The sequence below is a fragment of the Methylobacterium haplocladii genome, assembly GCF_007992175.1.
Taxonomy (GTDB): domain Bacteria; phylum Pseudomonadota; class Alphaproteobacteria; order Rhizobiales; family Beijerinckiaceae; genus Methylobacterium; species Methylobacterium haplocladii.
In genome coordinates this window covers 1-111,161 of record NZ_BJZT01000005.1, presented here as the reverse complement: position 1 = coordinate 111,161, position 111,161 = coordinate 1, and the positions used below count along the sequence as shown (strand labels likewise).

At 67.7% G+C, this 111,161-nt stretch carries 109 protein-coding genes, 1 tRNA gene, 1 pseudogene and 1 riboswitch (1 of these 112 running past the window's edge); of the genes and pseudogenes, 54 read left to right on the top strand and 57 right to left on the bottom strand.

The features are described 5' to 3' along the window. The 6 genes from MHA02_RS02655 to MHA02_RS02630 all read left to right on the top strand — a co-directional run. Positions 1-315 carry the 3' portion of a class I SAM-dependent DNA methyltransferase gene (locus tag MHA02_RS02655; protein ID WP_147076417.1) on the top strand. 312 nt of this gene lie to the left of the window's left edge, so only the last 315 of its 627 coding nucleotides appear in the window; its start codon lies off the left edge, out of view; it ends in the stop codon at positions 313-315. A gap of 424 nt (positions 316-739) precedes the next feature. Further along, positions 740-925 carry a hypothetical protein gene (locus tag MHA02_RS02650; RefSeq protein ID WP_147076416.1) on the top strand — a complete coding sequence of 62 codons (186 nt, stop codon included), beginning with the start codon at positions 740-742 and terminating at the stop codon, positions 923-925. 108 nt (positions 926-1,033) lie between these two features. Then, positions 1,034-1,240 (top strand): hypothetical protein, encoded by a 207-nt coding sequence (locus MHA02_RS02645; RefSeq protein WP_147076415.1) that lies wholly within the window; start codon positions 1,034-1,036, stop codon positions 1,238-1,240. 19 nt (positions 1,241-1,259) lie between these two features. Beyond that, positions 1,260-1,895 (top strand): NAD(P)-dependent oxidoreductase, encoded by a 636-nt coding sequence (locus MHA02_RS02640; RefSeq protein WP_147076414.1) that lies wholly within the window; start codon positions 1,260-1,262, stop codon positions 1,893-1,895. A 33-nt stretch (positions 1,896-1,928) separates the two neighbouring features. After that, a complete protein-coding gene (locus MHA02_RS02635) occupies positions 1,929-3,785 on the top strand; it encodes an ABC transporter ATP-binding protein (RefSeq protein ID WP_238180271.1) in 1,857 nt (618 codons plus the stop codon). 37 nt (positions 3,786-3,822) lie between these two features. Then, complete coding sequence (locus tag MHA02_RS02630) at positions 3,823-4,215, top strand: thiol-disulfide oxidoreductase DCC family protein (protein WP_147076413.1); 393 nt, start codon at positions 3,823-3,825, stop codon at positions 4,213-4,215. Positions 4,216-4,287: 72 nt separating this feature from the next. Here the strand turns inward: MHA02_RS02630 and ligD are convergent. Beyond that, a pseudogene (ligD, locus tag MHA02_RS02625) lies at positions 4,288-6,812 on the bottom strand (DNA ligase D). Positions 6,813-7,015: 203 nt separating this feature from the next. Between ligD and ku the strand changes: the two are divergent. Beyond that, a complete protein-coding gene (gene ku / locus MHA02_RS02620) occupies positions 7,016-7,927 on the top strand; it encodes a non-homologous end joining protein Ku (protein ID WP_147076583.1) in 912 nt (303 codons plus the stop codon). Then, entirely contained in the window at positions 7,924-8,169 is a 246-nt protein-coding gene (locus tag MHA02_RS02615; RefSeq protein ID WP_147076412.1) for a hypothetical protein, read from the top strand. Before ku ends, MHA02_RS02615 begins: the two co-directional genes overlap by 4 nt. 55 nt (positions 8,170-8,224) lie before the next feature. Here MHA02_RS02615 and MHA02_RS02610 read toward each other — a convergent pair whose 3' ends face one another. Beyond that, the gene (locus tag MHA02_RS02610) at positions 8,225-9,226 is read right to left on the bottom strand and encodes an SDR family oxidoreductase (RefSeq protein WP_147076411.1); all 1,002 of its coding nucleotides are present in this window, start codon (positions 9,224-9,226) and stop codon (positions 8,225-8,227) included. A gap of 554 nt (positions 9,227-9,780) precedes the next feature. Here MHA02_RS02610 and MHA02_RS02605 point away from each other — a divergent pair. The 7 genes from MHA02_RS02605 to MHA02_RS02575 all read left to right on the top strand — a co-directional run bounded on the left by MHA02_RS02605 (position 9,781) and on the right by MHA02_RS02575 (position 15,849). Continuing rightward, a complete protein-coding gene (locus MHA02_RS02605; RefSeq protein WP_147076410.1) occupies positions 9,781-10,665 on the top strand; it encodes a carbohydrate-binding domain-containing protein in 885 nt (294 codons plus the stop codon). A gap of 298 nt (positions 10,666-10,963) precedes the next feature. After that, positions 10,964-12,754 carry a type I secretion system permease/ATPase gene (locus MHA02_RS02600; protein WP_147076409.1) on the top strand — a complete coding sequence of 597 codons (1,791 nt, stop codon included), beginning with the start codon at positions 10,964-10,966 and terminating at the stop codon, positions 12,752-12,754. Beyond that, complete coding sequence (locus MHA02_RS02595; RefSeq protein WP_147076582.1) at positions 12,754-14,121, top strand: HlyD family type I secretion periplasmic adaptor subunit; 1,368 nt, start codon at positions 12,754-12,756, stop codon at positions 14,119-14,121. The genes MHA02_RS02600 and MHA02_RS02595 overlap by 1 nt, the downstream gene beginning before the upstream one ends. Before the next feature lie 277 nt (positions 14,122-14,398). After that, positions 14,399-14,605 (top strand): hypothetical protein, encoded by a 207-nt coding sequence (locus MHA02_RS02590; RefSeq protein WP_147076581.1) that lies wholly within the window; start codon positions 14,399-14,401, stop codon positions 14,603-14,605. 13 nt (positions 14,606-14,618) lie between these two features. Beyond that, on the top strand, positions 14,619-14,909 hold the full coding sequence (locus tag MHA02_RS02585) for a hypothetical protein (protein ID WP_147076408.1): 291 nt from the start codon (positions 14,619-14,621) through the stop codon (positions 14,907-14,909). A 131-nt stretch (positions 14,910-15,040) separates the two neighbouring features. Continuing rightward, a complete protein-coding gene (locus MHA02_RS02580) occupies positions 15,041-15,352 on the top strand; it encodes a hypothetical protein (protein ID WP_147076407.1) in 312 nt (103 codons plus the stop codon). Between the two features lie 2 nt (positions 15,353-15,354). Beyond that, on the top strand, positions 15,355-15,849 hold the full coding sequence (locus tag MHA02_RS02575) for a DUF2165 family protein (protein WP_147076406.1): 495 nt from the start codon (positions 15,355-15,357) through the stop codon (positions 15,847-15,849). Here the strand turns inward: MHA02_RS02575 and MHA02_RS02570 are convergent. The 4 genes from MHA02_RS02570 to MHA02_RS02555 form a co-directional block, all read right to left on the bottom strand. Beyond that, positions 15,819-16,829, bottom strand: coding sequence for a P1 family peptidase (locus tag MHA02_RS02570; protein WP_147076580.1), 1,011 nt, complete (start codon positions 16,827-16,829; stop codon positions 15,819-15,821). The genes MHA02_RS02575 and MHA02_RS02570 overlap by 31 nt on opposite strands. Before the next feature lie 121 nt (positions 16,830-16,950). Further along, positions 16,951-17,838 carry an EamA family transporter RarD gene (gene rarD / locus MHA02_RS02565; RefSeq protein WP_147076405.1) on the bottom strand — a complete coding sequence of 296 codons (888 nt, stop codon included), beginning with the start codon at positions 17,836-17,838 and terminating at the stop codon, positions 16,951-16,953. A gap of 107 nt (positions 17,839-17,945) precedes the next feature. Then, positions 17,946-18,242 (bottom strand): hypothetical protein, encoded by a 297-nt coding sequence (locus MHA02_RS02560; protein ID WP_147076404.1) that lies wholly within the window; start codon positions 18,240-18,242, stop codon positions 17,946-17,948. Positions 18,243-18,519: 277 nt separating this feature from the next. After that, positions 18,520-19,503: a catalase family peroxidase gene (locus MHA02_RS02555; RefSeq protein WP_147076579.1), complete on the bottom strand. Its 984-nt coding sequence runs from the start codon at positions 19,501-19,503 to the stop codon at positions 18,520-18,522. 191 nt (positions 19,504-19,694) lie between these two features. Between MHA02_RS02555 and MHA02_RS02550 the strand changes: the two genes are divergently transcribed. Further along, positions 19,695-19,883, top strand: coding sequence for a ribosome modulation factor (locus MHA02_RS02550; RefSeq protein ID WP_147076403.1), 189 nt, complete (start codon positions 19,695-19,697; stop codon positions 19,881-19,883). A 64-nt stretch (positions 19,884-19,947) separates the two neighbouring features. Continuing rightward, positions 19,948-21,135 (top strand): cystathionine beta-lyase, encoded by a 1,188-nt coding sequence (gene metC / locus MHA02_RS02545; RefSeq protein ID WP_147076402.1) that lies wholly within the window; start codon positions 19,948-19,950, stop codon positions 21,133-21,135. A gap of 4 nt (positions 21,136-21,139) precedes the next feature. On the opposite strand, the gene MHA02_RS02540 is transcribed toward metC, so the two are convergent. The 4 genes from MHA02_RS02540 to MHA02_RS02525 all read right to left on the bottom strand — a co-directional run bounded on the left by MHA02_RS02540 (position 21,140) and on the right by MHA02_RS02525 (position 24,776). Continuing rightward, a complete protein-coding gene (locus MHA02_RS02540) occupies positions 21,140-21,736 on the bottom strand; it encodes a pyridoxamine 5'-phosphate oxidase family protein (RefSeq protein WP_147076401.1) in 597 nt (198 codons plus the stop codon). 139 nt (positions 21,737-21,875) lie between these two features. Next, complete coding sequence (locus tag MHA02_RS02535) at positions 21,876-22,235, bottom strand: lipid-A-disaccharide synthase N-terminal domain-containing protein (protein WP_147076400.1); 360 nt, start codon at positions 22,233-22,235, stop codon at positions 21,876-21,878. A gap of 4 nt (positions 22,236-22,239) precedes the next feature. Continuing rightward, complete coding sequence (locus tag MHA02_RS02530; protein WP_147076399.1) at positions 22,240-22,998, bottom strand: glycosyltransferase family 2 protein; 759 nt, start codon at positions 22,996-22,998, stop codon at positions 22,240-22,242. Beyond that, complete coding sequence (locus tag MHA02_RS02525; RefSeq protein ID WP_147076398.1) at positions 22,995-24,776, bottom strand: ArnT family glycosyltransferase; 1,782 nt, start codon at positions 24,774-24,776, stop codon at positions 22,995-22,997. Before MHA02_RS02525 ends, MHA02_RS02530 begins: the two co-directional genes overlap by 4 nt. A 315-nt stretch (positions 24,777-25,091) precedes the next feature. Between MHA02_RS02525 and MHA02_RS02520 the strand changes: the two genes are divergently transcribed. Beyond that, a complete protein-coding gene (locus tag MHA02_RS02520) occupies positions 25,092-25,283 on the top strand; it encodes a hypothetical protein (protein ID WP_147076397.1) in 192 nt (63 codons plus the stop codon). 180 nt (positions 25,284-25,463) lie between these two features. Then, positions 25,464-27,125, top strand: a complete 1,662-nt coding sequence (locus MHA02_RS02515; protein ID WP_147076396.1) for an acyl-CoA synthetase — start codon at positions 25,464-25,466, stop codon at positions 27,123-27,125. A gap of 33 nt (positions 27,126-27,158) precedes the next feature. Here MHA02_RS02515 and MHA02_RS02510 read toward each other — a convergent pair whose 3' ends face one another. From MHA02_RS02510 to MHA02_RS02500, 3 genes are all read right to left on the bottom strand, one after another. After that, positions 27,159-27,401, bottom strand: a complete 243-nt coding sequence (locus MHA02_RS02510; RefSeq protein WP_147076395.1) for a hypothetical protein — start codon at positions 27,399-27,401, stop codon at positions 27,159-27,161. 44 nt (positions 27,402-27,445) lie between these two features. Then, positions 27,446-27,823, bottom strand: a complete 378-nt coding sequence (locus MHA02_RS02505) for a hypothetical protein (RefSeq protein ID WP_147076394.1) — start codon at positions 27,821-27,823, stop codon at positions 27,446-27,448. 187 nt (positions 27,824-28,010) lie between these two features. Next, complete coding sequence (locus MHA02_RS02500) at positions 28,011-28,610, bottom strand: PAS domain-containing protein (protein WP_147076393.1); 600 nt, start codon at positions 28,608-28,610, stop codon at positions 28,011-28,013. A gap of 508 nt (positions 28,611-29,118) precedes the next feature. Here MHA02_RS02500 and MHA02_RS02495 point away from each other — a divergent pair. Further along, positions 29,119-29,544 (top strand): winged helix-turn-helix domain-containing protein, encoded by a 426-nt coding sequence (locus MHA02_RS02495; protein WP_147076392.1) that lies wholly within the window; start codon positions 29,119-29,121, stop codon positions 29,542-29,544. Here the strand turns inward: MHA02_RS02495 and acnA are convergent. Beyond that, entirely contained in the window at positions 29,517-32,216 is a 2,700-nt protein-coding gene (gene acnA, locus MHA02_RS02490) for an aconitate hydratase AcnA (protein WP_147076578.1), read from the bottom strand. The two genes, MHA02_RS02495 and acnA, sit on opposite strands and share 28 nt — an antisense overlap. 540 nt (positions 32,217-32,756) lie before the next feature. Between acnA and ccmA the strand changes: the two genes are divergently transcribed. The 4 genes from ccmA (at position 32,757) to MHA02_RS22425 (ending at position 35,944) form a co-directional block, all read left to right on the top strand. After that, positions 32,757-33,395 carry a heme ABC exporter ATP-binding protein CcmA gene (gene ccmA / locus MHA02_RS02485; RefSeq protein ID WP_147076391.1) on the top strand — a complete coding sequence of 213 codons (639 nt, stop codon included), beginning with the start codon at positions 32,757-32,759 and terminating at the stop codon, positions 33,393-33,395. Next, positions 33,392-34,060, top strand: coding sequence for a heme exporter protein CcmB (gene ccmB, locus MHA02_RS02480; protein WP_147076390.1), 669 nt, complete (start codon positions 33,392-33,394; stop codon positions 34,058-34,060). The genes ccmA and ccmB overlap by 4 nt, the downstream gene beginning before the upstream one ends. Before the next feature lie 82 nt (positions 34,061-34,142). Then, entirely contained in the window at positions 34,143-34,445 is a 303-nt protein-coding gene (locus MHA02_RS02475) for a hypothetical protein (RefSeq protein ID WP_147076389.1), read from the top strand. Between the two features lie 11 nt (positions 34,446-34,456). After that, positions 34,457-35,944 carry a methyl-accepting chemotaxis protein gene (locus MHA02_RS22425; protein ID WP_147076388.1) on the top strand — a complete coding sequence of 496 codons (1,488 nt, stop codon included), beginning with the start codon at positions 34,457-34,459 and terminating at the stop codon, positions 35,942-35,944. A 6-nt stretch (positions 35,945-35,950) separates the two neighbouring features. Here the strand turns inward: MHA02_RS22425 and MHA02_RS02465 are convergent, their stop codons facing one another. Both MHA02_RS02465 and MHA02_RS02460 read right to left on the bottom strand, forming a co-directional pair. Further along, positions 35,951-36,526: an SOUL family heme-binding protein gene (locus MHA02_RS02465; RefSeq protein ID WP_147076387.1), complete on the bottom strand. Its 576-nt coding sequence runs from the start codon at positions 36,524-36,526 to the stop codon at positions 35,951-35,953. Between the two features lie 46 nt (positions 36,527-36,572). Next, the gene (locus MHA02_RS02460) at positions 36,573-36,839 is read right to left on the bottom strand and encodes a hypothetical protein (protein WP_147076386.1); all 267 of its coding nucleotides are present in this window, start codon (positions 36,837-36,839) and stop codon (positions 36,573-36,575) included. A gap of 240 nt (positions 36,840-37,079) precedes the next feature. On the opposite strand from MHA02_RS02460, the gene MHA02_RS02455 reads away from it, so the two are divergent. From MHA02_RS02455 to MHA02_RS02440, 4 genes are all read left to right on the top strand, one after another. Then, positions 37,080-38,141 carry a zinc-binding metallopeptidase family protein gene (locus tag MHA02_RS02455; protein ID WP_147076385.1) on the top strand — a complete coding sequence of 354 codons (1,062 nt, stop codon included), beginning with the start codon at positions 37,080-37,082 and terminating at the stop codon, positions 38,139-38,141. A gap of 95 nt (positions 38,142-38,236) precedes the next feature. Next, positions 38,237-39,040, top strand: coding sequence for a heme ABC transporter permease (locus MHA02_RS02450; RefSeq protein ID WP_147076384.1), 804 nt, complete (start codon positions 38,237-38,239; stop codon positions 39,038-39,040). 8 nt (positions 39,041-39,048) lie between these two features. Continuing rightward, complete coding sequence (gene ccmD, locus MHA02_RS02445; protein ID WP_373866678.1) at positions 39,049-39,207, top strand: heme exporter protein CcmD; 159 nt, start codon at positions 39,049-39,051, stop codon at positions 39,205-39,207. Next, the gene (locus MHA02_RS02440) at positions 39,204-39,806 is read left to right on the top strand and encodes a DsbE family thiol:disulfide interchange protein (protein WP_147076383.1); all 603 of its coding nucleotides are present in this window, start codon (positions 39,204-39,206) and stop codon (positions 39,804-39,806) included. Before ccmD ends, MHA02_RS02440 begins: the two co-directional genes overlap by 4 nt. Before the next feature lie 4 nt (positions 39,807-39,810). Here MHA02_RS02440 and MHA02_RS02435 read toward each other — a convergent pair whose 3' ends face one another. Continuing rightward, on the bottom strand, positions 39,811-40,428 hold the full coding sequence (locus MHA02_RS02435) for a septation protein A (protein ID WP_244612394.1): 618 nt from the start codon (positions 40,426-40,428) through the stop codon (positions 39,811-39,813). A 94-nt stretch (positions 40,429-40,522) separates the two neighbouring features. On the opposite strand from MHA02_RS02435, the gene MHA02_RS02430 reads away from it, so the two are divergent. Together MHA02_RS02430 and MHA02_RS22930 are read left to right on the top strand one after the other, a co-directional pair. Further along, positions 40,523-40,771, top strand: coding sequence for a hypothetical protein (locus tag MHA02_RS02430; RefSeq protein WP_147076381.1), 249 nt, complete (start codon positions 40,523-40,525; stop codon positions 40,769-40,771). Beyond that, complete coding sequence (locus MHA02_RS22930; protein WP_174804638.1) at positions 40,768-41,004, top strand: type II toxin-antitoxin system VapC family toxin; 237 nt, start codon at positions 40,768-40,770, stop codon at positions 41,002-41,004. Before MHA02_RS02430 ends, MHA02_RS22930 begins: the two co-directional genes overlap by 4 nt. On the opposite strand, the gene ftsY is transcribed toward MHA02_RS22930, so the two are convergent. Beyond that, positions 41,001-42,272, bottom strand: coding sequence for a signal recognition particle-docking protein FtsY (gene ftsY, locus MHA02_RS02420; protein WP_147076380.1), 1,272 nt, complete (start codon positions 42,270-42,272; stop codon positions 41,001-41,003). The two genes, MHA02_RS22930 and ftsY, sit on opposite strands and share 4 nt — an antisense overlap. Positions 42,273-42,313: 41 nt before the next feature. On the opposite strand from ftsY, the gene MHA02_RS02415 reads away from it, so the two are divergent. Together MHA02_RS02415 and MHA02_RS02410 are read left to right on the top strand one after the other, a co-directional pair. Then, positions 42,314-43,018: an RluA family pseudouridine synthase gene (locus tag MHA02_RS02415; RefSeq protein ID WP_147076379.1), complete on the top strand. Its 705-nt coding sequence runs from the start codon at positions 42,314-42,316 to the stop codon at positions 43,016-43,018. Between the two features lie 199 nt (positions 43,019-43,217). Beyond that, complete coding sequence (locus MHA02_RS02410; protein ID WP_147076378.1) at positions 43,218-44,177, top strand: invasion associated locus B family protein; 960 nt, start codon at positions 43,218-43,220, stop codon at positions 44,175-44,177. 262 nt (positions 44,178-44,439) lie between these two features. On the opposite strand, the gene MHA02_RS02405 is transcribed toward MHA02_RS02410, so the two are convergent. From MHA02_RS02405 to MHA02_RS22575, 8 genes are all read right to left on the bottom strand, one after another. Next, positions 44,440-44,976 carry a hypothetical protein gene (locus MHA02_RS02405; RefSeq protein WP_147076377.1) on the bottom strand — a complete coding sequence of 179 codons (537 nt, stop codon included), beginning with the start codon at positions 44,974-44,976 and terminating at the stop codon, positions 44,440-44,442. A gap of 154 nt (positions 44,977-45,130) precedes the next feature. Beyond that, positions 45,131-45,820, bottom strand: coding sequence for a DUF1013 domain-containing protein (locus MHA02_RS02400; RefSeq protein ID WP_147076376.1), 690 nt, complete (start codon positions 45,818-45,820; stop codon positions 45,131-45,133). Positions 45,821-45,983: 163 nt separating this feature from the next. Next, positions 45,984-47,423: a PepSY domain-containing protein gene (locus MHA02_RS02395; RefSeq protein ID WP_147076375.1), complete on the bottom strand. Its 1,440-nt coding sequence runs from the start codon at positions 47,421-47,423 to the stop codon at positions 45,984-45,986. Continuing rightward, entirely contained in the window at positions 47,420-49,642 is a 2,223-nt protein-coding gene (locus MHA02_RS02390; RefSeq protein WP_147076374.1) for a TonB-dependent receptor, read from the bottom strand. The genes MHA02_RS02395 and MHA02_RS02390 overlap by 4 nt, the downstream gene beginning before the upstream one ends. Before the next feature lie 119 nt (positions 49,643-49,761). After that, positions 49,762-49,958: riboswitch (cobalamin riboswitch) on the bottom strand. Between the two features lie 78 nt (positions 49,959-50,036). After that, on the bottom strand, positions 50,037-50,942 hold the full coding sequence (locus MHA02_RS02385; RefSeq protein WP_147076373.1) for an esterase/lipase family protein: 906 nt from the start codon (positions 50,940-50,942) through the stop codon (positions 50,037-50,039). A gap of 125 nt (positions 50,943-51,067) precedes the next feature. Then, positions 51,068-52,012, bottom strand: coding sequence for a ribose-phosphate pyrophosphokinase (locus MHA02_RS02380; protein WP_147076372.1), 945 nt, complete (start codon positions 52,010-52,012; stop codon positions 51,068-51,070). Between the two features lie 152 nt (positions 52,013-52,164). Then, positions 52,165-52,392 (bottom strand): DUF4170 domain-containing protein, encoded by a 228-nt coding sequence (locus MHA02_RS02375; RefSeq protein WP_147076371.1) that lies wholly within the window; start codon positions 52,390-52,392, stop codon positions 52,165-52,167. Positions 52,393-52,517: 125 nt separating this feature from the next. Beyond that, complete coding sequence (locus tag MHA02_RS22575) at positions 52,518-52,961, bottom strand: TOBE domain-containing protein (protein ID WP_238180466.1); 444 nt, start codon at positions 52,959-52,961, stop codon at positions 52,518-52,520. On the opposite strand from MHA02_RS22575, the gene MHA02_RS02365 reads away from it, so the two are divergent. Beyond that, a complete protein-coding gene (locus tag MHA02_RS02365) occupies positions 52,872-53,633 on the top strand; it encodes a GNAT family N-acetyltransferase (RefSeq protein WP_147076369.1) in 762 nt (253 codons plus the stop codon). The two genes, MHA02_RS22575 and MHA02_RS02365, sit on opposite strands and share 90 nt — an antisense overlap. Positions 53,634-53,669: 36 nt before the next feature. Here MHA02_RS02365 and xseA read toward each other — a convergent pair whose 3' ends face one another. The 3 genes from xseA to MHA02_RS02350 all read right to left on the bottom strand — a co-directional run bounded on the left by xseA (position 53,670) and on the right by MHA02_RS02350 (position 56,719). Continuing rightward, positions 53,670-55,169 (bottom strand): exodeoxyribonuclease VII large subunit, encoded by a 1,500-nt coding sequence (xseA, locus tag MHA02_RS02360; protein WP_147076368.1) that lies wholly within the window; start codon positions 55,167-55,169, stop codon positions 53,670-53,672. 58 nt (positions 55,170-55,227) lie between these two features. Then, the gene (locus tag MHA02_RS22570; protein WP_238180464.1) at positions 55,228-55,566 is read right to left on the bottom strand and encodes a hypothetical protein; all 339 of its coding nucleotides are present in this window, start codon (positions 55,564-55,566) and stop codon (positions 55,228-55,230) included. A 382-nt stretch (positions 55,567-55,948) separates the two neighbouring features. Beyond that, entirely contained in the window at positions 55,949-56,719 is a 771-nt protein-coding gene (locus MHA02_RS02350) for a helix-turn-helix domain-containing protein (RefSeq protein WP_147076367.1), read from the bottom strand. Positions 56,720-56,894: 175 nt separating this feature from the next. Here MHA02_RS02350 and MHA02_RS02345 point away from each other — a divergent pair, with 175 nt between their 5' ends. Next, positions 56,895-57,527 carry a dihydrofolate reductase family protein gene (locus MHA02_RS02345; RefSeq protein WP_147076575.1) on the top strand — a complete coding sequence of 211 codons (633 nt, stop codon included), beginning with the start codon at positions 56,895-56,897 and terminating at the stop codon, positions 57,525-57,527. A 132-nt stretch (positions 57,528-57,659) separates the two neighbouring features. Here MHA02_RS02345 and MHA02_RS02340 read toward each other — a convergent pair whose 3' ends face one another. After that, positions 57,660-58,244, bottom strand: a complete 585-nt coding sequence (locus MHA02_RS02340) for a class GN sortase (RefSeq protein ID WP_147076366.1) — start codon at positions 58,242-58,244, stop codon at positions 57,660-57,662. Further along, positions 58,244-60,394, bottom strand: coding sequence for a marine proteobacterial sortase target protein (locus tag MHA02_RS02335; protein WP_147076365.1), 2,151 nt, complete (start codon positions 60,392-60,394; stop codon positions 58,244-58,246). The genes MHA02_RS02340 and MHA02_RS02335 overlap by 1 nt, the downstream gene beginning before the upstream one ends. 373 nt (positions 60,395-60,767) lie before the next feature. On the opposite strand from MHA02_RS02335, the gene uvrA reads away from it, so the two are divergent. From uvrA to MHA02_RS02320, 3 genes are all read left to right on the top strand, one after another. Beyond that, positions 60,768-63,830, top strand: a complete 3,063-nt coding sequence (uvrA, locus tag MHA02_RS02330) for an excinuclease ABC subunit UvrA (RefSeq protein WP_238180462.1) — start codon at positions 60,768-60,770, stop codon at positions 63,828-63,830. 543 nt (positions 63,831-64,373) lie between these two features. Further along, a complete protein-coding gene (locus MHA02_RS02325) occupies positions 64,374-65,378 on the top strand; it encodes a transporter (RefSeq protein ID WP_147076363.1) in 1,005 nt (334 codons plus the stop codon). 213 nt (positions 65,379-65,591) lie between these two features. Then, positions 65,592-66,152, top strand: a complete 561-nt coding sequence (locus MHA02_RS02320; RefSeq protein WP_147076362.1) for a fasciclin domain-containing protein — start codon at positions 65,592-65,594, stop codon at positions 66,150-66,152. 300 nt (positions 66,153-66,452) lie between these two features. On the opposite strand, the gene MHA02_RS02315 is transcribed toward MHA02_RS02320, so the two are convergent. Next, entirely contained in the window at positions 66,453-67,166 is a 714-nt protein-coding gene (locus tag MHA02_RS02315; RefSeq protein ID WP_147076361.1) for an anti-sigma factor, read from the bottom strand. After that, on the bottom strand, positions 67,163-67,714 hold the full coding sequence (locus MHA02_RS02310; RefSeq protein WP_147076360.1) for a sigma-70 family RNA polymerase sigma factor: 552 nt from the start codon (positions 67,712-67,714) through the stop codon (positions 67,163-67,165). The genes MHA02_RS02315 and MHA02_RS02310 overlap by 4 nt, the downstream gene beginning before the upstream one ends. A 243-nt stretch (positions 67,715-67,957) precedes the next feature. Here MHA02_RS02310 and MHA02_RS02305 point away from each other — a divergent pair, with 243 nt between their 5' ends. Then, positions 67,958-68,932 (top strand): S1C family serine protease, encoded by a 975-nt coding sequence (locus MHA02_RS02305; protein WP_147076574.1) that lies wholly within the window; start codon positions 67,958-67,960, stop codon positions 68,930-68,932. Between the two features lie 87 nt (positions 68,933-69,019). Next, entirely contained in the window at positions 69,020-70,444 is a 1,425-nt protein-coding gene (gene trmFO, locus MHA02_RS02300) for a methylenetetrahydrofolate--tRNA-(uracil(54)-C(5))-methyltransferase (FADH(2)-oxidizing) TrmFO (protein ID WP_147076359.1), read from the top strand. A gap of 18 nt (positions 70,445-70,462) precedes the next feature. Here the strand turns inward: trmFO and MHA02_RS02295 are convergent, their stop codons facing one another. The 7 genes from MHA02_RS02295 to yajC all read right to left on the bottom strand — a co-directional run bounded on the left by MHA02_RS02295 (position 70,463) and on the right by yajC (position 77,397). After that, positions 70,463-71,083: a GNAT family N-acetyltransferase gene (locus MHA02_RS02295; protein WP_147076358.1), complete on the bottom strand. Its 621-nt coding sequence runs from the start codon at positions 71,081-71,083 to the stop codon at positions 70,463-70,465. Between the two features lie 124 nt (positions 71,084-71,207). Further along, positions 71,208-72,950 carry an L-lactate permease gene (locus tag MHA02_RS02290; RefSeq protein ID WP_147076357.1) on the bottom strand — a complete coding sequence of 581 codons (1,743 nt, stop codon included), beginning with the start codon at positions 72,948-72,950 and terminating at the stop codon, positions 71,208-71,210. A gap of 146 nt (positions 72,951-73,096) precedes the next feature. Then, on the bottom strand, positions 73,097-73,978 hold the full coding sequence (locus MHA02_RS02285; RefSeq protein WP_147076356.1) for a phytoene/squalene synthase family protein: 882 nt from the start codon (positions 73,976-73,978) through the stop codon (positions 73,097-73,099). A gap of 10 nt (positions 73,979-73,988) precedes the next feature. Beyond that, on the bottom strand, positions 73,989-74,384 hold the full coding sequence (locus MHA02_RS02280) for an Mth938-like domain-containing protein (protein WP_147076355.1): 396 nt from the start codon (positions 74,382-74,384) through the stop codon (positions 73,989-73,991). A gap of 7 nt (positions 74,385-74,391) precedes the next feature. Then, positions 74,392-75,333: a protein translocase subunit SecF gene (gene secF / locus MHA02_RS02275; RefSeq protein ID WP_147076354.1), complete on the bottom strand. Its 942-nt coding sequence runs from the start codon at positions 75,331-75,333 to the stop codon at positions 74,392-74,394. Positions 75,334-75,396: 63 nt separating this feature from the next. Then, a complete protein-coding gene (gene secD, locus MHA02_RS02270; RefSeq protein ID WP_147076353.1) occupies positions 75,397-76,992 on the bottom strand; it encodes a protein translocase subunit SecD in 1,596 nt (531 codons plus the stop codon). Between the two features lie 69 nt (positions 76,993-77,061). Beyond that, positions 77,062-77,397 (bottom strand): preprotein translocase subunit YajC, encoded by a 336-nt coding sequence (gene yajC, locus MHA02_RS02265; protein WP_147076573.1) that lies wholly within the window; start codon positions 77,395-77,397, stop codon positions 77,062-77,064. 405 nt (positions 77,398-77,802) lie between these two features. Here yajC and MHA02_RS02260 point away from each other — a divergent pair, with 405 nt between their 5' ends. From MHA02_RS02260 to MHA02_RS22555, 6 genes are all read left to right on the top strand, one after another. Beyond that, positions 77,803-78,012 carry a hypothetical protein gene (locus tag MHA02_RS02260; protein WP_147076352.1) on the top strand — a complete coding sequence of 70 codons (210 nt, stop codon included), beginning with the start codon at positions 77,803-77,805 and terminating at the stop codon, positions 78,010-78,012. 28 nt (positions 78,013-78,040) lie between these two features. Then, the gene (locus MHA02_RS02255; RefSeq protein WP_147076351.1) at positions 78,041-78,952 is read left to right on the top strand and encodes a metallophosphoesterase; all 912 of its coding nucleotides are present in this window, start codon (positions 78,041-78,043) and stop codon (positions 78,950-78,952) included. Between the two features lie 88 nt (positions 78,953-79,040). Beyond that, positions 79,041-79,325 (top strand): hypothetical protein, encoded by a 285-nt coding sequence (locus tag MHA02_RS22565; RefSeq protein WP_238180461.1) that lies wholly within the window; start codon positions 79,041-79,043, stop codon positions 79,323-79,325. A gap of 69 nt (positions 79,326-79,394) precedes the next feature. Continuing rightward, on the top strand, positions 79,395-79,595 hold the full coding sequence (locus MHA02_RS22560) for a hypothetical protein (protein ID WP_238180460.1): 201 nt from the start codon (positions 79,395-79,397) through the stop codon (positions 79,593-79,595). 58 nt (positions 79,596-79,653) lie between these two features. Further along, positions 79,654-80,121 carry an ABC transporter ATPase gene (locus tag MHA02_RS02245; protein WP_147076350.1) on the top strand — a complete coding sequence of 156 codons (468 nt, stop codon included), beginning with the start codon at positions 79,654-79,656 and terminating at the stop codon, positions 80,119-80,121. 65 nt (positions 80,122-80,186) lie between these two features. Continuing rightward, the gene (locus MHA02_RS22555; RefSeq protein ID WP_244612393.1) at positions 80,187-80,573 is read left to right on the top strand and encodes a hypothetical protein; all 387 of its coding nucleotides are present in this window, start codon (positions 80,187-80,189) and stop codon (positions 80,571-80,573) included. Between the two features lie 142 nt (positions 80,574-80,715). Here MHA02_RS22555 and MHA02_RS02235 read toward each other — a convergent pair whose 3' ends face one another. Next, positions 80,716-82,248 carry an acyl-CoA carboxylase subunit beta gene (locus MHA02_RS02235; protein WP_147076349.1) on the bottom strand — a complete coding sequence of 511 codons (1,533 nt, stop codon included), beginning with the start codon at positions 82,246-82,248 and terminating at the stop codon, positions 80,716-80,718. Positions 82,249-82,959: 711 nt separating this feature from the next. Here MHA02_RS02235 and MHA02_RS02230 point away from each other — a divergent pair. The 4 genes from MHA02_RS02230 to MHA02_RS02215 all read left to right on the top strand — a co-directional run bounded on the left by MHA02_RS02230 (position 82,960) and on the right by MHA02_RS02215 (position 88,016). Beyond that, positions 82,960-83,442, top strand: a complete 483-nt coding sequence (locus MHA02_RS02230; RefSeq protein ID WP_147076348.1) for a hypothetical protein — start codon at positions 82,960-82,962, stop codon at positions 83,440-83,442. Between the two features lie 801 nt (positions 83,443-84,243). After that, positions 84,244-84,996 (top strand): hypothetical protein, encoded by a 753-nt coding sequence (locus MHA02_RS02225; protein ID WP_147076347.1) that lies wholly within the window; start codon positions 84,244-84,246, stop codon positions 84,994-84,996. A gap of 441 nt (positions 84,997-85,437) precedes the next feature. Next, on the top strand, positions 85,438-86,652 hold the full coding sequence (locus MHA02_RS02220; protein WP_147076346.1) for a GNAT family N-acetyltransferase: 1,215 nt from the start codon (positions 85,438-85,440) through the stop codon (positions 86,650-86,652). A gap of 206 nt (positions 86,653-86,858) precedes the next feature. Further along, the gene (locus tag MHA02_RS02215; RefSeq protein ID WP_147076345.1) at positions 86,859-88,016 is read left to right on the top strand and encodes a M20 aminoacylase family protein; all 1,158 of its coding nucleotides are present in this window, start codon (positions 86,859-86,861) and stop codon (positions 88,014-88,016) included. 12 nt (positions 88,017-88,028) lie between these two features. On the opposite strand, the gene MHA02_RS02210 is transcribed toward MHA02_RS02215, so the two are convergent. After that, positions 88,029-88,991, bottom strand: a complete 963-nt coding sequence (locus MHA02_RS02210; RefSeq protein WP_147076344.1) for a cation diffusion facilitator family transporter — start codon at positions 88,989-88,991, stop codon at positions 88,029-88,031. Between the two features lie 170 nt (positions 88,992-89,161). Between MHA02_RS02210 and MHA02_RS02205 the strand changes: the two genes are divergently transcribed. Continuing rightward, positions 89,162-89,593 carry an HIT family protein gene (locus tag MHA02_RS02205; RefSeq protein WP_147076343.1) on the top strand — a complete coding sequence of 144 codons (432 nt, stop codon included), beginning with the start codon at positions 89,162-89,164 and terminating at the stop codon, positions 89,591-89,593. A 6-nt stretch (positions 89,594-89,599) separates the two neighbouring features. Here MHA02_RS02205 and MHA02_RS02200 read toward each other — a convergent pair whose 3' ends face one another. The 4 genes from MHA02_RS02200 to MHA02_RS02185 form a co-directional block, all read right to left on the bottom strand. Then, on the bottom strand, positions 89,600-90,019 hold the full coding sequence (locus tag MHA02_RS02200) for a PilZ domain-containing protein (RefSeq protein ID WP_147076342.1): 420 nt from the start codon (positions 90,017-90,019) through the stop codon (positions 89,600-89,602). Between the two features lie 111 nt (positions 90,020-90,130). Next, the gene (locus MHA02_RS02195) at positions 90,131-90,358 is read right to left on the bottom strand and encodes a hypothetical protein (protein WP_147076341.1); all 228 of its coding nucleotides are present in this window, start codon (positions 90,356-90,358) and stop codon (positions 90,131-90,133) included. Between the two features lie 100 nt (positions 90,359-90,458). Continuing rightward, positions 90,459-92,516 carry an NAD(+) synthase gene (locus MHA02_RS02190; protein ID WP_373318399.1) on the bottom strand — a complete coding sequence of 686 codons (2,058 nt, stop codon included), beginning with the start codon at positions 92,514-92,516 and terminating at the stop codon, positions 90,459-90,461. Between the two features lie 78 nt (positions 92,517-92,594). Continuing rightward, positions 92,595-94,415 (bottom strand): chloride channel protein, encoded by a 1,821-nt coding sequence (locus tag MHA02_RS02185; protein WP_147076339.1) that lies wholly within the window; start codon positions 94,413-94,415, stop codon positions 92,595-92,597. Between the two features lie 81 nt (positions 94,416-94,496). Here MHA02_RS02185 and MHA02_RS02180 point away from each other — a divergent pair, with 81 nt between their 5' ends. The 3 genes from MHA02_RS02180 to MHA02_RS02170 all read left to right on the top strand — a co-directional run bounded on the left by MHA02_RS02180 (position 94,497) and on the right by MHA02_RS02170 (position 99,222). After that, entirely contained in the window at positions 94,497-94,937 is a 441-nt protein-coding gene (locus MHA02_RS02180) for a MarR family winged helix-turn-helix transcriptional regulator (RefSeq protein WP_147076338.1), read from the top strand. A 134-nt stretch (positions 94,938-95,071) separates the two neighbouring features. Next, entirely contained in the window at positions 95,072-98,200 is a 3,129-nt protein-coding gene (locus MHA02_RS02175; protein ID WP_373318398.1) for a DNA translocase FtsK, read from the top strand. A 128-nt stretch (positions 98,201-98,328) separates the two neighbouring features. Next, the gene (locus MHA02_RS02170) at positions 98,329-99,222 is read left to right on the top strand and encodes a LolA family protein (RefSeq protein ID WP_147076337.1); all 894 of its coding nucleotides are present in this window, start codon (positions 98,329-98,331) and stop codon (positions 99,220-99,222) included. 3 nt (positions 99,223-99,225) lie between these two features. On the opposite strand, the gene MHA02_RS02165 is transcribed toward MHA02_RS02170, so the two are convergent. Then, positions 99,226-99,975, bottom strand: a complete 750-nt coding sequence (locus MHA02_RS02165; protein WP_147076336.1) for a lysophospholipid acyltransferase family protein — start codon at positions 99,973-99,975, stop codon at positions 99,226-99,228. Between the two features lie 136 nt (positions 99,976-100,111). Here MHA02_RS02165 and xth point away from each other — a divergent pair, with 136 nt between their 5' ends. Beyond that, positions 100,112-100,921, top strand: coding sequence for an exodeoxyribonuclease III (gene xth, locus MHA02_RS02160; RefSeq protein ID WP_147076570.1), 810 nt, complete (start codon positions 100,112-100,114; stop codon positions 100,919-100,921). Positions 100,922-101,077: 156 nt separating this feature from the next. Here xth and MHA02_RS02155 read toward each other — a convergent pair whose 3' ends face one another. The 10 genes from MHA02_RS02155 to MHA02_RS02110 form a co-directional block, all read right to left on the bottom strand. Next, positions 101,078-102,508, bottom strand: coding sequence for an amino acid permease (locus MHA02_RS02155; protein ID WP_147076569.1), 1,431 nt, complete (start codon positions 102,506-102,508; stop codon positions 101,078-101,080). A gap of 79 nt (positions 102,509-102,587) precedes the next feature. Beyond that, a complete protein-coding gene (locus tag MHA02_RS02150; protein WP_147076335.1) occupies positions 102,588-103,718 on the bottom strand; it encodes an aminotransferase class I/II-fold pyridoxal phosphate-dependent enzyme in 1,131 nt (376 codons plus the stop codon). Between the two features lie 50 nt (positions 103,719-103,768). Further along, complete coding sequence (locus MHA02_RS02145) at positions 103,769-105,412, bottom strand: B12-binding domain-containing radical SAM protein (protein ID WP_147076334.1); 1,644 nt, start codon at positions 105,410-105,412, stop codon at positions 103,769-103,771. A gap of 106 nt (positions 105,413-105,518) precedes the next feature. Continuing rightward, positions 105,519-107,213: a sensor histidine kinase gene (locus tag MHA02_RS02140; protein WP_147076333.1), complete on the bottom strand. Its 1,695-nt coding sequence runs from the start codon at positions 107,211-107,213 to the stop codon at positions 105,519-105,521. Positions 107,214-107,468: 255 nt separating this feature from the next. Then, on the bottom strand, positions 107,469-108,164 hold the full coding sequence (gene rplA, locus MHA02_RS02135) for a 50S ribosomal protein L1 (RefSeq protein ID WP_147076332.1): 696 nt from the start codon (positions 108,162-108,164) through the stop codon (positions 107,469-107,471). A gap of 10 nt (positions 108,165-108,174) precedes the next feature. After that, complete coding sequence (rplK, locus tag MHA02_RS02130; protein ID WP_147076331.1) at positions 108,175-108,624, bottom strand: 50S ribosomal protein L11; 450 nt, start codon at positions 108,622-108,624, stop codon at positions 108,175-108,177. 278 nt (positions 108,625-108,902) lie between these two features. After that, a complete protein-coding gene (gene nusG / locus MHA02_RS02125; protein WP_147076330.1) occupies positions 108,903-109,436 on the bottom strand; it encodes a transcription termination/antitermination protein NusG in 534 nt (177 codons plus the stop codon). A gap of 56 nt (positions 109,437-109,492) precedes the next feature. Next, positions 109,493-109,795: a preprotein translocase subunit SecE gene (gene secE / locus MHA02_RS02120; RefSeq protein WP_147076329.1), complete on the bottom strand. Its 303-nt coding sequence runs from the start codon at positions 109,793-109,795 to the stop codon at positions 109,493-109,495. A gap of 170 nt (positions 109,796-109,965) precedes the next feature. After that, a tRNA-Trp gene (locus MHA02_RS02115) sits at positions 109,966-110,042 on the bottom strand. A gap of 76 nt (positions 110,043-110,118) precedes the next feature. Next, entirely contained in the window at positions 110,119-110,991 is an 873-nt protein-coding gene (locus tag MHA02_RS02110; protein WP_170248981.1) for a DUF1444 family protein, read from the bottom strand. Between the last annotated feature and the right edge of the window lie 170 nt (positions 110,992-111,161).

Genomic DNA, 111,161 nt, shown 5'->3' with positions numbered 1-111,161 from the left:
CTGGCGGCCGTTCCGAACGCCTGGCCGGAAGGCCACTTCGACCTGATCGTGTTGTCGGAGGTGGCCTATTACCTCAACCGCGCCGACCTCGCTCGCCTCGTTTCACGGGTGAAGGGTGCCCTTCTGCCCGGTGGCGACATCGTGCTGGTTCATTGGCTCGGCGAGACGAGCTACCCCCTGACCGGTCACGAGGCTGCCGAAGGATTTATCGCAGGAGCTGGCAGTTTTGCCCGCGTCTTGAAGCAGTCGCGAACGGCGGAATATCGCCTCGATGTTCTGCGGTCGATCGGCTCTGAGGCGAACCCCGGGCGGTGATCGCCTCCGGAGCCAAACGGGTAGCCATCTCCGTCAAAGATTCGACGTGCGTCTGCATTGTTGGAAGCACTGCACTGCTTCGCCCGGCTCGACCCCGCTGCCCGATCTGATCACCGGTCGGTGGGGAGGTCACAATCTGACCAGTGCGTAGAACCGAGCCGCTCGGCGATGCCGGCCCATTTCCGCGCGTGACCGCCGAGAAAGTGCAGGCAGAACAGAGCGATCGGAAGCGAGACGCCGTTTTGCATCGCAGCAGAATTGCCCGGTGCAGCTTGGATCGAGCGCCCGCGACGCCGGCAGCACGGCGAGGTTGGGTGGGACCGGCGGAGGTCGTCGGACGCGCCGATGCTGCGACACTGCCAGACCGGAACGCTTCCCCCCGCGCCAGGCTTGCCGCTCTGCAGATCAGTGGAGCAAACCAGTCATGACCTCAGCCCATACGCCGATGCCCGGCGAAGATTCCGGCGCCCTGCCCGAAGATCGGCGCGATGGCGAGATCGACCCGGCGGCCGAAGTCGAAATCGAGGCCAACCCGCAGCCCGAGCCCGACTCGTCCCTGCCGCCGGATGACGATCCCGATGTCGAGGACACCGAGCAGCAGCCGAGCTGAACTGGGAGAGCGGACCGCGTCCGTTCGCGGCACCGACCTCGCTGGCCGATCACGGCTCCTGCCCGGCTTCGTCGTCGCAGCCGCATCCATCACGCATCGGAGGGGTCCGTGTCCCAGAGCAAGACCGACAGCACGCCAACCGGCCGACGCCCGGAGGACGGCGACTTGAACGACGAGCAGCAGCACGCCGGCACACATGCGCCGCTCGGGGCACCCCTCGATCCGACGGAGAGCAAAAAGGTCGAGAACGGCCGCAAGGTCTCTGACAGCCAGCATGTCACCATGCCGGAGCGATCGCGGGACGCCGCGGAGTAGCGCAGCAGGGAGCCACCCCATGGCCCACATCCTCGTCCTCGGCGCCAGCAGCGGCATCGGACTGGAGACCGTTAAGGCGGCCCTGGCCGCCGGACACCAGGTGCGGGCCTTCGCCCGTTCGGCCGCCGAGATCCCGGTGTCGGATCCCGATCCGGAGCGATTTACCGGCGATGCGCTGAAGGCCGGCGATGTCGCGGCGGCCCTCGACGGGATCGACGTCGTGGTTCAGGCCCTAGGCGTCCCCTTGAAGAGCCTGTTCGGTCCGGTGCATCTGTTTTCGGATGCCACCAACCTGCTCGTGCCCGCGATGGAGAAGGCCGGCGTGCGCCGTCTCATTGCAGTGACCGGCTTCGGGACCGGCGACAGCCGGGCCGCGATCGGCGCGCTGCAGCGCCTGCCCTTCCAGCTCGTGTTCGGGCGCGCCTACGACGACAAGGACGCGCAGGAGATGCGCATCCGCAAGAGCGCCCTCGACTGGACCTTCGTCCGGCCGGGCGTGCTGACGGGCGGCGCGAAGACCGGCGGGTACCAGGTCCTCGACCAGGCCTCCTCCTGGCGCAACGGCCGGATCGCGCGGGCCGACGTAGCCGATTTCATCGTCCGGGAGGTCGCGGCCAAAGCCTACGGCCGGAAGGCCGTCGTCCTCGTCAAATAGCCGAACACGTCCGGGATCGATTCAGGATTGTCGTTGACGCCATCACCCATCGAGGGGCTCCGTCGCACGCTCGTTACGCGCGCGGGAGCCCTGCGGCATCTGCCGGCCCTGTTCCGGCTGGCCTGGGCGACGAGCCCTGCCTTGACGCTGGGCAGTGTCGGACTGCGGCTCGTGCGGGCGGCCCTGCCGACGCTGATGCTCTACGTGGCGAAGCTCGTCATCGACACGGTCGTGGCCGGACGGGCCGATCCGGCCGCCGCGGCGGCGGTCGACGGGCTCGGTGATCCGCGGCTGCGGCACGTCGCCTGGCTGATCGGGATCGAGTTCGCGCTCGCGGTCGCCTCCGACCTCCTCGGGCGCGCGACGAGCCTCGTCGATGGCGTGTTGTCCGAGCGGACCGGCAACGCCATCACGCTCCGGCTGATGGCTCATGCCGCCACCCTCGACCTCGAGCAGTTCGAGGACCCGGGCGTGCAGGACGGGCTGGAGCGCGCCCGACGGCAGGTTGCCTGGCGCTCGAACCTGATCGGCCAGCTGCTCGGCCAGGGGCAGGACCTGCTCACCGCGATCTCCCTCGCGGCGGCAGTCGTGGCGTTTCTGCCCTGGCTCGTGGTCCTGCTCGTCCTCGCGCTGATCCCGGCCTTCCTCAACGAACTGCACTTCAACCGGCAGAGCTACCGGCTCGCCTACCGGCGCTCGCCCGAGCGGCGTGAGAGCGACTACATGCGCTACCTTGGCGCCGGGGCCGAGAGCGCCAAGGAGGTCAAGCTCTTCGGCCTGCACACCTTCCTGTCCGACCGCTTCGGTGTGCTGGCGAACCGCATCCTCGGCGAGAACACCCGGCTCGCGGTTCGGCGGGCCGGGTTCGGCGGGGCCTTCGCCGGCCTCGGTACGCTCGCCTACTACCTCGCCTACGGCGTCATCGCGGTCCGCACCCTCGACGGCACGCTGACGGTGGGCGACCTCACCTTCCTGTCCGGAGCGTTCCTGCGGCTGCGCGGTCTCGTCGAGGGGCTGCTGCTCGGCGTGTCGCAGCTCACCGGCCAGGCGCAGTATCTCGACGACCTGTTTTCCTTCTTCGCCGTGGCGCCCCGCATCCGTTCGCCCGAACAGCCGGCCGCGTTTCCCGATCCGATCCGCGACGGCTTCGTCTTCGAGGATGTCGGGTATCGCTATCCCGGCGCCGAACGCTGGGCCGTGCGCCATCTGTCGCTGACGATCCGGGCCGGCGAGGTCGTGGCGCTGGTGGGCGAGAACGGCAGCGGCAAGACCACGATCGTCAAGCTGCTCTCGCGCCTCTACGACCCGAGCGAGGGCCGCATCCTGCTCGATGGCCGGGACCTGCGCGACTACGATCTCGAGGTCCTGCGCGCCCGGATTGGCGTCATCTTCCAGGACTTCGTCCGCTTCGACTTCACTGCCGGCGACAACATCGCCGTCGGCCGCATCGACGCCCGTGCCGATGTCGGCCGCATCGGCGGCGCGGCCTCGCGGGCGCTGGCCGACCTCGTGGTCGCGAAGCTGCCGACGGGCTACGACCAGCGCCTCGGCCGGCGCTTCGAGGACGGCGTCGACCTGTCCGGCGGCGAATGGCAGAAGATCGCAATCGCCCGCGCCTACATGCGCGACGCCGAGGTGCTGATCCTCGACGAGCCGACGGCGGCGCTCGACGCACGTGCCGAGGCGGAGGTCTTCGCCCGCTTCGGCGATCTCGCGGCCGGGCGCACGGCGATCCTCATCTCGCACCGCTTCTCCACCGTGCGGCAGGCCAACCGCATCGTCGTCCTGGCCGAGGGGCGTGTGCAGGAGGCCGGCTCGCACGTTGAGCTCCTCCGCTCAGGCGGACGTTATGCCGAATTGTTCGAGTTGCAGGCGGCCGGTTATCGCTGATCGGTGGACAGGCTCTGGCCCCGACGTGAGGAACGCGATGCGCGAGACCCTGACCGTCTACTACGATGGCGCTTGCCCCCTCTGCCGGACCGAGATCAGGCACTATCGCAATTGTGCAGGCGCCGAACACCTCAGGTTCGTCGATCTTGCCTCCGTCGAAACCGATGCCCAGCTGGGTCCCAGCCTGACCTGCGCGACGGCGCAGGCACGCTTTCATGTGCGCGACACGGACGGACGGCTGAGTTCCGGCGCGGCGGCCTTCACGAAGCTCTGGTCCGTTCTGCCGGCCTGGCGCTGGCTGGGGCGCTTCGTCGGCCTACGTGTGTTCGGGTTTCGGCTGATCCTGCCCGTCGCCGAAACGGCCTTTCGCCTGTTTTTGCCGCTGCGGCCGCGTTTGGCGAGGCTGATGCTCGCGCTACGGGTCCGTTGACGATCACGGTTTAGCGCAGGCGCGACGATACGTGCGCAATCGCGGTCCCAATCGCTCAGCCTCCTCGCAGACTCAGCGCGCTTCGGCGGGCCGTCTTCGAACTGCGCGCCCATCGTCCAACGGACGAGCTGCACCGCTGAATGCGGTCCAGGGATCGCCGCGCATCGCGCCCAGGCGGTTGGCCAAGGTGTCCACTGTGAACCGATCACCCGAGCCGAGCGATGGCAACTCGTTCCAGGTCACCGGGACCGAGACCGGTGCGCCGGGCCGGGCACGTGTCGAGAAGGCGGAGACGGCGGTCGCCCCTCGCTGATTTCGGAGATAGTCGACATAGATCCGGCCCGGCCGCGCGGCTTTGGCCACCGTGGCGACGTAAAGGTCGGAACAGTCCTTCGCCATTTCCGTTGCAAGGCGCTTGCTGAAGGTCTTCGCCTCGTCCCAGCCAGCCTTGGGCTCGATCGGCACGACGACATGCAGCCCCTTGCCGCCGGTCGTTTTCACGAACGCGGCGAAACCCAGCGCGTGAAGGCGTTCCCTGACCTCATTGGCGCCGGTGACGAGTTGCTCCCAGCCGACGCCCTCCCCGGGATCGAGGTCGAACACGAGCCGATCCGGCTTGTCGGGTTCGTCTGCCGTCGCACCCCAGGGATGGATCTCGAGGACGCTCGACTGAACCAGGGCCAGGAGCCCGTCGCGATCCCTGATCACCACGACGTTCTCGGAGCCGGCCTTCGCCGTGTGGATGTGGCGCGCATCCATGCCGGCCCAGCCGTGCTTCTGGTAGAAGCAGGAGCCGATGCCATCGGGGCAGCGCAGCAGCGAGAGCGGGCGGTCGACGATGTGCGGCAGGATGTGATCGGCGATCTCAGCATAGAACGCGAACAGCCCCTGCTTCGTCAGACCGACGTCGTCCCACATCACCCGGTCCGGATGCGTCAGTCTGACGTCGCTTGCCGTGCCAGTCTTCGAACGGGACCGGGACGGCCTGGAAGCGTCGCCGCGGATCACCGCCTGCGGATCCACGTTGGGGCGTAGCGTCTTGAACGAGGCGTGGCGCACCTGACCGTCGGCGGTCCAGCCGCGAAGGGTCGCCTCGCAGACGAGTTTCGGCTCGACCCACTTGGCGTTCCGCTTCGCCAGCGGCGGGAGGGCCTCGCGGAACGGCGCGGCCTCGGCCCGCAACGGATCGAGCTGCGTCCAGAGCGCGCGCGAGACCGCGTTCGTAAATCCCGTTCCGACCCGCCCGACATGAACGAGGTCCTCGCCGTCATAGACGCCGAGGATGAGCGAACCGACCGCACGCGGCGCGGAAGTCGACGGCATGTAGCCGGCGATCACGAATTCCTGCGAGGACGTGCACTTCACCTTGCGCCAGTGATCGCTGCGCCCGGATCGGTACGGTGCACTCGCCTTCTTGGCGATGATGCCCTCCAGGCCGAGCCGGCAGGCATGCCGGGCCATGGCGTCGCCGTCCGCGTCGAGATGCTCGCTGAACCGGACGCGGCTCGTCGGGCCGGCATCATCGAGCGCCTGCTGAAGCAGGGCCTTGCGCTCGGTCAGAGCCAGGGCTCGAAGGTCGCGCCCATCGAGGTAGAGCAGGTCGAAGGCGTAGAAGACGGCCTGACCGATCTCCCCGGTCGTCAAGGCCTGTTGGAGCGCCGAGAAGCTCGAGACGCCGCTCGCCGTTTCGACCACGATCTCGCCGTCGACGAGAGCGGAGGGCAGCTTCAGGGCCTTGAGCGCCTGCGCGATCGGCTTGAACTTCGCGGTCCAGTCGAGCCCGGAACGGGTCGACAGCTTGACCTTGCCGCCATCGATGCGCGCCTGCATCCGGTAGCCGTCGTGCTTGATCTCGAACAGCCAGTCCTTCCCGCTCGGCGCAGCCTGGACCAGCGTCGCGAGGGCCGGCTCGACGAAGGGCGGGAGTATGCCTTTCCGGCCCGGGGGCGCTGTCGGCGCCTTCGGCTTCGAACGCCGTTTCGATGCGACGCGTTCACGCGCAGCGTGATCGGCTCTGATCGTCCCGGTGGCGGCGAGCTCCTCGTTCGTCCGGCCCGACAGCACCGACGTGTCGTGCTCGCCGAGGATGTCGCCGTCACCCGCGCCGCGGGCGTGCTCGTCATCGGCCTTCATCAGCAGCCAGGGCTCATTCTTATCGCTGCCGCGGCCTTCATGCGCACGAGATGCCAGCGGCCCTTCAGGCGCTCGCCCTGCAGCTCGAACTCCAGGTGGCCCTTCGCGAGCGCCGCGGCGAGGTCGCCGACCGGTTTCCAGTGGCCCGTATCCCAGACGATCATGGTGCCGCCGCCGTACTGGCCCTTCGGGATCGCTCCTTCCCAGGCCAGGTAGTCGATCGGGTGGTCTTCGGTCGGGACGGAGAGACGCTTGTCGGAGGGCACGAGGCTCGGCCCACGGGTCACCGCCCAGCTCTTGAGGACACCGTCGATCTCGAGGCGGAGATCATAATGCAGGCGCCGGGCGTCGTGCTTCTGGACGACGAAGCGTGCTTTCTTGGCCCGGCGGCCGCGTCGCCCACTCGGCTCGGCAGAGACGTCGAAATCCCGTTTTGCGCGATAGGGATCGAGGAGCTTGGCCATCGTCGTGGAAGAACCGCCGCTCCCTTGCGCAGTTCCGCCAGAATGGCTTCAAGCCTTATATCGATCGGCTTTTTCCAAGTTATCCACAGCATCGAATCCTACGGAACGAGTCGCGCGAGACTCTGGTTGAGTCGCGAGATCGTCGGCGACTCAGCTTTGTGCCGGTCGGTCGGGTCAATACTTCGTTAAAATTGGAGAAACCCGTGGCTACTCGCGCAAATTGGAAGGGCCACCTGCGTTTGTCCTTGGTTTCCTGCTCCGTCGGCCTGTATCCGGCGGTGAGCTCCTCGTCGCATCTCAAGTGTCATACGATCAATCGCGAGACGGGAAACCGGATCAGGCAGCTCATCGTCGACTCCGTCACGGACGAGCCCGTCGACCGCGAGGACCAGATCAAGGGCTGCGAAGTCGCCAAGGATGATCTGGTGCCGATCGAAGCGGACGAACTCGACGAGATCGCGCTCGAGAGCACGCACACGATCAACATCGAAGCGTTTTGCCACCGCGACGAGGTCGACGAACGCTACCTCGACCGGCCCTACTATCTCGCCGCCGAGGACAAGATCTCCCGCGAAGCCTTCGCTGTCATCCGCGATGCGATGAAGAAAAAGGGCATGGCCGGTCTCGGCCGCCTCGTCATCTACAAGCGCGAGCGCATCGTGTTGCTGGAGCCCTACGGCAAGGGCCTGCTGGCGACGCTGCTGCGATACCAGGACGAAATCCGGTCTCCCACTGCGTATTTCGAGGATATGCCCGACGGCAAGACGACCGACGAGATGCGATCCCTCGCCGAGGAATTGATCGATCGGGCGACGAAAACGTTCGATCCATCCAAATTCGAGGATCGCTACGAAGGCGCCCTGATCGCACTCGTGCAAGGCAAGGCGACGAAGCCCGCGAAGGGTCAGAAGGGCAGCGGGGCAAAGGCGGAACCGCCGAAGTCCGGCAACGTCGTGAGCCTCATGGAGGCACTGAAGCGCAGCATCGATTCCGAGAAATCCAGCACGGCGGCGGGGCCGGCGACCGGCAAGGTGGCACCGTCGAAGCGCTCCACATCCAAGTCGAGCGGCCGCGCCACGAAGGGCGCCGGCCGCAAGACGAAGAAGGCGGCATGAGCACGTCAGCCCCAGCGCCCGATCTGGCGCTCGTGCTGGTGGCCAGCACCGACCAGCGCGATCGAGCCTGCGCGCGCCTCAGCCGGGACGGCTATGACGTCTTGAGCTTCGCCGACTGCGATCACGCCGCGGCTTGGCTTGAGGAGGAGACGCCGGCGGTTGCGCTCATAGGCAAAGGCTTGAAGCTGAGTTGCAGCAGCGTTCTCGACATTCTGAGCAACCGCGACGTCCGGCTGATTTGACCGTAGGAGAGCAACCGCAACCCGCCGAGAAGTGCCTACCGAGTGACGTGGCTGGTTATGGTAGACCGTTGCCGCCAGCCGAACCGTACACCTGGCCGGTAGCGTAGCTGCCTTCTGCCGAGGCGAGCTGCACGTAGATCCCCGCGAGCTCAACCGGCTGCCCAGGCCTGCCGAACGGCGTCTGAGCGCCGAACTTTTCGAGCTTCTCCATCGACGCGCCGCCGGATACCTGGAGCGGCGTCCAGATCGGACCTGGCGCAACCCCGTTCACCCGAATCCCTTTTTGCGCCAGCTGCTTGCCGAGGGAACGCACGAAGTTCGTCGTCGCGGCTTTGGTCTGTGCATAGTCGTAGAGATCCGGTGTTGGATCGGTGGCTTGCTCGGAGGTGCTGGCGATGATCGTCGAGCCCGGCTTCAAGTGCGGCAGTGCCGCCTTGATGATCCAGAACGGCGCGTAGATGTTGGTCTTCATCGTCCAGTCGAACTGCTCGGTGGAAATGTCGAGGATCGAGGCATGGGCCTGCTGCCGGCCGGCGTTGCTCACCACGATGTCGAGGCCGCCGAGGCCCCTTACGGCCTGCGCAATCAGATCCTGACAGAAGGCTTCGTCGCGCAGGTCGCCGGGGATCGCGAGGGCGATCCGACCCTCCTTCCGGTTGAGGGCCATCACCTCCGCGGCGTCGGGCTCCTCGTCCGGCAGGTAGTTGATGGCGACGTCCGCACCTTCGCGCGCAAAGGCGATCGCCGCCGCTCGACCCATCCCGGAATCGCCGCCCGTGATCAGGGCCCTTCGCCCGGCGAGCCGCCCGGATCCGCGATAGCTCGTCTCACCATGATCCGGCTTCGGCTCCATCCGGCCGGCAAGGCCCGGCCAGGGCTGGGACTGCTTCGCGAAGGGCGGCTTCGGATATTGGCCGATGGGATCGACCAACGGACGGGCAGCGGGAGGCGTCGCCTCGCTGGCCTGAGCCGAACGGGTGGCGGCCACGGCGAGACCTGTTCCCACGCCTCCGACGATTTGGCGGCGTGACAGGGGAATCTGATCGTTCGAACCCATGGCGGCTCCTTGCTTGGCTGACCAGGGGAAACCGCAGGTGAGAGCGATCGTTTCGGACGGCGCTGTCGCAGGTCGATGGTCACACGCTGCGTGCCAGGCAGACCACACCGGTTCGAACTTTGGTCTCCGGCGACCGCTTCTCCGGTTCGATCGATCCGACGGCACGCCGCGAGCGGCTGTTCCTCGCCACTCGCGTCGGTGGACGCGGCACATGCTCTGCATTGTGCGGCATCGGCAAGTTTCCGAGCCGTGGCCGAAGCGAAAAGAGAACGAGGGCGCGGCGTCGCATTCTTCAGGATAAATGTTCGGTTGCCGGTCCCGAGCGGAGACGTCCCAATCAATAATGTCGACTCCTGTACAAACGCAGACGAAAACACGACGCGTTTGAGCGCTAAAGACCTGCAAGCACGAGAGATTTTGCAAAAGCCGATGAACGATTGGGCTGCGTGAGAGCGCTACGTACTCTTAACCCTGAATTGTTCAGCATTGATACTTTGAGTTGGCTCAACCCAATTTATACTGTAAATAGTTAATTATGACAGGAGGTAACGGCCATGGCCAACAAGGTTACTTTCAAGATTTCCGAGGACGAATATCTTGGAAATGCGCAGTTTATTGTAAAGGTCGACGGCGTACAGATCGGCGATGTCCTTACTGCTACGGCGGCGCATTCTTCGGGACAGAGTGAAGATTTCTCCTTCTCTGGAGATTTCAGCTCGGCTCATCAGTTTTCGGTCACGTATCTGAACGATCTTTACAACGGGCCGGGGAACGACAGAGACCTTTACGTCGATAGTTTTACGTTCGATGGGCACACGAAGGCCGGCTCCGACACCCTCTCGAACACGGGTATTACCGCCGGCACATCAGCCAATCTGATCACGACGAACGACACGGCAAGTTATGACGTCAGTCAATACACCAGTCAGCCTACGGATCATACGCCCAGCCCAACTGCCGAGCATCTCAATCCAATTTATAGATTTGTCAATGTTTCAAACGGCGACCATTTGTTTACGACCGATATCAACGAACTCAATAGCGTTTTGAAGACTTCTCCAGATTATCATTTCGAGGGCGTGGTGGGATCTACCCCCGACAAGGGATCGAATACTCAGGACGTTTTCCGATTTTTCGATACGGTTCACGGTCAACACTTCTACACCAGCGATGTGACCGAGCGTGACACGGTCCTCAAGACGCTGCCGAGTTACCACTACGAGGGCGTCGCCTTTCAGGCCTACACGGACCCCACCGTCGTGGGGTCGGGTGGCGAAACGCTGGAGCGCTTTTTCAACACGCAAACGGGTGCGCACATGTACAGTGCCGATGCCACCGAAATCAAATCGATCAACGGCGGTCAACAAGGACCCGGCTGGATCGACGAAGGCAAGGTCTTCACTGTTCACGTCGCGACAGACACCTTGCTTCATGCTTGAGAAAGATTACAAGTAGCCATCTTGCGGGATAACTTTCCGCTGGCGGCCGTTAAATAATCGATAAATAGCGGTAAAATTGGCATCTTTGAAGACTTTAGCTCTAGACGCTAAATTACTTTCTGCGTAATTTTCTGGCGTCGGGGCGCTCTCTCAAGGTCGAAGTGCCAATTTTTCGGAATATCTTCCGCAATACAATATCTGATGCGGCAGTACGGATACGCAGATTTCAGTGCGGGTTCGGCCGGTGAGGTTCCCGCCGGCCGAGCCCGGTAATCGCGACCTCCTGAGGATCTCTCGAATGTCCGGTATCGCGTACGGCAACATCACACTGCCAGCCGGTCGATCGGGTTCGGCGGAATTGTCGTCGGCTCTTGCTCCCTTCCGCACCGCGTTGATCGGTGTTGCCGCCATGAGCGGGCTCGTGAATATTCTGTACCTGACCGGATCGTTCTTCATGCTCGAAGTCTACGATCGGGTGATACCCAGTCGATCGATCCCGACGCTCGTCGGCCTGATGACCCTGGCCCTGACGCTCTATGCCTTCCAGGGGCTGCTCGAGACGCTTCGCGCGCGGATCCTGGCTCGCATCGGTGCGGCCCTCGACGAGGCGCTTTCGACACGGGTCTTCGATCTCGTCGTCCGGGCCCCCCTCAAGGGAACGTTCACGGGCGACAGCCTTCTGCCCTTGCGCGACCTCGATCAGATCCGCGCCTTCCTGGGAGGCCCAGGCCTCGGCGCCCTCTTCGACCTGCCGTGGATGCCGATCTACCTGATGATCTGCTTTCTGTTCCACCCGGCCATCGGTGTCGCCGCCCTCGTCGGCGCTTGCGTCCTCGCGGTGATCACCTTCGCGACGGACCGGAAGACCCGCACGTCGGTGAACGCCGCCACCATTCATGCCATGAGCCGCAACGGTCTGGCCGAGTCGGGCCGGCGCAATGCCGAAGTCCTGGCGGCGCTCGGCATGCAGGGACAGCTCGCGGAACGCTGGTCCTGGGCAAATCGCGGTTACATGGAGGCCCAGCAGAAGGTCTCGGATATCACCGGTCTCTTCGGGGCCGGCTCCAAGGTGTTTCGCACGGCCCTGCAATCGGCCGTGCTCGCCCTGGGCGCGTGGCTGGTGATCAACAACATGGCGACCGCGGGCATCATCATAGCGTCCTCGATCCTGGTCTCGCGTGCGCTCGCGCCGGCGGAGCTCGCCATCGCCAACTGGAGGGGGTTCGTTCAGGCCCGGCAATCCTGGACGCGCCTGTCCGAACTGCTCGGGCGGGTGCCCCCCACCGGCCGGCAGCATCCGCTGCCTGTCCCACGACGGAGCCTCAGCGTCGAAAACGTCAGCGTCGGGCCGCCCGGCACGACGCGCATCGTGGTTCACGATGTCACGCTCTCGCTCAAGGCTGGCGACGGGCTCGGGATCATCGGTCCCTCCGCGTCGGGAAAATCATCGCTGGTGCGGGCACTGATCGGCGTGTGGCCGGCACTCCGGGGCAAGGTGCGCCTCGACGATGCTGCGCTCGACCAGTGGGCGAGCCGGGAACTGGGTCCGCATCTGGGCTTTCTGCCACAGGATGTGGAGCTGTTCGCCGGAAACGTCGCCGAGAACATCAGTCGTTTCCAGACAGAGGCCGATCCGGAGGATGTGATTGCGGCAGCGAAGGCGGCCGGCGTCCACGAGCTCATCCTCCGCCTTCCCGAGGGGTACGACACCGCCATCGGCGAAGGCGGTGCCGGCCTGTCGGCCGGTCAGCGCCAGCGCATCGGACTGGCGCGGGCGCTCTACCGCGAGCCGTTCCTCGTGGTTCTCGACGAGCCCAACTCCAACCTCGACGGCGAGGGCGAGAACGCGCTGACGCAAGCGATCCTCGGCGTGCGGGAGCGCGGGGGGATCTGCGTGGTGGTGGCACACCGGCCGAGCGCCCTGGCCGCCGTCGATCTCGTTCTGATGATGTCGGAAGGCCGCGCTCAGGCCTTCGGGCCGAAGGACGAGGTGTTCAGGCGCGTGTTGCGCCCGGCGCCTGCCCTGGTGCCATCGGATTCGTCCGGCGAACGGCGTGCCGCGCTCGGCGACCTGCAGGAGAGTGCGTGATGGTCGCAAGTCGGAGTCTCGCCGGCGATACGAGGTTCGCGTCCGCAGCCTCCGGCATTCTCAAGCAACCGGCCCCGCGCACCCACGCCTCGATCCGCCGCCATCTCGGTCTCACGTGGGCTGCATCGGCGGTTCTGGTCTGCGGTCTCGGTGGCTGGGCGACCATGACGGAGATCTCCGGCGCGATCATTGCCCCCGGTCAGCTCGTCGTGGAATCCGACGTGAAGAAGGTGCAGCACCCCACCGGTGGCGTCGTCGGCGAATTGCGCGTGCGCGAGGGGGATCGCGTCAAGGCCGGAGACGTGCTGATCCGGCTCGACGAGACCCAGACCCGAGCGAGCCTCGACATGGTCCTGAAGGCCCTCGACGAACTGACCGCGCGGCGCGCCCGCGACGAGGCCGAGCATGGCGGAGCCGCGAGCGTGACCTTTCCGTCAGAGCTCACGATGAGGTCCGCCGATCCGGCCGTCGCGCATCTGATCGAGGGTGAGGGCCGATTGTTTTCATCGCGCGTGGCCGGCCGCGAGGGTCAGAAGGCACAGTTGCGCGAGCGGATCACGCAGCTGCGTCAGGAGATCGTGGGTCTGACCGACCAGGCGCGGGCCAAGGAAAAGGAAATCAATCTGATCGGCACGGAGCTCAAGGGCGTGCACGAGTTGTTCGCCAAGAACCTCGTTCCCTATTCGCGCGTCATGACGCTCGAGCGCGATGCGACACGGCTGGAAGGGGAGCGGGGCCAACTGATCGCGGCGATGGCCTCGACGCGCGGTAAGATCTCCGAAACCGAACTGAAGATTTTGCAGGTCGATGGCGACATGGATACCGAGATCAGCAAGGACCTTTCGGAGATCCGAGGCAAATGGTCCGAGCTTTCGGAGAAGCGGGTGGCGGCCCTGGACCAGTTGAAGCGCGTCGAGCTTCGCGCTCCGCAGGACGGGACGGTGCATCAGCTGTCTGTCCATACGATCGGTGGCCTCGTGACGCCGAGCGAGCCCGCGATGCTGATCGTGCCGTCATCCGACCAGTTGGCGGTGGAAATCAGGATCCAGCCCCAAGACATCGACAACGTGCGATTGGAGCAGGCGGCGATCCTGCGCTTTTCCTCGTTCAATCAACGCACGACGCCGGAGATCAAAGGTCAGGTCAGCCGCATATCCGCAGACGTGACCACCGATCCGAAGACCGGGTCCAGCTACTATACGGCGCGTGTCCAGATCAGCGAGACGCAGAAGGAAAAGCTCGGCGGCGTTCGGCTGATCCCCGGCATGCCCGTGGAGACGTTCCTGCAGATCGGGGAACGCTCCGTGCTCAGCTACCTGACCAAGCCGCTGAACGATCAGGCTGCCAAGGCCTGGCGTGAACGATAAGACCGCTGCCCGGACGTAAGACGACGGGCTGGACGTCGCTCCGGCTGATCTGCGTCCGTAACGGCTTTGGTCCGTTACGGATCTGGCTGCAAACACGTTGGAGGTGAGGCCTTCGAGGCTTCCCGCGATCGCCCGGCCGGTGTGTCGGGCGAGACGACGTCGCTCGACCCGCGCTGCTATGACCGACCGCCGCGACGGAGCCTTTTGGCCCGCGGATAGGTTCGTTTGCCGACAAGCCGTCCCGCGTCGTCATCGTCACCCCGGGTTCCACGCCATGATGAACACGATCCTCGTCGTCGCCCTCGTCTGCGCGAACACCGTGGCGGCGCCGGATTGCACCCGGGAGACGGCCCTCGACATCGTCACCGCCCAAGCCCATTCCCTTCAGGAATGCCTGATCCAGGGTCCGACCGTCGCGGCGGGCTCAGGGAGGGCTGCCGATACGAACACCTACGTAAAGACGCGTTGCGAGCAGCGCCATTGATGCGGAACCTTTCATGAGCGACAGCGACGACGTCAGCCCGGAGCGGGCGGTGATGATCCGCCTGCGCGCCCGTCTCGCCGTGGTCGAGCGAGCGGCGTGGTTCGGGTTCCAGCACGCCATGCGCACCCAACCCGCGGAGACCGAGGCCTACATCGCGTCCGAGCGGGCGCGTTGCGCGGAGGGCTTCGCTGGGCCGAAGTGGTCGCGGGATCTGACGTCGGCCGAGCGCGCCATGCTCGGCGCCGAGGTCGATGCCGGTCTGGCGCAGCTCGTCGCGGACGCCAAGGAGGACGGCCCGGTCTGATCGCGGGTACCGTGCTCGGAGCCGTTCTGCACGGATGTGCGGTACGAGCGTATACGTCGCCGGATAGCGCTCTGTCCTTCGGCAGGAGACGCGCTTAGCTTCCACGTGAAACGCTGGCGCGGGAGATGGGCATGGCGGGCGCAACCGACGACGACGCGCGCTCGCCGCGACTGTCGAGCCCGGACAGGCTCGTCGCGGCCGAAGGTGGCGCGAATGCACCGGTCCTGTTCTTCGACGTAGCTCCGGTCTTCGGGATGCGCGGCGGTGTGTTTTCCCTCGTCCTCGAAACCTTCGTCCAAGATATCTCCGAGGCCGATGCCGGGGACAGCCGCCGCCTCGTCGTAGCGCATCTGCGCACCACCGCCGAGGGCATCCGTTCCCTCAAGGAGGCGATCGAGAAGATCGAGCTGATGGCGGCACCGTCCCAGGGCGGCACAAACTGACGGTGTCCGTGCTTCGTGCCTCGAAGCTCCTGCTCGTGGCCGGGATCGCGCTGACCTGTTCGCTCGTCGTCACGGGCAACGTGGTCGATCCGGCGGTGAATCGCGACTTCGTACGGCACGTGCTGTCGATGGACACGGTCGAGCCCGGCTCCGCGATCCGTGGCCGGGCGATCACCGATCCGGGGCTGCAGCAGGCTGCTTTCATGCTGATCGTGGCGAGCGAGGCCCTCGTTGCCGGGCTCTGCTGGATCGGCGCGGCACTCATGGTTCCGGCGCTCCGCGCTCCAGCCCCACGCTTCGCCGCCGCCAAAGCCTGGGCCATCGCCGGGCTCACCCTCGGAGTCCTGGTGTTCCAGACTGGCTTCATGGGTATCGGCGGCGAGTGGTTCGGCATGTGGATGTCCAAGACCTGGAACGGCCAGGACGACGCATTCCGGTTCGTGATGATCCTGCTCGGCGTGCTGATCTATGTCGCTTTGCCGGAGGGTGAGGCGTAGAGTTCTCGCCACGCCGGCAGGTCGAGACATGGCAGGCGCGTTGCCGAAAACACGCCGATCGCCACGGCCCGGGCCAAGACGTCCGCCGCCGCGGCGCCGATGCGGGCGAGGTCGCCGACGGTATCGGCGAGCGGCAGACGGCCGGTCGACACCGAAAAGACCACGTCGCCGTCGAGCGGCGTGTGGACCGGGTGGATGGCGCGCGCCAGACCGTCCTGCGCCGCCACCGCGAGGCGCTTGGCTTCCGCCTTGGTGAGCGCCGCGTCGGTGGCGATCACGGCGAGTGTCGTGTTCGTGCCGAGCAGGGCCTCGCGCGGCCAGGTGAAGGCGTCGGCCGGCATCGCGGCGGGAAAGCCGAGGCCGCCGAACTCCGAGCTGCGCTCGAAAGGCGCCGCCCAGAATTGCGGGCCCTGCCCTACCGTGACCCGGCCGAAGGCGTTGACCGCCGCCAGCGCGCCGACGCGAAACGGCCTGTCCGGCACCGCCTCGGCCGAGGCGGTGCCGATGCCGCCCTTGAGGTTCGCCGTGCGCGCCCCGAGTCCGGCGCCTGCCGTGCCGAGCGCAAAGTCTTCGGACGCCGCGACGGCGGCTGCGTAGCCGAGATCGCGATAGGGGGAGAAGCGGCCCCACCCCTTGTCGCCGCCATTCGCCAAATCGAAAAGAATCGCGCCGGGCACGATCGGCACGCGCATCCCGCCGACGGCGAACCCCCTCCCCGTCTCGGCGAGGCGCGCGACGATACCGGCGGCCGCGTCGAGCCCGAAGGCGGAGCCGCCGGACAGGCTCAAGGCGTCGATCGCCGCGACCGTGGCGGAGGGGTCGAGCAGGTCGGTCTCCCGCGTGCCCGGTCCGCCGCCGCGCACGTCGACCGCCGCGACCACAGGCCGGTCGAACAGGATCGCGGTGACCCCGCTGCCGAGGCGTTCGTCGCCGGCATGGCCGACGCGGATGCCGGCGACGTCGGTGAGGCTGTTGCGCATGGCGGCTACCGGGCTCGTCACGTCCTCGACCCACGACCGAAAACCATGGATCTTTCGGCGATACGCCGTCGGCAAGCGCGACTGCGCGCCACCGCCGATGCGGCGCACGACATTCGAGGCTTCAGCCTCGAAGGTCGCTCGATCGAGAGTCTCGCACGGCGGCGCGGTTCCGGCGAGCCGTTCGCAGGGAATCGCCAGCGTAGAGCAACAGCGCCAGCCAGATCAGCGCGAACAGCACGATCCGGTCCGGCGGCAAGGTCTCGCCATAGAAGACGATGCCGAGCAGCATCAGGCAGGATGGGGCGAGGTACTGCATCAGCCCCAACGTCGCGAGGCTGAGGCGTTGCGCGGCGGCGGCGAACCAGATCAGCGGCAGGGCCGTCGTCACACCCGTGAGTAGCAGCAGGCCGAACTGCCGTCCGTCGGCCGGGACGGCATCGGGCGACAGCAGCACGTAGGGTAAGGCCACCGGCAGCAGCAGAAAGGTCTCGGCGAAGAAGCCGATCATCGCATCGACGCCGACGATCTTTCGCAGCAGCCCGTAGAGCGCGAAGCTGATCGCGAGGCCGAGCGAGAGCAGCGGCAGCCGCCCGGCCATGATCAGGGCGATGACGACGCCGGTGAGCGCGATTCCGACGGAGACCCATTGCACCGGCCGCAAGCGCTCGCCGAGCACCAGGGCGCCGAGGCCGACGCTGACCAGCGGGTTGATGAAATAGCCGAGGCTCGCGTCGAGCATGTGCCCGGAGCCGACGGCGACGAGATACAGCATCCAGTTGAAGGCGATTGCCGCCGCCGAGGCGATCAACAGTGCGTAGCGCCGGCGCAAGGGAAACGGGTTCGCCAGACGCCTGCGCAGCACGATCAGCAGGATCGTGACGAACACGGCCGACCAGACGATGCGGTGCGCTAGGATCGCTTCGGCCGAGACGCCGTCGAGCAGCCGGAAATGCACCGGCACCACGAGGCCCCAGCTCAGATAGGCGAGCAGCGCGTAGATCAGGCCCACGAGAAGTTTCCACGACGCGTCCGGTTCGGACGGTCGCCTTCTACCCTGCCGCGCACGTCGCGGCAGACCGCCTGCACAGGTCAGCCATCAAGCTTGAGGGTGTCGGATCAGCGCTTGCGGGCGGGCGCCGCCGCTGGCGCCGGGGGCATCTCGCCGCGCATCAGGGCGTTGAGGCGCTCGGTGTCGAAGCCGCCGATCGTACGGGCAGGCTTCATCGCCGGGGCCTCGGCGGTCTGCACCACCGTGCCGGTGGTCTCGGGGTCGGTTGTGCGCGCCTTCGCGATGGTCATCTCGGGGGGCGCCCGGAAGGTCGTATGCGCCAGCCTGTCGACGGCCACGAAGCCGGTGACGAGGCTGCTGAGGCCGACGATGCCGGCAAGGACCAGGGGACGCAGGATACGCAACGCACCACACTCGACGATTGCTGGCCGGACACAGAGCGGAACCGTGGCTGCCGGAGCCTTTGGGCAGCGTGTACCGCCCGGCTACGTGCAACCTGACCCGAGAATAGGAGGGCGCCGTTAACGAACCGAATGGTGAGCGGACGGGCCCGAACCTGCATTCGACGACATGGTTAGCGTTTCGTGACGGCCTTCCAACGCCGGTACATCCCTTCCCCCGGACGTCTGCAACCGTGTTTCAGACGTCCGGGAAACAGCGTTGGGATCGACCTCTTCCGCTTCACTGCGACCGCCGCCCGAAGGAGATCGCGTAGGCCTGGACGCGGGCATCGATCAGCGGGTCGTCCGAGACCTCGACGCCGTCGACGAGGGCGTTCGGCATGAACAGCAGCGTCTTCTCGGCCTCCAGGCTGTCGGCGACGGGCTTGGTCAGGGTCAGCGTGCCGAGCACGACGCTCTTGCGATCCTCCGGCCAGGGCTTGGTGGCATCGTCGGTCGGGTCGCCGGCTTCGGCGAGCTGCGCCTCGACGCGGTAGGCCGCGGGCGCCTTGCCGATCCGGGTGCGGATCTCGTCCATGAGGAAGGTTGGCGACTGTTTGGCGGCTTCGTCCGGTGGCATCAGCTCTTCGCCGTCCACTGGAACGAAGCGCCAGCGAAACGGCCGCCGCTTGCCGGCGGCGTCGACCAGCACGAAGGCGTTGATGCCGTTGAAGGTCTGGCGCGCGAGGCTCGTCGGCGTCTTCGCGGTTCCGCCGGCCTTGCCGGCGGCCGGGTGGCTCGCGACGAAGGTCTCGAGCGGGGTCGGCTTGCCCGCATCGGGACCGCTCTTCGATACGGCGGTCAGCAGGTCCCGAAACTCCTCGCCGGTGGCGACGGGGAAGAATTTCAGGGCGTTGACCACGACGTCCATGTCGCCGTCGGGGAGCTTGAAGCGCACGGCGAGGCCGTGCGGATTGGCGTCGGGCGAGCCGTCCGGGATCGCCGGCACGCCGGTGGCGTTCGAGAAGCGGGCGGTCACCGGTACGGCCGGACCCTTGAACAGCGAGGCCTTGCTGAGGCTCGCGGCCTCGGGACTCGGCGTGAAGCTGCCCTCGACCACGGTGCCCTTGGCATGGTTGGCGCGCACGCCCGGATGCTTGCCGAACAGCGCGTTCATGACGTCGATGGTCTGCTCGGCCGTCGAGGCGTCTTCGGCGGAGGCGGGCGGGGCGGCGAGCAGACCGACGGTGAGCAGGGACAGCGCGAACAGGCTGCGACGAGGCATGGATCGATGCATGCGGAGGTCTCCGGGTCTGAGCGGCAGCTTTGGCGCGAAGGATTCTACGCCGTGGCTGCAGCCGTTGCACGGCATCGCGACGCGCCCCGCGACGATGCTGGCAGGAAACGGGCCGGTCGCAGGCTCGTTGACGGTGGATAATGCCCGCACCGGGTCAGCCACACCATCGCGAGACACCCATGAACGTCCAGGCCACCGCGAGCGACAGTCCGTTCATCCAGGGCCGCAACGCGCGGCTCTACGGCAAGACTGCCGCCGAATGTCCCTATCCGGAAGGCTCGCAGGATCGGCAGGCCTGGCTCCAGGCCTTCGAAGAGGCGGCCACCGAACAGCCGGATCTGGCGCTTCGCGAGACACCCGCAACTTGACGCCGCAAAGCCGGGCAGGCTGAAAGGCCGGCGTTCGCCCCACACGCCGTCCGACCCGAGGCCCATGTCCAAATCCCCCCCGCGCGATCTCGGACGCTTCGGCGCCGACACCCGCCTCGTGCTCGCAGGCCGCGACCCGGGCGCCCAGCACGGCTTCGTCAACACGCCGATCTATCGCGGTTCGACGGTCCTCTATCCGACCTACGACGACATCAAGCATCGGCGCGGGCGCTACAATTACGGCACCTCCGGCACGCCGACGATGGACGCGCTGTCCGAGGCCTGGACCGAGATCGCGGGGGCGGCCGGCACGGTGCTGACGCCGTCGGGCCTCTCGGCGCTCACCATCGCCCTGATGGCCGTCGTGAGTGCCGGCGATCACCTGCTCGTGACCGACTCGGCCTACCGCCCGACCCGCATCTTCTGCGATGGGGTGCTGAAGCGCTACGACGTCGAGGTGGAGTATTACGATCCGCTGGCGGGCGCGGGGATCGCCGCGCTCATGCGCGAGAATACCAAGGCCGTACTCGTCGAGGCGCCGGGCTCCCAGACCTTCGAGATGCAGGACGTGCCGGCGATCGCCGACGCGATGCATGCCCGTGGCGGCGCGGTGATCATGGACAACACCTGGGCGACGCCGCTGCTGTTTCCCCCGCACGAGCGCGGCGTCGACATCGCGGTGGAAGCCGGCACCAAGTATCTCTCGGGCGGCTCCGACCTGCTGATCGGCCTCGTCTCGGCGACCGAGCGCTGGTATCCGGCGATCAAGCGCACCTACGAGCACTTCGCCCCCTGCGCCGGCCCCGAAGATATTTTTCTGGGATTGCGGGGTTTGCGGACGATGGGGCTCCGGCTGCGCGAGCACGGGCAGCGCGGCCTCGCCATGGCGGAGTGGCTTCAGGGCCGGCCGGAGGTCGCCCGGGTACTGCACCCGGCACTCCCCGACGATCCCGGCCACGCCATTTGGAAGCGCGACTTTCTGGGAGCCTCCGGCCTGTTCGGTGTGATCCTCAACCCCGTCTCCGAGGACGGCCTCGCCGCGATGCTCGACGGGCTCGAACTGTTCGGGATGGGCTTTTCCTGGGGCGGCTTCGAGAGCCTCGTCATCCCCTTCGACCCGACCCTCTACCGCACCGCCACCCGCTGGAAGCCGGAAGGGCCGGCGCTCCGCTTCCATATCGGACTCGAGGACATGGAGGATCTGAAGGCGGATCTCGAGGCAGCGTTTTCACGGATGGCGGCCGTGGCCTGAGCCCTCAAGGCGCCAGCCAAGTCTCCACCCAGCCCGCCTCGCTGCGCAGCCAGAGGGCGCGGCGATGGCCGCGGCGGTCGAGGTAGAGGAACTCCAGGCGCTCGGCGCGCAGGACGACCACGCAGAAATTCTCGCGGCCGGCGAGGATCGCCTCGTCCCGGTCGGGCAGCGTGTAGTCGCCGCCGTTCGGCAAGGCGGTGCCGGGGCCGGGCGCGATGCCGTAGACCGCCCGGCTCATCGGCTGGGCCTGGGTCCAGATCGATTCCGCGAACCAGCCGTCGGTGTGGAGTTCGGCGGTACCGTCGACCCGGATCTGCATCTTCGCGTCGCGGTCGTAGGCCTGGAGCGCGGCGGTGCGTGTCGTAGCGATCTCGGCGGCCTTCTCCGAGCGCCGGTCGCAGTGGAAGCGCAAGGTGCCGGCCGCCCGGTCGGCGTCGCGCAACACGACGGCGCGCACCTGCGGACGCCCGTGCGGGTCGATCGTCGCCAACGCCGGCGTGTGGAAGGCGCTGTCGCGGTCGGTCACGCCGTCCTTCAGGCGCTGCCAGAGTTCGACATGGCAGGCGGCGAGGTTGTCGTAGAAGGGAGGAAACTCCGCCATATTGGCCTTTCTCGCGAGCCTCGTTGTCTTAGCAAAAATCAAGACGCGATAAACGGCGTATTTTGCTGAGTTGCACGAGCCGACGCGAGACGAGCATGACGACTAGACTAACAATTTTAGGTTGATAACTGCCGCGACTTCAGCGCGGGTCCGTCGAAGCCGCATCGAAGTCGCGCTGAGATCGTCTGCGCCGTTCGCGAAAGATCAGCGAGAGGTTCCGGACGTAGATGCCCGTCGAGAGCCCCTGCCCGATGATGATCACCGGTTCCTTGCGCACGAAGCCGTAGACGAGGGTCATCAGGCCGCCGACGATGGACAGGAACCAGAACGAGAGCGGCATCACGCTGCGGCCCTCTCGTTCGCTGGCGATCCACTGCAGGATGAAGCGCGAGCCGAACACGAGCTGCGCGAGGATGCCGAATACCAACCAGAAGTCGAAACGGGTAACGAAGACCTCGTAGAAATAGGCCGGCAGGTCCTCGGCGAGCTGGATCAGCATGGTGTCACCCGATTCCGTCCGAGGCGGTACTCTCGCTCGCGCGCGGCGCGGGCCGGCGGCGACGGATCAGCCACCAGACCCCGGCCAGATCGAGGAGCCCGACCCAGAGCCGGTCGAACATCCCGTAATTCGAGGTGCCGGTGAAGCGCGGCCGGTCGACGACGTCGCGATGCACGACGGCAAAACCCTCGCGGGTCACCAGCGCCGGCATGAAGCGGTGCAGGGCGTCGAAATAGGGCAGCGCCAGATAGACCTCGCGGCGAAACACCTTGAGGCCGCAGCCGGTGTCGCGTGTGGCGTCCTTCAGGACCCGTCCGCGCACGCCGTTGGCGATGCGGGACTGGAACCGCTTCCAGCCCCCCTTGCGACTCGTGCGCTGGCCCTGCGCGAGCCCGACGCCCGGGCCGCCCTGGTCGAGGGCGGCGAAGAGGGCGGGGATGAAGGCCGGATCGTTCTGGCCGTCGCCGTCGAGCGTCGCGATCACGGGGGCGCGGGCCCGCAGCACGCCGCTGCGCACCGCGCCACTCTGGCCACCGCTGCGGTCATGCCGGACGATCCGCAGCCAGGGCGTCCGGGCCTTCAGAGCCTGGAGCGTGGACAACGTCGCGTCGGTGGAGCCGTCGTCGACATAGATGACCTCGAAGGGGCCAAGTCCGGAGCAGGCCCGGTCGATCTCGGAGACCAGCGCCTCGATGTTGCCGGCCTCGTTCTTCACCGGCACGACCACGCTCAGGCGCAGGGGGGAGATGGAATCCGCGGTCATGGCGCAGGCGCTCCGGCGAGCCCGGTGGCGTAGGCCGAGAGCTCGGTCCGCCGGCCGGTGTTGATGTTGAAGCCCGAGACCACGCCGACGCGCGTGGCATCGAGCCCCGCGGTGGCCGTCGCGAAGTCCTGCGCATAGCGGCTTTCGACGAAGACCAGACGGCAGCCGCCTGCGCGCAGGAAGGCGGCTGCCTCCGCGCCCGTACTCGGCGTGGCCAAATTCGTGCCGATCAGGAACACGAGGCTCGGCTCACGGTAGCCGAGGCTCGCCGTCTGCACCGCCTCGCACGGCAGGCCGTCGCGGATCGCGGCGAGGCGCGGCGACAGCTTGAGGGCGGGCACCTCCGTCTGCGACAGTCCGAAGACCCCGGCCGAGAGGACCGCCCCCGCCCCGACCGCAAGAACCAGCGCGCCCTCGCCGACGCCGCGGGCGAACATCGCCCAGGCGAGGGCCGCCAGGGCACAGGCCGCAAGCAGAAGCGGCAAGCCGAGCCACGGAACCGTTCGGTCGAGCTGCCAGCCGACGCCGATGAGCCCGATCGTGATGCCGAACGGCACGGCCACCACGAGGCCGGCGACCACGGTTTCCCAGCGGCGGCGCGACACCGGAGCTCCGGCCAACGCCAGCACGGTGAGGATCGCAACGGCCGGCATCAGCGGCAGGACGTAGTGCGGCAGCTTGGTCGGCACCGCCTCGAACAGCAGCCAGGCCGGTACGATCCAGGCGAGGAGGAAGGCGACCGCGTCCTCGCGGCGGTTTCGCCAGGCGAACGGAACGCTGAGAACGGCGAAGGCCGCCCCGGGCCAGAAGGTGGCGAAAAACACGCCGAGATAGGCGCCGGGAGGAGCCCAGTGCTTTTCCGCGCCGGTCCCGACCTTCGCCAGCATGTCGTGGCCGACCGCCTCGCCGTAGAAGGCGCCGCCGCTCTTCCAGGCGATGGCCAGGAACCACGGCGCGACGATCGCGAGCGTCAGTACGAAGCCGGGCAGCGGCCGCAGCGCCAGCAGCCAGCGCCAGGATTGTTCGCGGATCGCCAGCACCAGGGCGGCGAGGCCGGCGAACAGCGGCACCATCGGCCCCTTGACCAGGATGCCGAGAGCAACGGCGAGCCAGAAGATCAGAGCGGTGCCGCGTGAGGGCGGAGCGCGTTCGCGCTCCAGCCGCACACGGCCGAGCCAAGCGCGGGCCAGCGCGCCCATCGCCGCCACCGCGCAGGCTGTGAGGAGGGCGTCGGTCTTGGCGAGGCGTGCCTCGGCCGAGAGCATCAGGCAGGCGGTGAAGAGCGCTGCCGCCAGCACCGCACCACGCCGAGGCATGAACGCGAGCGCCGCCCAGTAGGCGATGAGCGAGGCCGCGAGCGCACCGATCAGCGAGGGCAGCCGGTAGAGCGCGATGGTGGTGCGAGCGTTGTCGATCCCGAGCGCCTCGCCCACGGCGACGGTGGCGGCCTGCGCCCAGTAGATGCCCACCGGCTTCTTGTGGCGCGCCTCTCCCTGAAAGCGGATGTCGACGAAGTCGCCCGTCTCCAGCATCTGCTTGGAGGCCTGGGCGAAACGCGGCTCGTCGCGGTCCATCGGCTGCAGCGACACGAAGCCCGGCAGGAAGCAGACGAGGGCGATGACGAGAAGCAGCGCGCAGGCGCGCAGGTGGCCGCGCTCGGCCGAGTCGAGCACGCCGCTGGCCCTTCGCGAGGCCGAAGCGGTGATACCCGTCAGCCTGGCCGAGCCCGTTTGAGAGGGGGGCAGCGGCGCGCCGCCGCTTGCCGTCAGGCTCGCCATGACGGCCCGGAGATCGTGGCTCGGGTCGTGCGGGGCATGCGGGCGTTCCGATCCGGTGACGGGTTCGGCACCGCAAGGCCGCCTGCCGGATGCGGGCACCATCGAGACTGAATGCTTCTCACAAAACTCCCACTGCGCTGCCGTGGCCGGGGTTAAAGACGCCCGAGAACAGGGTTTTTATGAGAGACGTGAACGGGCCGCCGTGTCGATGATCGCCTCCGGAAAGTCAATCACGCCGGTTCCATCAATTGCCCGCAACCGACATATGCGGCGATGCGGTAGCCGAAGCAGGGGGGCAGCCCTATATCCTTCACCATGAGCAACACAGCGAATCCCTACACCCTCGAAATCGCAGCATGCGAGCGCCCGGCTGGACACTTCACCTGGGCGATCCGACGTCATGGCAAGCTCTTCCAGCGGGCCGACCGGCTGCAGACCACGGAAGAAGCTGCCGAGCGCAGCGGTCTCGCCGCAATCGAGAAGCTCTTGAACGGCCACGACCGCTGAGTCCGGGCCTAGGTCTCGCTGGGACCAGAGCGCTCGTTTAGCCGGCTTACGCCGGAACCGACCCGATCCTACGATCACGAAAAGCCTGCAACGCCCATGGCGTCGCGGGCTTTTTCGCGTCCGGCGAATCCGATTGATCGCGCCCCGCGTCCGGCTACTCTCGTCCCGGGAGGACCGACGATGTCCAAGACCAAGCCGAAATCGGCAAAGACCTCCAAGAAATCGATCTACGACCGGGATCTCGACCGGAATCCGGCCAACCACCAGCCGCTGACGCCCCTGACCTATCTCGACCGGGCCGCCCGCACCTTCCCCGAGCACATTGCGGTGATCCACGGGGATCTGCGCCGCGCCTATGGCGATCTCTACGCCCGCTGCCGCCGCCTCGCTTCCGCTCTCGCCAAGCGCGGGGTCGGCCGGGGTGACACCGTGGCGGTGCTGCTCGCCAACACGCCCGAAATGATCGAGTGCCATTACGGCGTGCCGATGACCGGCGCCGTGCTCAATACCCTGAACACCCGGCTCGACGCCGCGGCCATCGGCTTCTGCCTCGACCACGGCGAGGCCAAGGCGCTGATCGTCGACCGCGAATTCGCGATGACGGCCCGTGCCGCTCTCAAGCAGGCGAAGGTGAAGCCATATGTGATCGACGTCGACGATCCCGTCTTCACCGGAGCGGGCGAGCCCCTCGGCAAGATCGCGTACGAGGCGTTTCTGGAGAAGGGCGATCCCGAACACGACTGGGCGATGCCCGCCGACGAGTGGGACGCGATCTCGCTCAACTACACCTCCGGCACCACGGGCGATCCGAAGGGCGTGGTCTATCACCACCGCGGCGCGGCCCTGCTGGCGCTCGGCAACGTCATCACGGCGAACCTCGCGCAGCACGCCGTCTATCTCTGGACGCTGCCGATGTTCCACTGCAACGGCTGGTGCTTTCCCTGGTCGCTCTCGATCGTCGCCGGCACCCATGTCTGCCTGCGCCAGGTCCGGGCGCCGGCGATGTACGCGGCCCTGTCGCAGCATGAGGTCACGCATCTGTCCGGCGCGCCGATCGTGATGTCCACGCTGCTCAACGCCCCCGACGACCAGAAGCAGGCCCTGCCGCACACGGTCCACTTCCTCACCGCCGCCGCGCCGCCGCCCGAGGCCGTACTCGCGGCGATGAACGACGCCGGCTTCGAGGTGACTCATCTCTACGGGCTGACCGAGACCTACGGCCCGGCCGTGGTCAACACCTGGCACGCAGCCTGGAACGACCTTCCCTCCGACGCGCGCGCGGCAAAAAAGGCGCGTCAAGGCGTGCGCTATCCGGTCCTCGAAGGCCTCGACGTGCGCGATCCCGACACGCTCGCCTCGCTGCCGGCCGACGGCGAGAGCATTGGCGAGGTGATGTTCCAGGGCAATGTCGTGATGCGCGGCTACCTCAAGAACCCGAAGGCCACAAAGGCTGCCTTTGCCGGCGGCTGGTTCCGCTCGGGGGATCTCGGGGTGAAGCACCCCGACGGCTACATTCAGCTGAAGGACCGCTCGAAGGACATCATCATCTCCGGCGGCGAGAACATCTCGTCGATCGAGGTGGAGGATACGCTGTTCAAGCACGCGGCCGTCTCGGCCGCCGCCGTGGTCGCCAAGCCTGACGAGAAGTGGGGCGAGACCCCGGTCGCCTTCGTCGAACTCAAGGACGGCAGGCAAGTCTCGGCCGAGGATCTGATCGCTTGGTGCCGCGAACGGCTGGCGCCGTACAAGCTGCCCAGGCAGATCATCTTCGGGGAATTGCCGAAGACCTCGACCGGGAAGGTGCAGAAGTTCGTGCTGCGGGAGCGGGCTCGGGAGGGATGACGGACGAGGCTGCCGACACGAATGTGGACGATGTCAGCATCCGTTGCAGATGCTGCCGCTCACGGCCTTCATCTTGCGGTCCCAGAGGCGCTGGCGCGCCTCGTTCGAGCGCTGGGCCTTGTCGCCCTGCGTCTTGATGGCCTTGAGCTTCTCGGCCTCGGACACGGCCGGCTGGGTCGCCGGCTTCGCGTTCGCGGGTCCGAACGCCGCGGACCCGGCGAGAAGCAGAGAGGCGACGAGCCAAGCCGTCGCGCGCGATCCCGTGGAGCCGCACATGGTCGAACTTCTTCCGATGGAGGACACTGAGGGGTGCGACGACGTCAGAGCGGCAACGCGCTCCGCACCACGATCTCCGCCGTCGGGCTGCCTTCCGGGTCGGCGAGCACTACGGCGACGGAGCGTCCACCGTCGAGAGCGAGCGTCGCGGTGCCGGCTTTGAAGGCCTCGGCGAGCAAACCGGTATCGCCTTCGATCTGGCCGTTGGCGGAGTACATCATGCGATCGACGAAGCTGTCGATCTCGTAGGAGACGGAACCGAGACTGCGGCTCCCCTCACCGATCGACAGGCTGCCGCTCCCGCGAATCGTGCCGAGATGCTTGAGCAGCTGACGCTTGCCGAACGTTGTCATGAAACGGGCTCCGGGCGTGTCGATCGGCACCATGGCGATGCCGCCGGTCTCGCCCAAGACGCCCTGCAAGACGGGCTTGCAGTCCCAGGCGTCTCAAGAAAGGAAAATTATTTGCATTATTTTCCTATTCTCAGATAATGTCGAATAGGCAACATTCAAGGCACCGGGCCAGGCTGACCGCGCGATCGCCGCTTCGATGTCCGGTATTGTCGCGCACTCTGGCGCCGAACCGGTTTCTGGTTCGGCAGAGCGTGCGCTAGTGCCGCTTCGTGCGATCGAGCCGGATGCTCGTGGCCACCATCTTGCCGATCTCCATCAATGCCACGTCGAGGGCGGCGCGCAGCCGAAAGGTGCCGATACCGGTCAGCGTCTCGCGCACGGTCGTGAGATGGTCGGCGGCGGCTTCGAGCGGGTGGTCCACGCCGGCGGTCGGGCGGGTGACGTAGCTGTCCCCGTCCTCCCGTCCCTCGGTGATGTCGATGAGGATGCCGCGGCTGTTCAGCGGCAGCCCCGTCTCACCGAGATAGGTCCGGCCCCGGCTGAGCAGCCAGCGCACCCGGCCGTCGCCGAGCACCACGCGATATTCCGACAGGAACAAGCCACCCACCCGTGTCGCCCGGATCGTCTCCTCGACCAGGGCGCCGAAATCGTCCGGATGGACGCAGGGCATCGCCGCATCGCAGTCCAGTGGGCAGCCGGCCAGGGCCGCATCGCCCGCCAGCAGACCCGCCGCGCCCCGGTCGTAGACCGCGACGTTCCGCACATGATCCCAATCCCATGCGCCGACGACGCCCGATGCGTCGAGCGCTGCCATCAGTGGAAAGGAGGATGTAGCTTCGATCCGGGCAGTCGCCATGCCGATTACGGTCCTCAGATAGGTGCAAGAGCACCGATTATCAGTGAGTTGTCTGGTCTTTTGTCGGGCCGCCCCGAGCGACGTCAAGCGTCCCGATCATGAAATCAGGCTGTCGGGACGAAATTGACGCAGCGTCGGACTTCGTACTGTTGCGCGCGGATCGTCAACGCAGCCGCCATCGCGTTGGTCATCGGCTATAAATATGATAAGTTGGCGATTCAATATTATAAAGTTTGAATTAAAACGAAAAATCGTATGTCATTAATGGAAAGTGACGTATTATAATACAGTCGGTGTTTCCATGAATATTACACGCGGAAGACCGAAGGGATCGAACGGAAACCGTCTGTCCGATTGGTGCACACGCGGAGTGCTATCAAGATCACGCCACCAAGGCTTCACCGTTCGCCCGTCGTTGCGAGCGATCTCGCCGGTTACGGTATGGGCGCCGACCGGATCCACAGCCGTGCTAGGAGTTCGGCCGCGAACATCTCTACCGAGAGACACGATGGCGACCTTGAGCATCCGGATCGACCTCGGACAGGACAACCGGGTTGGGCCAGGCAAGGTGCAGCTGCTCGAGATGATCGCCGAGCACGGCTCGATCTCGGCGGCGGGGCGGGCGCTCGGCATGTCGTATCGCCGGGCCTGGATGCTGGTCGAGGCGATGAACACGGGTTTCGGACAGCCGGTCGTCGAGTCGCAGATCGGCGGCAAGGCCGGCGGCGGTGCCCGGCTGTCGGCGTTCGGGACGGATGTGATCGCGCATTACCGGGCGATCGAGCGTGCCGCCGAAAAGGCCGCCGCGCCGTTTCTCGCTCGCCTCGCACCGCAACGCACCGAAGCTGGTGCGCTCGACCCGGCAGAGGATCCCCGCCCGCCGGACGAGCGAGGATCGAACGCGCCTTACGCTGCCAGCGAGCGCAGCACGTAAGGCAGGATGCCGCCATTCCGGAAGTATTCGAGCTCGTCGAGGGTATCGATCCGGCAGGTCAGCGGGACGTCCTGTTTCGTGCCGTCCGCCGAGGTGATCTCGGCGGTGAGGGTCTGGCGGGGCTTGAGTTCGCCCGAGAGGCCCTTGATCGTGACGGTCTCGTCGCCCTTGAGGCCGAGGCTCGCCCAGGACTGGTCGTCCTTGAACACCAGCGGGACGATGCCCATTCCGACGAGGTTCGAGCGGTGGATGCGCTCGAAGCTCTCGGCGACCACGGCGCGGACGCCGAGCAGCTTCGTGCCCTTGGCCGCCCAGTCGCGGGACGAGCCGGTGCCGTATTCCTTGCCGGCGAAGACGATCAGCGGCGTCGCCTGCTCCGCGTATTTCTGCGCGGCGTCGTAGATGTACATCCGTTCGCCGGAGGGCTGGAACAGCGTCCAGCCGCCCTCGACGACGTTTCCGGCCTCGTCCTTCACCATCTGGTTCTTGATGCGGATGTTGGCGAAGGTGCCGCGCATCATGACCTGATGGTTGCCGCGCCGCGTGCCGTACTGGTTGAAGTCCTGGACCCGGACCTGATGCTCCTGCAGGTATTCTCCGGCGGGCGAGGCCGCGCGGATGTTGCCGGCGGGCGAGATGTGGTCCGTCGTGATCGAGTCGAGAAAGAGTCCGAGGATGCGGGCATCCTCGATGTCGGTGATCGGGTCGGGTGTCTTGGTCATGCCCTCGAAATACGGCGGGTTCTGCACGTAGGTGGAGGTCGAATCCCAGGCGAAGGTCTCGGCCTCGGTGACCTCGACGGCCTTCCAGTTGTCGTCGCCGCCGAACACGTCGGCGTAGCGGCTCTTGAAAAGGGTCGAGGTGATGTTCTTCTCGATGAAGGACTGGATCTCGGCCGAGGACGGCCAGATGTCCTTGAGATAGACCGGCTGCCCGTCGGAACCCTGGCCGAGGGGCTCTGTGGTGATGTCGACCTGCATCGAGCCGGCGAGCGCATAGGCAACGACGAGCGGCGGCGAGGCGAGGTAGTTCGCCCGCACGTCGGGGTTCACGCGGCCCTCGAAGTTGCGGTTGCCCGAGAGCACGGCCGCCGCGACCACGTCGTTGTCGTTGATCGCCTTCGAGATCGCCGACGGCAGCGGACCGGAATTACCGATGCAGGTGGTGCAGCCGAAGCCGACGAGGTTGAACCCGAGGCTGTCGAGGCTCTCCTGCAGGCCGGATTTGTCGAGGTATTCGCCAACCACTTGGCTACCCGGCGCCAGCGAGGTCTTCACCCACGGCTTGACGCTGAGGCCCTTGGCCACCGCGTTGCGGGCGAGAAGCCCCGCGCCGATCATCACCGACGGGTTCGAGGTGTTGGTGCAGGAGGTGATCGCCGCGATCACCACGTCGCCGTGGCCGATGTCGAAGTTCGAGCCCTCGACCTTGTAGCGGCTGGCGATGTCAGCGGCGCGTCTGAACTCGGTCTCCATCGACTGCGCGAAGGCGGGCTTGGCGCCGTCGAGCAGCACCCGGTCCTGTGGACGCTTCGGGCCGGCGAGCGAGGGACGGACCTCGCCCATGTCGAGTTCGAGCGTATCGGTGAAGACCGGGTCGGGCGTCTGCGCGTCGCGCCACATGCCCTGCGCCTTGGCATAGGCCTCGACGAGTTCGATGCGGTCGTCGGCACGGCCGGTGACCGTGAGGAAGTCGATGGTCTTCCGGTCGATCGGGAAGAAGCCGCAGGTGGCGCCGTATTCCGGCGCCATGTTCGAGATCGTGGCGCGGTCGGCCACCGCCATGTCGTCCAGGCCGGGGCCGTAGAATTCCACGAATTTTCCGACGACGCCCTTCTTCCTGAGCATCTGCGTGACGGTGAGCACGAGGTCGGTCGCGGTGGTTCCCTCCGGCAGCTTGCCCGAGAGCTTGAAGCCGACCACTTCCGGAATCAGCATCGACAGCGGCTGGCCGAGCATGGCCGCTTCGGCCTCGATGCCGCCGACGCCCCAGCCGAGCACGGCCAGCCCGTTGACCATGGTGGTGTGCGAATCGGTGCCGACGAGGCTGTCCGGATAAGCCACGTCTGAGCCATCCTCGGATTTCGTCCAGACGGTCTGCGACAGGTATTCGAGGTTCACCTGATGGCAGATGCCGGTGCCGGGCGGCACCACGGAAAAATTGTCGAACGCAGTCTGGCCCCATTTGAGGAATGTGTAGCGCTCGCCGTTGCGCTGGTATTCCAGCGCCACGTTGTCGCCGAGCGCCTTCGGGGTGCCGAATTCGTCGACGATCACCGAATGGTCGATGACGAGATCCACCGGCACCAGCGGATTGATCTTCTGGGGGTCGCCGCCCAGCGCCACCATCGCGTCGCGCATCGCGGCGAGGTCCACGACCGCGGGCACGCCCGTGAAATCCTGCATCAGAACGCGGGAGGGGCGGAAGGCGATCTCGACCTCGGCCTTGCCCTTCTGGTCGAGCCAGCCGACCGCCGCTTCGATGTCGGCCTTCTTCACAGAGCGATCGTCCTCGAAGCGCAGCAGATTCTCGAGGATCACCTTCATCGAGAAGGGCAGCGCGGTGGATGCGGCCAGACCGTTCTTCTCGGCCTCGGGGATCGAATAATAGGTGTAGGTCTTGCCCCCGGCGGTAAGCGTCTGGCGGGCCTTGAAGCTGTCGAGCGATGCCACGGCGATCGGAACCCTTTGCTGGCGGTTGTCGAACACGCGCAGGCATAACCTGCGCCACGAGCGGTGTTCGGCCGGAAACGCTCCAAAGAGCGCGCGCCGCCCCGGGGGTGCCCGGGCAGGGTGGTGCGCGAGGGGCGATTTGAACGCCCTGGAGGTCGCGCGGCGCAGCCTGCGCGCCGTATAGAACAGTTCGAAACTCGCCGCTACCGGGTGGTGGTGACAGGTGGGGGCTGGTGTCGCTTTCGGAGTGACTCGGCCGTACTCTGCGGCCCGCGCAGACCCTAGGCATCGCGCGACCGCCTCTGGCGCTCACGACGATCCTCATGCTGAGGTGTTGCGGAGCAGCCTCGAAGCACGCCGCACGGTCCCCCAGGCGCCCCCGGTGACTTGGAGCACTGTGGCGGGGTACTTCGAGGCCGCTTGCGCGGCACCTCAGCATGAGGATCGTTGTGGGTTCCGGCCTATCACGGCCGGTCGATCCAACTGTCGCATGGACGCAATCGAGCCGGTCGGGCTCGGCAGGGTGGAACAGAAGAGTCCGTGCGGCTGATCGTCGAAAACCTCGCCTGCCGCCGCTCGGGGCGCCGCATCTTCTCGGGTCTCGGCTTCACGCTGGAGGCCGGCGAGGCGTTGACGGTCACCGGGCGCAACGGCGCCGGCAAGTCGAGCCTGCTGGCCATGCTCGCCGGCCGCCTCAAGCCCGATGCGGGCGCGATCCGCGTCGAGGAGACCGGCGAGGCGACGCTGACAGAGTGCCTGCACGTCGTCGGCCACCGCGACGGGTTGAAGGGCGCGTTGACGGCCGAGGAGAATCTGACCTTCGCCCGCGACATTCTCGGTGCGCCGACAGCCTCACCATGTGAAGCGATGGCGGCGATGGGCCTCGCCCATGCCCTGAACCTGCCGGTGGGCTATCTCTCCGCCGGGCAGCGTCGGCGCGTGGCGCTCGCCCGGCTGCTGGTCTGTCGGCGCCCGCTCTGGCTGCTCGACGAGCCGACGGCGGCGCTCGACACGGCCTCGCAGGGCGTGCTGGCCGGCCTGATGGCGCGGCATCGCGCGGAGGGCGGCCTCGTCGTCGCCGCGACCCACATGCCGATCGGCCTCGACCATGCCCGCGAACTCCGCATCGGGCTGCCGGCCGCGACAGAGGATGCGGCCGAGGCGGAGGCCTGGGCATGATCCGTGTGCTGGCGGCGCTGGTGCGGCGCGATCTCGTCCTCGCCTCCCGCGTCGGCGGATCGGGGGCGCTGTCGCTCGTGTTCTTCCTGATGATCGTGGCGCTGGTGCCGTTCGCGCTCGGGCCGGACCTCAACCTGCTCTCGCGAATCGGTCCGGCGATCCTCTGGCTCTCGGCGGTGCTGGCGACGCTGATCGGACTCGACCGGATCTTCCAGGCCGACGAGGAGGACGGCTCCCTCGACCTGATGACAGCCTCTCCTGCCCCACTGGAGCTGGTGGTGCTGGCCAAGGTGCTGGCGCACTGGCTGACCACGGGCCTGCCGCTGGCGCTTGCCTCGCCGCTGTTCGGGCTGCTCGTTGCACTCTCGCCGACCGCCATGGGTGCGACCGCGCTCACGCTGCTGGTCGGCACACCGGCCTTGACCTTCGTCGGCGCCGTCGGTGCGGCCCTCACCGCCTCGATCCGCCGCGGTGGTCTGATCCTGGCGATCGTGGTGCTGCCGCTGATGATCCCGACCCTGATCTTCGGGGTCTCGGCCGTGGACTCCGCACTCGGCGGCACGGTGCCTTTCGTGACGCCGCTGATCATCCTCGGCGCGCTGAGCCTGATCGCCGCCGTGGTCGGCACGCTGGCGGCGGCGGCGGCCCTGCGCTGGTCGGAATGACGGCCCCGGTCGAATACAGTATCCAGCGGCCTTAACGTTAAGTGGTGGTTTAGGGGTTGTCGGCAATCGTCGCCGCGATCCGATGCGTCTCCTCGTTGTCCTCCCCTCGGCGATGCTCAGCGTCGCGCTTCCCTTGCTGCTCCTGGCCTCTCCGCAGGCCGGGCGGCCGGTCCTCGTGATCGCCGCGCCCTGGTTGTCGCCGGCCGAGACGGCTGGCGTGGTCGCGGATGCCGGCGGCGCGCTGCTGCGCGGCACGCCCTTCCCATGGGCCGCCGTGGCGGTCTCCGACGGGGCCGATTTCGCCGCGAAGCTGCGGCGGGCGGGCGCCTGGATCACCCTCGACGCGTCCCGGGTGCCGGGATGTTTGAACGCGGCTCCGGTTTGAGCGAGACCATCATGCAGAGTTCGACCCTCGACAGGCTGCGCGCCACCTCGGGGAAGGCCCTGATCGGCTTCCTCTGGCTCAACCTCGCGATCCTCGTAGCGGCGAACGCCTGGAGGGACGTCTATTCGACCGCGCTGGTCGCCCCGATCGGTCTCGCAATAGTCGTCCCGCCGACGCTGTTCGCGCGGCGCGATCTCACGGGGGCGCCGGCCCGCATCCTGTCGAGCATGGCGCTCGCCGGGCTCGTCGCGATCCTGGTGGCGATCTTCAAGCAGGACGGCACCGGGCGCGCCCTGCAGATCGACCTGCACATGTACTTCTTCGCCTGCCTCGCGGTGGTCGCGGCGTGGCTCGATTGGAAGGCGCTCGTCGCCTATGCCGGCGTCGTAGCCGTGCATCATCTCGGCCTGTCGCTGGCTGTGCCGAGCCTGGTCTTCCCCGATGGCGGCGGCATCGACCGCGTGATGCTCCACGCCGTCATCCTGATCGCGCAGACGACCGTGCTGGTCTGGCTTGTGGTGCGGTTGCAGACGGGCGTTGCCGCAAGCGATGCCCTCCGCCGCAGCGAGACCGACCTCGACGAGGCCGAAACGCTGAAGGCGCAGGCGCTGGACAGCGCCGGGCGCGAGGCCGAGCGCAGCCATGTGCTGCAGGAGCAGGTCCGGGGCTTTCGCGGCTCGGTCGCGCGCGTCGTCGAGACGATCGAGGGAGCGCTCGGCGCCATGGACGACAGCGCCGCGGGCCTCGGCCGCTTCGCCGACCGCACCACGCAGGATGCCGGCCGCGCCACCGACAGCTCGGTCCGGGCCGGCGCGACCATCCGCGAGATCGCCGAGACCTGCCGCAACCTCACCCACGCCGCCGACGAAATCGGCCGCCATCTCGACGAGACCGGCGCAGTGACGCGCGCCGCCACCGACGAGGCCCGCCGCACCGGCGAGACCGTCGGAAAGCTGACCCATTCCGTCGAGCGCATCGGCTCGGTCATCACCACGATCCGCTCGGTGGCCGAACAGACCAATCTGCTCGCGCTGAACGCGACCATCGAAGCCGCCCGGGCGGGCGTGGCCGGACGCGGCTTCGCGGTCGTCGCCGCCGAGGTGAAGAACCTCGCCGGCCAGACGGGCCGCTCCACCGAAGAGATCGCCGCACAGATCCGCGACGTGGAAAGCGCCACCGAGCAGTCGGTCGCCTTCATGCACGCCTTCGCCGGCCGCATCGCCGACATCGAGCGGGCGACGAGCGCGATCGTCGAGGCCGTCGCACGCCAGCGCGACGCGATGGTGAGCATGGATGCGAACGTCCACGCCACCGTGCAGGAGGCCGGTGCGGCCGTGGAGCATGTCGGTGCCGTCTCGCGCGTCCTCGGCACCACCACCGACGTGGCCGGCGAGGTGCAGGCATCGACCGCAGCGGTGCGCGAGCAGGTCGAGGTGCTCCGCAGCGTCACCTCCGACTTCGTCAAGAACCTCGATGCCGCGGCCGTGCGGAGCGTCTGACGGCGATCAGCCGGTGGGGACGCGGATCGCGACCTCGTCGCGCCGCAGAAAGGGAATCGTGAACGGCGGGTCGTAGCCCATGAAGAATGGAGCGCCCTCAGTCGCGATGCCGGCATCCGCAAGCACCTTCACCAGCCTCGCCATCTGCTTCGCCCGCGCCGTGTCCGTCGCCCGGCCGCTGAAGCGCAGGACGGCGAGGTGTTGCTCGGGCACCGTCGTCAGGCTCACTTTCGGATCGGTCGGCGTCGGCGGGTCGGCGGCCAGCGCAGCCGGCAGGAAGAAACGCATTTTCGCCGCGTCCCGCTCGACCGGCACCGTCATCGCGAGCCGCTGTCCGGCCGCTTCGACGGGTACGGTCATGGCGATGCGTTCGCCGCGCCCGTTGCCGCCGGAAATGTAGGCGAATAGCCGCCGGAAGGCGTCGCTGTCGCCCCCTCGCGACATTCCGGTCTCCACGGCCGCACGAGATGCGTAGACGCGGATTTCGACGCCGCGGTCGAGCGTCCGTGTGACGCTGTATGCGGATTCCTCCAGCGGTCCGCGAATGCCGAACACTGCCAGCAGCGATTCGAGGATCGTCATCAGGTAATACAGAACCGTCTCCGCCCGCTGCGAAACTCCAAGGAAGCTACTTGCCGCAGCCGTCGCAGATGCCGCTGTCGATCCTGTCGTTCTCGCGCTCGATCCGCTGCAATTCGCGCCGCTCGGCCGGTGTCGCCGGTCCTTCGCCGCTGCCCGGCGGCTTGGTCACACCGGTCGCGGTCGTGTGCGGGGCCGTGATCGTCGAGCGCGGGCCGCCGCCCGTCCCGGTGCGATCCGGTGGCGTCTCGGCCGACGCCACCGCCGGGAGAAGGAGCGCAAGAACTGGGATGCGGAGGAGGCTGTGCACGGTCATGGTCGGGGGCCGTCGGCGCAGAGAGTGTCGAGATCAGCTCAACGCTGTCGTCGGATCGAAGTTCATCGCAGCGGAATGGAACGAGCGCTGGCTGCACAACGCTTGAGCAATCTCGGCCGGTCTCGCGGTCCTCGACGCAAAATCCTGATTCCGCTCGACTTTTTGCGTGAACGTCCGCGCGCGTCCGGCATTGATGCGGGGTGAATGGCGGCCGGAGCGGCTGTCGATGCGAGACCCCTCATGAAGCTGTTTCAGTGCCAGTCCTGCGGCAACATCGTCTATTTCGAGAACCGAACCTGCGGCCGCTGCGGCCATCGGCTCGCCTACCTGCCGGAGACGGGCACGCTCTCGGCGTTGGCACCGGCCGGGAACGACACTTGGAGCCCGCTGGCCGCGCCCGAGCGGCCGAGCTTCTTCTGCACCAACGCAGGCCATGACGCCTGCAACTGGCTGGTCCCGCCGGGATCCACCGACGCCTTCTGCCTCGCCTGCCGCCACAACGGCACCGTTCCGGATTTGACCGGGGACAACAACCTCACCCGCTGGCGCGACATGGAACTGGCCAAGCATCGCCTGTTCTACGCGCTGCTGCGCTGGAACCTGCCGCTGACGACGCGAGCGGAGGATCCGGAGCACGGCCTCGTCTTCAACTTTCTCGCCGAGCCCCCGCCCGGAGATGGCTCCAAGGTGATGACCGGTCACGAAAACGGTGTCATCACCATCGCACTCGTCGAAGCGGACGATGCCGAGCGCGAGAAGCGCCGCAGCCAGATGGGCGAGCCCTACCGGACGCTGCTCGGGCATTTCCGGCACGAGGTCGGGCACCACTACTGGGACCTCCTGGTACGCGACGCCGGCAAGCTCGAGGCCTGCCGGGCGATCTTCGGCGACGATTCGCAGGATTACGGCGAGGCCCTCAAGCGCCACTACGAGAACGGCGCGCCGGCCGACTGGCAGGAGCACTTCGTCTCCTCCTACGCCACCACCCACCCCTGGGAGGATTTCGCCGAGACTTGGGCGCATTACCTGCACATCGTCGACACGCTGGAGATGGCCTCGGCCTTCGGCATGCAGGTGCAGCCGCTCCTCGACGCCCGGGGCGACTTCGCCACACGCATCGATTTCGACCCCTACGCCGCCGCATCGGCGCGGCAGGTGATCGATGCCTGGCTGCCCTTCGTCTTCGCCATGAACAGCGTCAGCCGCGCCATGGGGGAGCGCGACCTCTACCCCTTCGTGCTGGCGCCCGACGTGATGACGAAGCTCGGCTTCATCCACGACCTGGTGCACGGCCGGGTCTGAACACCCGGACGTGATCGGCGCGGGCGCGGTCCCGATGCTCCCGCGCCGATCCCGCGCATTGCCGCTGCACCGCACTGTCCGGTAAACAGCCGCGGATGTGGACCGCTCTCTGGAACCGCCTCGCCCATCCCGGGCACTTCTTGCGTTGGTCCGGCCCCGCGATGCCGTGGCTCGCCGGGCTCTCGGCCGCACTGCTGGCGTTCGGCCTGTATCTTACGTGGTTCGTGGTCCCGCCGGACTACCAGCAGGGCGAGACCGTGCGGATCATGTACATCCACGTGCCGGCGGCTTGGCTCGGGGTGTTCTTCTACGGGGCGATGACGCTGTCCGCGATCGGCACGCTGGTCTGGCGCCATCCCCTCGCCGACGTGGCACAGCGCGCCGCCGCGCCGATCGGCGCCGCCTTCACCCTGATCTGCCTCGTCACCGGTTCGCTCTGGGGCAAGCCGATGTGGGGCACCTACTGGGTCTGGGACGCGCGCCTGACCTCGATGCTGGTGCTGTTCCTGATCTATTGCGGCATCATCGCCCTGTGGCGGACCATCGAGGATCCGAACCGGGCGGCCCGCGCCATCGCGATCCTGACGCTGGTCGGCGCAGTGAACCTGCCGATCATCAAGTTCTCGGTGAACTGGTGGTCGACGCTGCACCAGCCCGCCTCGATCATGCGCATGGGCGGCTCGGCCATAGACCCCTCGATGCTCTACCCGCTGCTCGAGATGATCCTCGCCTTCACCCTGCTCGGCGTGACGCTGCACCTCTACGCCATGCGCACCGAGATCTTCCGCCGCCGCGTCCGCGTGCTGACCATCCGCGAGGCCGAGCGGCTCGATGCCGGCGCCGCGTCGGCGTCGATCGTCGCGCCTGCCCGATCGCTCCCCGTCGGCCAGGGCGCCTGAGGACAGCCATGTTGGATCTCGGACCGCATGCCGGCTTCATCGTCGGCGCCTACGCCTTCACCGCCCTGGTGATCGGCGGGCTCATCGTCGGCGCATTGCTCGACCAGCGGGCGCAGAAGCGGGCGCTCGCAACCTTCGCGGATACGGCCGGGGAGCGTCGTTCGTGAGCGGGACGGGCGCCGATACCGCGCAACCCGTACGTCGCTCGCTGCTGGTGATCCTGCCGCTGGTGACATTCGCCGTACTCGCCGGCGTGTTCTACCTGCGCCTGCGCTCGGGCGCCGACCCAGCGGCGATCCCCACCGTGATGATCGGCAAGCCGGCCCCCGCCTTCCAGTTGCCCCCGGTGGCGGAACTCACGGCGGATGGCAAGCCGGTGCCGGGCCTGTCCAGCGCCGAATTCAAGGGCAAGGTGACGCTAGTGAACTTCTACGCGTCGTGGTGCGCGCCGTGCCAGATCGAGCATCCGATGCTGATGCGGATGGCACGCGAGCCCGACATTCGCGTCGTCGGCATCGATTACAAGGACACGCCAGCGGCCGGGCGACGCTTCCTCGAGCGCAACGGCGTGCCCTATGCCGCCGTCGGCTCGGACACGACTGGCCGGGTCGGCATCGATTTCGGCGTCTACGGCGTGCCGGAGAGCTTCATCGTCGGCCCCGACGGCACCATCCGCGACAAGCTCGTCGGCATCGTCACCCCGGAGAATTATTCGGGAGTGTTGGCCAAGCTGCGGGCGGCAGGGACAGTCGCGGCCGCGAAGTAGCGTCTCAGGCCTTTGCCTCACCCTTGCGCTCGTAGCGCATCAGCAACGGCGTCTGCGCCAGCGCGAAGACGACGGTCAGCGGCATGATGCCGAAGACCTTGAAGCTGACCCAGAAGTCCTCCGTCTGCGTCCGCCAGACCACCTCGTTCAGCAGTGCGAGCACGAGGAAGAACAGCCCCCAGCGGAAGGTCAGCTTGCGCCAACCCTCGTCGGTGAGCGCGAACACCGAGTCGAGCACCACCGACAGCAGCGACTTGTGAAACGCCAGGCCGCCGAGGAGGACCAGCCCGAACAGGCTGTTCACGATGGTCGGCTTCATCATGATGAAGGTCTTGTCCTGCAGGGCCAGCGTCAGGCCGCCGAACACCACCACGACGACGCCCGAGACCAGCGGCATGATCGGCAGCCGCCGGATCAGTGCGTAGTGCACCCCGAGTGCGATCACGGTGGCCACGATGAACACCCCGGTCGCCACGAACAGCTTCTGGTCGGGGGCGACGCCGAAGCGCTCGGCATAGGCGTTGCCGAAGAAGAAGATCATCAACGGCCCGATCTCCAGCACCAGCTTGAGCAGCGGCGGAAGATGGCGGCGGGGCGGGACGGATTCGACGGGGAGGGCCAAGGGGATGTGCCTGTGCGCGGGACCGATCGTGGCGTGTTCGCCCGCCGGCATGTAAGAATTGAGGCTCGATGTCTGTAAGGGCCGCAAGGGAGCGATGTCCATCACGATCGAGAACGCCGAAGCCGAGGCTTTGCTGAGCGAATCGTCGGCGATGCGGCACAGCTCGCAGCCGGATCGCCTGCTCGACCTGCCGCGCCGGGTGCGGGAGCGATTGGCGCGGGAGATCGCCGGAGGGTTGGAGTCGGCGCGCTTGCTGCGCGAAGGACTGAACCGCCGCACGCTGATCGATCCGCGGCCGATCGACGAGATCCTGGCCTACGACGAGAACGGACTGCCTGCTTGAGCCCGCTGCTCTTCGCTTGGCGCGCTCGTGAAAGCATCACGATCGTCCCCGTCGACCACACCCTCGCGCAGGCCGCCGCCGATGCCTTCGTCCGCTATGGCAAAGGCAGGCACCCGGCCGCCCACAACTTCGGCGACTGCTTCTCCTACGCGCTGGCGAAGCCGCTCGACGCGCCGCTCCTCTTCAAGGGCAGCGGCTTCTCGCAGACGGACGCCGTCCCCGTCCTCGCCTAATCCTTCTCCAGCCCCGCGATCGCGCGCGCAAAATCCCGCGCCGCAAACGGCTCCAGATCCTCCACGCCCTCGCCGACGCCGATGAAGTGCACCGGCAGGCCGAACTTGGCGGCGAGCGCGACCAGGATGCCGCCGCGCGCCGTACCGTCGAGCTTGGTCATCACGAGGCCGCTGATCGGCGCGGCCTGGGCGAAGAGTTCGACTTGGCTGAGCGCATTCTGGCCGACGGTGGCGTCGAGCACGAGCAGCGCCGCATGGGGCGCTTCTGGATCGTGCTTGCGGATCACGCGCACGATCTTTTCGAGCTCGGCCATCAGCCCGCTCTTGTTCTGGAGACGGCCCGCGGTGTCGATGAGCAGGACGTCGGTTCCCTCGGCGGTGGCGCGCTTGAGCGCATCGAAGGCGAGGCCCGCCGCATCCGCGCCCTGGGCCCCGCTGATCACGGTCGTGCCGGTGCGGTCTCCCCAGACCTTCAACTGCTCGATCGCGGCGGCGCGAAAGGTGTCGCCGGCGGCGAGCATCACCGAATGACCCTGCGCCTTGAGCTTCAGCGAGAGCTTGCCGATGGTCGTGGTCTTGCCGGCGCCGTTGACGCCGACCATCAGGATCACGAACGGCTTCTTCGTCGTATCGATCACCAGGGGCTTGGCCACAGGCGCCAGCGCGGCCTCTACTTCGGCGGCGAGGATCGCGCGCACCTCGTCCGGCGAGATGCCCTTCTCGTAGCGGCCCTTGCCCACGGCTTCCGAGATCCGCATGGCGGTCTCCACCCCGAAATCGGCCTGGATCAGCGCGTCTTCGAGCTCTTCGAGCGTGTCCGCGTCGAGCTTGCGCTTCGTGAACAATCCGGTGACGCGGTCGGACAACGCGGACGATGTCCGCTTCATCCCGGAGGTCAGGCGCGTCCACCAGCCGCGCTTCTGTTCTGGCGCCTCGGCTTCGGTTGGGTCCGGTACGGCGACGGGCGCCGGATTGAGCGTGGCCGACGGAGCCGGCGCATTCGGCTCCTGGCCGGGCTGCAGGTCGGCGCCTTCGATCTCGTCGGGGACCTCGTTCTTGCCGGCGTCGTCGGCCGAAGCCTCGCTCGCCGGCATCGGCACCTGCGCGACGGCGTCGGCACCCGTGGCGAAGTCGAGCCGACCCTCGGAGTCGGAAGCCGGCGAGCCCGCCTCGGGCGTCTCCGCACGCTCTTCGGTCTCCGGGTCGGCCGTCTCGCCCTTGCGTCCGAACAGGCGGCCGAGCCAACCCGGCTTCTCGTCTCGACTCATCCGTACTTGCTCCCGCCGGTGCCCGGCTCTAGCCCGGCACCATGACTGCGACTGACATAGGCGTCCGCCTCCTCTACCGCGATGCCCTGATGCTCGTCATCGACAAGCCGGCCGGTCTGCCCGTTCATCCCGGGCCGAAAGGCGGTCCGACATTGACCGATCGCCTCGACGACCTGCGCTTCGGCCTGCCGCGCCGGCCGCAGGCCGCGCACCGGCTCGACCGCGACACTTCGGGCTGCCTCGTGCTCGGCCGGCATCCGAAGGCTCTGGCGCGTCTGAACAAGCTGTTTGCGGATGGAAGGGTCGAGAAGACCTACTGGGCGATCGTCGAGGGTGCGCCGCAGGACGAGAGCGGCGTGATCGACCTCGCGCTGGCCAGGCGCTCCGACGATCCGCGCAGCTGGTGGATGAAGTCCGATCCGGCCGGCGATCCTTCGCTGACCCGCTGGCGCGTCCTCGGCCGAAGCCCGGATGGCGGCAGCGCCTGGCTCGAGCTGGCGCCGGAGACGGGGCGCACGCATCAGCTGCGCGTCCATTGTGCGGCGATGGGCTGGCCGATCCGCGGCGATACGATCTACGGCAACGCGCCGCGCCACGGCGGCCCCGGCTTGCAACTCCATGCGAGGGCGCTCGGACTTCCGCTCTACCCGAAAAAGCCGCCGATCCGGATCGAGGCGGCGCCGCACGAACATATGAGCGCCGGGCTGACCGCTTGTGGCTTCGTGCAGGAGACCCGGCCGCCATAGCTCTCCCTAAACTGACTTGCCCATCGGGCGAGCAATTCTGGAATGAAGACGCGTGCCTGCGACAGGCGACGTTTACCGAAGGCCGGAAAATACCCTGCGGTCATCCTGTGCAGCCGCTCAGGTTCGCGCTAACGCTGGGCGGCGCGTTCAGCCTCTGCATCCCGCACCGGCGAGGGCGAATCTTTTCCGAGAGCGGACGATGACGTCATTCCTGCGCGCGGCGGTCTTCACCGCATGCCTGCTCCCCGCCGTCGCGGTCGCGCCGTCCCATGCGGCCCAGCGCGAGCCGTTCGAGATGGTCAAGGACTGGGAGGTCGAGCGCACGGTCGGCGATACCAGCGCCAACCCGTGCCTGATCAGCAAGACCTACAAGGACAAAGAGGACAACAACGCCATCAACGGCATCGTCTTCGCCCTCGACGGGTCGAACTCGGCGCTGGCCCTCGTCTACCAGCCCTGGACATGGGACAAAGGCGAGTCGGTTAAGGCCACGCTGCTCGCCGGCAAGAAGATCCTCAAGAAGGGGGTGACCTGGGCCGGCGACGCCGAGACGCTGACCGCACCGTTCCCGGACACCATCGTGCCCGATCTGCTCTCGGCCAAGACCATCACCCTGCGCTTCGATGACGGCGACGCCGAGTTCGACATCTCCGGCTTCCCGCAAGCCTACGAGGCGCTGCGCCGCTGCGATGCGGCTCCGGCCAAGGTGGCCGCGGCTCCGACGCCTGCCCCGGCTCCTGCGCCCGCTACACCGGCGCCGGTCGCCGCCGCTCCTGTCGTGGCCACGCCACCGGCGGCCGCCGCCGCAGCGGCACCGGCGGTTCCCCCGGCAGCACGCATCCAGGCCTATGCCTTCGGTTTGATCCTCCAGAAGGCCATCAAGGAGTGCGATGTCTCGACGAACGGCAAACAGCGGGCTGGCGTCGACGCCAAGGTCGCCGCGCTGCAGCCGGAAATGGCTCCGATCGAGGCCCAACTGCGCGAGGGCCTGAAGTCCGACGCACCGAAATGCCCGACCGCCCAGGAAGAGGCCAAGTTTCAGAGCACGCTCGCGGAATATCTCGACAAGTCGCCCGAGGATTTTTCGGCGGCGATGGACAAGAAGTCCGCCGAAAAGGCTGCGGAGAACGCCGCGAAGCCCGAGGCCCCGAAGCCTTAGGATCTCCTCGCGGGACTGGATCAACGCGCCGTCGATCCGGGGATTCGCCGTCGGCGAGAACCCGAAATCCAGAACTGCCGATCGTTTCGGATGTCACGAGACGAGGTGCATTTCGGGCGAATGTCGGCGGCGCCGTGATCCCGGGTTCGCCTGCGGCGCCCCGGCATCACGGCGAGGAGCGCCAAGCCGGCGGCTCGGCCCACCGATCACAGATCCCACCGGGTCCGTGCCGACCACAATTCTCGTCCAAGCAGCGAGAGCGCTATATCGCGGCGGTCCGGCGCAGCCAGATGGCGGACGCGACGGCAAGGGGCTCCAGCGGTAGTGTCACGTCTCCGCAACGGCGGCCCCATAGGGAGATGCCGCCGAAATCGACGCCGCGGATGGTCAGCCATGTCCCGAACGGGAAGGTGGCCTCCGTACCTTCCCCCGGCCCGAAGCACTCCTCGAAAGCGATCGGGTCGACCATCAACGCGTCGTAGGCTTCGAGATGCGCGGCAATCGCGATCTTCGAGCGGAACAGCCCGCGGTCTCGGCGTGCCGACGAGAAGCAGGGCTCGCACTCGGTCAGCGTGACCCAGAGCTTACGGCCGATATGCAGGTAAGGCGGATTCGGCCCGGTCGTCTCGAAATTGGCGGCGGACCAGCCGGCCTCCGTGATCAGCGAGTCGGCGAGCGTGATCGGCTCGCGCAGCCTGTCCTCCCCGTTGCGAAGGAGCGCCCCGTTCACCGCGGGGCCGCTCGTCCCGGCGGGAGATGCTGTCGAGGCCGGCGTCGTGTCGGTCTCGGTGCCGGCCATGGGCCTGCCCTCGAATGCCCGATCATCCGTGTGATCGAGCCGGCACTATCCAGCATCCGAATGGCTTTGGCGACCGTGCCATCCTGAAAAACAATGCCGGGCGGGAGGCTGACAGCCGCATCCGGCCCGCTTCATCGCGATGGCGCCGAGAAACTCAGTCCTCGTCGTCGTCCTCGTGCGGGCGCTGCATGCCCTTGAGCTTGGCGAACACCGCGCTCTCGTTTATTTCGTCGCCCTCGTCGTCGCCCTTCGGCGCGGTCGAGACTTCCGTCGGCAGTAGGGTCGGGCCGCTCTCGGCCGGCACGGCGGCGGGACGGTCCTTGGCGGCCTTGCCGACTTCGAAATCGAGGTCGATCTGCGAGCACAGGCCGAGCGTCACCGGGTCGAGCGGCTGCAGCGAGCCGGAGTTCCAGTGGCTGCGGTCGCGGATCTGCTGGATCGTCGACTTGGTGGTGCCCACCAGCCGGATGACCTGCGCGTCCTTGAGTTCCGCATGGTTGCGCAGCAGCCAGAGGATCGCGTTCGGGCGGTCCTGGCGGCGCGAGAGCGGGGTGTAGCGCGGACCCTTGGTGGTGCGCTTGACCTCGGGGAGCTTCACCTTCGAGACGGCGATCTTCAGCTTGTGCGCCGGCGACTTCTGCGCCTTCTCGATTTCTTCGCGGGTCAGCTGGCCCGTCGTGATCGGGTCGAGGCCCTTGATGCCGGCCGCGACTTCGCCGTCGGCGATGCCCTTCACCTCGAGCGGGTGGAGATGGCAGAAATCGGCGATCTGCTCGAAGGCGAGCGAGGTGTTTTCCACCAGCCATACGGCGGTGGCCTTCGGCATCAGCGGTCCTTGGGACATCGGGGTCGGCTCCGGCAATGGGCGCGAGCACGGAATGGTGAATGCCGCGGACGAAGGACCGCTGCCTCTCCGGCCTGAACCGTCAGGTCCGGAGAATCCCGTCTCACGCTGAAATAGGGAAGTGCCTCCTATACAGGCTCGCCGGGGGGGCGTGCAATCGCGTTCATGCGGCCGGTTTCACGGAGCGCGGCCGTGGCCGCCGCAGTCGCCGCCAGCCGCCGATCAGCCCGGTCACGGTGATGACGGCGCCGAGGAGGTTGAGAAGCCATTGCGCCGCGTCGCGGACCGGCGGGTATGCGATCAGCACCGGCAGGTCGAGGCGATGCAGGGCCGAAAACAGCCAGCGATAAGCCCGTCCCGAGCGGTCGAGGCGCTGCAGGATCTCCCCCGTCGCCGGGTCGACGTGGAGCCAGGTCGCGGCGGCATCGTCGAAGCGCAGGCGCAGGATCGGCAGGGGGCGTTCGTCGTGGAGGGCGTACCAGTAGACGTCGTAGGCCGTGAGCCGCTCGACGACGGGCGGCCCGGCGCCGGGAACGGCACGGGCTGCCGCCCGCACGATCTCGCCCTCGCCGATGCCGCCGCCGTCCAGGCCGGTCGTCCGGCTGGCTCCAGGGCCGCTGGCGGTGGCGAGCCAGCGGCCGCCGAGGCGGGTGAAGCGCAGGGCGACGGTATCGGGCGGAGCGAGGGCCTGGAGTGCAGCCGCGTCGAGACCGATGGGACCGCCCTCCCCGGCATAGGCGGCGAGCCAGTCGGCCGGCGGCGTCGGCGGCGCGAACCAGCGGTTCGGGTTCATCGAGAGCCAGCCGCTGACGATGAACGTGGTCAGCGTCAGTCCGCCGGCGAGGCCGAACAGGTGGTGCCAGCGCGCGACGCCGCGATAGGGCGTCACCGCGCCGTGCGGATAACGCCGCCGAACCCGCACCCGCCAGATCCCGAGCACGACGCCGCTGACCGCGCCAAGGGTCGCGATGCCCGACGACCACAGCAGCACCTGCCGCCAGAGGTCGACCCGGGCGCGGAGCGGCGTCGGATAGATCCAGTGGACCACCGCACCGATCCAGTTCCAGCCTCGCTCGAACCGCGTGGTGTCGAGGACGATCGTGCCCGTCCGCACGGAGACGTAGAGTTCCGTGCCGGCGTCGTCGCCGAGCACGACCTTGTGGAACGGGCGCAGCCGGTCGAAGCGCTGATGCACCGTCCACTGGTCGCGCTCGACCGGCTCGACGCCGCCACGCCCTCCCGCGATGGCGAGCGCTTCGGCAGGCCCGACGGGACCGAGCCGAGCGCCGGCTTGGCCCGAGACGATCGCCTCCCCGATCCGATAGACCGGTTCCGGCCCGCGCATCTCCAGCGCGAAGCCGGGCGGTGCCGGCGAGACACCGCTCGCCGCGACGGCCGCATCCGGCGCCACGGCGACGCGCTCCCAGGCGATCGGCGCAAGCCGCGCGAGCCGCTCCGCCTCGGTCAGGCTCGGGAACGGCACGTAGAGCATCACCAGCCCAGAGCCGATCCACAGGGCGAAGAACAGCCCCATGGCGATGCCGAGCCAGCGGTGACCGAGCAGCAGCCAGCGCTTGGCCCGTTTGACGTGGCGGCCGCTCACCAGGCCACGGTGTAGGCGACTTCGAAGGTCCTGGGACGCCCGAGCAGCCAGTTCGTGTTGACCCCGTTCACGGCGTTGCCGCTGATCGCATAGATCTCGTCGGTGAGGTTGTAGCCGCGCAAGCTGAGGCGCGAGGCCGGCGTCACCTGATAGTCGAGCCCGGCATTGAGCAGCGCATAGGCCGGGCGCGGCGCGGTATTGCCGAAATCATTGAAGGTCTTTCCGACATACTGGACGCCGACCCGCGCCTCCCAGCGTGGCGCGAAGGCCCAGTTGAGCCAGAGATTGCCGACCTGCTCCGGCACGTCGAGGGGCTGCTTGCCGGCATAGGACACGGTCGCCCCGTTCACGACCTGATTGAAGTCGTCGTATTGCGCGTGCAGCAGCGCGAGGTTGGCGTCGACCCGCCAGCCCTCGGGAAACAGGATCGAAACCGCCGCCTCGACGCCTTGCGAGGATTGCTGGCCGACCTGTACCGCGACCGTCGAGGTCCCGGGCAACTGCGAGATCAGGTTGTCCTTGACGATGCGGTAGCCGGCTAGCGTCCATTCGAGAGACCCGCCGAACGAGAGCCCCTTGATGCCGATCTCGACCTGCTGGCCGGTGGCGAGCTGGAAGCCGGCAAGCGACTGGCTGAGCGAGATCAGGCTGCCGACGGGGTCCGTCGCGGTGGCGTATTGCGCGTAGAGCGCGATGTCCGGTGTCGGGTTGTAGATGCCGCCGAAGCGGTAGCCGAGCCCTCCGAAGCTCTTGTCGAACTGGCCGCCGGTCTGGAGGTTCTCGCGGTCGAGGCGCGAGGCGTCGTAGCGGACGCCCGCGAGCAGCGCGAACTGCTCCGACAGGATCAGGCGGTTCTCGGCGAAGACCGAGGCCTGGTCGGTGGAGGTGGCGTAGGCCGGGATCGCCCGCCCGTCCTGCGGAAAGAAGCCGAGGTTGCGGCCGAAGACCGGCACGCTGTCGGTCTTGTCGAAATAGAAGTTGTTGGTGTGCTTGAAGTCGATGTGGTTGACGTCGAAGCCGGCCACGAACTCGTTGCGGAAGCCGAACAGGTCGCCCCGGAAGGCCGCGTCGAAGCGGTTCCCGACCTGCTCCTGCTGGTGGTAGATTTCGAGGTAGTCGCCGCGGTCGATCCGACCCGTGCCGCGGTTGAAGCTGTACTGCTCCACGTCGAGCCAGTGGCGCCGGCTCTGCAGGCGGTAGCTGGTGTTGCGGATGGTGATGTCCGCGCTCGGGGTCCACTCGGTCTTGAGCTGCGTCCAGTTGTCGACCCAGGTGATCTTGGCGTCGCGGACGTTGTAATTGTTGAAGCGCAGCGCGGCCGGCACGCGGTTGCCGATGGTCGGCGAGCCCCAGTAGCGGGCGGGCTCCTGGTATCCGGTGTCGTGGCTGAGCGTGAAGGCGAGGTCGGGCGAGGCCTGCAGGGTCACCGCGCCGGAGACCGCGAGGTTCTGGAACTCGCCTTCGGGCGTCATCCAGCCGCTGGAGCGGTTGCCGCTGACGTTGAGGCGGTAGGCGACGGCGTCGCCGATCGGCCCGGTGGAATTGAGAGCGAGACGGGCGGTGCCGTAGGAGCCGCCGCCGATGCGGACCTGATCGAACTGCGTGAACAGCGGCTTCTTCGAGACGACGTTGACGATGCCGCCGATGGCGCCGTCGCCGTAGAGCACCGAGGCCGGGCCGCGCAGGACCTCGATGCGCTCGACGTTCCAGGTGTCGAAGGGGAAGGTGACGGTGCCGGCGCCCACGAACAGGCGGGTGCCGTCGTAGAGCTGCTGGATCGAGTTCGGACCGGCGAAGCCGCGGCTGGTGAAGGCGCCGTTGCCGTTGCCGGGTGCTGCGACGGTGGTGATGCCGGTGGCGTTCTGCGTCACCGCCTCGACCACGGTGTTCTGACCGCGGGTGCGCGCCGCCTCGCCGGAAATGATGTCGATGCTGGCCGGGGTCTCCAGCGGGGTCAGGCCGATGCGGCTGGCACCGCGATCCGGCGTCTTGAGGTTCAGGCCGACCGGCGAGGCACGGGTCAGGCTCACGTCCTTCGGATCCCAGGCCACGTCGGGCGAGAGGCCGGCGCCGACGATGCCGAGGCCCGCGACGGAGATCTCTTCGAGGGTGGTGCGGCTGGCGGAGGTCTCCTGCGCGGCGGCCGGGCCGAGCCCGAGGCCCAGCGCGAGGGCGGTCAGCGAGACGGATGTTCGAATGCGTGTGAGGCAGGTCGTCATGGCAGCAAAAAAGTCCGGGCGACGGCAGTGGCACGTCACCGCGAACGAGGCCGTGTTCGCCCGGCCTTCAGCCATGCGAGCCCGGCATCCATCGGGGCACCCCGCCCGACGCATTTCGCGTGTGACCACGACTGACGGCAGGTCTCCTGGCTCGCGGGTCGCTGCCCCCTCATCGTCTTCCCAGGCCGGACGCCCAGTGACGCGTTGATGGAGGACTCGCCGCTTACAGTTGCGGGGGCAGCCGCGGCATCGGGACCGAGTCCCTCACCGCGTTCCCTTTTGATCCCTTGCGGGAACCGTCGAGCTCAGTCTGTCGCAGCGGCTTCCGGGTGCGTCAATGCGCGCCGGACGGTTGGGGTGTGGATGTGGCACGGCGGCGACAGCCCTGTGCCGTTCAGGCCACGGCGGCCTCGGCCACGTCCGTGCAGCCGGTCTCGTCGGTCGTCAGGAAGTCCTGGACGATCGCCGAGAAAGCAGGCGTGCGCAGGTAGCCATAGGACTTGTGCGGGTTCAGGTCGCCCTTCGGCCGGCGATAGGCGTTCACCACCGAGATGTCCTGCGCGCGCACGCCGCTCGCGCTGGGCGCGTAGGAATCGACGATGTCCTCGCCGACTGTGGCGACGTCCGTCCGATCGACGAGGTTCGACCAGCGCCGCACGCCCTCCGGCACCTTCAGGTCGCCATGTTCCTCCTGCATCTTCAGGCGCACGTCGCTCAGCCCGAGCGGTGCGCCCAAAGTCACGAAATGCTCGACGCAGAGGTCGACACCGTCGCGCTCCAGCATGCGCAGTACGTCGTAGGCGATCAGCGAGCCCATGGAATGCGCGACGAGCAGGATGCGCGATCCGGCGTGCCGCTCGACGACTTCGCGCAATCGATCGCGCGCTGCGCTGCGAAACGCGGCATCCTCCAGATAGCCCCAGAGGTCGTCGAGGCGGTACTCGATCAGGACGTCGTCGAAAGGCGTCAGACCGGTCTTGTCCTGGAGCCAGTCGATCTTGCGATAGAGCCAGTCGGTGAGGCCGAGCCGCTTCTCGTCGCCGGGCTCCTCTCGCGAGGTCGGGAACGGCCCGGTGCCCGCGTCGGCGTAATAGGGCTCGAGATTCTTGCCCTCGTCGAGCGGCTGGTCGTAGCGGAGGTCGGCCCAGTACACGAACTCGAACGGCAGGTCGTCAGGCTCGACGCCGCAATTCCGCACGAGGCCTTCGCCGATGGCCGCCTTCCACCAGCGCTGCTTCTCCTCCTTGGGCGGCTTGTTCGCCAGACCATGGAGACCGAGGATCTGCTTGGGGCGCTGCATCGTCGACGATTGTTGCTGTTCGCATGATGGCCCGGCGGCCCGGCGCACCTGGATTTAGAGCGCACGGCAGGTCGGAAAGCCCGGCTGCCGCGCGACATAAACGCATGGCCGGCCAAGGCCGATCGTCAGGTGAACAGGCTCGACACGCTCGACTCGGTCGCCGTGCGCCCGATGGCCTCGCCGAGCAGCGGCGCGATCGAGACGACGCGGATGTTCCGGGCAAGCTTCACGGCCTGGGTGGGCTGGATCGAGTCGGTGATGACCAGCTCCTTCATCCGCGAGGCACTGATCCGCGAGACCGCGCCGCCGGAGAGGACCCCGTGGGTGATGTAGGCCGAGACCTCCTTGGCGCCGGCGTTGAGCAGGGCTTCGGCCGCGTTCACCAGGGTGCCGCCGGAATCGACGATGTCGTCGACGAGGATGCAGGAGCGGCCCTCGACGTCGCCGATGATGTTCATCACCTCCGACTCGCCCGCCCGCTCGCGGCGCTTGTCGACGATGGCGAGCGAGGCGTCGATGCGCTTGGCGAGCGCGCGGGCGCGCACCACGCCGCCGACGTCCGGCGAGACCACCATGCGGTCGCCCGGCGCCAGACGCTCCTTGATGTCGCGCACCATCACGGGCGCGGCGAAGAGATTGTCCGTCGGAATGTCGAAGAAGCCCTGGATCTGGCCGGCATGGAGATCGAGCGTCAGCACGCGGTCGGCGCCGGCCTCGGTGATCAGGTTGCAGACGAGTTTGGCCGAGATCGGCGTGCGGCCCGAGGTGCGCCGGTCCTGCCGGGCGTAGCCGAAATACGGGATCACCGCGGTGATCCGGCGGGCGGACGAGCGCCGCGCCGCATCGATCATGATCAGCAGTTCCATCAGGTGGTCGTTCGCCGGGAACGACGTCGACTGCACGATGAATACGTCCTCGCCGCGGACGTTCTCCTGCAGCTCGACGAAGATCTCCATGTCGGCGAAGCGCCGGACCATGCAGGTCGCGAGCGGCAGCTCGAGATAGGCCGCGATCGCCTCGGCCAGCGGCCGGCTGGAATTGCCGGCGATGATCTTGATCGAGGATTTCATACCAAGCGTCTCTCGTCGCGGGAGCCGCCCGGAGGGCAAGGCGCGGGTCGGCGGCGCTGATACCAGCGTGCCACGGGCGTCACAATGCCTTCATCCGGATCGGTGGGGACTGCCACCGATCGCTGCACAGGCATCGCCCGCCACATGACGAATTAGGGCTCGAGCAGCCGATGCAGATGGACGATGAAGTAGCGCGTCAGCGCGCTGTCGACCGTGGATTGCGCCTTCGCGCGCCACGCGGCCTGGGCCGAGGCAAAATCCGGAAAGATCCCGACGATGTCGAGGCCCTTGACGTCGCTGAACGTCACGCCTTCCAGGCTCTCCAGTTCGCCGCCGAAGACGAGGTGGAGTTTCTGGGAACTGTCGATCGTGGTGGTCACACGCCTCTCCTGCCGCACCGGGGTCGGTTCCACCCCTGACGGAGGCAGGAGCCATGCCGCGGTTCGCAAAGGCGGCTCCGGCCGTCAACCCGGGCGCGGCGCGGGATGGGGCTGCAACCTGCCCGCTACGGCTTGACCAGCAACACGTTCACCGCCTTGGCGATGACGTGGACGGTGTCGCCATGCTTGAGGTCGAGTTCGTCCAGAGAGTCGAGGGTCATCACCGAGGTGATGCGATAATCGGTGCCGACGATCTTCGCCTCGACCTGCGCCATCACCGAGCCGCGCTTGATCGCGACCACTTCGGCCGGGATGTCGTTACGCGCGCCGTGCTTCATGGTGGTGTCCTCGTCGGCCGGCCCGATGCCGGTGCGAGCGGATAGCTGTGGCGGGCACGGAATCCGGCAAGGCGAGCCCGGGTTGCCGCAGGCCGCGGCCCCGGTGAGGATCCGGTTTTCGCGCAGCCGCCGCAGCCCCTCATGACCGACGCCGACGATATTGCCTGGACCGCCGAAAGCGCTTGCCTCAACGCCTGGCCCTCCCCGCGGCAGGTCCACGTCGGCGACCATCTGCTGCGCGCGTCGGGCGGCCCGACCAAGCGGACGAACTCGGTCAGCCCCCTACGACCATCGACCGGTGATCCTATGGCGGCGATCGAGCGGTGCGAAACGCTCTATGCCGGGATCGGCCGGCCCGCGATGTTTCGTGTACCGAGCCTCGTGCCGACGATGGCGGAGGCGCTGGAGCGGCGTGGCTACGCCGCCTTCGGGCAGTCGCTCACGCTCATGGCCGATCTCACCGGCCCTGCCGGGGGGCCCGACCCGGCGGTGGTATTCCTCGACGACCCCAATCAGGCCTGGCTCGCAGCCCGCTCGGCTCTGACCCGGGCCGATGCCGAGACCGATCGGGTTTACCGCACGATGACCGGTTGCATCGTGCTGCCCAAAACCTTTGCCGCCGTGATCGTCGACGGGGCCGTCGCCGCGATGGCGTATGGGGCCATCGACGGACGACTCGCAGTGATCGAGTCCGTCGGGACGCTCGCTCCGATGCGCGGTCGCGGTTTGGGCCGCAGGGTCGTCGGCGCGCTGATGGGATGGGCTCGCATCCAGGGCGCCTTCGGGGTCTGTCTCCAGGTCCAGGCCGACAATACCGGTGCCGTGATGCTCTACCGTGCGCTCGGTTTCACGCGCGAACTCTCCCGATACGTCTATTTTCGGAAGGAGACCCCGGCGGATTGATACGCGGATATCCGAGCGTTTCAGTGACCAGCCGTATCAGAACAGCGAGCCCTGGCGTGCCGCAGGCTTCGGCTCGCGCGCCTTTACGCCGCGCGGCGCACGCTTGGCAGTGCCATCCCCGTCCCCGGCGTCGGTTTCTGGGATCGCTACGAGGGCACCGTCTGCGAACTGAAGCTGCAGACGGGCGGCCTGCGCCGCGATCGCCGCCGAGCGCAGCGGCGTGCCGTCCTCGTCCCGCACCAAGACGTAGCCGCGGGCGAGAACGCTGCGGTAGCTCAGCGCCCCGAGCAGGCCGCCGAGCGCGTCGAGCCGGTCGCGGCGGCGCTCGATGGCGTAGCGGAGGGCCGTACGCGGGCGCTCGCCGATCCGGGCCAGGCGGCCGCGTGCATCCGCCAGCGCGACGGCGGGCGAGCGTCGGGCGAGGCGGTCGCTCAGGCGGCTCAGCCGCTCGCGGTGGTCGCGGGCGTTCGCGGCGAGCGCCGGCGCGAGCCGGGCTTCGGCGAGGTCGAGGCGCTGGCGCTTGGCCGCGAGGAAGGCGTCGGGATCGGGCATCGCCCGCACCAGCGCACGCAGGTCGAGGCGCTCGCGCTCGACCCGGCGCAGGATAGTGGCCTGCTGGCGGCCGCCGAGGTCGCGGATCGCGTCGAGCAGGTCGGCGCGCACCGGCACCGCCATCTCGGCCGCGCCGGTCGGCGTCGGCGCGCGGCGGTCGGAGACGAAGTCGATCAGCGTCGTGTCGGTCTCGTGCCCGACCGCGGAGATCAGGGGGATCGTGCCCTCGGATGCCGCGCGCACTACGGCCTCCTCGTTGAAGGCCCAGAGATCTTCGATCGAGCCGCCGCCGCGGGCGACGATCAGCACGTCCGGCCGCGGGATCTTTCCGCCGGGAGCCAGGGCATTGAAGCCGCGGATCGCCGTGGCGATCTCTTCGGCCGCGCCCTCCCCCTGCACCCGCACCGGCCAGACCAGGACGGGTCGTGGGAAGCGGTCCTGCAGACGGTGCAGGATGTCGCGGATGACCGCACCGGTGGGCGAGGTCACGACGCCGATGACGCGCGGCAGGTAGGGGATCGGCCGCTTGCGTTCCGGGGCAAAGAGTCCCTCGGCGGCAAGGAGCTTCCTGCGCTCCTCCAGCAGCGCCATCCAGGCGCCGATGCCGGCCGGCTCCATGGAGTCGATCATGATCTGGTACGAGGACTTTCCGGCAAAGGTCGTGATCTTGCCGGTCGCAAGGACCTCGAGGCCCTCCTTCGGCTTCTGCCGAAGACGACCGAGCACACCCTTCCAGACCACCGCGTCGATCTTGGCCGTGCCGTCCTTCAGCGAGAAGTAAGCGTGGCCGGAGCCGTGCGGGCCGCGATAGCCCGAGATCTCGCCACGCAAACGGACGTGACCGAAGGCATCCTCCAGCGTTCGCTTCAGCGCGGAAGCGAGGTCACCGACCGACCACTCGGGAGCGTTGCCGGCGAGATGCGTCGACGGCGGCGTGTCCGCGGTGAGCGAAGGCGCGACTTGGGGCGGAGGAACGAGAGGCATGCCGCAACGCTAGGGCGAAGCCTCGACAAGAGCAATTTCGGCCGATCCTTAACGGGTCCTAGAAGAGGCCGGACAGCATCGCCACGACAGTCAAGGTCGGCGCTACGGCGATGGCTGCAACCCAGGGCCAGGCTCGACGAGACCGCGTGCGCCTATTGTCGTTGGCGGCGCGGGGAGGCGTCCGGCGGGTGACGATGTAATGCGAAAGGCGCACTTTTTCCTGCTGCTGAGGCGCGGCGGCAGGTGGGACATGGATGCGGCAGATCGGCATGGCGTTGGATAACGTACGCAGCTCCTCCGCCGTTCCGCTCGGACGCAGAGATCGCAAGGTCACGATGTTACCACCGCTCGGGAGGGAGCGCGTAGCGAGATCGGAGCGGTCGGCGAGGTCGCGCATCGTGGTCATGTCCGGCCTCAAAAGCGAACGGCGGACGCGACGGCCGGCCAGTTCAACGCGGCGGCGACGAGAACGAGACTGGCGACGAAGGCGAAGCGATGCATGGTCGACGGTTCCGTGATGCCCATCGTCTACGCAGAAGCCGCGGCCAAGTTCCCGTGCGGCGACACCTCGGCCGTCGCCAGCGATATTCGCCCTTGCGCTGGCCAGAGCCGGCATCCTCGCCGTTCGGGACTGCGGCGATCGCAACCGCGTCTCTGCGGCGGGCACCTGCCGCTTCGGTCGCCGCGTCGGTATCGCAGCGAGCCGCTCCGGCCGTGATCCGGCCTCCTTGGCCAATCTTGCCATTGCTGCTCGGCAGGCCTTCGGTTCGGGCGTTTCCTCAAGCCGGGCAGGCGAAGAACAGGGCGTAGCCGTCGTCGCTGACGCGCCCGAGCGCCTCTCGGCAGACGGCATAGGCAGGATGCCCGGCGGTGATCCGGCCGTAGGTATCGCCCGCGGCGAGTTCGCTGCGCTCCGGGATCAGCACCAGCGGGCAGGCCGCCGGGGTGAGCTGGGAGCCGCGGCCCGAATGCAGCGTGGTGAGAATGCCGTACATCTCGCCGCGGATCGTCGGGCGGCAGAGCATGGCGATGCGGTGCTGCCCCTGCCAGTTGGTGACGAGATAGATCTGGCCCGAGAGGTTCGGCACCGAGACGAAGCCCGTCTGCGCGAAGGGTGCATCGATCCGCTCCGCCTCGCGGAACGTCAGCCGGCTGCTCTCCGGCTCCCAGGCGATCTCGGTGCGGTAGGCGAAGATCGCGTCCGCCGCGCCGAAGGACGGGCGCAGCGTGCGATAGCGGCCCTCCAGCCAGGACACGCCCTCACGGGAATAAGCGCCGAGCTCTTCCGACGCATGGCGCCGGGTATCCAGAGCCTTATCGGGCTGCGCCGGCCCGCGGAGGCCGACGCCCAGGGCCTCTTCGAGCCGTATGGTCGTCGCCAGGGTGAAGGGCCGGCGGCCCGAGAGCGCCTTCTCCAGGGTCGAGATGCTGATGCGCGCCTCGTCGGCCAGCGTCTGCCGCGAGATCCGCCGCCGCGCCAACGCCTCCCGCACCGCCTGCGCGATCGCCCGGCTCTGCGCCTCGGGCAGTTCGGTTTCCGCTGTCGACATGCGCCCCTTCCGGTCGGTGCGCACAGATCCGCACGAAACCGGACAGTATGGCAAGCGGGTGTCCGGAAGGTCAATGACCAGCAGCGGACAGGCACGGGGCCGAGAAGCGATACGCGCTGTCGGATTTCATCGATCCCGTCCGTTCTTGGACCGAAACCGATGCGAGGAGAAAGCCGTGAGAGACCAAATCCTGAAGATGTCGATATCGATCGACGGCTTCGTGAGCGACCTGGATGGCCGAAACACCTGGATGTTCGGTGCCGATCGCGAGGCGAAGGCCTGGAGCGCCGACTATCTCTGGAACGCCGGGCTGCACATCATGGGCAGCCGCAGCTTCCAGGATATGGCCGCGTGGTGGCCGACCTCCACCGACATGTTCGCGCCGCCGATGAACCAGATCCCGAAGGCCGTCTTCTCACGACAGGGGGCGGCAGCGCTCGGCAACCGACACGACACCGCGGCGCTTGACGAGGCTCGCGCCAAGGCCGGAGCCACACAATCCGCGGAGCGACAACCTGGCGCAGACAGTTGGACGGACCCCTATGTGGCCAGCGGTGACCTGCTGGAGGAAATCGCGAGGCTGAAAGCCCAAGAGGGCAAGCCGATCATCGCCCACGGTGGCGTCCGCTTCGCCCGCAGTCTCGTCGCCTCGGGACTCGTCGATCAATACGCCCTGGCAGTGGCCCCCGTGGCGCTGGGCCAAGGCCTGCCGCTGTTCTCCGACCTCACAGCGCCGAAGCCTCTCAGGCTGATGAGCTCACAGGCCTTTCCGGGGGGCGCGGTCGCACAGATCTATCGAGCGTCGTGAAGCTGTCGCCGCCCAGAAGCCAACCGCACCAAGTCCTTGTTGCGTCGCGCGCTCTTGCGCCGGACCGTTGCCACTTCGGCGGAGCGCGCCCCATCCGGGTCACCGCAGACACGGACTTGTCCAGGCGTCGCCTCAACCGTGGTCGGCGCGTTCCGCCTCGACGATCAGCCGCAACGGCCCATGCGTGACCGCTCCCAGCGGCCAGCAGGTGGATAGCACGAGCCGGATCCCGATCGCCGCCGGGTCGACCCCTGACGCATCCCACGCGGCGACACGGCTGCCGGTCACGCGAAATGTCGCCGTCCGCCCATCTCCTCGCGTCACGGCGATCGGGTCGCCCGGCTTCAACAGCCCCAGCACCGCGAACTGCGTGTCGCGATGCGCGGCGTAGACGGCGGTGCCGGGGTCGCCGGCCTGCGGGGTGCCCTCGACATGGCCGGGGCCGAAGGCCAGGGCTTGGCCGCTGCTGCCGGCGAGCGCGATGAAGCGTCTGCCGGCGAGCGTCAGCCGGGCGACCGGTACGGTGTCGGCCCAGGGCCAGGGGCGGGCCGGCTTCCCCGTCGCCAGGGTCTCGGCGAAGGCCCGCTCCAGCAATACCTGGGCGAGGGCCGCCTTGGCCGGGATCCAGGCACTCTGCGCCGTGAGGCCGAGCCCGGCCAAGAGGAGAAGGGCGGCTGCGGCCGCCCTGCCCTTCGCTCGGATGGGGAACCCGCGCATCAGGCGAACCGGCGTGTGCGGGCGACGAGCAGGCCGAGGCCGAGCAGGGTCAGTCCGAGCCAGAGGCGGATCTCGAAATCCGTCGCGGTCTGCGGCAGGCTGACCTGACGGATCGGCGCGGCCGCTTCGGCGCGGCGCTCGACGGCCGGTCTGGCGATGCCGTTCGGGCGTTCGCCGGCCGGCCCGAAGACCTTTTCGAAGTCCCAGCCCGCGGGCAGGTTCAGCGGCAGGTCGGTGGCGGCGAGACGGGCGCCGACCGGGCGGCGCGGGGTCGCGTCGATGGCGACAAGGCTGGTGAGGCGCGTCATCAGCTGATGGGCCAGCGCGAGCTTCAGGATCGCCGCGTCGGCCGTGTCGGGGGTGAGCTTGCCGGTGATCCGCGCGGTCTCGGCGTCGCCGATCTTGGCGCGCGCCCAGGCTTTCGAGATGCCGGCGCCCTCCGCCGCCGTCGCGAGGTCGAGGGTCTGCCGCCACGGCGTGTCGCCAATGCGCCCGCTCAGCGTCAGCGTCCCACCGGCCTTGGCGAGCCTTGCGGAGAGCACCAGCGGCTCGCCGCGGTAGAGGTCGGGCAGCAACTCGGGCGTCACGTCGGCGCCGCCTTCCGAAAACGTCGCGACGAGGTCGGTGACGACCGGGCTTTCGAGCTTGGCGAAGAGTTCGCGGGTGCGCTCGGCGACCTGATCGATCGTGCCGATATTGGTGTAGCTACCGCGCCCGAGTTCGGCGGCGTGGGTCATCAGGTGGCCGTTCGGCGCTGAGCCGATGCCGACCATGAACAGCCGCGAGCGGCCCCGGCCGGCACTGATCGCCGAAAAGATCTGGTCCTCGTTGCCGATGGCGCCGTCGGTGAGGAACACGATCTGGCGGACGCGTCCGGTCTCCTCCGGGTTCGGATCACTGAGCGCGGCCTTCAGCGGCGCCAGCATCTCGGTACCGCCGCTGGCCTCGATTCCCGCGACGAAGGTTTTGGCCTGGGTGAGATGGCTCTCGTCGGCCGGGACGGCGCCCGAGAACAGGCTCTGCATGGTGTTGTCGAAGCGGATGACGTTGAAACGGTCGCCGGCATCGAGCCGGTCGAGGGCCGCGAGCAGGCTGGCCTTGGCCTGCCGCATCGAGGCGCCCGACATCGAGCCGGAATTGTCGATGACGAAGGTCACGTCGCGGGGGCGACGGGTCCCGGGCTGGCCGACCGGCGGGGTCACGCTGGCCAGCACGTAATCGTCCGCGCCGACATGCTCGCGGAACAGGCCGACGCTGGGCGCCTCGCTCGGAGCCGGCCGCCAGGTCAGCTCGAAATCCCTGTCGGCCGGGACCGGGCCGTCGTCGAGGCTGACCCGGCGGGCATCCGGCCCGGTCTCCTCGATGCGGACCTTGTGGGTGTCGCTGCGCATCGCGCCAAGCGCGAAGCCGGCCTTGAGGTCGACGTGCAGCGTCACCGGATTGGTGGGTGCGTGTTTCGCGGGATCGAGCACCGGGGGGCTGATGCGGTCGCGGTCGGGCACCGGATCGATCCCGGCCGCGGTTCCACGCTCGCCGACGAGGTTCACGATCGGCGGTGCCGGGTTGTAGCGGGGCGCGACGACGAGGGGGACGCGGAGCGCATAGGTGTCGCCCGAGTGCCGGATGGTCTGCTGGTACTCGATGCGCACCAGCACGGTCTCGCCGGGGCCGATATTGGCCACCGCATTGGTGAAGACGTTGGGGCGCTCCTGCTCGGTGAGCGCGGCGGTCTTGCCGGCGCTTTTCGCCGCCTCGTACGCCCGCCGGGCCTGGGCGCGCTCGCGGATGTCGGCGACGACGATGCGGTTGCCGATGACGAGCTTCATCGAATCGACCGCCGCGTCTTCCGGCAGCGGATAGACGTAGGTGCCCTCGACCCACTCGGTGGTGGTGTTGCGGAAGGCCTGGGTGACGACGGCCCGCGCCGTCGGCCCACTGACCGCGACGGTGACGTCGGTCATCAGGCGCGGTGCCTCGACCGGGGCGGCGTCCGAGGGCCCGCGCAGGACGAGTTCGCCGCTGCCCGGCGCGACCGGCGCGGCGCGGGGCGTGCCGGGTCCGGCGAAGAGGGCGAGGAGGCCGATGAGGACGGGCGCGAACCGGGCCGCCCGGGGACGGGATACGATCGCGAGGGAAGCACTTGAGGTCATGACGCATCTCCGGGTCGTCCGGCGTCGGGGCCGGTCGATCCGAAGGGTCGTGCAAGGCGGTTTGGGCCGCCACGGGCAACGTCACGCTTGTTCGGCCACCACCCGCACCGGTCCGGCCGGCGGAGGCGGATTCGTGAGGAACGCGTGCGTGCCGGTGCGCTCGCGGCTGCCGTCGAGGCGATGACGAATTGCCGCCGAGCAGAGTAGGGCTCACATGGGCGAACCTCCGCAGCCGGCGGTGTACTCTCTTCGTTCCAGACGCTAGGGAAGCGCTGAACTGCCTTGTCCAGTCCCGGCGGGACACGACATGGGCTTTGCGCGACGCTTCGACCGGCGGCGTGCTGTTACGACCTCTCGCGAGACCGAGCCCTGCATGGCCAGAGCTATCCAAGCCGCCAAGACAGCAGCGCCGAAGCCGAGCGGCAAGGCAGTTGCAAAGCCCGCTGGCAAGGCTGCGGCAAATCCGGTCGAGAAGTCCGATACCGAGCTGGACCGGTTCTTCGATCAGGCCGGCCCGGCGCCCCGCGATACCCGCGTCATCTCCGTGCGCGGCGCACGCGAGCACAATCTCAAGAACGTCGACCTGACGATTCCGCGCGACCGGCTGGTTGTGTTCACCGGCCTCTCCGGTTCGGGCAAGTCGTCGCTCGCCTTCGATACGATCTATGCCGAGGGCCAGCGCCGCTACGTCGAGTCGCTCTCGGCCTATGCCCGCCAGTTCCTGGAGATGATGTCGAAGCCCGACGTCGACCAGATCGATGGGCTCTCGCCGGCCATCTCCATCGAACAGAAGACGACCTCGAAGAACCCGCGCTCGACGGTGGGCACCGTTACCGAGATCTACGACTACATGCGCCTGCTCTGGGCGCGCGTCGGCATCCCCTATTCGCCGGCCACCGGCCTGCCGATCGAGAGCCAGACCGTCAGCCAGATGGTCGACCGGGTGCTGGAGCTGCCGGAGAAGACCCGGCTCTACCTGCTCGCGCCCGTGGTCCGAGGGCGGAAAGGCGAGTACCGGAAAGAGATCGCGGAATACCAGAAGAAGGGGTTTCAGCGGCTGCGAATCGACGGCGAGTACTATCCGATCGACGACGCGCCGAAGCTCGACAAGAAGCTCAAGCACGACATCGACGTGGTGGTCGACCGCATCGTGGTGCGCGAGGACATCAAGGCGCGGCTGGCCGATTCCTTCGAGACGGCGCTCGAACTCGCCGACGGCATCGCCGACATCGAGTTCGCCGACGTACCGGAGGGGGAAACCCCGAAAAAAATAACGTTCTCGTCGCGGTTCGCCTGCCCCGTCTCGGGCTTCACCATCCCCGAGATCGAGCCCCGGCTGTTCTCGTTCAACAACCCCTTCGGCGCCTGCCCGACCTGCGGCGGCATCGGCCACGAGATGCGGATCGATCCGGAACTCGTGATCTCCGACGAGTCGCTGACACTGAAGCGTGGCGCGGTGGCGCCCTGGGCGAAGTCGACCTCGCCGTATTACGAGCAGACGCTCGACGCGCTGGCCAAGCACTTCGACTTCAAGACCACCGTGCCCTGGGCGTCCCTGCCGACGAACGGCCGGATCGCGATCCTCTACGGCACCGGCAAGGACTCGGTCCGGTTCGCCTATAACGACGGCCTGCGCTCCTACTCGGTCAACAAGCCCTTCGAGGGCGTCATCCCGAACCTGGAGCGGCGCTACAAGGAGACCGAGAGCGACTCGGCCCGCGAGGAAATCGGGCGCTACATGAGCGCCACGCCCTGCGAAGCCTGCGACGGCAAGCGGCTGAAGCCCGAGGCGCTCGCGGTCAAGATCGACATGCAGGACATCGGTCAGGTCACCGCGCTCTCGGTGCGTGAGGCCCACCGCTGGTTCTCCGAGATCGCGTCGAAGCTCACGGACAAGCAGAACGAGATCGCGGCCCGCATCCTCAAGGAGATCCGCGACCGCCTCACCTTCCTCGTCGATGTCGGGCTGGAATACCTGACGCTGGCGCGCGGCTCGGGCTCGCTGTCGGGCGGCGAGAGCCAGCGCATCCGGCTCGCCTCACAGATCGGCTCGGGGCTGACCGGCGTGCTCTACGTGCTCGACGAGCCCTCGATCGGCCTGCACCAGCGCGACAACGAGCGGCTTCTCGGCACGCTGAAGCGGCTGCGCGATCTCGGCAATTCGGTAATCGTGGTCGAACACGACGAGGACGCGATCCTGCAGGCGGACTACGTCGTCGATGTCGGCCCGGGCGCCGGTATCCATGGCGGCCAAATCATCGCGCAGGGCACGCCCGCCGAGGTCCTGAAAAACCCCGCCTCGCTGACCGCGAAGTACCTCACCGGCGAGATGGCGGTGCGCACCCCGACGGCGCGCCGCACGGCCAAGAAGGGCGCGCTCAAGCTCTTCGGCGCACGCGGCAACAACCTGAAGAACGTCGACGTGGCGATCCCGCTCGGCACCTTCACCTGCATCACCGGCGTCTCCGGCGGCGGCAAGTCCACCCTCGTCATCGACACCCTCTACAAGGCCGTCGCGAAAAAACTGAACGGGGCGCTGGAGCACCCGGCGCCGTTCGATCGCCTCGAAGGCCTCGAGCATCTCGACAAGGTCATCGACATCGACCAGTCGCCGATCGGGCGCACGCCGCGCTCGAATCCGGCCACCTATACCGGCGCCTTCACCCCGATCCGCGACTGGTTCGCAGGGCTGCCCGAGGCCAAGGCGCGCGGCTACCAGCCGGGGCGCTTTTCCTTCAACGTGAAGGGCGGGCGCTGCGAGGCCTGCTCGGGCGACGGCGTCATCAAGATCGAGATGCACTTCCTGCCCGACGTCTACGTCACCTGCGACGTCTGCAAGGGCAAGCGATACGACCGCGAGACGCTGGAGGTGAAGTACCGCGGACGCTCCATCGCCGACGTGCTCGACATGACCGTCGAGGAGGCCGCCGACCTGTTCAAGGCGGTGCCGACGATTCGGGAGAAGATGGAGACGCTGAAGCGCGTCGGGCTCGACTACGTCCATGTCGGCCAGCAAGCGACGACGCTCTCCGGCGGCGAGGCGCAACGCGTGAAGCTCTCGAAGGAGCTGTCGAAGCGGGCCACCGGCCGCACGCTCTACATCCTGGACGAGCCCACCACCGGCCTGCACTTCCACGACGTCGCCAAGTTGATGGAGGTGCTCCACGAGCTCGTCGACCAGGGCAACACCGTCGTCGTGATCGAGCACAACCTCGAGGTCATCAAGACGGCCGACTGGGTGATCGACATGGGGCCGGAGGGTGGCGACGGCGGCGGCGTGGTCGTGGCCGAGGGCACGCCCGAGCAGATCGCCAAGTCGATCGCGAGCCATACCGGGCGATTCCTGCGCGATGTCCTGGCGCGACGGCCGGCGACGGTGCAGCCGACTCCGACCCGCAGCGCGACCGCCGCGAAACGGCGGCAGGCTGCCGAATAATCCGATCGGCCCGGTCGATTCGCCCGGGCCGGGGCCTCGCGCACGATGCGATTCGAGGATTTCGATCGCTCGAGCCCATCGAGTCGCCTCCGGGTCCCAAATCCGCCGTCCCATTCACCCGTCCGGCCGAAGCGTGGCGCGCAGTCCCGAAACGGCCGTTTGCGGGACCGTCCCACGGCTGTTGCCTGTTCGTCCTGCCGAGGCAGCGTATGGCAAAGCTTTGATCGCGATGCGCTATTTTGCCGAGCTTGGGGCGTCCGACCTCATGTTGCGCTGCAATGGCGCGACGGAATTCCTATGTTGCTCCGCGGCAAAAATGCGGCTTTTGCGCAACGGTGGATCTGCAACTGCCCAGCTGAACGGCAAAGCTCTGTCCTTCCGGATCGGAGTGTAGAATAGTTCCCAACGTTGAGACTTGAGGTGAGGCCGTAAGGGGGCGCTTGAGACGACCGTACAGAACCCGCGAAGCAAAGCGAGGTACTGACCAAGTCGTGTTCAAGGCTACGGGGCGGACGCCTGAAATCCTTGGGAAGGAATGAGAAAATGATGAAGAACTGGCTTGCTGCGGGAGCCTTCGCGCTCACCGCCGGAATGACTGCCACGGCCGCTCAGGCCCAGACCACCACCGTTCCCGGCGAGCAGGTCGGCCTCGCCACCGGTGCGCCGCTCCCCGAGGGCGTCTACGCCCTGAACACCTTCGTCTACCGTTCGCCCGACGCTCCGACGGTCGTCAGCCCGGTCGACGTCGCCGTGAACATCCCGGTTCTCGTCTGGGCCACGCCGTGGGTTCCGCTCGGTGGTCGTATCGAGCTCCTCGTCGCTCCCCCGACCGTGTTCGCTTTCGGTCGTAGCAGCGGCCCGACCGGCATCAAGGATCTCTCGATCAACGTCGGTACCTTCGTCGGCGGCATCTGGGCCTTCGATCTCGGCGGCAACTTCGGCGTGTCGGTCCTCGGCGGTGTCTACCTCAACGACCTGAACGGCGACCGCGGCGTCCTCGTCCAGAACAACGGCGCATTCGTCGGCGCTCCGGTCCTGACCCAGCTCGCCTCCAACACCTACCGCGCCGGCATCGCCGCCTCGTACACCGGCGACAACTGGAACATCACCGCCAACCTGACCGGCAACTTCTACGACTCGCCCGGCCGGTTCGACGGCAACAACACCTTCGGCACCCGCGGTCCGTTCGTGATCTCGGACTCGCTGAACCTCGACCTGACCGCGACGAAGAAGTTCGACCTGTTCAACGAGGGCAAGGCGAAGTTCGAGTTCGGTGCCATCGGTTACGGCACGGTCAACGTCGGCAGCAACGCCAACATCGTCGGTCGCCAGGGCCGCTTCGCCCTCGGTGGTCTCGTCGGCTACGACTTCGGCCTCTTCACCGCCCAGGCCTATGTCGCTCGCGACGTCGTGACCCAGGCCCGCTTCGTCGATGCCACCGGCCGCAGCCGCGACATCGAGAACACGGAAGGCTGGTTCCGCATCATCGTTCCGCTGTACAGCCCGGCTCCGGCTCCGGCTCCGGCTCCGATCGTCCGCAAGTACTGATCCGAACCGGGGCGCCTCTGCGGCGCCCCGCCTCGGTCACGAGGACACGCCGTCCGATCCCTCGGGGTCGGACGGTTTTTTCGTTCGGGCGCGGCGGTCTGACGCATCCCGGTCTCTCAGGAACGATCGGATCGCGCGAAACTTAGCGGCGCACCTCCCCGTATCGGCACTCGAACCCCGGACCACCGGGCGTCGAACAGGAGGACTACTATCATGATCCGTGCACCCCAGCGTTTCGCCGCACTCGCCCTCGCTCTCGCCATCGGCGCAGCCATGCCGGCCGCAGCGTTCGCCAAGAACCCAATGGTCGGCGGCGCGCCGATGTACGCTTCGAAGACCATCGTCGAGAACGCGGTGAACTCGAAGGACCACACCACGCTGGTCGCCGCCGTGAAGGCCGCCGGCCTCGTCGACACGCTGTCCGGTCCCGGCCCGTTCACGGTGTTCGCACCGACCAACGCCGCCTTCGCGAAGCTGCCGGCTGGCACCGTCGAGACCCTGGTCAAGCCCGAGAACAAAGCGACCCTGACCGCGATCCTGACCTACCACGTCGTTCCCGGCACCCTGACCGCCAAGGATCTGGCGGCCGTGGCCAGGGAAGGCGGCGGACAGGGCACGATCAAGACCGTGCAGGGCGAGCCGCTCACCGTGCAGACCAAGGGCAAGAAGGTCTTCGTGACCGACGCCAAGGGCAACACCGCCACCGTCACCATCGCCAACGTGATGCAGTCGAACGGCGTCATCCACGTCATCAACGGCGTGCTGCAGCCCTGATTTCTTCGGGGTCGCGCCCGTCGAAACGAAGCCCCGGCTCGCGAGAGCCGGGGTTTTCTTTTGGGAGGAGTCGGATGGCGCGAAGCCCTCACCTCGCGCGCGAGGACAGGGCTTCGCGACCTCATCGTCGCCGAAGCGAGGCGGTAGCCGAAGGAGCCGCGTCGGATGAGCCTATTCCAGTGCCGCTCCCTCTCCCCGGATGCGGGGTGAGGGGGACGCGCGCCAACGTGGCAATCAATCGGCAGGAGCAGAAAGGGGGGAGCGGGCAGAATGCGTCCGGTCCTTGGTGAGGTTGAGGCCTCAATCCCGGATCAGCTTGCCCGTATAGACCACTTGTCCCGTGGGCTGCCCGGTGGGGGAACCGCCCTGCGGTTCGACCGACACGGCGATGAGGCCATCGCCGCCGGCGGCGCCGGCCGGCAGGGCGATCCGGCTCGCGCCCGAGCCGACGAGGCCGAGCGTCTTCGGGGTCTTGTCCGCGCCGATGTACCAGAGTTCGAGGCTGCGCCCGTCCGGCGCCTTGGCCGCGACCGGACGCACCTGGGCGGTACCGGTGCGCGTGTCGACGCTGACGATCAAGGCCGGCAGATCGCCGGCGCTGGTGACGACCGCGACGTAGCGGCCGGCGGCATCGGGCGTCGGCACGCGCGGCCCGACGGCCACGAACAGCGCGAGCCCGGCGGCGATCAGCCCGGCGCCCACCGACGCTAGGCGCCAGCGCCTTACCTGGCCCGCGAGCGCCGCGATGTGGTTGTCGTTGGCGGGAATGCTGACAGCCGACGGCCCCGGCAGCGCCTGGACGATCGCGCCCCAGAGGCGCGGTGGCGGGTTCTCGTCCGGCACGGCGAGGCTCAGCGGCGCCAACCGCCGCTCCCAATCGCGCATGCAGGCCTCGGTCACCGGATCCCTGAGGATCTCGGCCTCCACTGCTGCACGCTCGTCGGCGGGCAAGGTGCCGAGCACGTATTCGGCGGCGCGGAAGTCGCGGTCGGCGTCGAAGGGGCCGGCACTCATCGTGCGCCCTCCAGGCAGCCCTTGAGGGAGGCGAGCGTCCGGTGCAGCCAGGTCTTGATGGTGTTCACCGGCTTGTCGTGGCGGCGGGCCAGCTCCTCGCGGGACCAGCCTTCGCAATAGGCCAGCATCACGCATTCGGCCTGCACCGCGTCGAGGCGGCCGAGGCAGACCTTGAGTGCGTCGCGGTCGAGCAGAGCGCCCTCGCCCGAGCGAGGGTCGGCCAGCCGCTCCAACCAATCCTCGCCGTCCTCGTGCACGGGACCCTGAACCTCGCTCTTGCGCCGGACCCCGTCGATCGCGCGGTTGCGCGCGATGGTGCAGAGCCACGGCAACGGCCGCCCGTTCTCCGGATTGTAGGAACCCGCCGCCTGCCAGACCTTCAGATACACGTCCTGAAGCACATCCTCGGCCAAGCTCCTGTCGCGCTGGATACGGAGGACGATGCCGAATAGTTTCGGGGAGGTCAGGTCATACAGCGAACGGAGCGCCGATTGGTCCCCCGCCGCGATGTCGCGCAGGAGCCGTACCAATGTCGGATCGTCACGCAAGGCGCGCCACCTGTTCGTCGCGTGACATCACGTGTGCCGGACCCTGCCCTGCCGTTCGCTGAGCGGAACGTTGGGGACAGCTTTACCCGAGACCGCGGCAGCACGCCACGGGCCGACGATGCGAACGGGTCGGGACGGTCCGGCGATCCGATCACGACGCCGTGGGTGTCGGAACGGGTGTCCCGCCCCTATTTCTCCGGCTATCGGCCGACCTCACCGGAGGGAGGCCCAGGTCTCCGCATCATGGCCGTCCACGGCGCTTCCAGGATTCCCGCCTCCGTGCAGCCCAAGCCCGCCGACTACAGCTACGACCTCGACCGGGCGCTCGCCGCCGTCGTCTCCCTGTCGAGCCGCATCCCGTCCGACGCCTTCACCGCCGAGACGCTCGGCACCGAGCGGGCGGGCAACGGCGTGGTGATCGGCGAGGATGGGCTGGTGCTCACCGTCGGCTACCTGATCACCGAGGCGGATTCGGTCTGGCTCACCACCCATGACGGGCGCTCCCTGCCGGCCCATGTCGTCGGCTACGACGCGGCCACCGGGTTCGGGCTGGTCCAGGCGCTGGGCCGGCTCGACCTGCCCGCCCTGACGATCGGCCGCTCCGCTGCGCTGAAGGTCGGCGACAAGGCGATCGTCGCCGGCGCGGGCGGGCGCGGGCACAGCGTCGCGGTCGAACTCGTCGCGCGACAGGAATTCGCGGGCTATTGGGAATACCTGCTGGACGAGGCGCTGTTCACCGCGCCGGCCCATCCGCATTGGGGCGGCACGGCCCTGATCGGTCCGGAGGGCGATCTTCTGGGAATCGGATCGCTGCAGCTTCAGCAGGGCGGCTCCGGCCGGGCTCAGGCGATCAACATGGTCGTACCGATCGACCTGCTGCCGCCGATCCTCGACGAACTGCGCCTGCAGGGCCGGACCAGCAGCCCGCCACGGCCTTGGCTCGGCCTCTACGCCACCGAGACCGAGGACGGCGTGGTGGTCATGGGGCTGGCCGACGACGGGCCGGCACAGGCCGCGGATCTGCGCCCCGGCGACATCCTCTCGGCGGTGGCCGGCGAGCCCGTCGCCGATCTCGCCGGCTTCCTGCGGCAGGTCTGGGCGCTCGGCGAGGCCGGCGCTCGTGTGCCCTTGGGCGTGCGCCGCGACGGGAGGGACGTCGCGGTGTCGGTGATGTCGGGCGACCGCGAGCGCTATCTGGTGCGGCCCAAGCTGCACTGACGCCCCTGCATCCTCCGCCGGCATGTCCTCTTACACTGGCATGTCCGAAGCGTTGATCCCTCGGTGCTCGATCCGCTATTCCGGCGCATGACCGGATCGAAACCCATCCACATCATCGGCGGCGGCCTCGCAGGCTCGGAGGCGGCGTGGCAGGTCGCGGAGGCCGGACACGGCGTCGTCCTGCACGAGATGCGGCCGGTTCGCGGCACCGACGCGCATCATTCGCAGGATCTGGCCGAGCTCGTCTGCTCGAACTCGTTCCGCTCGGACGACGCCAACGGCAACGCCGTCGGCCTGCTGCACCAGGAGATGCGCAGCCTCGGCTCGCTGATCCTGCGGGCGGGCGACGCGCATCAGGTGCCGGCCGGTGGGGCGCTCGCCGTCGACCGCGACGGCTTCGCCGCCGCCGTCACCGCTGCCCTCGAAGCGCATCCGAACGTCACCATCGCTCGCGAGGAGATCGACGGCCTGCCTCCCGCCCATTGGGATCAGGTCATCGTCGCCACAGGACCCCTCACCTCTCCGGCGCTGGCCGAGGCCATCGCGGGGCTCACGGGCGCCGAATCGCTCGCCTTCTTCGATGCCATCGCGCCGATCGTGCATCGCGACTCGATCGACATGGGCAAGGCCTGGTTCCAGTCGCGCTACGACAAGGCCGGTCCCGGCGGCACCGGCGCCGATTACCTCAACTGCCCGATGGACCGGGAGCAGTACGATACCTTCATCCAGGCGCTGATTGCCGGCGAGAAGACGAGCTTCAAGGAGTGGGAGGCCTCGACTCCCTATTTCGACGGCTGCCTGCCGATCGAGGTCATGGCCGAGCGCGGCCCCGAGACCCTGCGCCACGGCCCCATGAAGCCGGTGGGGCTGACCAACCCGCACGATCCGACGGTCAAAGCCTGCGCCATCGTCCAGCTGCGCCAGGACAATGCGCTTGGCACGCTCTTCAACATGGTCGGCTTCCAGACGAAGTTGAAGCACGCCGAACAGATCCGCGTCTTCCGGACGATTCCGGGCCTCGAGAATGCCGAGTTCGCCCGCCTCGGCGGTCTCCACCGCAACACCTATCTCGACAGCCCGCGCCTGCTGGATGCGACGCTCCGCCTGAAGGCCGAGCCGCGCCTGCGCTTCGCGGGCCAGATCACCGGCTGCGAGGGCTATGTCGAGAGCGCCGCGATCGGGCTGATGGCCGGGCGCTACGCCGTCGCCGAACGCGAGAGCCGCACCCTCGCCCCCTTGCCGCAGACCACGGCGCTCGGCGCTCTCATCGCGCACATCACCGGCGGCCACCTCGCGGCCGAAGAGGAGGCCGGCAAGCCACGCTCGTTCCAGCCGATGAACGTCAATTTCGGACTGTTCACGCCGCTGGAGCGGATGCCGCGCAACGAGACCGGCAAGCGGCTCCGCGGACCGGAGAAGGCGGCGCTGAAGAAGCGGGCGCTGACGGACCGGGCGCGGGCGGATCTGGCGGCTTGGATGTCGGGTGAGGCCCCGCGCGCGGCTGCCGAATAGTCCGCCGAAATCCTGCGTTTACTGGGCTCGCGTTCCGTCAGCCCGAATTGTTGCCCCGGAAACGGCGGTACCCGATCGAGCCAACTTCTCGGGAGGCGCATCCCGAACATCCCAAACCATCAGCTTCCGCCCCGGCCGCTGGCCGCCGTCGCCGGTGGGTCGGAAGCCGAGCGTGTGCAGCATGTTCCAGGAGGCGATGTTTTCGGGCCGGCACTCGGCCACGACCGCGCGGCGGGGATAGGCTTCCGCCAACGCGCGGACGATGGCGCCGACGCCCTCCGCGCCGTAGCCGCGGCCACGCGCGGAGCCTCCGATCCAGTAGCCGATCTCGATCGCCTCGAGCGCCCGCAGATGGGCGCCGACGATACCCACGAGGCTGCGGTCCTCGCGCTCGTGCAGGCCGAGGAAGACGTCGCGGCCCGTGCCGGCCGCGCGGATCAGCCCGCGGGCATCCTCGATCCCGACGCGCTCGGGCAGAAAATCGACCGCGCTGGTCACGGCGGGATCGTCGGTCAGGCGCCGGACTTCTTCCGCCATGTCCGCCTGCAGCGGCGCGATGCGCAGGCGATCGGTTTCGATCGTCGGCAGGGCGAGGCGTTCCCAGCGGGTGCCGCGCCTGATTCGAGAGAGAATGCCCATGGCCTCGAAATGGGGGCGCCGGAGCGCGGGGAAAGGGACGGGCGCGCGTGACCCGTTGCTGCGCAGACGAAAAGGCCGCCCCGGATCATCCGGGGCGGCCCGTCTTTTCGAAAAGAGTGGTGGCTCAGTGCGCCGCCGGCGCGACGGCAGGCGGGTGGATCACCATCTCCGTGAAGGGCGGCACGTAGGCCTGGAGCATCACCAGCAGGCCGACGAGGCAGGCCAGCGCGATCGAGTGCCAGAACACGAAGCGCAGGATCTTGCCCTCCTGGCCGAAATAGCCGGTGGCGGTCGAGGCGACGACGATCGACTGGGCGTCGATCATCTTGCCCATCACGCCGCCCGACGAGTTCGCCGAGGCCATCAGGATGCCCGAGAGCCCGAGCTGTTCCGAGGTGATCCGCTGCAGGCCGCCGAACAGCACGTTCGAGGCCGTGTCCGACCCCGTCAGCGCCACGCCGAGCCAGCCGAGCAGCGTGCCGAAGAACGGGTAGAGGATGCCCGTGCCCGCAAAGGCGAGACCCAAGGTGGCATCCACGCCGGCGTAGCGGGTGAGGACGCCGAGTGCGAGCATCGCCGCGATCGTGATCAGCGAATAGCGCAGCACCCAGATCGTCTCGACATAGGCGGTGACCAGGCGCTTCGGCGAGAAGCGCATGATGAAGCCGGAGAGGATCGCGGCGATCAGCACGCCAGTGCCGGTATAGGACATGTAGGTGAAGTTGAAGATCGCGGCCTCGGCCTTCGGCTTCGCCTCGACCGGGGGCACCTTCATGATCATGTTGTGGAGGCCCGGCACCTCGTATTTCCAGGTGAAGATCGGGTTCACGATGCCCTTGAACCAGCCGGTGCCCCAGATCGCGACGACGATGGAGAGGATGATCCACGGCACCCAGCTCCAGGCGATCTCGCTCGAGGTCGCGGTGCGCTGGATCGGGGCCGAGCGCGGAAACTCCTCCGGTACGCCGGCACCGACGGCGACGGGACGGCCGCCGTTGACGTAGCCGAGCGACGGGTCGTTGCCGCGAAGGGCCGGGGAGGTCCAGATCTCGGCGGGCTGCCAGACCTTCAGGAACAGCACGAGCGCCGCCATCGAGACGAGCGAGGCGCCGATATCGACGATCCAGGGGTTCACGTAGTTCGAGATCAGGAACTGCGCCGCGGCGAAGGAGGCGCCGCAGACCAGGATCGGTGGCCAGATCTTGATCATGCCGCGGAAGCCGGCAAAGACCCAGATCAGCCAGAACGGCACGATCAGCGAGAAGAACGGCAGCTGCCGGCCGATCATCGCGCCGAGCACGTAGGGGTCGTAGTTGGTGACCGAGGCGAGGCCCTGGATCGGGGCGCCGAGCGCGCCGTAGGCGACGGGCGCCGTGTTGGCGATGAGCGAGAGGCCCGAGGCGGCGAGCGGCGAGAAGCCGAGGCCGATCAGGATCGCGCCCGTCACCGCCACCGGCGTGCCGAAGCCGCCGGCGCCTTCGAAGAAGGCGCCGAAGGCGAAGGCTACGAGCAGCAGCTGGATGCGTCGGTCTGCCGTGATGCCGGCCACCGATTGCTGGAGGACCCCGAACCAGCCCTTCTCCACCGTCAGCCGGTAGAGGAAGATCACGTTGAGGATGATCCATCCGATCGGGAAGAAGCCGGTCACCATGCCAAGCACGGCGGCGCGCCAGGCGAGGTCGGTGGGCATGCCGAACAGCACGATCGCGACGGCGAGTGCCAGCACCAGCGAGAGCACGGCTGCGATATGCGCCTTGACCCTGCCGCTGGCGATCATGCCGAGCAGCGCGATCACAGGCAGCGAGGCGGCAAGCGTCGAGAGCCACGCATTCCCGAAGGGATCGTAGACCTGATTCCAGGTTTGCATGGCGTCGTGTTCCTCCGATGGCGCGGTCTTGTAGCCGGCCTAGGAGTATCGCTAGCAGAGCGCGAGAAGCCGCTCAACGATAGTAAATGATGTATTCAGAGGGTGTTGCGCCTGTGCGTCGCGGCATTGGCTGAACACAGCCGTCGTCAGCCTCTCTTCGCCGCCCGCCACAACCGCCAGAGTCTCCGCCAGCGCGACATCTCGATCGTCGTGTTGAGCGGGTCGTAGCTCAATCGCTCCATGGCGGAGAGATACCCCTCGACGAGGGCGGCCGGCAGGAAGGCCGGGCGGGCGGCGGGCGCGATGGTGGCGCGGGCCGCCTCGCAGGACTTGAGATGGCGGCGGGCGAGCCTGCGGAGCTCGGCGCAGGCGCGCACCAGCCCCGGTCCGCCCCGGCCCGAGACGATGTCCTCGCGGGTGACTCCGTTCTCGCGCAGCAGGTCGGCCGGCAGGTAGACCTGCCCGTTGCGCGCGTGCCAGGGGAGCGCCCTCAGAAGGCCGGTGACGCCGTAGGCGACGCCGGCATGGCCCGCGGCGGCTGCGCCCCCCGGTTCGGCGCCGTCGGCGAGCACGAGGCCGCCGAGGCGGATCAGCGACGAGGCGGTCTCGCCGCAATAGCCTTCGAGGTCGTTCACCCGCGGCATCGGGTCGTCGTAGAGGTCGAAGACCCGCGCATCGATCAGGTCGACGAAGGGCTGGCGGCCGAGCCGACGCTTGACGATGGCGTCGTCGAGGGCGGCCGCGACGGGATTGGCCTTCACGTCCCCCCTCGCCTCCCCCTGTAGCGCATCGCGCCACCATTGCAGGCGGATCTCGCCGGCCATGGGATTGGAGGCGGCGTCGCGCACCCGGGCGACGGTGAGGCTGAAGGCACCGAGGGCGAAGAGGTGGGGCCGGAAGGCGACCGGCGCAAACAAGGTGGCGAAGTAGCGATCGGGGTCGCCCTCGCGGACCAGCTGCTCGCAATGGCGGAAGGCGAAGGCGAGACCTTCGTCGGGGGCCGCGACGCTGGTCTCGGTCTTGGTCACGCGGTCCTCGTCATGCGACCGCTATCAACGCGGCGGCAACCTTGCGGTTCTCACCCAGAAGGATGTTGTAGGTCCGCGCTGCGGCCCCCGTCTGCATCACGTCGAGGCCGATGCCGCTGTCCTTGAGGCGCCGGCGCAGGGATTCGGGCAGCGGCACGATGTCGAGCCCGGTACCGACCAGCAGCAATTCGATGCGCTCGCTCTCGGCGATCACCGGGCGGAGCCCCGCGAGATCGATGCCGCCGGCATCCGCCGCGTGCCAGGCCCGGATGCCCGAGGGCAGCATCAGCACCGAGCCGCGATGCGACATGTCGGCAAAGCGAAAGCCGCCATTGCCGTAGGCGTCGATGCCGTAGCGGCCGGGAACGAAACCCGATGGAATCGTGTCGTGCAGGCGCCCGTCCATGCCGCTCCTACTCGGCGGCCTGCGCGAGGCCGCTGTCGCGCTGCGCGGACTTCGCGCCCGAGAGCATCAGGCCGATATAGATCAGCGAGGGCGTCGAGACGAAGATCGCGGAATAGGTGCAGATCACCACACCGGCCAGCATGACGATGGCGAAGCCGTGGATCGCCTCGCCGCCGAACAGCACCAGCGACAGCAGCGCCAGAGACGACGAGATCGAGGTCATCACGGTCCGCGACATGGTCGAGTTGATCGAGAGGTTCAGGAGCTCGACGGTCGGGATCGTCTTGTAGCGGCGCATCAGCTCCCGGGTCCGGTCGAACACCACCACGGTCTCGTTCAGCGAGTACCCGACGATGGTGAGGATCGCGGCGATCGAGGTCATGTTGAACTCGATGCGGGTGATGATGAAGATGCCCACCGTGAGCACGATATCGTGCAGGGTGCCGACGATGGCGCCGAGCGCCAGTTCGCGCTCGAAGCGGAACCACAGGTAGAGCAGCACCGCCACGACCGAGAGGACGACGCCGATCGTGCCCGACTGCACCAGCTCGCCCGAGACGCGGGGGCCGACGGTCTCGGTACGGCGGAAATCGTAGCCCGCGTCGAAGGCGGCGTGCGCCTTCTGCATCACGGCGGTCTGGCCTTGCTCGCCGGCCTGGAGCGGCAGGCGCACCAGCACGTTGCCCTGCCCGCTCAGCTCCTGCACTTCCGCCTCGCCGAAGCCGAAGCCGTTGGCGGTGTGGCGGATCTCGGCGATGTTCGCCTCGCCGGACTTGGCCTGCAGCTCGACCAGCGTGCCGCCCTTAAAGTCGATGCCGAAATTCAGGCCGACCGTGAGGAACAGCAGAACGGTCGCGATCGACAGCACCGCCGAGAGCGGAAAGGTCAGCCGGCGGAAGCGCATGAAGTCGAAATGCGATTCATCGGGCCAGAGGCGGAGCAGGCGCATGGTCTGTCTCGGTGCAACGTGCGTGTCGGGGCGGCGTGCCGCCCCGTGGAGAAACTCGACGGCCTAGAACGGAAGAGCCTTGGGCCGCGCGTACTTGTACCACAGCGCGATCATCATGCGGGTCAGCGTCACGGCCGTGATCACGGTGGTGAGGATGCCGAGGATGAACACGACCGCGAACCCCTTCACCGGACCGGAGCCCATGAAGAACAGGATCAGCGCGGCGATCGCCATGGTTGAGTTCGAGTCGATGATGGTCGCGAAGGCCCGGTCGAAGCCGGCCTGAAGCGCCGAGACCAGGGATCGCCCGGCCCTCTGCTCCTCGCGCATGCGCTCGTAGATCAGCACGTTCGAATCGACCGCGGTGCCGATTGTGAGCACGATGCCGGCGATGCCGGGCAGCGTCATCGTCGCTTCCAGCACGGACATCAGCCCGAGGATCAGGCCGACGTGCACGGCGAGCGCGATGTTCGCGAAGAAGCCGAAGGTGCCGTAGGTCAGGAACATGAAGCAGACGACGAGGATGGCGGCGACGCCGGTGGCGAGCTTGCCCGCCTCGATCGAGTCCTTGCCGAGGCCGGGGCCGACGACGCGCCGCTCGACCACCGTGAATTTCGCGGGCAGCGCCCCGGCGCGCAGCAGCACCGAAAGGTCGTTCGCCTGCTGGACGGTGAAGTTGCCGGTGATTTGGCCAGAGCCGCCGGTGATCGCGGTGCGGATCACGGGGGCCGAGACCACCTCGTTGTCGAGAACGATCGCCATGCGGCGGCCGACGTTCTCCGAGGTCGCCTGACCGAAGCGCTGGGCGCCGCGCAGGTTGAACTTGAAGCTCACCATGGGCTCGTGCGTCTGCGTGTCGAAGGCAGGCTGCGCGTCGGTCAGCTCGCCGCCATCGGCCATGACGCGGCGCTCGACGGGCACCTTGGCGCCCTTCTCGTCCTTGGAGGGCAGCATGTCGACGTCGCCGGACGGGCTGTCCGCCAGCATGCGGAATTCGAGCTTGGCGGTCGAGCCGAGGAGCTTCTCGAGCCGCTCCGGGTTCTGCTCGCCCGGCACCTGCACCAGGATGCGGTCGGCGCCCTGCTGCTGGATCGAGGGTTCGAGGGTGCCAGTGGAATCGAGGCGGCGGCGGATGACCTCGATGCCCTGGCTCACCGCGCGGCGGGTGCGGTCGACGATGCCGGCATCGGTGTAGGTCAGCGTGATCTGGCCGTCGGGCTGCTCGGCGACGTCGAGGGTGCCGGCGGCGGCGAGGCTCTGGATCGGCTGCGACAGCTCGCGCAGTTTCGGCATGATCTTGGCCCGACCGGCCGCGTCCGTGATGCGGACCTGCACGCCGCGCTTGAGGGTCTGGATGCCGCCGTCGGCCCTGACGTTCTCCTGCTGCAGCGCGCGGCGGACGTCGTCGCGCAGTCCCTTGACCATCGACCCGGTCAGCTCGTTCTGGTCGACCTCCAGCAGCAGCTGCGAGCCGCCCTGCAGGTCGAGGCCGAGCACGATCGCGCGCTGGGGGATGATCCAGTGCGGGACGAAGCTCGGCAGCGCGGCCATGAAGCCCTTGCGCTGCTCAGGGGAGAAGAAGCTCGGGATCGCGAGGCTGAGCCCGACGAGGATGACGGCGAGCGTCCCAATGATCTTGGACTTCGAAAAGCGCAGCATCCGCCGGTTCCAGCTCTTCTTCTTTTGTCAGGGATGGCGGGTACGGGACCCGCCTCCCGCCGCACCGCCTCAGGCCGCCTTGACCGGGCCGCCCTTGACCCGAACCTCGGAGATCATGCTGCGCACGATCTTCACGCGGACGTTCGGGGCGATCTCGACCTCCACCTCGGTGGCCTCGTCGATCACCTTGGTGACGCGTCCGACCAGGCCGCCCGTGGTCACGATCGTGTCGTCGCGGCGCAGGCTCTTCACCATGGACTGGTGATCCTTCAGCCGCCGCTGCTGCGGCCGCAGGATCAGGAAGTACATGATCACGAAGATCAGGGCGAAGGGCACCAGCTGCAAGGCGATCTCGCTGCCGCTGGAGGCGGCGCCGGCTCCTTGCGCGAAGGCGGGGGTAATCAGCACGAAAACTCCTGATGGTGCGACGACCCGCGCCGCGGCGTGTCCGGGCGATGGGTTGGGCTTCAGCCTGTCGAAAAGCGCGCGGACTATAGCCACGGGCGACCCGAAAGCAACGGCGCCGATCGCGGTCGGGTCGTCGCCGCTGCAGCAAGCGTCCGAGGCCGGATGGCCGACCCTATTTCCGCACTGCAACACGTTTGCCTGAAAGAACGCCATGCTCAAAAGGCGGGCTTCGGAAAAACCTTAAGGTTACGTTCATCGCATGACGCAGCATAGTATTCTCCCGGTCTCGACGATGCCGGTGTCGAATTGCAATGATGCTCATCCCCCGTCGCGATCACTGGCGACATCTGCACGCGAAGGCCGGTTAACGGCCCGGACAACACGGGACAGGACCCAAGACCGATGTACGCCTCCAATCGGAGCCAGGACGCCGCCTATCTGGGCTCGCGCGGTACGGACGACAGCCGGGGTCGCGAGAGCTTTCGCCCCGTAGCCCTGCCGGCGCTCGCCGCCGCCGTCCATATTCACAGCTTGGCCGCACAGGCCGCCCGCACCAAGCTCGCGGCCCGGCAATCGGCACAGATCGTCCACGAGGACGAGCCGTTTATTTGAGCCCGTCCGGCGGCGCGCGGGATTGGCCATGCTGATCCTGCCGAGCCGTCGACAGGTGCTCGGTGGGCTCGGCGCGGGTGCCCTCGCCGTCGGCTCGACGGGCACGTACGCCTTCGCCATCGAGCCGCGCTTCCGGCTGGCGGTGACGTCCTATGCGCCGATGCTGCCGGACTGGACGCCGGGGCTGACGCTGCGGATCGCAGTGATCGCCGATGTCCATGTCTGCGAGCCCTGGATGCCCCTCGACCGGGTCGCGGAGATCGTCGCGGCGACGAATGCACTCGCGTCCGACCTGATCCTGCTGCTCGGCGACTATCCGGGCGGGTGGCGGGTGAGCTGGAAGCGCGTCGCGCTCACCGACTTCGCCCGCGTGGTCGAAGGTTTCCGCGCGCCGCTCGGCGTTCACGCCATTCTCGGCAACCACGATTGGTGGGAAGACCGGGACGCGCTCGGCGCGCGCAGGGGTCCGGTCGAGGCACGCCGGGTGCTGGAGGCCCGCGGCATCCCGGTGATGGAGAACGATGCCGTCCGGCTGGTGAAGGACGGTAGGCCGTTCTGGGTCGCGGGCCTCGCCGACCAGCAGCCCTTCAAGCCCCTGCGCGACATGCGCAGCCTCGCCGATATCCCCGGGACGCTGGCGAAGATCACGGACGACGCCCCGGCGATTCTGATGGCGCACGAGCCCGAGATCTTTCCGACGATCCCGGACCGCTTCGCACTGACGCTGTCCGGTCACACCCATGGCGGGCAGGTCCGGGTGTTCGGGCATTCGCCCTTCGTCGCCGGCTACCACGATCCCCGCTACATCTACGGCCACATCGTCGAGGGCAGGCGCCACCTCGTCATCTCCGGCGGCCTCGGGGTCAGCAATGTCGGCGTCCGCTTCGGCGTGCCGCCGGAGATCGTGCTGATCGAACTCGGATCGCCCCCTACGGCCTGAGCACTGCAACGCTCTTGATTCGCGCTTACGGCAATGGTTGATCCCGACGACGTCGCGATGCGATTCCGTCGCAACGGGGACTCGAACGATGCCAGCCCTCCTGCTCCTGGTCGCCGTTCTCGGAGGGATCCTGTTCTGGGTCCTGCGGGTCCACGGCATCGTCCGCGCGCTGCGCGAGGTCGACCGGGACACCAAGGGCCTGCAGGGGCGGGCGAGGTCCGTGCTGCACGACATCTTCGGCACGCAGCTCGGCCGGGTGCGCGACGTCTGGCTCGCCGCGACGATCCTGATGATCCAGCTCGTGCACACCGGCAGCCCCGTGACCGCCGCCGAAAAGACGCAGATTCTCGAACTGATGGAGGATCCGCTCTAGGTCGAGGCCATCTCGACGATGTTCGAGCGCGCATGAAACTACACGCAGGCCCGGCGTCCGTTCTCCCTGGTGGCGGACGAGCTACTGCCGCTTCTGCGGGAGTCCCTGACCGAGTCCGAGCGGCGGCACCTCGTCGACATGTTGAACAGGGTCGCCGGTGCGCATTCGAGCCCGAGCGAATTGCAGCGCGAGGCCGTGGCGCGCCTGAAGCGCCGGCTTCTGCCCGGAACGTCGGTGCTCAAGACGAGGCGCTCCGGCGATGTCGCCTGACGTCCGGCGGCGCCACGTCGCGCTCGCCCCCGCCGGCCATGCGCCCTAGACTCGATGGATGACCATCTCCCGGATCTTCCCGCTCGTCGTCGCGCTCGCCGCCCTCCCCCTCTGCCCGGCGCCGGCCTCGGCCGATTCCTGCGGCGATCTCGCCGACAAGGTGGTGGCCGAGACGAAGGCCGAGATCGGCGAGCGCATCGACGACTTCGTGCGCTTCAAGGCCGGGACGGAGATGACGCTCTCCCTCTCCTGCGGCGGCAGCTACCCGTCCTCCGTCGGCGCGCAGTTCAAGGGCGAGGCGGTGCCGGACGCCTTCTTCGACCTCTTCGGCAATGCTGGCCACGCCGTGACCGGCGTCGCCGCCGATCTGATCATGGAAGCGGCCCGCAAGGCCCGCTCCGACGCCGAGACCCGCCGCCACAGCAACGTGCCTACCGGGGGCGTCCTCGTCACATGCTCCTACTCGAAATCCGACAAGGGCCCGCTGACCATGTGCGCTGCGATCGAGCAGGCGGACCGGAGCTGAGGGCTCCTCCGTCGTCATTGCGGGGGCAATGACGAAGAAGGCCTATTGTTCGGATCCGACGAGGGTTGGAATATTGCGAAATCCTGAATGCCGCTGTCCCTTTCGGTGTCATCGTCTATGATAAACTTCATAGGCGGACGGAAACGGGGCTGGTCGTGCCGAAAAAGATTACTTTTATCTTATTCTTTATTTTTACCGGGGCCGGTATCGCCGAGGCGCGGCTGACGGTGACGGACAAGCTCAGCACGTATCGTCGCGGCTCCAGCGAGGAGCGGATCGACCTCGCCACGCGGCTCGGCAAGTCGTTCTCGAGCCTCTCGCCAGGGCTCGACCGCGATTACTTCATCAAATGCCTGGAGGAGACCGTGAACATCGGCGATCCCCGCGACCTCGAACTCGACGAGGCCGTCAGGCTCTGCGTCGCAGCGCATCGGGGGTCGGGGGAGGAGTAATCAGCCACTGCACTGTCATTCCGGGGTCGCCGTAGGCGAGGACCCGGAATCCACCCGTGATGCTACGCTGCGAAAGGGGACAGGCCAGTCGTAGATCCCGGGTTCCGCTTCGCGGTCCCGGGATGATGGTCGATGTAGCCCCCTACAGCGGAATGTTGTCGTGCTTCTTCCACGGCTGCTCCATCTCCTTGGAGCGGAGCATGCCGAGCGCGCGGGCGATGCGCTTGCGGGTCGAGTGGGGCATGATCACTTCGTCGATGTAGCCGCGCTCGGCGGCCACGAACGGCGAGAGGAAGTGCTTCTCGTACTCGGAGGTCCGCTCGGCAATCTTGTCCTTGTCGCCGGCCTCGGCGCGATAGATGATCTCGACCGCGCCCTTGGCGCCCATCACTGCGATCTGCGCCGTCGGCCAAGCGTAGTTGAGATCCGCGCCAACGTGTTTCGAGGCCATCACGTCGTAGGCGCCGCCGAACGCCTTGCGGGTGATGATGGTGACGAGGGGCACGGTCGCCTGCGAGTAGGCGAAGAGCAGCTTGGCGCCGTGCTTGATCAGGCCGCCGTATTCCTGCGCCGTGCCCGGCAGGAAGCCCGGCACGTCGACGAACGTCACGATCGGCACCGAGAACGCGTTGCAGAAGCGCACGAAGCGCGCCGCCTTGCGGGAGGCGTCCGAGTCGAGCACGCCGGCCAGCACCAGCGGCTGGTTCGCGACGAAGCCCACCGTACGGCCCTCGATGCGGCCGAAGCCGGTGATGATGTTGCGGGCGTAGGTCGCCTGGATCTCGAAGAAGTCTTCCTCGTCGACGATGCGCCGGATGAGCTCGCCCATGTCGTAGGGCTTGTTCGGGTTGTCCGGGATGAGGGTGTCGAGGCCCTTGTCGAGCCGGTTGACGTCGTCGAAGCTCTCGATCTCCGGCACGCCGTCGATGTTGTTGGCCGGCAGGAAGTCGATCAGGCGGCGGATCTGCAGCAGCGCCTCGACGTCGTTCTCGAACGAGCCGTCGGCGATCGAGGACTTCGTGGTGTGGACCTTGGCGCCGCCGAGCTCTTCGGCGGTCACGACCTCGTTGGTGACGGTCTTCACCACGTCCGGGCCGGTGACGAACATGTAGCTCGTGTCGCGCACCATGAAGATGAAGTCGGTCATGGCCGGCGAGTAGACGTCGCCGCCCGCGCATGGTCCCATGATCACCGAGATCTGCGGGATCACGCCGGACGCCGCGACGTTGCGCCGAAAAACTTCGCCGTAGCCGCCGAGCGCCGCGACGCCCTCTTGGATGCGCGCGCCGCCGGCATCGAAAATGCCGATGATCGGGGCACGCATCTTCAGGGCCATGTCCTGGACCTTGATGATCTTTTGCGCGTGCGTCTCGGAGAGCGAGCCACCGAAGACCGTAAAATCCTTCGAGAACAGGAAGACGGTGCGGCCGTTCACCGTGCCCCAGCCGGTGATGACGCCGTCGCCGGGGATCTTCTGCTTCTCCATGCCGAAATCGGTGGAGCGGTGCTGTACGAACATGTCGAATTCCTCGAACGACCCGTGGTCGAGCAGGAGTTCGATGCGCTCGCGCGCCGTGAGCTTGCCGCGCTTGTGCTGGGCCTCGATGCGCTTCGTGCCGCCGCCGAGACGGGCGGCATCGCGCCGCTCCGCGAGCTTCTCGAGAATGTCCTTCATGGTCTCAGCGCGCCCGCCTGTATGCAAAATTCAATTGATGCGAACGCGCTAGCCCGGGGCGGGCTTGGCGGTTCGCCGTCTGACCGCCCTTAGCATGCAGCTTTGCAGGCGGAAACGGTTGCAGAGGGCGGGAGGGCGTCTCAGGTTGGAATCGGGCACGAACGTCCCAGCGGCGATCGACGGCTTCGCAGCCAGTCCCCCCCCATGAGGGTCGGCTGCTCCATCGCATCAGAGGATTTCCCCGACGGTCCTGAGGAGAAGGTTGGTCCATGGCGCACCTTCGGCGATGCAGTCGATGCCGGCAGCCGGTCTTGAGCAATGCGCGATGTTGCCCGCACTGCGCCGTCGCGACGCCGTCGCGCGGAGGAAGAAAGCTCATTCTCGTGCTGGTCGCGCTGATCGTCATCGCCGCCGCCCTCTTCGCGTGGTGGAACGACGGCATCCTCGGGGTGAGCACGTCCGAAACCAGAACGGTCACGGCACCGTCTCCATCGGCAGGGCAGCCGGGTCGCGGCCCCTGAATCTTCGCCGATGGACGAACCCGGCTGCCGAGCCGGAGGTCCTACAGAATCGGCCGTCGACAGGTGTCCAACGGGTAAAGGCAGAGCACCAAAGCTTCCTGACGCACATGGCGTTTCATGCTCGAATGGTGATCGTTGGCATCCTGCAATATTCGATTCGGGTTGCTCGGATCGATTTGGGGAAATGACGATGAGGGCGTTTTCCCTGTCGCTGATCGCCGTGTCGTGGACGAGCTTGGAGGTCGCGGCTCAGGATCGCGCCGACCTGCAAAGGCTGGTCGATATGCCCGACACCTTTATTGGCAAGAGGATCGTCGTGCCGAGCGTCAACTGCGTCGACGATCCGAAGGGCGGCTATGTCTGCGCGAGATCCGTAGGCGGACAAAAGCTTCGACTTCAGGCGGGAGCCCTCGGGACGAAGACTGGCGCGAAGATCGCCGAACGACTTCTCGGCGACTGCAAGGGAACCGCCAATCTCAAACGCGCAGCCTGCCGCGTGGACGCCGAGATCGAGCCGTCCCGCGGAACGCGCGACATTACGGAGACGCCGAGCGGATCGATGCCCATCACCGTCATCGATGCGCCAAGTATCGAGATGTACGAAGCCGTGTCGAAAAAGCGTATCAAACGGCAGAAAGCAGCGACTGTTTCGCCTAAATCTCCAAAACCGTAAATGCTTAACTTGAGCGATGTCCTATTTTTTTCGAAATTATTTCAAGATATCGTCTGACAACATGCCGATAGTGATCGTTCATCGGCGGGATGTCGTTCGTTCGAAGAAATCTCGTTGATGGTACGACGTTTATCGGAGCCTGCGTCGAGCAAAGCACGGATAATTTCCTGGTACGTGTCGTATATATTGTTTTAGGTTTCGACTGACCAAGCTGATAAATTATCGTAGTTATTGCCTGTTTTTCTAAACAAACGGCAATTTTTACTAAATTATTATTTATGAATGACTTGATTGCATGACACAATCTTAGATTGTTGTATCTGCATCGATCGGAAGAAAGCATCCGATTTGCACGAGTATTATTTGCTGATGTATCGATATTGCCACAAGCGGGGCACAATCTTGCCGTTGATGCCCGGTGGCTCAGTTTCTCAGTCTGCGGCACTGCGACCGCCGCCGTTGTGGTCAAGCTTTCGCTGATGCCGACCAAGAAGGATGGCATTCGTCATGCCGAGTGTTCCCGAAAGAGTTCCATTCCCATTGCCGCGACACGGGCAACTCGAACGCCTTGCAGTCGCGAGACGGCTCGTTCAGCCGGAATATGTCGCGCCCGACCGGGCGGAGTCGCCTGCTCTCGCGAACGATCGGTCGACATTCGATTTCGATCTTGCTGGGCCGGCGAACGATAAGGCTACGTCCGATGGCACGCGATCGGCCCTCTCAGCCCCTGCGAACTTCATAGCTGAGGGCCCGGTCAAGGCCCTTTTCCACAGGCACTTCGGCGGAGGACGATGGCCCGTCGTGCTGGCAGGCGTCGTGCTGGCAGGCGCGGCAGCAGCCTATGCCGGCCTCAAGGGGCCGGCGCTCGTCCCGCAGAACGCGATCGTCGCCAATGACGCGATCGTCGCGAAGGAAGCCCCTCGCGGCAGCGCGGACCCGTCCTCTCGACCGGCTTCACCGGGCGTCGGCGTCCCTCGCGACGAGGCTCAAACCGTCGGCGCCCCCTCTGCTCCGCAACTGCCGGCAGATCCGGAGCCCGCCGTAGCGACCACGGGAAGCACCTTCCAGCGGCGACTGGCGACAGCCGGGTTGCCGGACCCCGACGCGAACGCCATCGGCACGACCGATGCCCCCGTGACGGCCTTCCCGCCCAACGCTGCGGTCGAGCCGGAGCCGCCGTCGAGCGTTCCGCCTGCACCGGAAACGCCCGTCGCCGCGACCCACGAATCCGCAGCGGCGGAGCCGTCCCAGACGAAAGCCTCGCCGCCTCAGCCGAATCCGAAGCTCGATGCGCTCGTCGCGCGCGCCGAGCAACTCCTTGCAGCCGGTGACGTCACCAGGGCGCGTCAGTTCTTCGGTCGAATCGCCGCCGACGGCGATGCGCGCGGCGCCTTGGGCATGGCGCGGAGCTACGACGAGCAGATCCTCCGGACGTTGCCGGCCGGCGGTCTCGCCGCCAATCCTGCGCAGTCGCAGTGGTGGTACGAGAAGGCCAAGACCTTGGACGCCGCCGATCAGCCGGATCGCGGCGGACCCACCAGCGCCGCCCGGTGATCGACCCTCGTCCGAGGTCCCGATCGGGAATTCAGGCGTTTGGGTCGCGACGAGGTCGAGATCACGCGCCGAGCAGGAGGCCGTGCACGGTGATCAGGCTCTGCAGCGTGCTTCCCTGGCAGCTTCCATGCAGGACGGCCAACTTGCTGCCCGGCCCCGCAGCCGTACCGCCCGGGTTGAAAAGCGGGGTCGCGTTGCTGCCGATGATAGGGTCCGGAGCACCTTGGATCAGGCTCGCTGCGGCCTGAGATGCGCGGCTGACCGGACTATCAAAGCCGGCCTCTTCCTGGTGGTCGGATGGAAGCGGTCGGTCCGTCCTCGGTCCAATCCAAACATCGACCGCGTCACGCCGAGCTCCAGACTGTGCCCCGCCCGAAGGCGTGACGACGGAGCACCCCCGCCCTTCTTGCCCCCGCCCCCCGCGCGGCTAGATTGCCCGCGATGGAGACATCCTCCCGTACCCAGGACGACGCGCCGGCAGCGGAGCTGCATGTGCGGGCGGTGCCGGGGCTTGCGCGCATTCCGGCGGCCGAGTGGGATCGCTGTGCCACCTCGCCCGAGACGCTCGCGGCCGGTGACGAGACCTTCAACCCGTTCGTCTCTCACGCCTTTCTTTCGGCGCTCGAGGAATCGGGCTGTGTCTCGCGAAAAACCGGATGGCTGCCGCTGCACGTTACCGTCGAGCGCGCGGGCCGGCTCGTCGGGGCCGCGCCCTGCTATCTGAAGTCGCACAGCCAGGGCGAATACGTGTTCGACCAGGGTTGGGCCGATGCCATCGAGCGGGCCGGCGGGGCCTACTACCCGAAGCTGCAGGTGAGCGTGCCGTTCACGCCGGTGACCGGGCCGCGTTTCCTGATCGCGCCCGGCGAGGAGCCGGACGCGGCGGCCGCGGCCATCGTGGCAGGATTGCGGGCGCTGCGAGCCGAGACCGAGGCCTCGTCGATCCACGTCACCTTCATGCGCGAACGGGAATGGGATCAAGCCGGCGCTCTCGGGTTGCTGCAGCGGATCGACCAGCAATTTCACTGGGAGAATCGGGGGTATTCCACGTTCGAAGACTTTCTGGGCGATCTGGCCTCGCGAAAGCGCAAGGCGATCAAGCGCGAGCGGCGCGAGGCACTGGGCTGCGGCATCACGATCGAACACGTCACCGGGTCCGAGATCACGGAGGCGCATTGGGACGCGTTCTTCGAATTCTACGTCGACACCGGCGCGCGCAAATGGGGCCGGCCCTACCTCAACAAGACGTTCTTTCGGCTGATCGGCGAGCGGATGCCGGAGCGCATCCTGCTTGTGATGGCGCGGCGCGAGGGGCGGCTGATCGCGGGCGCGATCAACTTCATCGGCGACGTCGCGCTCTACGGGCGCAATTGGGGCTGCGTGGAGGATCATCCCTTCCTGCATTTCGAGGTCTGCTATTATCAGGCGATCGAGTTCGCTCTGGCCAATGGCCTGAAGCGCGTCGAGGCCGGCGCGCAGGGCGAGCACAAGCTTGCCCGCGGCTACCGCCCCGTGGCGATGCACTCGGCCCACGACATCGCAGAACTGAGCCTGCGCCGCGCCGTGGCCGGCTATCTCGAGCGCGAGCGGGGCTACGTACAGGCGGCGATGGACGAGTATGCAACGATGACGCCGTTCCGGGCGTGTGACGAATAGGCCTCCGGTCTTATCGGATCGCTCGACCGCCTCTCCTTCTCCCCGCACGCGGGGTTAGGAGATGCGCGCAAGCCGCACCGGGGCGGTCGGACATGGAATGACGACCTACCTTATGAACCGCCGGATCTGCCGTTTCAGGGTAGGACGAACACAGGGCCGCCGACCTAACTCAGTCACGCCGCCGGCACGAAGGAGGAGACGTCACCATGAGCCCGATCGACCGCATCAAAGGCTTCGCCGACGAACTGACGGCGATCCGGCGCGACCTTCATGCGCATCCCGAACTCGGCTTCGAGGAGGTCCGAACTTCCGGCATCGTCGCCGAGCACCTCGAAAAAGTCGGCGTCGCGGTGCATCGGGGATTCGGCAAGACCGGCGTCGTCGGCGTGCTCGAAGGGCGGCCGGGCAAGCGGCGGATCGGGCTGCGGGCCGACATGGACGCGCTGCCGATCACCGAGGAGACGAACCTCCCCTACCGCTCGACGGTGCCGGGACGGATGCATGCCTGCGGCCATGACGGGCACACCACCATGCTCCTCGGCGCGGCGCGCTACCTTGCCGAGACCCGGGATTTCGACGGCACCGCCGTGTTCGTGTTTCAGCCGGCCGAGGAAGGGCTTGGGGGCGCCCGCGCCATGATCGCCGACGGCCTGTTCGAACGCTTCCCCGTCGACGAGATCTTCGCCATCCACAACCAGCCGAACGGGCCGCACGGCAAGATCCTCCTCCGGCCCGGGCCGGCCATGGCGGCCGCGGACTTCTTCGACATCCGCATCATCGGACGCGGCGCACACGCCGCGCAGCCGCACGAGAGCGTCGACCCGATCGTCGTGGCCACCGCCGTCGCGCAGGCCATGCAGTCGATCGTCAGCCGGAACGCCGACCCGCTGAAATCCGCCGTGGTCTCGATCACGCAGATCCATGCCGGCGCGGCCTACAACGTGATCCCCGAGGGGGCGCACATCGCGGGCACCGCACGCACCTTCGACCCGGCCCTGCGCGAACTCGTCGGCCAGCGCATCCGCGAGATCGCCACCGGCATCGCCGCGGCTTACGGTGCCCGGGCCGAAGTCGAGATCCGCGACGTGTTCACGGTGCTCGACAACAGCCCCGACCAGGCCGCCGCCGCGGCCGCGATCGCCGCCGAGGTCCTCGGGGCCGACAACGTCGACGCGGACTGCAAGCCGCGCATGGGCAGCGAGGATTTCGCCGACATGCTGAAGACCGTGCCGGGCGCCTATGCCTGGCTCGGTGCCACGCCCGGTCCCGGCCTGCACAACGCGAGCTTCAACTTCGACGACACGCTACTCCCCCTCGGCGCGGCGTTTCTGGCGCGGATCGTCGAGCGGCGCAGCGCAGCCTGAGATCGCGCGCCGTCAGGCGCTCAGCGCGGCTCCAGACTTTGCGGCCTGCTTCGACTGGATTTCGATGAAGACCCGCTTCACGTCGGCGTTCTGTGCCTTCAGGCGCTTTTCCAGGCGGCCGACGAGCCGCTCGATCTCCCCTGCGGGCAGGGCGTCTTCCACGTCGAGGCTGACATTCACCAGGATGTCGGACGGCCCGAGATGCTGGGTCAGGACCTCGTTGACGTGATGGACTGCGGATTCCTGGCGTACCGCCTCGTCGATGGCCGCGACCACCGTCGGATCGGCCGCCTCGCCGATCAGCAGCCCGTGCGTCTCCGTCATCAGGAAGATCGCCATGCCGATCAGGACGATGCCGATGCCGACCGAGGACCAGCCGTCGAGCACCGGCATGTCGAGGATGCGAGCCAGCACCACGCCGGCCATGGCGATGACGAGGCCGATCAGGGCGGCGACGTCCTCGACAAGGATGGTGTAGAGCGCCGGGTCCTTGCTGCGCTGGATCGCGGAGAAGGCGGAATCGTTGCCCTTCTCGGCCCAGAACGCCTGGATCGCCACCCAGCAGGAATAGCCCTCCGCCAGGATCGAAAACCCGAGAATGCCGACGTTGATCCAGAAACCGGAGAGCTGGTAGCCGAGGATGGTCGCGTCGGCCGGCGGCTCGGGATGCTGGATCTTGTGCGCGCCCTCGTAGATCGCGAACAGGCCGCCGCCGAGGAAAATGAACAGCGCGACGATGAAGGCGTAGAAGTAGATCTCGCGGCCGTAGCCGAAGGGGTGCTTGGCGTCGGCCGGCCGTTGCGCGCTCTTGATGCCGACGAGGAGCAGGATCTGGTTGGTGGTGTCGACCACCGAATGCGCACCCTCGGCGAGCATCGCCGACGAACCCGTCAGGAAGGCGCCCGCGAATTTCGCCGCGGCGATGGCGAGGTTCGCCCCCGCGGCCGTGTAGATCGCGCCCGTGCTCTCGGCCAATGCCTGCTCTCCCGCTCGAACCGCCTGCGGGTGCAAGCGTAACCGGAGCCTTCAACGCATCACCGCTCGAAGAGTTCGCGCCCTCGGCGTCGGGCAGGCTGTGGACGCTCGGGTCCGGCCTGTGCAACCTGCCGCCCGAACCCCGATCGACCCGCGAGGAGCGGCATCCGATGAGCACCGCCTACGACCCGGACAACATCTTCGCAAAAATCCTGCGCGGCGAGATCCCGGCCCACACGGTCTACGAGGACGAGGACACGCTGGCCTTCATGGACGTGATGCCCCAGGCGGAGGGGCATACCCTGGTGATCCCGAAGACGCCCTCACGTGGGTTGCTCGATGCCGACCCTGTGGTGTTGGCACGGCTGATCGCGGTGGCGCAGCGCGTCGGGCGCGCCGTGACGGCGGCCTTCGAGGCCGACGGCCTCACCGTCTTCCAGTACAACGAGGCGGCCGGCGGACAGACGGTGTTTCACCTGCACGTGCATCTCGTGCCGCGCCGCGAGGGCGTTCCGCTGAAGCGCCACGAGGGCGGCATGGCCGACAACGCCGTTCTCGCAGATCACGCCGAGCGGATACGGGCAGCCCTGAAGGCCGGCTGAAGCGCTTCAGGCGGCGGTGCTGGTCGCTCGCCCCATCGAGGCGATGACCGACCGCAGGGCGGCGTTCTCGGCTTCGAGTTCGGTGATGCGCCGCACGAGCATCGCCAGCGACGGATCGGCTGCGACCGGCTGCGGGGCGACCTCCTTCGCGGAAGCGGGCGCAGGCTTCAAGACCATGTCGTCGAAGGTGACGCCGACGCCGTTGGCGCGCCGCCAGCGCAGGGTCGACCGGAAAGTCTGGTCCTTGTTCTGGATGTAGAGGTCGAACACCTCCGGCAGCGTCGTCGTCTCGCTCAGTTCCAGCCGCGCGCCGGTGCCGGACATATCCCGGACCAGGCAGTCCATGGTGGAACAGCCGTTGTTGAAGACGATCTTGCCCTTGAGGAACGTCCTGTTGCGCACGGTCTGGCGCTGATCCATCGACATCTTGGTCCCCGAGCTACGGCTCCGGCGGCCACCGTTACCTATGATACATTAAGGAAGGCTCGCCGGCTTTCTCGAAAGCCGGTGATATCGGCGATCGAAGGCGGGGAGGCTTCAGTGGGTCGGCCGATCCATCACCTGGAACAGGTAGAAGCCGTTGAAGCGGACGGAGGTAGCGGCCGCTTTCCCGTCGAAGCCGGGCGTTGCGGTCGAGTGCTCCTCGACCTTTCCGCCGAAGCTCCAGCGGCCGCCCGTCACGAAGCGGGGCACGACATGGCTCTCGGGAACCGCGCAACAGAGCCCCTGATCGCCTTTCAGGCGAAAAAGGTTGTAGCTTCGCATCGGATCTTCCTCCGCCACGCCACCCTGCCGGGAACGGCATAGCCGGACAATCGGACAGGTTTATGTCCGTCGGTTTTCACGGGGTGAGGGGCGGTGAGCGTCAGTCGGCGGGGATGTTGCGCTCCCACTCGTCCAGCCAGGCCTTGGCGCTGGCATCGGAGGGCGCGCGCCAGTCGCCGCGGGGCGAGAGGGCGCCGCCCGCCGAGACTTTCGGGCCGTTGGGCAGCGCCGAGCGCTTGAACTGACTGAACCGGAAGAAGCGATCGAGGAACACGCCGAGCCAATGCCGGATCTCCGGCAGGTCGTAGGCGGCGCGCTTTGTCTCCGGCATGTCCTGCGGCCAGGAACCGGCCTCCCGGTTGCCCCAGGCATGAGTTGCCAGAAAGGCGATCTTCGAAGGCCGGAAGCCGTGGCGCAGCGTGTAGTAGAGGTTGAAGTCCTGCAGGGCGTAGGGGCCGATCCTGTTCTCGGTGCTCTGCCGCCCCTTGCCGTCCGCGGCCGGCACCAACTCGGGCGAGATTTCGGTGTCGAGCACAGCGAGGAAGGTGCGGTTCTCGGCCTGTCCGAACTGGCCCGAGGCGACCACCCAGCGGATGAGGTGCTGGATCAGCGTCTTCGGCACGCCGGCATTGACGCCGTAATGGCTCATCTGGTCGCCGACGCCGTAGGTGCTCCAGCCGAGCGCCAGCTCCGAAAGATCGCCGGTACCGAGCACGATGCCGCCATGCTGGTTGGCGAGACGGAAGAGGTAGTCGGTGCGAAGCCCCGCCTGCACGTTCTCGAAGGTGACGTCGTAGACGGGCTCGCCCCGCCCGAATGGATGGCCCATCTCCTCCAGCATCATTTTGGCGGTCGGCCGGATGTCGATCTCGTTCGCCGTCACTCCGAGCGCGGCCATCAGCGCGTGCGCGTTGGCCTTGGTCTCGTCCGACGTGGCGAAGCCCGGCAGCGTGTAGGCAAGGATGTCCGCTCGCGGGTGCCCGAGCCTGTCGAAGGCCCTGGCCGCGACGATGAGGGCATGCGTGGAATCGAGCCCGCCTGAGACGCCGATCACGAGTTTCCTGGTGCTCGTGGCCTCCAAGCGTTGGGCGAGGCCGGCGACCTGGATGCTGTAGGCCTCGTAGCAATCCTGGGCGAGGCGGGCCGGATCCGCCGGGACGAACGGAAAGCGCTCGACCCGCCGCCGCAAGCCGAGGTCGCCCGCCGGCGGATCGAGCCGGAAGCCGATGCGGCGGTAGGTCCGGCCGTGCTCGCGCGCATTGTCGTCGAAGCTGCCTGCGGACAGTCGCTCCTGCGCGATCAGGTCGAGGTCGACGTCGGCGAGCGTCGTCACCGGATCGGGGCTGAAGCGCGCGCCTTCTGCCAGCCGCACGCCGTTCTCGTCGATGCTGGTCTGCCCGTCCCAGGACAGGTCCGTGGTCGACTCGCCCTGCCCGGCCGCGGCGTAGACATAGGCGCAGAGCCCCCGCATCGAGGCCGAGCGGCTGAGAAGGCTGCGCGACTCCGCCCGTCCGATGGTGATCGGGCTGCCCGAGAGGTTGGCGAGCACGGTCGCCCCGGCCAGCGCCGCCTCCATCCCCGGCGTCGCCGGCACCCAGAGATCTTCGCAGATCTCGATCCCGAGGAGGAAGCCGGGCAGGTCCTCGGCGGCGAAGAGCAGGTCGGTGCCGAACGGCGCCTCGGCGCCGGCGACCCGGATGCTCTCGCCGGTCACGCCGGCCCCGAGGGCGAAGTGCCGCTTCTCGTAGAACTCGCGGTAGTTCGGCAGGTAGCTTTTCGGAACGACGCCGAGGATGCGCCCGCCGTGGATCGCCACGGCGCAATTGTAGAGCCGGTGCCGCCAGCGCAGGGGCGCGCCGACGACGAGGACCGGCGTCAGGTCGGCGGAGGCGGCGACGAGCGTGCCGAGGGCGTCATCGACGGCATCGAGCAACGCTCCCTGCAGCAGCAGGTCGTCGATGGCGTAGGAGGAGACGCAGAGCTCGGGAAACACCGCCAGCGCCGCGCCGTCCGCGTGGCAGCTCCGTGCGAGGTCGAGCAGGGCGCGGGCGTTGGCCGCCGGGTCGCCCGGATGGCTGCGCCCGGTGCAAGCGGCGACGCGGGCGAAGCCGTGCCGGTACAGCGACCGGAATTTCCTCGTCGTATCTGTCTGCGTCACAGGACCGATCGTTGCTCCGCCTGCATTTCGTCCGGCAGGGTTGCCGAAGGACGCGCCAGCTTACGCTGAACGGCGCTCTCACGCAGCCCGCCCCCGCGCTCGGGTCCTCAACGGATTCCGTCGGGCGAGAAAGACCCGGCGCTCGTCCTCCGATCGAATGACCTCCGCCCGAACCTTCAGGAGGTCCCGGCGCGTGACGATGCCCACGAGCCGCCCGGAGTGGGAGTCCGCGACCGCGATGCAGCCCTGGTGCCGGCCGAGCATGAGATCGAGGGCGCGCGCGACGACATCGTCCGGATGGAACACGGCGAAGGTGCGGTCTGCGAGGCGGTCCGCAAGCCGCTCCCCATCCCTTCCCGGTGTGGACGCCCAGTGCAAGGCATCCTTGCCGGACACCACGGCGATCGGTCGTCCTTCGGCGTCGACGACCGGGTAGGTGCGATGCTCGCCGCGTTCGATCGCGGCGATGGCCTGTGCGACGGAGAGAGTGCCTGAGAGCGTCTCGACCTCGGTCACCATCACGTCGCGGACGCGGCTGAGCTCATAGGGATCGACGCCGTATTCGCGGACGATGTGCTGGCCGCGCCGGGCGATCTTCTCGGTGAGGATGGAGCGCTTGAGCAGCAGGACCGTCACCGCATAGGCCGCGACCGTCGCCGCGAGCAGAGCCGGCAGGGCGTTCAGATCGCCGGTGATCTCGGCGGCGAAGACCGCGCCGGTGAGGGGCGCCCGCATGGTGCCGCCGAGCATCGCGGCCATCCCGAGGAGCGCCCAGAAGCCCGGATCGCCCGGCAGCACGCAACCGACGAGCCAGCCCATGGCGCCGCCGAGGATGAGGAGCGGTGCGAGAACGCCGCCCGACGTGCCGGACGACAGCGCCAGCAGCCAGATCGCCGCCTTGACGACCAGGATCAGCAGAACCGCCCCGACGAGCAGGTGCCCGGCGAGCAAATCGCCGATGACGTCGTAGCCGACCCCGAGCGCCCGGGGCTCGATCAGGCCGCCGAGTCCGATGCAGACGCCGCCGAGCGCAGGCCACCACATCCAGTGGATCGGCAGGCGCTCGAAAGCATCCTCCAGGGCGTAGAGGCATTTCGTCAGAACTGCCGATTGCAGGCCGGCGAGGATGCCCAGTCCGGCGCAGGCGATCAGCCCCCACCAGGGCAACACCGGTGTTCCCGCGAACGGAAAGAGCGGTCCCGTCCCGAACAGCAGCGGGCGCCACGCCGTGGCCGTCACCGCGGCTGCGGCGACGGGGATGAAGCTGCGCGGCCGCCATTCGAACAGCAGCAGCTCGACCGCCAGCAGTACCGCGGCGACGGGCGTTCCGAAGATCGCCGTCATGCCAGCGGCCGCACCCGCGACCAGCAGCGTCTTCCGCTCGGCAGAACTCAGATGGAAGAACTGGGCGAAGAGCGAGCCGATCGCGCCCCCCGTCATGATGATCGGCCCTTCCGCGCCGAACGGGCCGCCGGTGCCGATCGAGATCGCGGAGGAGAGCGGCTTGAGCAGTGCTACCTTGGGCGACATGCGGCTGCCGCCGATCAGGATCGCCTCGATCGCCTCCGGGATGCCATGGCCGCGGATCTTCTCGGAGCCGAAACGCGCCATCAGCCCGATGACGAGGCCGCCAAGTACCGGGATGGCCACCATCCAAGGCGAGCGGGCGGCCTCCGCGAGCGAGATGGATGTCGTATCGAACCGTCCGAACCAGGCGATCTGCGTGACGAGGGCGATCAGCTTGACCAGTGCGAAGGCGGCGAAGGCGGCTGCCGTCCCGATCGCCAGCGCCATCGCGACGAGAACGAGCAGGCGCGGGTTCGCCGTGAAATCCCCGAGCGGGCGGGAGCCGTGCCGCTCCGTGGTCTTCGACGGCTTTCGTTCGGTCACACTCGGCATGTCGTCTCCTGGTTCGGAGACGGATATATATCGTGTTACGATATAATCTATGGGGGCTGCGCGGTGGTCGGGAGCGGCGGCATGACGACGAAGGCGAACGACGAGGCCGGCCTGTCTCCGGAGCAATACGCCGCGATCGCCGATTTTCGGCATCGACTGCGCCGCTTCCTCGCCTTCAGCGCCGAAGCGGCGACGGAGGCCGGCCTGCCACCGCAGCAGCATCAGGCGCTGCTGGCGATCGCGGGACATGTCGGTGACGAAGCGCCGAGCGTCGGCATGCTCGCCCGGCAGCTCATGGTCGCCGCGAACTCGGCGGCCGAGCTGGTACGGCGGATGGAGCAGGGCGGTCTCGTGACGAAGACGGCCGCGGCCGACGACCGCCGCCGGACCGAGCTGGCTTTGACGCCGAAGGCGGAAGCCATCCTGAGACGGCTGACGGTGGCGCATCTCGACGAACTGCGCGCCTTGGAACCGGCGCTGGTGCGCGCGCTCGGCCGGCTCGATCGCACCTCCAGAGGTTGAACGCGTACAGGCGAGCCGCCGTGCGGGACGGTTCGGAAGGCCCTCTTTCAAGCGTTCATTAACGACGCTGCGCCTAACTGGCGGGGAACCGCTCCGCGGGGAGTCGGACCTTGTATCGAGTCATTTCACAGATCATGCGCGCAACGGGACGGCCTCCCCAAACCCATCGTGATCCCTCTCGCCCGGGTCGCGGCGGCGACCGCCTCGACCTCTCCATCGGCGCCATCACGCAGCGCCTGATGGCGCTTCGCTCGAACGTCGCGCGCCGTCTCTACGGGCCGCCGCAGCGCTCGGCCCAGCCGGTGGCACGCCCCACTCCCGAGGCTCCTCCGAGCTGGCTGACTTCGCCGGGGGCGATGCTCGCGCAGCCCGAGCCGTCACGACCTTCGGCGGCCTGGTCTCATCAGGCCTTCGACGACGACCTCGTACCGCAGGACGCTTACGACCTCGATCCTTCCTACGAGAGCCGCATCGATGCGGGTGCCTCGGGCGCCGGCGTTCTCGTGCGCACCCCGCGCCGCCCGGACTCCATCGTGCCGGCGGCGATGCCGGTCCAGGCCTATGACCCGAGCGTCCGCTTCACCCGCACGCCCGACCCTGTCCTGCAGGAGCGTCGCCAGCGCGCCATCGAAGCCGAGCGCGAGGCCCAGCGGCAGGTCCAGGCCCTGCACGAAGCCCAGGTCGCGGCCTACGCCGCAGCCGAAGCCGCTCGCGAGGCGGCCGAGGCCGAGGCGCTTCGGGCCGAGGAACTCGCCATCGAGCTCGCCGCGCAACAGGCGGAGGATGCCGCCCGCGCCGCCGCCGAGGCCGTTCCGGCCTGGCGCCGCCCGTTCGTGCCGCCGCCCGGCGTCCGCTTCTTCCGCACCCCCGATCGGCCGCGCCCCGTGGCCCCGAAGCCGCAGCCGGTATCGGATACGCAGGTTCCCGATGCCGAGTGGTCCGACGTGCCGGACTGGTCGGATCTGCAGGGCTGGTTCGGCGCCGCCGAGTCCTCTTCCACCGAGCTGTGGTTCGCCGATGCGTCTGGCCCCGACGTCACGACCGCGAAGCCGGTGCCTCAGGCTCCCGAGACCTTCGTTTCGGTGCCGCTCGACATTTCGCTGCTGCGCGCCCTGCCGGCTGCGCCGGTCTATGCACTCGATCATCTCGTGCGCTTCGAGGGCATGCCGATGCCGCTCCCGGCCAACACTCCGGCCGAACCCGAGGCGATGGTCCGGGCCGCACCCGCGAAGCCGGCACTGAGCCTCGTCTCGGGCGGCCTTTCGGAGCGCGTGGTCCCGGCCCCGCGTCCCGTCCCCTCCGCCATGGCCGCCCGCGCCGCGATCCGCCCGGCCGTTGCCTCTCAGCCGGCCGCGCCGACGCCCGTTGCGACCTTCCCCTCCCCTCCCCCGGTCTGGCAGGACGAGGTCGTCGCATCGGCGCCGCGCCCGGTGCCGATCCCGTCACGTCCGGTCCTGTTGCGCACGCCGAAGACGGCAGCCCCCGAGATCGAGGAGACCGAGATCGCGGCGGTCGAGCCCGAGCCGGCCCCCGCTCCCGAGCCGGTCGCCGCCCAGCCAGCGCCGGTGTCGACGTCCCGCGCGGTCATGCCCGAGCGCCGCACCTTGGTGCCTGCGAACCAGCACGTGCCGATGTCCTTCGTCGGCAACGAGAACTACGAGCTTCCGGCCCTCGAACTCCTCGCCGAGCCGATGCTGTCGGACACCGAGGAAGTCGATGCCGACGAACTGGAGCAGAACGCACTCAACCTTCAGCAGACCGTCCAGGATTTCGGGGTTCGCGGCGATATCCTCGCGGTTCGTCCCGGTCCGGTCGTGACCCTCTACGAGCTGGAGCCGGCGCCTGGCACCAAGTCGAGCCGCGTCATCGGCCTGTCGGACGACATCGCCCGCTCGATGTCCGCCGTGTCGGCCCGCGTCGCGGTGGTGCCCGGCCGGAACGTCATCGGCATCGAACTGCCGAACGCCGTGCGCGAGACCGTGTACCTGCGCGAACTCCTGGCCTCCGAGGACTTCGTCCACACCAAGCACAAGCTCGCGCTCTGCCTCGGCAAGAACATCGGCGGCGAGCCGATCATCGCCGACCTCGCCCGCATGCCGCACCTGCTCGTCGCCGGCACCACCGGCTCGGGCAAGTCGGTGGCCATCAACACGATGATCCTGTCGCTGCTATACCGGCTGAAGCCGGAGGAGTGCCGCCTGATCATGGTCGACCCGAAGATGCTGGAACTGTCCGTCTACGACGGCATCCCGCACCTGCTCTCCCCCGTCGTCATCGACCCGAAGAAGGCGGTCATCGCCCTCAAATGGGCGGTGCGCGAGATGGAGGAGCGCTACAAGAAGATGTCGAAGGTCGGTGTGCGCAACATCGACGGCTACAATGGCCGGATGAAGGAGGCCCGCGAGAAGGGCGAGGTCATCAACCGCACCATCCAGACCGGCTTCAACCGCGAGACCGGCGAGGCGGTGTTCGTCGAGGAGGCGATGGACCTCTCGGCGCTGCCCTACATCGTCATCGTGGTCGACGAGATGGCCGACCTGATGATGGTGGCGGGCAAGGACATCGAGGGCGCGATCCAGCGTCTTGCCCAGATGGCCCGCGCCGCCGGCATCCACCTGATCATGGCGACGCAGCGTCCCTCGGTCGACGTCATCACCGGCACCATCAAGGCGAACTTCCCGACCCGGATCAGCTTCCAGGTCACCTCGAAGATCGACAGCCGCACGATCCTCGGCGAGATGGGCGCCGAGCAGCTCTTGGGCCAGGGCGACATGCTGTTCATGGCCGGCGGCGGACGAACCACCCGCGTCCACGGGCCGTTCTGTTCGGACAGCGAGGTCGAGACCGTCGTCGACCACCTCAAGCACCAGGGCCGTCCGTCCTATCTCGAAGCGGTCACGGCGGATGACGGCACGGGTGAGCCGGAGAAGGCGACGAAGGGCTCGCGCGCCAAGGCCGACAAGGAGGAGCCCGAGGGCGAGGAGGCCGATGCTCCGGTCTTCGACGTCGGCGCCTTCGTCGCGGCCAGCGGCGGCGACGGGGCCGATCTCTACGATCAGGCGATCGCCGTGGTGCTGCGGGACAAGAAGGCCTCGACCTCCTACATCCAGCGTCGCCTGCAGATCGGTTACAACCGCGCCGCCTCGATCATGGAGCGCATGGAGATCGAGGGCATCGTCGGCCCGGCCAACCATGCCGGAAAGCGCGAGATCCTGGTCGACGGCGTGCCGATGCCCTCCTCGGGCTACGACGACGACGAGTGAGCCGCAACTTCGCCACAGGCGCGGGCTCTAACCCTGGACGTTCCGGTGCTTCGTGCCCCGGAACGTTCAAATGGACCGAAGCGGTCCCGCCCGAAGAAACGCACGCAAGTCTCGGAGACCGCAAGACGATGACTGGCCGCCGCTCCCGCCTCGCCGCCGGTCCGCTGCTTCTCCTGGCCCTCGCGCTGCAGCCGCAGCCGGCCTCGGCGCAGCTGTCCAACTTTATCGACGGCCTCCTCGGCAACAAGGAGGAGAAGGCTGCGCCCGCTCCGGAAGCCGAAGCGCCGGCCGCGAACGGCAAGAAGGCCGCTCAGAAGCCCGCCAAGGACAAGGCCGCGAGCGCCGACAAGTCCGTCGCTCCCAAGGCCACTGCCAGGCCTGCCGAGTCGCAGGTCGCCGCTGTCGGAACGCCGGCCGCCGGATCGTCGCTGCAGAATGCCGAGCCCGAGGCCGTCGTCCAGCGCGCCAACGCCTATTTCAACAGCTTCCAGACGCTCACCGGCGGCTTCATGCAGATCGGGCCGGACGGCCGCAAGATCGGCGGCAAGCTCTCCCTGGCCAAGCCCGGCCGCCTGCGCTTCGAATACGACCAGCCCTCGCCGCTGGAGGTGATTGCCGACGGCACCTCGGTGGCCGTGCGCGACCGCAAGCTGAATACGCAGGATCTCTACTTCATCTCGCAGACGCCGCTGAAATTCCTGATCCGCGAAAAGATCGATCTCGCCCGCGACCTCACCGTGACCGACGTCTCGAACGAGCCCGGCGGCATCCGCGTGACGCTGGAGGACCGCTCGACGCTTGGGGGCACCTCGAAGATCCAGCTCTATTTCGACGCCGAAATGAAGACGCTCTCGCAATGGCGGATCACCGACCCGCAGGGCTACCTGACGACGGTGCAACTCGCCAACCTGCAGAAGGGCAAGGCCGTCGACGGCACGCTGTTCTTCATCGATTACGGCCGCGCCGAAGACAAGGCGATGCGCGAGCAGATCAAGCGCAACGAAGCGCAGGCCGAGCAGTAGGCCTCAGATCGCCTGCAGCGCTGGCTCTACAGTCCGCGCTTCCGGCTCCCGCCAGCGGTCCAGTTCCGAATCGATCGCACCTTGCGTGCCGCGCATGAACTCGCCGCCGGTCAGGCCCGGCGCCAAGGTGGCGAGGTAGCTCACCACCACGGTTCCAGGCTTGTGGCGCGAGCCGCCATGCGGCCAGTACAGCCCCGAATTCACCGCGACCGGCAGCACCGGCAGGCCGAGTTTGGCGTAGAGCAGCTCGACGCCGCGCTTGAACTGCACCGGCGCCGTGATCTCCCCACGCGTCCCTTCCGGGAACATCAGGATCGAGCGTCCCTGCCCGATCGCGGCGCGGCTCTCGTCGATCATGATGCGCAGCGCCTGCGTGCCGTTGGCGCGGTCGATGATGATCATCGGCGAGCGCTTCAGGAACCAGCCGACGATCGGAATGGCCACGAGTTCGCGCTTGGCGACGATCGCGACGTTCGGCACGAGCGTCAGGAACGCCAGCGTCTCCCAGGCCGACTGGTGGTTTGCGACGATCAGGCACGGCTCGGCCGGAATGCGCTCGCGGCCTTCCTCGACGTAGGTCAGCCCGATGATGTGATGCAGGCCGAACAGGATGCCCCGCGACCACAGCCGCGTGAACGCCCGGATCGGCCGGGCCGGTGAGCCCAGGGCGGCCAGAACCACGAGCGGGAAGGCGAACAGGCCGGTCCAGCCGGCCCAGTACAGGTTGAAGAGCACGGAGCGGGTGCGTGACACTCGGGAGTCCTTGAACGAGAGGTCGCCGGATGCCGCGGACAAGCGACCGGCGGCGGCATTTCATCGGCGACGAGTGCGCGAAACCGATCTATCGGTGACGCCCTTCGCCGATGCCAACCCTACAGGGCCGGATCCGTTGCGCCTCACCGTCACCACCTGGAACATCAACTCGGTGCGGCTGCGCATCGACTCGGTACTGCGTTTTCTCGACGCTGCGAAGCCCGACGTCCTCTGCCTGCAGGAGACTAAGTGTCCCGACGATGCGTTTCCGCTGAAGGCGCTGCGCGGCTCCGGATATGAGAACGTCTTTTTCGCCGGACAGAAGGGCTACAACGGCGTTGCCATCCTCTCGCGGTTTCCGCTGCTCACACGCTGCGTGATGCCGTTCTGCGAGCGCCAGGATGCGCGCCACATCTCGGCGGTACTCGGGCCGGAGGCTGGCGCTGCGGCGGGGATCGCGCTGCACGATTTCTACGTGCCGGCCGGCGGCGACATCCCCGACCGCGCCCTCAACCCGAAATTCGCGCACAAGCTCGACTTCCTGCAGGAACTGCGTGCCTGGGGCGGTAAGCGCGTCGCCGGCCCGGCGATCCTGGTGGGCGATCTCAACGTCGCGCCCCTCGAGCACGACGTCTGGTCGCACAAGCAGCTGCTCGACGTGGTCAGCCACACGCCCATCGAGACCGAGGCGTTGGAGACCCTGCGCGGCGAAGCCGACTGGATCGACACGGCGCGCCTGCTCACGCCGGAGCCCGAGAAGATCTACACGTGGTGGAGCTATCGCTCGCCGGACTGGCAGGCCGCCAACAAGGGGCGCCGCCTCGACCACGCCTGGGTCTCGCCGGACCTCAAGGACACCGTCCGCAAGATGGAGGTGTTTCGCGAGGCGCGCGGCTGGGAGCGGCCGTCCGACCACGCACCGGTGACGCTGACGCTGGAACTGTGACGGAACATCGCCGCCCGGCGGACAATTGAGGCTTCGCAATAACGATACCGGAGCCCGGACCCGCATCATGCGCAAACTGATCCTCGCTTTCCTGCTGCCCAAGGTCGTCTCTTGGCTGCGTCGGCGCTATGGCGGCGGACGTCAGGGTCAGCGGACCTACTGAGCGGCGGGCGCTCGTAATCTCCTGCGGCCATAGCCCAAGAAGATCGCGAGCCCGAGAACGAGCCAGGCGACGAGCCGGATCCAGGTGTCGCCTGGCAGCCCGACCATCAGGGCGAGGCACGCAAGAATGCCGAGCACCGGCAGGACTTTGCCACCCGGCACCCGGAACGGACGCGTCCGTTCCGGATCGGTCCGCCGTAAGATCAGTACGGCGCTGCAGACGAGGATGAAGGCGAACAGCGTTCCGATGCTGACGAGTTCGCCGAGGACCTCGATCGGGACGAGCGCCGCGACGGTGGCGGTGACGAGACCGATCGTCACTTGGCCGATCCGCGGCGCGCGCGTCACCGGATCGAGCCGCGCGAAGATGTCCGGCAGCATACGGTCCCTCGCCATCGCATAGAGGATCCGGCCCTGCCCATAGAGGGCGGTGAGGCAGGCTGTGGTCAGGCCGATGAGCGCTCCGACCTTGATCAGCAGTCCGAAAGCATCGAGGCCGAGCGTATCGACCGCTTTGGCGATGGGGTCGGGGACGTTCAGCGCCTTGAAGGGCACGAGCCCGGTGAGCACGATCGCCACCGCGACGTAGAGCACGGTGCTGACGACCAGTGCGCCGATCAGGCCGATCGGGGCGTCGCGCTGCGGATGCCGGGTCTCGGCGGCGGCGCAGGACACGGTCTCGAAGCCGATATAGGCGAAGAACACGACCCCCGCCCCGCGCAGGATGCCGCTCCAGCCGAAGGCGCCGAACGCGCCTTCGTTCGGCGGCACGAGCGGCGACCACAACTCGGGCTTCACGTGGATGCCGCCGACCACCACGAAGCTGAGGATGATCGCGACCTTCAGGGCCACCAGGATCGCGTTGCTCATGGCGGCATCGCGCGCCTCGCGCATGAGCAGCAGGGTCAGTCCGCAGGTGATCGCGGCTGCCGGCAGGTCGACGATGCCGCCGCGTCCCGGTGCCGAGGCGAGGGAGGGCGGCAGCCTCAGTCCGAAATCCGCTGCGAGGCTCTGGGCATAGCCCGACCAGCCGACCGCGACGGTAGAGGCCGCCATCGCGAATTCGAGGACGAGGTCCCAACCGATGATCCAGGCGGCGAGACTGCCGAGCGTCGCGTAGGTGTAGGTGTAGGTCGACCCCGCGACCGGAATCATCGCAGCGAGTTCGGCGTAGCAGAGCCCGACGAGGCCACTTGCGATGCCGGCGAGGATGAAGGAGAGCGCGAGGCCCGGCCCCGCGAACTGCGCCGCCGCCGTTCCGGTCAATACGAAGATACCGGCCCCGATCGTGCCGCCGACCCCGATGCAGACGAGGCTGAGCGCCGACAGGCTGCGGGTGAGCCCGCGCGACGAAGCCTCATGGTCCTCCTCCTGCGCCAAGATCGCTGTGATGGGCTTGCGGGTGGCGAGGGCTGAGGCGAGCACGGGCGGCGTGTCCATCGAAGCGAGGGCCAGTCCGAACACTGGCCGCATCCGCGCCGCAACGCGAATGCCAATCCCTTGCCTACGGTGTGACGCCCGGTCGCAAATCCGCCACCGCCTCGGCGAGCCCGTCCACCTGCGCCTCGCCGTGTGCGGCGGAGAAGGCGATGCGCAGTCGTGCCGTGCCGGGCGGCACCGTCGGCGGCCGTATCGCGACGACGAGGAAGCCGCGCGCCTCCAACGCCGCAGAGAGCGCCAGCGCCGTCTCCACCTCGCCCACCACGATCGGCACGATCGGGCTCTGCGCCTCGGGCAGCCCGAGCCGCGCCGTGAAGCGGCGGGCCAGCGCCAGCGGCCGGGCAGCGCGCTCCGGTTCGGCTTCGACGATATCGAGCGCCGCGAGCGCGGCCGCAGCCGAGGCTGGCGGAAGGCCGGTGGTATAGATGAAGCTGCGGGCACGGCATGTCAGCAGGTCGATCACAGGGCGCGAGGCGCAGAGATAGCCACCGTACGAACCAAGCGTCTTCGAGAGCGTGCCCATTTCGAGTGGCGCGCGGGTACCGGGTTCGATCACGCCGAGGCCATGGGCGTCGTCTACCAGCACCCAGGCGTCGTGTGCCTCGGCCAAAGCCAGGATTGCGTCCAGCGGCGCCCGGTCGCCGTCCATGCTGAAGACCCGCTCGGTCAGGATCATCGCCCGTTGGGCCTTGCCACGATGCTTGTCGAGAAGCGTCGCGAGATGCGCGAGACTGTTGTGCCGGAAGCGCATCGTCTCGGCGCCCGACAGTTTCGCTCCGGCGAAGAGGCAGGAATGCCCGAGCGCATCGACCAGGATCAGGTCGCCCGCGCCGACGAGCCCCGAAACGATGCCGAGATTGGCGAGGTAGCCGCTGCCGAAGACGAGGGCCGCTTCCTTGCCCTTGTGGGCGGCAAGCCGCTTCTCCAGCGCGATCAGCGGCGGATGGTTGCCGGTGACGAGCCGCGAGGCCCCCGCCCCGGTACCGTATCGCGCCAAAGCCTCGGTTGCCGCCGCGATCACCCGCGGGTCGTGACTCAGCCCGAGATAATCGTTGCAGGAGAAGGAAACGAGGTCTCGCCCCGCCCTCCGGGTCATCACTCCGTTCCGCCGCTCCGTTGCCGCGAGGCGTCGGCGCAGAGAGGCCGCATCGAGCTGAACGAGGGTATCGAGCGCAAAGGCATCGAGGCTGGACATGCTGCCTCAAGGCCCCCGGTCGGCCGGCGAGTCAAGTCGGCCTCAGGCCGCTAAGCCGCCTCACGTTCCGGGACGAAACGGCGGCGGGCGTTGGCCCAGAAGCCGCGGTCGCGCGCCTTCTCGGTCTCGGCGGCCTTGGCCGCGTAGAACGAGGCGTTGTGCTCGCCGCGCAGGGCCTCGCGGGTGAAGCGGATCAGGTGATGGGCGACGAAGCCCATGTTGAACACCGCCTCGATCTGCCCGCGCTTCAAGGCGTGGCCCGCCGCGTTCCAGAACGGCCGCCGATAATCCGAGAACAGGCCGACGCGCGTGACGATGTTGAAGCCGAGGATCAGGCCGCGGCGCAGATTGGTGAAGGTCAGCTTGCCCTTGGTCGGCGTGACGATGCGGTTGCCGTAGGTCACGTCGCACTGGTGCTTGAAGCGCTCGAAGAGCCGCTCGGGCGTGTAGGCGTGCCCGATCGCCCGGCGCCAGCTCGCCACCACGCTGTCGTGCGGACGCATGAACAGCACGTTCGATTCGAGGCTGGCGTCGTGCAGGAGTCGCCCCTCGCGCTCGAGCCTGTCCCAGAGTGGGGTCTTGGGCAGGGCCTGGAGCAGATTGATCGTCAGCACCGGGATTGCCGACTTGTCGATGAAATCGATCAACCGCTGCTCGGATTGATCGGTGTCGCTGTCGAGGCCGAGGATGATGCCCGACGTCACTTCGAGCCCGTAGGAATTCAGCGTCTCGATCGCGCCGTACATCGGCACGGCGGCGTTGTGGGTCTTGTCGATACCCTTGAGCGCATCCTCCTCCGGCGTCTCGATTCCGACGAAGACGGTCATGAAGTTCGCCTGGCGCATCAGCTCCAGGATCTCGGGCTGCTTCGCCATGTTCAGCGTCGCCTCGCAGGCGAACTGGAGCGGATAGTCGTTCTTCTTCTGCCAAGCGACGAGGTGCGGGAGCATGTCCCGCGTCGCCTTGCGGTTGGCGATGAAGTTGTCGTCGACGAAGTAGACCACGGCCGGGTGGCCGGGCTGGCTGATGATCGCATCGAGTTCGGCGCACATCTGTTCCGGGCTCTTCAGCCGCGGCTGGCGTCCGTAGAGCTGGGGGATATCGCAGAACTCACAGCGATAGGGACAGCCCGAGGAGAACTGAAGCGAGCCGATTAGGTAGCGCTTGAGCGGCGCCGCCTCGTAGGACGGCGCGGGAAAGTCGGAGAGCGGAAGCCGTTCCTTCGTCTCGAAGATCACCTGACGGTCCGGCCGCGATAGGTCGTGGTCGAGAGCCTCGATCAGCCGGTCCGTGGAATCGCCGATCTCGCCGACATGCAGGTAGTCGTAATCCGGGTACTTCTCCTTGGCGCCCGAGACCGAGGGACCCCCGAGCGCGGCGACCTTGCCGGCGGCATGGGCGCGCCGGCCGATATCGTGGATCTGGCCTTCCTGGATGTGCATGCCCGAGACGAACACCGCATCGGCCCAGGCGAAGTCCTCAGGCCCCGCGCGGCGGATGTTCTCGTCGATGAAGCGGCACTCCCAGCTCTCCGGCATGTAGGCCGCGATCACGAGGAGCCCCTGTGGCGGCATGAACGCCTTCACGCCGCCCATGAGTGGGTAGGCGTGGGAGAACGTGCCGAAGGACGGCGTGTAAGCGGGAAAGACGCACAGGATGCGTCGATTCGAGGTGACCGAGACTGTGCTTCGCATGGATGCGGATATAGCACAGCGCACGGCGATGGCGTCCCCCCGGAGCGCGCTTTCTCGCCGCGGTTTTGTCGATCTCCGGTCTCGGCCGCGAGGGGCGCTATGCCTCTCAATGTGCGGTGGCGCACGCCTCCAACGGCACGTCGATGACGCAGCGCAGGCCTTGCGGATCGAACTCGAGCCGGACCTCCCCGGCGAGTTCCCGCGCGATGCCGCCTGTGATCAGGCGGCTGCCGAAGCCGCGGCGTTGCGGGATCGTGACGGGCGGCCCGTCGTGTTCGCGCCACTCGATCCGGAGGCGGTTCTGACCGGCCTCGCCGCGGGTCACCCGCCAGCCGACGCTGACGCGGCCGGTGCCGGTCGAGAGCGCGCCGTACTTGGCCGCGTTCGTCGTGAGTTCGTGCGCCGTCATGCCGAGCGCCAGCACGTAGCGCGGCGGCAGATCGACGTCCTCCCCGACGAGGTCGAACTGGTCCTCGCCGTTGCGGTAGGGCGACAGTTCGTTCTCCAGCACCTGCCGGAGCGAGGCTCGGGTCCAGTCCTTGCGCGTCAGCAGATCGTGGGTCTTCGACAGCGCGAGGATACGGTTTTCGAGCTGCGCGACCTGCTCCTCGCCGCCGCGCGACTGCCGCGCCAGGGATTGCACTGTGGCGAGCGTGTTCTTCACGCGGTGGTTCAACTCGTGCAGCATCGTCACCTGCTGCTCCTGCAGGGCATGGCTGCGCGAGAGCTCGGCCTTGAGGTCCTGCTCGTGGCTCTGGAGCGCCGCGGCCATCGTGTCGAAGGCTTGACCGAGTTCGCCGAATTCGGAACTGCCCTTGAGCCCCGAACGCGCGCCGAGATCGCCGCCGCGCCAGGCATGGGCAGCCCGCAGCAGCCTTTGCACCGGGCGGCGGATGAAGGCTCGACCGCCGGCCAGGGCCGCCAGCAATGCGACCACGATGCCGGCGACGATGAGCACCACGCCCCGCCGGTTCGCGGCATCGATATCGGCGAAGGCGGCATCCCGGCTCAGGCCGACGGACACGGTGATGCCGTCGAGAGAGCCCTGCGGACGCACGGCCCCGGTAATGCGCAGGGTGCCGTACAGGTCGGGCATCTCCGTGACGCCGCCGGCGGCGACGGCGCCCTTCAGAGCCGCTTCGAAGTCGTCGGGGACACGGCGCCCGATCCAGGCCGTCGTATCGGGGAGGCGCACGAGCACCGAGCCGTTGCGATCGACGACGGTGATGGCGGCGTCGCGGGGCAGCCCGGCTTGAGACAGGCGCTGGCTCAACCATTCCGGATCGAAGCCGAGATTGATCAGTCCGGTGATCCCATCGGCGCCGTGGCGGAGCGGATGTGCGAACTGGATGGTGGGGCGTCCGCTGCCGCGCCCGATGACGTATTCGCCGATTGCCGATCGGCCGGTGGCCATCACCGTCTTGAAGTAGCTGCGGTCGGCCAGGGAGTAGGAGCCGGGCGCCGCGCCCTTGCTGTTGCAGACGACGCTGCCGGCGGCGTCCGTGACCACGATGATGTTGGAGCCGGTCAGCCGGCCGGCCACGGAGGCGAGGAAGGGCGTGCAGGCGGCCGCGTCCCGGTCGCGGATCGCCGGCTCCTCGGCCAGGATGTCGAGGACTTGGCGAGCGCCATCGGCGAATTGGGCGAGATCGGCGGCGACGGCTTGCGCCCCGCGTGCAGCAGCCGAACGCACGGTCTCGGCCCGTGCGTTGCGCAGATCCTGCTCGTTGTAGACCTGAACGGCGACCGCCGGCGCGAGCGCCAGCAGGACGAGCAGCAGGATGCGCGCGGTGAGGGTCAAGACGCCACTCTGCCGGTTGCGAAATCCCTGATCGGAGGCGCCTTGCTTCGCACGGCCTCAATCCGGTGGTCGACCGTCGAGCACGGTCCGTGGCAACGTCCTATGCCACGGTTAACTCTCGCTTAACCACGGACGATTTCGCTTTCGGATGCTGCACCCCGGAGGGTGTCCGCCCCTGCCCTTGCAGTTCGGGCTCCAACGGAAAACGCCCGGCCGAGCGGCCGGGCGTCTTGGATTGTCTCCGATCCGAGAGGATCAGGCCGTGAGCACGCTCGACGGCTCGACCTTCACGCCCGGACCCATCGTCGAGGTGACGGCGATGCGCTGGATGTAGGTGCCCTTCGAGCCCGTCGGCTTCGCCTTCGAGACGGCGTCGGCAAAGGCCTTGATGTTCTCGACGAGCTTCTGCTCGTCGAAGGACACCTTGCCGATGCCGGCATGCACGATACCGGCCTTCTCGACGCGGAACTCCACGGCGCCGCCCTTGGCGGCGGCGACGGCGGCCTTCACGTCCATGGTCACCGTACCGACCTTCGGGTTCGGCATCAGGCCACGGGGGCCGAGCACCTTGCCGAGACGGCCGACGAGCGGCATCAGGTCCGGGGTCGCGATGCAGCGATCGAACTCGATCTTGCCGCTCTGGACGATCTCGAGGAGATCCTCCGCGCCGACGATGTCGGCACCGGCCTCGCGAGCGTCGTCGGCCTTGGCGCCGCGAGCGAAGACCGCGACCCGCACGGTCCGGCCGGAGCCGTTCGGCAGGTTGCAGACGCCGCGGACCATCTGGTCGGCGTGGCGGGGATCGACGCCGAGGTTCATGGAGACCTCGACGGTCTCGTCGAACTTCGCGGTCGACTTCGCCTTCACGAGCTTGACCGCTTCGTCGATGGTGTAGAGCTTGGTCGGCTCGATGCCCTCGCGGGCGGCGCGGATGCGCTTACCTTCAGCCATTGTGCCCTCCTCAAGCCGTCACTTCGAGACCCATGGCCCGGGCGGAGCCGCGGATCATGGCAACGGCCGACTCGATCGAGTCGCAGTTGAGGTCGACCAACTTCTTCTCGGCGATCTCGCGAAGCTGAGCCTCGGAGATCTTGCCGACGGTCGGACCCTTGCCGGGGGTCTTGGAGCCGGAGGCGGGCTTCTTGCCGATCTTCAGGCCGACGGCCTTCTTCAGGAAGAAGGTGACCGGCGGCTGCTTCATCTCGAAGGTGAACGAGCGGTCCTGATACGCGGTGATGATCACCGGGATCGGGGTACCCTTGTCCATCTGCGCGGTTCTTGCATTGAAGGCCTTGCAGAATTCCATGATGTTGAGGCCGCGCTGACCGAGCGCGGGACCGATCGGCGGCGACGGATTGGCGGCGCCGGCCGGGACCTGAAGCTTCACGTAACCCGTGATCTTCTTCGCCATAGGGACTGCTCCCAATGTATGTCCGCCGCCGGGCTGCCTAAGCCTTCGACGAAGCGGACGGTTGCAGGTCGCGGTGCGATTTCGTGATCCCGGCGGCGAACCGAGGAAATCTCCCGCGGATGAAGGCGAATGGCGAATGGCGAATAGCGAATGGAAGGCGTTGAGCCTTCACTGCCGTCCGCCGACCATTGCCTGACGGCGTTTGGTGAAAGGCGCTAACGATCTAAAAGCCTTGCGGCTTCCATTCGCCATTCGCCACTCCCCATTCGCCCAGACGGTCAGGCCTTCTCGACCTGTCCGTATTCGAGCTCCACCGGGGTAGCGCGTCCGAAGATCGACACCGCCACCTTGAGGCGCGAGCGGGCATCGTCGATTTCCTCGACGGTGCCGTTGAAGCTGGCGAAGGGGCCGTCGGCGACGCGCACGGTCTCGCCGATCTCGAAGGACACCGAGTGCTTCGGGCGGTCCACGCCTTCCTGCACCTGGCCCTTGATCCGTTCGGCTTCCGCGTCGGGGATCGGAACGGGCTTCGACTTGTCGGCACCGAGGAAGCCGGTGACCTTCGGGGTATTCTTGATGAGGTGGTAGACCTCGTCGGTGAGATCGCACTTCACGAGGACGTAGCCGGGGAAGAATTTCCGCTCGGCCTCGACCTTGCGGCCGCGGCGCACCTCGGTGACCTTCTCGGTCGGCACCATGACCTCGTCGAAGAGCTCCATGAGTCCGCGCTGCGCCGCCTGATCCTTGATGGACTGAGCGACCTTGTTCTCGAAGTTCGAGTAGGCGTGGACGATGTACCAGCGCTTCGACACGGGTCGGTTCAACTCCCAAAGCAATCGTCGGCGCGAAGACCCGCGCCGGAAAATGACTAGCCGGCGATCCCGAGGAGGAGCCCGACGGCCCAGCGCAGGAACTGGTCGACGACCGTGAAGAAGATGCTCGCGACGACGACCATGACGAACACCATGATGGTGGTCACCGTGGTCTCCTTGCGGCTCGGCCACGTGACCTTGCGGCCCTCGTCGCGAACCTGTCCTAGGAATTCCAGCGGTCCGACGCGCTTGGCCGGGGGGCGCGGCGCCGGCGCGGAACGGGCCGTCGTCGGGGCTGCCGGCCCACGGGCGGCACCCCGGGCGGGATCCGCTTTCTTCGTCGCTTCGTTCGATGCCATGATCTTACGGGTACCGGAAATTCCGAGAGCCGGCGGGGCGAACAACCGAGGCAAACGCCCCGACCACGCCCGGACCGCGATAACGCAATCGACGATCTCGGAGTGCGCCCGCTCTAGCGCAAGTGCTCCGGCTTGTCGACCATCCATGAAAAGGCTGAGTGGTGCCGGACTGGCAGGAGTGGAGGGACTCGAACCCGCAACCTCCGGTTTTGGAGACCGGCGCTCTGACCAGTTGAGCTACACTCCTACGGCGCCACGGCGCGGCGACGTCAATGCCGCAAGGTTCGGCGGGATGCAAGAGGCTCGGCGACCCCTCCTGTCCGTCATCGACCGTGATCGGCCCGTTCAGCGACCGTGAGGGGTCTGACCGCGCCCTTTTCGAAGCGGAACAGCTCATCGGTACGGGCGTAGGCGCCGGTCCGCATCTGCTTGCGCACTTCCTCTGCCATGTCCCGGCGTGCCTTGCTGTCGGCGGGCCATGCCAACATGAGGTCGCGAGTTGGGATGGCGAGTGTCAAGCTGTCCGTCTTGAGGGCCTCGGCGATCTGGGCAAGATAACCCGGCAGCATGAGACGCGCGGCATCGTAATTGTCGACGGTCGCCACCATGACGAGGACCGGAATATCGTCGGCGATGGCGAGCTGGAAGTTCGCCTTCTTCGAGGCTGCATCGAGGTTGGCCAAGGCCGGCGCCTCGAGGCTTGCGGCGTCCACGCCCCAGCCTGCCAGCATGTCTCGCGTCACGTACTGGTAGCGGTTCGGCTCGTCGAGGACGTAGGTGACGATCAATGTTTCCGAGAAGGCGCGGTGGACGAGGCTGGGCGTCTGTCGGAGCACCTCGTGCGGTACGAGCTGGACGCGCAGGCGTGACTTGGCCGTGTCGAAAGTCTGCGTATGGCCCGAGGGTGCACCGGGTGCGGGCCGCAGAAAGGCCGTCAGATACGATTCGATCGCCTGCCGACGTTCCGTCCCAGACAGCCTGGCGACGCGGGGATACAGGTTGGTCAACGCGATCGTGAGACGGCCGACGCGGATCTGGCCCGGGTCGGGATCGGGGAGAACCGTAGCGGTCGGCTCGATGGCACGCAGGACATCTGCGACCTCGCTCCGAAAACGACCGTCGCTGAGAGCGTCCGCATAGCCGGCGCGTGAAAGGATCACGCTGCCCGTCCCCGCCAGCAACAGGCCCCCGGCCACGAAGCGGCGCCGGGAGAGCGGCGGACATGCTGGCATCGACGGCTCCGCCGGAATAGATCGGGGCCAGGAAATGACTCCGCCGGCCGCCCGTCAAGACGGAGGCCGGCGGAGATTATAGATATAAAGCAATTTTTCGATCGGTCGTGCGGCCGGTACTGGCCGCGCGTCCT

Bases quoted from the DNA above. Each gene is read 5' to 3' on its own strand.
- MHA02_RS02650 (WP_147076416.1), top strand. From the start codon at position 740: ATGACCTCAGCCCATACGCCGATGCCCGGCGAAGATTCCGGCGCCCTG.
- MHA02_RS02640 (WP_147076414.1), top strand. From the start codon at position 1,260: ATGGCCCACATCCTCGTCCTCGGCGCCAGCAGCGGCATCGGACTGGAG.
- MHA02_RS02630 (WP_147076413.1), top strand. From the start codon at position 3,823: ATGCGCGAGACCCTGACCGTCTACTACGATGGCGCTTGCCCCCTCTGC.
- MHA02_RS02615 (WP_147076412.1), top strand. From the start codon at position 7,924: ATGAGCACGTCAGCCCCAGCGCCCGATCTGGCGCTCGTGCTGGTGGCC.
- MHA02_RS02610 (WP_147076411.1), bottom strand. From the start codon at position 9,226: ATGGGTTCGAACGATCAGATTCCCCTGTCACGCCGCCAAATCGTCGGA.
- MHA02_RS02605 (WP_147076410.1), top strand. From the start codon at position 9,781: ATGGCCAACAAGGTTACTTTCAAGATTTCCGAGGACGAATATCTTGGA.
- MHA02_RS02600 (WP_147076409.1), top strand. From the start codon at position 10,964: ATGTCCGGTATCGCGTACGGCAACATCACACTGCCAGCCGGTCGATCG.
- MHA02_RS02595 (WP_147076582.1), top strand. From the start codon at position 12,754: ATGGTCGCAAGTCGGAGTCTCGCCGGCGATACGAGGTTCGCGTCCGCA.
- MHA02_RS02590 (WP_147076581.1), top strand. From the start codon at position 14,399: ATGAACACGATCCTCGTCGTCGCCCTCGTCTGCGCGAACACCGTGGCG.
- MHA02_RS02585 (WP_147076408.1), top strand. From the start codon at position 14,619: ATGAGCGACAGCGACGACGTCAGCCCGGAGCGGGCGGTGATGATCCGC.
- MHA02_RS02580 (WP_147076407.1), top strand. From the start codon at position 15,041: ATGGCGGGCGCAACCGACGACGACGCGCGCTCGCCGCGACTGTCGAGC.
- MHA02_RS02570 (WP_147076580.1), bottom strand. From the start codon at position 16,829: ATGCGCAACAGCCTCACCGACGTCGCCGGCATCCGCGTCGGCCATGCC.
- MHA02_RS02555 (WP_147076579.1), bottom strand. From the start codon at position 19,503: ATGCCTCGTCGCAGCCTGTTCGCGCTGTCCCTGCTCACCGTCGGTCTG.
- MHA02_RS02550 (WP_147076403.1), top strand. From the start codon at position 19,695: ATGAACGTCCAGGCCACCGCGAGCGACAGTCCGTTCATCCAGGGCCGC.
- metC (WP_147076402.1), top strand. From the start codon at position 19,948: ATGTCCAAATCCCCCCCGCGCGATCTCGGACGCTTCGGCGCCGACACC.
- MHA02_RS02540 (WP_147076401.1), bottom strand. From the start codon at position 21,736: ATGGCGGAGTTTCCTCCCTTCTACGACAACCTCGCCGCCTGCCATGTC.
- MHA02_RS02535 (WP_147076400.1), bottom strand. From the start codon at position 22,235: ATGCTGATCCAGCTCGCCGAGGACCTGCCGGCCTATTTCTACGAGGTC.
- MHA02_RS02530 (WP_147076399.1), bottom strand. From the start codon at position 22,998: ATGACCGCGGATTCCATCTCCCCCCTGCGCCTGAGCGTGGTCGTGCCG.
- MHA02_RS02525 (WP_147076398.1), bottom strand. From the start codon at position 24,776: ATGGCGAGCCTGACGGCAAGCGGCGGCGCGCCGCTGCCCCCCTCTCAA.
- MHA02_RS02520 (WP_147076397.1), top strand. From the start codon at position 25,092: ATGAGCAACACAGCGAATCCCTACACCCTCGAAATCGCAGCATGCGAG.
- MHA02_RS02515 (WP_147076396.1), top strand. From the start codon at position 25,464: ATGTCCAAGACCAAGCCGAAATCGGCAAAGACCTCCAAGAAATCGATC.
- MHA02_RS02510 (WP_147076395.1), bottom strand. From the start codon at position 27,401: ATGTGCGGCTCCACGGGATCGCGCGCGACGGCTTGGCTCGTCGCCTCT.
- MHA02_RS02500 (WP_147076393.1), bottom strand. From the start codon at position 28,610: ATGGCGACTGCCCGGATCGAAGCTACATCCTCCTTTCCACTGATGGCA.
- MHA02_RS02495 (WP_147076392.1), top strand. From the start codon at position 29,119: ATGGCGACCTTGAGCATCCGGATCGACCTCGGACAGGACAACCGGGTT.
- ccmB (WP_147076390.1), top strand. From the start codon at position 33,392: ATGATCCGTGTGCTGGCGGCGCTGGTGCGGCGCGATCTCGTCCTCGCC.
- MHA02_RS02475 (WP_147076389.1), top strand. From the start codon at position 34,143: ATGCGTCTCCTCGTTGTCCTCCCCTCGGCGATGCTCAGCGTCGCGCTT.
- MHA02_RS22425 (WP_147076388.1), top strand. From the start codon at position 34,457: ATGCAGAGTTCGACCCTCGACAGGCTGCGCGCCACCTCGGGGAAGGCC.
- MHA02_RS02465 (WP_147076387.1), bottom strand. From the start codon at position 36,526: ATGACGATCCTCGAATCGCTGCTGGCAGTGTTCGGCATTCGCGGACCG.
- MHA02_RS02460 (WP_147076386.1), bottom strand. From the start codon at position 36,839: ATGACCGTGCACAGCCTCCTCCGCATCCCAGTTCTTGCGCTCCTTCTC.
- MHA02_RS02455 (WP_147076385.1), top strand. From the start codon at position 37,080: ATGAAGCTGTTTCAGTGCCAGTCCTGCGGCAACATCGTCTATTTCGAG.
- MHA02_RS02450 (WP_147076384.1), top strand. From the start codon at position 38,237: ATGTGGACCGCTCTCTGGAACCGCCTCGCCCATCCCGGGCACTTCTTG.
- ccmD (WP_373866678.1), top strand. From the start codon at position 39,049: ATGTTGGATCTCGGACCGCATGCCGGCTTCATCGTCGGCGCCTACGCC.
- MHA02_RS02430 (WP_147076381.1), top strand. From the start codon at position 40,523: ATGTCCATCACGATCGAGAACGCCGAAGCCGAGGCTTTGCTGAGCGAA.
- ftsY (WP_147076380.1), bottom strand. From the start codon at position 42,272: ATGAGTCGAGACGAGAAGCCGGGTTGGCTCGGCCGCCTGTTCGGACGC.
- MHA02_RS02415 (WP_147076379.1), top strand. From the start codon at position 42,314: ATGACTGCGACTGACATAGGCGTCCGCCTCCTCTACCGCGATGCCCTG.
- MHA02_RS02410 (WP_147076378.1), top strand. From the start codon at position 43,218: ATGACGTCATTCCTGCGCGCGGCGGTCTTCACCGCATGCCTGCTCCCC.
- MHA02_RS02405 (WP_147076377.1), bottom strand. From the start codon at position 44,976: ATGGCCGGCACCGAGACCGACACGACGCCGGCCTCGACAGCATCTCCC.
- MHA02_RS02400 (WP_147076376.1), bottom strand. From the start codon at position 45,820: ATGTCCCAAGGACCGCTGATGCCGAAGGCCACCGCCGTATGGCTGGTG.
- MHA02_RS02390 (WP_147076374.1), bottom strand. From the start codon at position 49,642: ATGACGACCTGCCTCACACGCATTCGAACATCCGTCTCGCTGACCGCC.
- MHA02_RS02385 (WP_147076373.1), bottom strand. From the start codon at position 50,942: ATGCAGCGCCCCAAGCAGATCCTCGGTCTCCATGGTCTGGCGAACAAG.
- MHA02_RS02380 (WP_147076372.1), bottom strand. From the start codon at position 52,012: ATGAAATCCTCGATCAAGATCATCGCCGGCAATTCCAGCCGGCCGCTG.
- MHA02_RS02365 (WP_147076369.1), top strand. From the start codon at position 52,872: ATGACCGACGCCGACGATATTGCCTGGACCGCCGAAAGCGCTTGCCTC.
- MHA02_RS22575 (WP_238180466.1), bottom strand. From the start codon at position 52,961: ATGGTCGCCGACGTGGACCTGCCGCGGGGAGGGCCAGGCGTTGAGGCA.
- xseA (WP_147076368.1), bottom strand. From the start codon at position 55,169: ATGCCTCTCGTTCCTCCGCCCCAAGTCGCGCCTTCGCTCACCGCGGAC.
- MHA02_RS22570 (WP_238180464.1), bottom strand. From the start codon at position 55,566: ATGCGCGACCTCGCCGACCGCTCCGATCTCGCTACGCGCTCCCTCCCG.
- MHA02_RS02350 (WP_147076367.1), bottom strand. From the start codon at position 56,719: ATGTCGACAGCGGAAACCGAACTGCCCGAGGCGCAGAGCCGGGCGATC.
- MHA02_RS02340 (WP_147076366.1), bottom strand. From the start codon at position 58,244: ATGCGCGGGTTCCCCATCCGAGCGAAGGGCAGGGCGGCCGCAGCCGCC.
- MHA02_RS02335 (WP_147076365.1), bottom strand. From the start codon at position 60,394: ATGACCTCAAGTGCTTCCCTCGCGATCGTATCCCGTCCCCGGGCGGCC.
- uvrA (WP_238180462.1), top strand. From the start codon at position 60,768: ATGGCCAGAGCTATCCAAGCCGCCAAGACAGCAGCGCCGAAGCCGAGC.
- MHA02_RS02325 (WP_147076363.1), top strand. From the start codon at position 64,374: ATGATGAAGAACTGGCTTGCTGCGGGAGCCTTCGCGCTCACCGCCGGA.
- MHA02_RS02320 (WP_147076362.1), top strand. From the start codon at position 65,592: ATGATCCGTGCACCCCAGCGTTTCGCCGCACTCGCCCTCGCTCTCGCC.
- MHA02_RS02315 (WP_147076361.1), bottom strand. From the start codon at position 67,166: ATGAGTGCCGGCCCCTTCGACGCCGACCGCGACTTCCGCGCCGCCGAA.
- MHA02_RS02305 (WP_147076574.1), top strand. From the start codon at position 67,958: ATGGCCGTCCACGGCGCTTCCAGGATTCCCGCCTCCGTGCAGCCCAAG.
- trmFO (WP_147076359.1), top strand. From the start codon at position 69,020: ATGACCGGATCGAAACCCATCCACATCATCGGCGGCGGCCTCGCAGGC.
- MHA02_RS02295 (WP_147076358.1), bottom strand. From the start codon at position 71,083: ATGGGCATTCTCTCTCGAATCAGGCGCGGCACCCGCTGGGAACGCCTC.
- MHA02_RS02290 (WP_147076357.1), bottom strand. From the start codon at position 72,950: ATGCAAACCTGGAATCAGGTCTACGATCCCTTCGGGAATGCGTGGCTC.
- MHA02_RS02280 (WP_147076355.1), bottom strand. From the start codon at position 74,384: ATGGACGGGCGCCTGCACGACACGATTCCATCGGGTTTCGTTCCCGGC.
- secF (WP_147076354.1), bottom strand. From the start codon at position 75,333: ATGCGCCTGCTCCGCCTCTGGCCCGATGAATCGCATTTCGACTTCATG.
- secD (WP_147076353.1), bottom strand. From the start codon at position 76,992: ATGCTGCGCTTTTCGAAGTCCAAGATCATTGGGACGCTCGCCGTCATC.
- MHA02_RS02260 (WP_147076352.1), top strand. From the start codon at position 77,803: ATGTACGCCTCCAATCGGAGCCAGGACGCCGCCTATCTGGGCTCGCGC.
- MHA02_RS02255 (WP_147076351.1), top strand. From the start codon at position 78,041: ATGCTGATCCTGCCGAGCCGTCGACAGGTGCTCGGTGGGCTCGGCGCG.
- MHA02_RS22565 (WP_238180461.1), top strand. From the start codon at position 79,041: ATGCCAGCCCTCCTGCTCCTGGTCGCCGTTCTCGGAGGGATCCTGTTC.
- MHA02_RS02245 (WP_147076350.1), top strand. From the start codon at position 79,654: ATGACCATCTCCCGGATCTTCCCGCTCGTCGTCGCGCTCGCCGCCCTC.
- MHA02_RS02235 (WP_147076349.1), bottom strand. From the start codon at position 82,248: ATGAAGGACATTCTCGAGAAGCTCGCGGAGCGGCGCGATGCCGCCCGT.
- MHA02_RS02230 (WP_147076348.1), top strand. From the start codon at position 82,960: ATGAGGGCGTTTTCCCTGTCGCTGATCGCCGTGTCGTGGACGAGCTTG.
- MHA02_RS02220 (WP_147076346.1), top strand. From the start codon at position 85,438: ATGGAGACATCCTCCCGTACCCAGGACGACGCGCCGGCAGCGGAGCTG.
- MHA02_RS02215 (WP_147076345.1), top strand. From the start codon at position 86,859: ATGAGCCCGATCGACCGCATCAAAGGCTTCGCCGACGAACTGACGGCG.
- MHA02_RS02205 (WP_147076343.1), top strand. From the start codon at position 89,162: ATGAGCACCGCCTACGACCCGGACAACATCTTCGCAAAAATCCTGCGC.
- MHA02_RS02200 (WP_147076342.1), bottom strand. From the start codon at position 90,019: ATGTCGATGGATCAGCGCCAGACCGTGCGCAACAGGACGTTCCTCAAG.
- MHA02_RS02195 (WP_147076341.1), bottom strand. From the start codon at position 90,358: ATGCGAAGCTACAACCTTTTTCGCCTGAAAGGCGATCAGGGGCTCTGT.
- MHA02_RS02185 (WP_147076339.1), bottom strand. From the start codon at position 94,415: ATGCCGAGTGTGACCGAACGAAAGCCGTCGAAGACCACGGAGCGGCAC.
- MHA02_RS02180 (WP_147076338.1), top strand. From the start codon at position 94,497: ATGACGACGAAGGCGAACGACGAGGCCGGCCTGTCTCCGGAGCAATAC.
- MHA02_RS02175 (WP_373318398.1), top strand. From the start codon at position 95,072: ATGCGCGCAACGGGACGGCCTCCCCAAACCCATCGTGATCCCTCTCGC.
- MHA02_RS02170 (WP_147076337.1), top strand. From the start codon at position 98,329: ATGACTGGCCGCCGCTCCCGCCTCGCCGCCGGTCCGCTGCTTCTCCTG.
- MHA02_RS02150 (WP_147076335.1), bottom strand. From the start codon at position 103,718: ATGTCCAGCCTCGATGCCTTTGCGCTCGATACCCTCGTTCAGCTCGAT.
- MHA02_RS02145 (WP_147076334.1), bottom strand. From the start codon at position 105,412: ATGCGAAGCACAGTCTCGGTCACCTCGAATCGACGCATCCTGTGCGTC.
- rplA (WP_147076332.1), bottom strand. From the start codon at position 108,164: ATGGCTGAAGGTAAGCGCATCCGCGCCGCCCGCGAGGGCATCGAGCCG.
- rplK (WP_147076331.1), bottom strand. From the start codon at position 108,624: ATGGCGAAGAAGATCACGGGTTACGTGAAGCTTCAGGTCCCGGCCGGC.
- secE (WP_147076329.1), bottom strand. From the start codon at position 109,795: ATGGCATCGAACGAAGCGACGAAGAAAGCGGATCCCGCCCGGGGTGCC.